102 protein-coding genes, 1 other RNA gene and 4 pseudogenes (2 of these 107 only partly in view) are annotated in these 115,343 nt (G+C 48.5%); 39 read left to right on the forward strand and 68 right to left on the reverse strand.

Annotated elements, in window-relative coordinates:
- The 7 genes in view from mutM to BQ7117_RS05400 are tightly spaced (at most 1 nt apart) and all read right to left on the reverse strand, a layout consistent with a single transcriptional unit that may run on beyond the window.
- Positions 1-373: the start of a bifunctional DNA-formamidopyrimidine glycosylase/DNA-(apurinic or apyrimidinic site) lyase gene (gene mutM / locus BQ7117_RS05370; protein WP_073996542.1), read on the reverse strand. Its footprint begins 500 nt before the window's first position; 373 of the gene's 873 nt are visible here — the first part of the coding sequence; the start codon lies at positions 371-373; its stop codon lies off the left edge, out of view.
- A gap of 1 nt (position 374) precedes the next feature.
- Positions 375-1,178 (reverse strand): ribonuclease III, encoded by an 804-nt coding sequence (gene rnc / locus BQ7117_RS05375; RefSeq protein ID WP_073996543.1) that lies wholly within the window; start codon positions 1,176-1,178, stop codon positions 375-377.
- Entirely contained in the window at positions 1,171-1,761 is a 591-nt protein-coding gene (locus tag BQ7117_RS05380) for a YceD family protein (RefSeq protein ID WP_073996544.1), read from the reverse strand. The genes rnc and BQ7117_RS05380 overlap by 8 nt, the downstream gene beginning before the upstream one ends.
- Complete coding sequence (locus tag BQ7117_RS05385; RefSeq protein ID WP_073996545.1) at positions 1,751-2,323, reverse strand: hypothetical protein; 573 nt, start codon at positions 2,321-2,323, stop codon at positions 1,751-1,753. The genes BQ7117_RS05380 and BQ7117_RS05385 overlap by 11 nt, the downstream gene beginning before the upstream one ends.
- Positions 2,310-2,798 carry a pantetheine-phosphate adenylyltransferase gene (gene coaD / locus BQ7117_RS05390; protein WP_073996546.1) on the reverse strand — a complete coding sequence of 163 codons (489 nt, stop codon included), beginning with the start codon at positions 2,796-2,798 and terminating at the stop codon, positions 2,310-2,312. Before coaD ends, BQ7117_RS05385 begins: the two co-directional genes overlap by 14 nt.
- On the reverse strand, positions 2,795-3,364 hold the full coding sequence (gene rsmD / locus BQ7117_RS05395) for a 16S rRNA (guanine(966)-N(2))-methyltransferase RsmD (protein ID WP_073996547.1): 570 nt from the start codon (positions 3,362-3,364) through the stop codon (positions 2,795-2,797). Before rsmD ends, coaD begins: the two co-directional genes overlap by 4 nt.
- Before the next feature lies 1 nt (position 3,365).
- Positions 3,366-5,744, reverse strand: coding sequence for an ATP-dependent DNA helicase RecG (locus tag BQ7117_RS05400; protein ID WP_084789926.1), 2,379 nt, complete (start codon positions 5,742-5,744; stop codon positions 3,366-3,368).
- 124 nt (positions 5,745-5,868) lie between these two features.
- Here BQ7117_RS05400 and rpmB point away from each other — a divergent pair, with 124 nt between their 5' ends.
- From rpmB to BQ7117_RS05420, 4 genes are all read left to right on the forward strand, one after another.
- Entirely contained in the window at positions 5,869-6,060 is a 192-nt protein-coding gene (gene rpmB, locus BQ7117_RS05405) for a 50S ribosomal protein L28 (protein ID WP_073997009.1), read from the forward strand.
- Positions 6,061-6,334: 274 nt separating this feature from the next.
- A complete protein-coding gene (locus tag BQ7117_RS05410; RefSeq protein ID WP_073996548.1) occupies positions 6,335-7,765 on the forward strand; it encodes an amino acid permease in 1,431 nt (476 codons plus the stop codon).
- A 271-nt stretch (positions 7,766-8,036) separates the two neighbouring features.
- Complete coding sequence (locus tag BQ7117_RS05415; RefSeq protein ID WP_084789928.1) at positions 8,037-10,127, forward strand: neutral/alkaline non-lysosomal ceramidase N-terminal domain-containing protein; 2,091 nt, start codon at positions 8,037-8,039, stop codon at positions 10,125-10,127.
- Between the two features lie 193 nt (positions 10,128-10,320).
- On the forward strand, positions 10,321-11,208 hold the full coding sequence (locus tag BQ7117_RS05420; RefSeq protein ID WP_073996549.1) for a LysR family transcriptional regulator: 888 nt from the start codon (positions 10,321-10,323) through the stop codon (positions 11,206-11,208).
- Here the strand turns inward: BQ7117_RS05420 and BQ7117_RS05425 are convergent.
- Positions 11,205-12,365, reverse strand: a complete 1,161-nt coding sequence (locus tag BQ7117_RS05425; protein ID WP_143273977.1) for an MFS transporter — start codon at positions 12,363-12,365, stop codon at positions 11,205-11,207. The two genes, BQ7117_RS05420 and BQ7117_RS05425, sit on opposite strands and share 4 nt — an antisense overlap.
- A 51-nt stretch (positions 12,366-12,416) precedes the next feature.
- Here BQ7117_RS05425 and BQ7117_RS05430 point away from each other — a divergent pair, with 51 nt between their 5' ends.
- Positions 12,417-13,304 (forward strand): LysR family transcriptional regulator, encoded by an 888-nt coding sequence (locus BQ7117_RS05430; RefSeq protein WP_073996549.1) that lies wholly within the window; start codon positions 12,417-12,419, stop codon positions 13,302-13,304.
- On the opposite strand, the gene BQ7117_RS05435 is transcribed toward BQ7117_RS05430, so the two are convergent.
- The 4 genes from BQ7117_RS05435 to BQ7117_RS05450 form a co-directional block, all read right to left on the reverse strand.
- Positions 13,301-14,461, reverse strand: coding sequence for an MFS transporter (locus tag BQ7117_RS05435; protein WP_143273977.1), 1,161 nt, complete (start codon positions 14,459-14,461; stop codon positions 13,301-13,303). The two genes, BQ7117_RS05430 and BQ7117_RS05435, sit on opposite strands and share 4 nt — an antisense overlap.
- Positions 14,462-14,590: 129 nt before the next feature.
- Entirely contained in the window at positions 14,591-15,559 is a 969-nt protein-coding gene (locus BQ7117_RS05440; protein WP_084789932.1) for a transketolase family protein, read from the reverse strand.
- Between the two features lie 3 nt (positions 15,560-15,562).
- Positions 15,563-16,453 (reverse strand): transketolase, encoded by an 891-nt coding sequence (locus BQ7117_RS05445; RefSeq protein ID WP_073996552.1) that lies wholly within the window; start codon positions 16,451-16,453, stop codon positions 15,563-15,565.
- A 12-nt stretch (positions 16,454-16,465) separates the two neighbouring features.
- Positions 16,466-17,311: an SDR family oxidoreductase gene (locus BQ7117_RS05450; RefSeq protein WP_073996553.1), complete on the reverse strand. Its 846-nt coding sequence runs from the start codon at positions 17,309-17,311 to the stop codon at positions 16,466-16,468.
- 230 nt (positions 17,312-17,541) lie between these two features.
- On the opposite strand from BQ7117_RS05450, the gene BQ7117_RS05455 reads away from it, so the two are divergent.
- Together BQ7117_RS05455 and BQ7117_RS05460 are read left to right on the forward strand one after the other, a co-directional pair.
- Entirely contained in the window at positions 17,542-18,027 is a 486-nt protein-coding gene (locus BQ7117_RS05455) for a MarR family winged helix-turn-helix transcriptional regulator (protein WP_073996554.1), read from the forward strand.
- Positions 18,028-18,074: 47 nt separating this feature from the next.
- Positions 18,075-19,934, forward strand: a complete 1,860-nt coding sequence (locus BQ7117_RS05460; protein WP_084789933.1) for an MFS transporter — start codon at positions 18,075-18,077, stop codon at positions 19,932-19,934.
- On the opposite strand, the gene BQ7117_RS05465 is transcribed toward BQ7117_RS05460, so the two are convergent.
- From BQ7117_RS05465 to BQ7117_RS05525, 12 genes are all read right to left on the reverse strand, one after another.
- Positions 19,931-21,859, reverse strand: a complete 1,929-nt coding sequence (locus BQ7117_RS05465) for a SpaA isopeptide-forming pilin-related protein (RefSeq protein WP_073996555.1) — start codon at positions 21,857-21,859, stop codon at positions 19,931-19,933. The genes BQ7117_RS05460 and BQ7117_RS05465 overlap by 4 nt on opposite strands.
- Before the next feature lie 194 nt (positions 21,860-22,053).
- Positions 22,054-23,016, reverse strand: coding sequence for a ribokinase (locus tag BQ7117_RS05470; RefSeq protein WP_073996556.1), 963 nt, complete (start codon positions 23,014-23,016; stop codon positions 22,054-22,056).
- A gap of 27 nt (positions 23,017-23,043) precedes the next feature.
- Entirely contained in the window at positions 23,044-24,039 is a 996-nt protein-coding gene (locus BQ7117_RS05475; protein ID WP_073996557.1) for a LacI family DNA-binding transcriptional regulator, read from the reverse strand.
- Positions 24,040-24,090: 51 nt separating this feature from the next.
- Positions 24,091-25,497: a uridine transporter UriT gene (gene uriT, locus BQ7117_RS05480; RefSeq protein WP_073996558.1), complete on the reverse strand. Its 1,407-nt coding sequence runs from the start codon at positions 25,495-25,497 to the stop codon at positions 24,091-24,093.
- Positions 25,497-26,441: a uridine-preferring nucleoside hydrolase UriH gene (gene uriH, locus BQ7117_RS05485; RefSeq protein WP_073996559.1), complete on the reverse strand. Its 945-nt coding sequence runs from the start codon at positions 26,439-26,441 to the stop codon at positions 25,497-25,499. Before uriH ends, uriT begins: the two co-directional genes overlap by 1 nt.
- Positions 26,442-26,639: 198 nt before the next feature.
- Positions 26,640-27,197, reverse strand: coding sequence for a LemA family protein (locus BQ7117_RS05490; RefSeq protein WP_073996560.1), 558 nt, complete (start codon positions 27,195-27,197; stop codon positions 26,640-26,642).
- Positions 27,198-27,209: 12 nt separating this feature from the next.
- Complete coding sequence (locus BQ7117_RS05495; protein ID WP_073996561.1) at positions 27,210-28,220, reverse strand: DUF3137 domain-containing protein; 1,011 nt, start codon at positions 28,218-28,220, stop codon at positions 27,210-27,212.
- A gap of 217 nt (positions 28,221-28,437) precedes the next feature.
- Entirely contained in the window at positions 28,438-30,861 is a 2,424-nt protein-coding gene (locus tag BQ7117_RS05500; RefSeq protein ID WP_073996562.1) for a Cna B-type domain-containing protein, read from the reverse strand.
- A gap of 282 nt (positions 30,862-31,143) precedes the next feature.
- Positions 31,144-32,193, reverse strand: coding sequence for an InlB B-repeat-containing protein (locus BQ7117_RS05505; RefSeq protein ID WP_084789935.1), 1,050 nt, complete (start codon positions 32,191-32,193; stop codon positions 31,144-31,146).
- Positions 32,194-32,427: 234 nt separating this feature from the next.
- Positions 32,428-33,336 carry a GIY-YIG nuclease family protein gene (locus BQ7117_RS05510; protein WP_073996564.1) on the reverse strand — a complete coding sequence of 303 codons (909 nt, stop codon included), beginning with the start codon at positions 33,334-33,336 and terminating at the stop codon, positions 32,428-32,430.
- 287 nt (positions 33,337-33,623) lie between these two features.
- Positions 33,624-34,889, reverse strand: coding sequence for an Nramp family divalent metal transporter (locus tag BQ7117_RS05515; protein WP_073996565.1), 1,266 nt, complete (start codon positions 34,887-34,889; stop codon positions 33,624-33,626).
- A gap of 858 nt (positions 34,890-35,747) precedes the next feature.
- Positions 35,748-37,013 (reverse strand): Nramp family divalent metal transporter, encoded by a 1,266-nt coding sequence (locus tag BQ7117_RS05525; RefSeq protein ID WP_073996565.1) that lies wholly within the window; start codon positions 37,011-37,013, stop codon positions 35,748-35,750.
- A gap of 327 nt (positions 37,014-37,340) precedes the next feature.
- Here BQ7117_RS05525 and BQ7117_RS05530 point away from each other — a divergent pair, with 327 nt between their 5' ends.
- The 7 genes from BQ7117_RS05530 (at position 37,341) to BQ7117_RS05560 (ending at position 44,265) form a co-directional block, all read left to right on the forward strand.
- Positions 37,341-38,249, forward strand: a complete 909-nt coding sequence (locus tag BQ7117_RS05530; protein ID WP_073996567.1) for a phosphate ABC transporter substrate-binding protein — start codon at positions 37,341-37,343, stop codon at positions 38,247-38,249.
- A gap of 72 nt (positions 38,250-38,321) precedes the next feature.
- On the forward strand, positions 38,322-39,341 hold the full coding sequence (gene pstC, locus BQ7117_RS05535) for a phosphate ABC transporter permease subunit PstC (protein WP_237563061.1): 1,020 nt from the start codon (positions 38,322-38,324) through the stop codon (positions 39,339-39,341).
- On the forward strand, positions 39,338-40,405 hold the full coding sequence (gene pstA / locus BQ7117_RS05540; protein ID WP_073996569.1) for a phosphate ABC transporter permease PstA: 1,068 nt from the start codon (positions 39,338-39,340) through the stop codon (positions 40,403-40,405). Before pstC ends, pstA begins: the two co-directional genes overlap by 4 nt.
- A gap of 6 nt (positions 40,406-40,411) precedes the next feature.
- Positions 40,412-41,215: a phosphate ABC transporter ATP-binding protein PstB gene (pstB, locus tag BQ7117_RS05545; protein ID WP_073996570.1), complete on the forward strand. Its 804-nt coding sequence runs from the start codon at positions 40,412-40,414 to the stop codon at positions 41,213-41,215.
- Between the two features lie 116 nt (positions 41,216-41,331).
- Positions 41,332-41,955: a phosphate signaling complex protein PhoU gene (gene phoU, locus BQ7117_RS05550; protein WP_237563090.1), complete on the forward strand. Its 624-nt coding sequence runs from the start codon at positions 41,332-41,334 to the stop codon at positions 41,953-41,955.
- 28 nt (positions 41,956-41,983) lie between these two features.
- Positions 41,984-42,667 (forward strand): winged helix-turn-helix domain-containing protein, encoded by a 684-nt coding sequence (locus BQ7117_RS05555; RefSeq protein WP_073996572.1) that lies wholly within the window; start codon positions 41,984-41,986, stop codon positions 42,665-42,667.
- A 41-nt stretch (positions 42,668-42,708) separates the two neighbouring features.
- A complete protein-coding gene (locus tag BQ7117_RS05560) occupies positions 42,709-44,265 on the forward strand; it encodes a sensor histidine kinase (RefSeq protein ID WP_073996573.1) in 1,557 nt (518 codons plus the stop codon).
- Between the two features lie 498 nt (positions 44,266-44,763).
- Here BQ7117_RS05560 and BQ7117_RS08015 read toward each other — a convergent pair whose 3' ends face one another.
- Together BQ7117_RS08015 and BQ7117_RS08020 are read right to left on the reverse strand one after the other, a co-directional pair.
- Positions 44,764-45,354 (reverse strand): phage portal protein, encoded by a 591-nt coding sequence (locus BQ7117_RS08015; RefSeq protein WP_272914093.1) that lies wholly within the window; start codon positions 45,352-45,354, stop codon positions 44,764-44,766.
- A 25-nt stretch (positions 45,355-45,379) separates the two neighbouring features.
- Entirely contained in the window at positions 45,380-45,703 is a 324-nt protein-coding gene (locus BQ7117_RS08020; protein WP_272914094.1) for a phage portal protein, read from the reverse strand.
- Between the two features lie 156 nt (positions 45,704-45,859).
- Between BQ7117_RS08020 and BQ7117_RS05575 the strand changes: the two genes are divergently transcribed.
- A complete protein-coding gene (locus BQ7117_RS05575; RefSeq protein ID WP_073996574.1) occupies positions 45,860-46,495 on the forward strand; it encodes a DUF1643 domain-containing protein in 636 nt (211 codons plus the stop codon).
- A 39-nt stretch (positions 46,496-46,534) separates the two neighbouring features.
- Here BQ7117_RS05575 and BQ7117_RS05580 read toward each other — a convergent pair whose 3' ends face one another.
- A complete protein-coding gene (locus BQ7117_RS05580; protein ID WP_073996575.1) occupies positions 46,535-47,308 on the reverse strand; it encodes an ADP-ribosylglycohydrolase family protein in 774 nt (257 codons plus the stop codon).
- A gap of 25 nt (positions 47,309-47,333) precedes the next feature.
- On the opposite strand from BQ7117_RS05580, the pseudogene BQ7117_RS05585 reads away from it, so the two are divergent.
- Positions 47,334-47,471: pseudogene (locus BQ7117_RS05585) on the forward strand (HNH endonuclease); the annotation flags it as partial.
- Here the strand turns inward: BQ7117_RS05585 and BQ7117_RS05590 are convergent.
- Both BQ7117_RS05590 and BQ7117_RS05595 read right to left on the reverse strand, forming a co-directional pair.
- Positions 47,468-47,725 (reverse strand): hypothetical protein, encoded by a 258-nt coding sequence (locus BQ7117_RS05590; RefSeq protein ID WP_004013078.1) that lies wholly within the window; start codon positions 47,723-47,725, stop codon positions 47,468-47,470. The pseudogene BQ7117_RS05585 and the gene BQ7117_RS05590 sit on opposite strands and share 4 nt — an antisense overlap.
- Before the next feature lie 197 nt (positions 47,726-47,922).
- The gene (locus BQ7117_RS05595; protein WP_084790064.1) at positions 47,923-48,534 is read right to left on the reverse strand and encodes a helix-turn-helix domain-containing protein; all 612 of its coding nucleotides are present in this window, start codon (positions 48,532-48,534) and stop codon (positions 47,923-47,925) included.
- A 361-nt stretch (positions 48,535-48,895) separates the two neighbouring features.
- Between BQ7117_RS05595 and BQ7117_RS07920 the strand changes: the two genes are divergently transcribed.
- The gene (locus tag BQ7117_RS07920) at positions 48,896-49,021 is read left to right on the forward strand and encodes a hypothetical protein (protein WP_272914095.1); all 126 of its coding nucleotides are present in this window, start codon (positions 48,896-48,898) and stop codon (positions 49,019-49,021) included.
- Between the two features lie 2 nt (positions 49,022-49,023).
- Here the strand turns inward: BQ7117_RS07920 and BQ7117_RS05600 are convergent, their stop codons facing one another.
- The gene (locus BQ7117_RS05600) at positions 49,024-49,248 is read right to left on the reverse strand and encodes a hypothetical protein (RefSeq protein WP_084789939.1); all 225 of its coding nucleotides are present in this window, start codon (positions 49,246-49,248) and stop codon (positions 49,024-49,026) included.
- Between the two features lie 120 nt (positions 49,249-49,368).
- On the opposite strand from BQ7117_RS05600, the pseudogene BQ7117_RS08025 reads away from it, so the two are divergent.
- Positions 49,369-50,586 (forward strand): annotated as a pseudogene (locus BQ7117_RS08025) (glycoside hydrolase domain-containing protein); the annotation flags it as partial.
- Between the two features lie 192 nt (positions 50,587-50,778).
- Here the strand turns inward: BQ7117_RS08025 and BQ7117_RS05610 are convergent.
- From BQ7117_RS05610 to BQ7117_RS05620, 3 genes are all read right to left on the reverse strand, one after another.
- Positions 50,779-51,546: a GIY-YIG nuclease family protein gene (locus tag BQ7117_RS05610; protein ID WP_143273980.1), complete on the reverse strand. Its 768-nt coding sequence runs from the start codon at positions 51,544-51,546 to the stop codon at positions 50,779-50,781.
- A 287-nt stretch (positions 51,547-51,833) separates the two neighbouring features.
- Entirely contained in the window at positions 51,834-53,099 is a 1,266-nt protein-coding gene (locus tag BQ7117_RS05615; protein ID WP_073996565.1) for an Nramp family divalent metal transporter, read from the reverse strand.
- A 651-nt stretch (positions 53,100-53,750) separates the two neighbouring features.
- A complete protein-coding gene (locus BQ7117_RS05620) occupies positions 53,751-54,974 on the reverse strand; it encodes an MFS transporter (protein ID WP_073996580.1) in 1,224 nt (407 codons plus the stop codon).
- Between the two features lie 93 nt (positions 54,975-55,067).
- Between BQ7117_RS05620 and BQ7117_RS05625 the strand changes: the two genes are divergently transcribed.
- Positions 55,068-55,769, forward strand: a complete 702-nt coding sequence (locus BQ7117_RS05625) for a TetR/AcrR family transcriptional regulator (RefSeq protein WP_073996581.1) — start codon at positions 55,068-55,070, stop codon at positions 55,767-55,769.
- 330 nt (positions 55,770-56,099) lie between these two features.
- Here BQ7117_RS05625 and BQ7117_RS05630 read toward each other — a convergent pair whose 3' ends face one another.
- Complete coding sequence (locus BQ7117_RS05630) at positions 56,100-56,306, reverse strand: hypothetical protein (RefSeq protein ID WP_143273981.1); 207 nt, start codon at positions 56,304-56,306, stop codon at positions 56,100-56,102.
- Between the two features lie 73 nt (positions 56,307-56,379).
- Here BQ7117_RS05630 and BQ7117_RS05635 point away from each other — a divergent pair, with 73 nt between their 5' ends.
- Together BQ7117_RS05635 and BQ7117_RS05640 are read left to right on the forward strand one after the other, a co-directional pair.
- Entirely contained in the window at positions 56,380-56,988 is a 609-nt protein-coding gene (locus BQ7117_RS05635) for a major tail protein (RefSeq protein WP_073996583.1), read from the forward strand.
- Positions 56,989-57,003: 15 nt separating this feature from the next.
- Entirely contained in the window at positions 57,004-57,336 is a 333-nt protein-coding gene (locus BQ7117_RS05640; RefSeq protein ID WP_474070708.1) for a hypothetical protein, read from the forward strand.
- 293 nt (positions 57,337-57,629) lie between these two features.
- Here BQ7117_RS05640 and BQ7117_RS05645 read toward each other — a convergent pair whose 3' ends face one another.
- Entirely contained in the window at positions 57,630-57,827 is a 198-nt protein-coding gene (locus BQ7117_RS05645; RefSeq protein ID WP_004014542.1) for a helix-turn-helix transcriptional regulator, read from the reverse strand.
- A gap of 3 nt (positions 57,828-57,830) precedes the next feature.
- On the reverse strand, positions 57,831-58,283 hold the full coding sequence (locus tag BQ7117_RS05650; RefSeq protein WP_073996584.1) for a hypothetical protein: 453 nt from the start codon (positions 58,281-58,283) through the stop codon (positions 57,831-57,833).
- 94 nt (positions 58,284-58,377) lie between these two features.
- Between BQ7117_RS05650 and BQ7117_RS05655 the strand changes: the two are divergent.
- Positions 58,378-58,755, forward strand: a pseudogene (locus tag BQ7117_RS05655) (phage tail protein); the annotation flags it as partial.
- Positions 58,756-59,331: 576 nt separating this feature from the next.
- Here the strand turns inward: BQ7117_RS05655 and BQ7117_RS05660 are convergent.
- Positions 59,332-60,309 carry a helix-turn-helix domain-containing protein gene (locus BQ7117_RS05660; protein ID WP_073996585.1) on the reverse strand — a complete coding sequence of 326 codons (978 nt, stop codon included), beginning with the start codon at positions 60,307-60,309 and terminating at the stop codon, positions 59,332-59,334.
- 779 nt (positions 60,310-61,088) lie between these two features.
- Between BQ7117_RS05660 and BQ7117_RS07985 the strand changes: the two are divergent.
- Together BQ7117_RS07985 and BQ7117_RS07865 are read left to right on the forward strand one after the other, a co-directional pair.
- Positions 61,089-61,286 (forward strand): annotated as a pseudogene (locus tag BQ7117_RS07985) (hypothetical protein); the annotation flags it as partial.
- 2 nt (positions 61,287-61,288) lie between these two features.
- On the forward strand, positions 61,289-61,621 hold the full coding sequence (locus tag BQ7117_RS07865; RefSeq protein ID WP_237563064.1) for a hypothetical protein: 333 nt from the start codon (positions 61,289-61,291) through the stop codon (positions 61,619-61,621).
- Between the two features lie 167 nt (positions 61,622-61,788).
- Here BQ7117_RS07865 and BQ7117_RS05675 read toward each other — a convergent pair whose 3' ends face one another.
- The 6 genes from BQ7117_RS05675 to BQ7117_RS07925 all read right to left on the reverse strand — a co-directional run bounded on the left by BQ7117_RS05675 (position 61,789) and on the right by BQ7117_RS07925 (position 64,610).
- Entirely contained in the window at positions 61,789-62,319 is a 531-nt protein-coding gene (locus BQ7117_RS05675) for a DUF6892 domain-containing protein (protein WP_073996586.1), read from the reverse strand.
- A gap of 63 nt (positions 62,320-62,382) precedes the next feature.
- On the reverse strand, positions 62,383-62,661 hold the full coding sequence (locus BQ7117_RS05680) for a hypothetical protein (protein ID WP_073996587.1): 279 nt from the start codon (positions 62,659-62,661) through the stop codon (positions 62,383-62,385).
- Positions 62,662-62,680: 19 nt separating this feature from the next.
- Positions 62,681-63,277, reverse strand: a complete 597-nt coding sequence (locus BQ7117_RS05685) for a hypothetical protein (protein WP_143273983.1) — start codon at positions 63,275-63,277, stop codon at positions 62,681-62,683.
- Positions 63,278-63,368: 91 nt separating this feature from the next.
- Complete coding sequence (locus BQ7117_RS05690) at positions 63,369-63,902, reverse strand: hypothetical protein (protein WP_202613024.1); 534 nt, start codon at positions 63,900-63,902, stop codon at positions 63,369-63,371.
- A gap of 148 nt (positions 63,903-64,050) precedes the next feature.
- Positions 64,051-64,430, reverse strand: a transfer-messenger RNA (tmRNA) gene (ssrA, locus tag BQ7117_RS05695).
- Positions 64,431-64,484: 54 nt separating this feature from the next.
- Positions 64,485-64,610 carry a hypothetical protein gene (locus tag BQ7117_RS07925; protein ID WP_272914096.1) on the reverse strand — a complete coding sequence of 42 codons (126 nt, stop codon included), beginning with the start codon at positions 64,608-64,610 and terminating at the stop codon, positions 64,485-64,487.
- A 235-nt stretch (positions 64,611-64,845) separates the two neighbouring features.
- Between BQ7117_RS07925 and BQ7117_RS05700 the strand changes: the two genes are divergently transcribed.
- Genes BQ7117_RS05700 through BQ7117_RS05710 form a run of 3 tightly spaced genes read left to right on the forward strand, consistent with a single transcriptional unit; the run spans position 64,846 to position 68,006 of the window.
- Complete coding sequence (locus BQ7117_RS05700; RefSeq protein ID WP_237563065.1) at positions 64,846-66,150, forward strand: ABC transporter permease; 1,305 nt, start codon at positions 64,846-64,848, stop codon at positions 66,148-66,150.
- Positions 66,147-67,367: an ABC transporter permease gene (locus BQ7117_RS05705; RefSeq protein WP_084789941.1), complete on the forward strand. Its 1,221-nt coding sequence runs from the start codon at positions 66,147-66,149 to the stop codon at positions 67,365-67,367. The genes BQ7117_RS05700 and BQ7117_RS05705 overlap by 4 nt, the downstream gene beginning before the upstream one ends.
- A gap of 9 nt (positions 67,368-67,376) precedes the next feature.
- Positions 67,377-68,006: an ABC transporter ATP-binding protein gene (locus tag BQ7117_RS05710; RefSeq protein ID WP_073996590.1), complete on the forward strand. Its 630-nt coding sequence runs from the start codon at positions 67,377-67,379 to the stop codon at positions 68,004-68,006.
- A gap of 6 nt (positions 68,007-68,012) precedes the next feature.
- On the opposite strand, the gene BQ7117_RS05715 is transcribed toward BQ7117_RS05710, so the two are convergent.
- From BQ7117_RS05715 to prfB, 6 genes are all read right to left on the reverse strand, one after another.
- Positions 68,013-69,518 carry a hypothetical protein gene (locus BQ7117_RS05715; RefSeq protein WP_073996591.1) on the reverse strand — a complete coding sequence of 502 codons (1,506 nt, stop codon included), beginning with the start codon at positions 69,516-69,518 and terminating at the stop codon, positions 68,013-68,015.
- 37 nt (positions 69,519-69,555) lie between these two features.
- Positions 69,556-70,056: an SsrA-binding protein SmpB gene (smpB, locus tag BQ7117_RS05720; protein WP_073996592.1), complete on the reverse strand. Its 501-nt coding sequence runs from the start codon at positions 70,054-70,056 to the stop codon at positions 69,556-69,558.
- 25 nt (positions 70,057-70,081) lie between these two features.
- A complete protein-coding gene (locus tag BQ7117_RS05725; protein WP_073996593.1) occupies positions 70,082-71,365 on the reverse strand; it encodes a murein hydrolase activator EnvC family protein in 1,284 nt (427 codons plus the stop codon).
- 15 nt (positions 71,366-71,380) lie between these two features.
- On the reverse strand, positions 71,381-72,289 hold the full coding sequence (ftsX, locus tag BQ7117_RS05730) for a permease-like cell division protein FtsX (protein ID WP_073996594.1): 909 nt from the start codon (positions 72,287-72,289) through the stop codon (positions 71,381-71,383).
- Positions 72,286-72,978, reverse strand: a complete 693-nt coding sequence (gene ftsE / locus BQ7117_RS05735) for a cell division ATP-binding protein FtsE (protein ID WP_073996595.1) — start codon at positions 72,976-72,978, stop codon at positions 72,286-72,288. The genes ftsX and ftsE overlap by 4 nt, the downstream gene beginning before the upstream one ends.
- A gap of 133 nt (positions 72,979-73,111) precedes the next feature.
- Complete coding sequence (prfB, locus tag BQ7117_RS05740) at positions 73,112-74,260, reverse strand: peptide chain release factor 2 (protein WP_073996596.1); 1,149 nt, start codon at positions 74,258-74,260, stop codon at positions 73,112-73,114.
- Between the two features lie 97 nt (positions 74,261-74,357).
- Here prfB and BQ7117_RS05745 point away from each other — a divergent pair, with 97 nt between their 5' ends.
- A complete protein-coding gene (locus tag BQ7117_RS05745; protein WP_073997016.1) occupies positions 74,358-75,485 on the forward strand; it encodes a phosphotransferase in 1,128 nt (375 codons plus the stop codon).
- Positions 75,486-75,592: 107 nt separating this feature from the next.
- On the opposite strand, the gene BQ7117_RS05750 is transcribed toward BQ7117_RS05745, so the two are convergent.
- Positions 75,593-79,309 carry an ATP-dependent DNA helicase gene (locus BQ7117_RS05750; RefSeq protein ID WP_073996597.1) on the reverse strand — a complete coding sequence of 1,239 codons (3,717 nt, stop codon included), beginning with the start codon at positions 79,307-79,309 and terminating at the stop codon, positions 75,593-75,595.
- Positions 79,306-82,494 carry an ATP-dependent DNA helicase gene (locus BQ7117_RS05755; protein WP_073996598.1) on the reverse strand — a complete coding sequence of 1,063 codons (3,189 nt, stop codon included), beginning with the start codon at positions 82,492-82,494 and terminating at the stop codon, positions 79,306-79,308. Before BQ7117_RS05755 ends, BQ7117_RS05750 begins: the two co-directional genes overlap by 4 nt.
- Before the next feature lie 245 nt (positions 82,495-82,739).
- On the opposite strand from BQ7117_RS05755, the gene BQ7117_RS05760 reads away from it, so the two are divergent.
- A complete protein-coding gene (locus BQ7117_RS05760; protein WP_073996599.1) occupies positions 82,740-82,964 on the forward strand; it encodes a DUF3107 domain-containing protein in 225 nt (74 codons plus the stop codon).
- A 21-nt stretch (positions 82,965-82,985) separates the two neighbouring features.
- A complete protein-coding gene (locus BQ7117_RS05765; RefSeq protein WP_073996600.1) occupies positions 82,986-84,536 on the forward strand; it encodes a DEAD/DEAH box helicase in 1,551 nt (516 codons plus the stop codon).
- Between the two features lie 4 nt (positions 84,537-84,540).
- On the opposite strand, the gene BQ7117_RS05770 is transcribed toward BQ7117_RS05765, so the two are convergent.
- Positions 84,541-85,392, reverse strand: a complete 852-nt coding sequence (locus BQ7117_RS05770; protein ID WP_073997017.1) for a PHP domain-containing protein — start codon at positions 85,390-85,392, stop codon at positions 84,541-84,543.
- Positions 85,393-85,422: 30 nt separating this feature from the next.
- On the opposite strand from BQ7117_RS05770, the gene BQ7117_RS05775 reads away from it, so the two are divergent.
- The 5 genes from BQ7117_RS05775 (at position 85,423) to BQ7117_RS05795 (ending at position 90,755) form a co-directional block, all read left to right on the forward strand.
- Positions 85,423-87,006: an aminopeptidase P family protein gene (locus BQ7117_RS05775; RefSeq protein ID WP_073996601.1), complete on the forward strand. Its 1,584-nt coding sequence runs from the start codon at positions 85,423-85,425 to the stop codon at positions 87,004-87,006.
- Complete coding sequence (locus BQ7117_RS05780) at positions 86,999-88,315, forward strand: magnesium transporter MgtE N-terminal domain-containing protein (protein WP_073996602.1); 1,317 nt, start codon at positions 86,999-87,001, stop codon at positions 88,313-88,315. Before BQ7117_RS05775 ends, BQ7117_RS05780 begins: the two co-directional genes overlap by 8 nt.
- Positions 88,316-88,318: 3 nt before the next feature.
- A complete protein-coding gene (locus BQ7117_RS05785) occupies positions 88,319-88,888 on the forward strand; it encodes a DUF1003 domain-containing protein (RefSeq protein WP_073996603.1) in 570 nt (189 codons plus the stop codon).
- A 62-nt stretch (positions 88,889-88,950) separates the two neighbouring features.
- Positions 88,951-90,078, forward strand: coding sequence for an Mrp/NBP35 family ATP-binding protein (locus tag BQ7117_RS05790; RefSeq protein ID WP_073996604.1), 1,128 nt, complete (start codon positions 88,951-88,953; stop codon positions 90,076-90,078).
- Between the two features lie 47 nt (positions 90,079-90,125).
- Positions 90,126-90,755: an O-methyltransferase gene (locus BQ7117_RS05795; protein WP_073996605.1), complete on the forward strand. Its 630-nt coding sequence runs from the start codon at positions 90,126-90,128 to the stop codon at positions 90,753-90,755.
- Positions 90,756-90,934: 179 nt separating this feature from the next.
- Here the strand turns inward: BQ7117_RS05795 and BQ7117_RS05800 are convergent, their stop codons facing one another.
- The 7 genes from BQ7117_RS05800 to glyA all read right to left on the reverse strand — a co-directional run bounded on the left by BQ7117_RS05800 (position 90,935) and on the right by glyA (position 97,384).
- Positions 90,935-91,105, reverse strand: coding sequence for a DUF3117 domain-containing protein (locus tag BQ7117_RS05800; protein WP_084789947.1), 171 nt, complete (start codon positions 91,103-91,105; stop codon positions 90,935-90,937).
- 85 nt (positions 91,106-91,190) lie between these two features.
- Positions 91,191-91,970 carry an LOG family protein gene (locus tag BQ7117_RS05805; RefSeq protein WP_073996607.1) on the reverse strand — a complete coding sequence of 260 codons (780 nt, stop codon included), beginning with the start codon at positions 91,968-91,970 and terminating at the stop codon, positions 91,191-91,193.
- A gap of 66 nt (positions 91,971-92,036) precedes the next feature.
- Entirely contained in the window at positions 92,037-93,161 is a 1,125-nt protein-coding gene (locus BQ7117_RS05810; protein ID WP_073996608.1) for a mannose-1-phosphate guanylyltransferase, read from the reverse strand.
- Positions 93,162-93,265: 104 nt separating this feature from the next.
- Positions 93,266-94,351: a YhjD/YihY/BrkB family envelope integrity protein gene (locus BQ7117_RS05815; RefSeq protein ID WP_073996609.1), complete on the reverse strand. Its 1,086-nt coding sequence runs from the start codon at positions 94,349-94,351 to the stop codon at positions 93,266-93,268.
- Between the two features lie 23 nt (positions 94,352-94,374).
- Positions 94,375-95,190 (reverse strand): exodeoxyribonuclease III, encoded by an 816-nt coding sequence (locus BQ7117_RS05820; RefSeq protein ID WP_073996610.1) that lies wholly within the window; start codon positions 95,188-95,190, stop codon positions 94,375-94,377.
- Between the two features lie 15 nt (positions 95,191-95,205).
- Entirely contained in the window at positions 95,206-96,093 is an 888-nt protein-coding gene (locus BQ7117_RS05825; RefSeq protein WP_073996611.1) for a bifunctional methylenetetrahydrofolate dehydrogenase/methenyltetrahydrofolate cyclohydrolase, read from the reverse strand.
- Between the two features lies 1 nt (position 96,094).
- Positions 96,095-97,384, reverse strand: coding sequence for a serine hydroxymethyltransferase (glyA, locus tag BQ7117_RS05830; protein WP_202613025.1), 1,290 nt, complete (start codon positions 97,382-97,384; stop codon positions 96,095-96,097).
- Between the two features lie 175 nt (positions 97,385-97,559).
- Between glyA and purU the strand changes: the two genes are divergently transcribed.
- Positions 97,560-98,408: a formyltetrahydrofolate deformylase gene (gene purU, locus BQ7117_RS05835; RefSeq protein ID WP_073996612.1), complete on the forward strand. Its 849-nt coding sequence runs from the start codon at positions 97,560-97,562 to the stop codon at positions 98,406-98,408.
- Positions 98,409-98,481: 73 nt separating this feature from the next.
- On the opposite strand, the gene BQ7117_RS05840 is transcribed toward purU, so the two are convergent.
- Together BQ7117_RS05840 and BQ7117_RS05845 are read right to left on the reverse strand one after the other, a co-directional pair.
- The gene (locus tag BQ7117_RS05840; RefSeq protein WP_073996613.1) at positions 98,482-99,138 is read right to left on the reverse strand and encodes a response regulator transcription factor; all 657 of its coding nucleotides are present in this window, start codon (positions 99,136-99,138) and stop codon (positions 98,482-98,484) included.
- Between the two features lie 53 nt (positions 99,139-99,191).
- The gene (locus tag BQ7117_RS05845) at positions 99,192-100,478 is read right to left on the reverse strand and encodes an ATP-binding protein (RefSeq protein ID WP_073996614.1); all 1,287 of its coding nucleotides are present in this window, start codon (positions 100,476-100,478) and stop codon (positions 99,192-99,194) included.
- A 134-nt stretch (positions 100,479-100,612) separates the two neighbouring features.
- Here BQ7117_RS05845 and BQ7117_RS05850 point away from each other — a divergent pair, with 134 nt between their 5' ends.
- Positions 100,613-102,124, forward strand: coding sequence for a PspC domain-containing protein (locus BQ7117_RS05850; RefSeq protein ID WP_073996615.1), 1,512 nt, complete (start codon positions 100,613-100,615; stop codon positions 102,122-102,124).
- Entirely contained in the window at positions 102,121-102,339 is a 219-nt protein-coding gene (locus BQ7117_RS05855; RefSeq protein ID WP_073996616.1) for a hypothetical protein, read from the forward strand. The genes BQ7117_RS05850 and BQ7117_RS05855 overlap by 4 nt, the downstream gene beginning before the upstream one ends.
- A gap of 73 nt (positions 102,340-102,412) precedes the next feature.
- On the opposite strand, the gene BQ7117_RS05860 is transcribed toward BQ7117_RS05855, so the two are convergent.
- Together BQ7117_RS05860 and pgi are read right to left on the reverse strand one after the other, a co-directional pair.
- The gene (locus BQ7117_RS05860; RefSeq protein ID WP_073996617.1) at positions 102,413-103,411 is read right to left on the reverse strand and encodes a malate dehydrogenase; all 999 of its coding nucleotides are present in this window, start codon (positions 103,409-103,411) and stop codon (positions 102,413-102,415) included.
- 65 nt (positions 103,412-103,476) lie between these two features.
- Complete coding sequence (gene pgi, locus BQ7117_RS05865) at positions 103,477-105,156, reverse strand: glucose-6-phosphate isomerase (protein ID WP_073996618.1); 1,680 nt, start codon at positions 105,154-105,156, stop codon at positions 103,477-103,479.
- Positions 105,157-105,344: 188 nt separating this feature from the next.
- Here pgi and BQ7117_RS05870 point away from each other — a divergent pair, with 188 nt between their 5' ends.
- Positions 105,345-107,651: a 6-phosphofructokinase gene (locus tag BQ7117_RS05870; RefSeq protein ID WP_073996619.1), complete on the forward strand. Its 2,307-nt coding sequence runs from the start codon at positions 105,345-105,347 to the stop codon at positions 107,649-107,651.
- 138 nt (positions 107,652-107,789) lie between these two features.
- Here BQ7117_RS05870 and BQ7117_RS05875 read toward each other — a convergent pair whose 3' ends face one another.
- From BQ7117_RS05875 to BQ7117_RS05895, 5 genes are all read right to left on the reverse strand, one after another.
- Complete coding sequence (locus BQ7117_RS05875; protein ID WP_073996620.1) at positions 107,790-109,115, reverse strand: hemolysin family protein; 1,326 nt, start codon at positions 109,113-109,115, stop codon at positions 107,790-107,792.
- Positions 109,112-109,369, reverse strand: a complete 258-nt coding sequence (locus BQ7117_RS05880; protein WP_073996621.1) for a DUF3017 domain-containing protein — start codon at positions 109,367-109,369, stop codon at positions 109,112-109,114. The genes BQ7117_RS05875 and BQ7117_RS05880 overlap by 4 nt, the downstream gene beginning before the upstream one ends.
- 66 nt (positions 109,370-109,435) lie before the next feature.
- The gene (locus BQ7117_RS05885) at positions 109,436-110,899 is read right to left on the reverse strand and encodes a cell division protein PerM (protein ID WP_143273984.1); all 1,464 of its coding nucleotides are present in this window, start codon (positions 110,897-110,899) and stop codon (positions 109,436-109,438) included.
- Positions 110,900-110,958: 59 nt separating this feature from the next.
- Positions 110,959-112,905, reverse strand: a complete 1,947-nt coding sequence (locus BQ7117_RS05890) for an acyltransferase family protein (RefSeq protein ID WP_073996623.1) — start codon at positions 112,903-112,905, stop codon at positions 110,959-110,961.
- A protein-coding gene (locus BQ7117_RS05895; RefSeq protein WP_237563066.1) for an ATP-dependent helicase crosses the window boundary here: on the reverse strand, positions 112,892-115,343 show its 3' portion. 344 nt of this gene lie beyond the right edge of the window; the window shows 2,452 of its 2,796 coding nt (coding positions 345-2,796); the start codon falls outside the window, past its right edge; it ends in the stop codon at positions 112,892-112,894. Before BQ7117_RS05895 ends, BQ7117_RS05890 begins: the two co-directional genes overlap by 14 nt.

The raw sequence follows: 115,343 nt of genomic DNA on the forward strand, positions 1-115,343 counted from the left end.
TAGGAATTAAAATATCGGGAAGTAAATAACCGAAAGTGCGCTGATCAATGAAATCAAGCCGCGTGCCATCTTCTAAGTGCAGAGCGGCACGCCGATGTGGGCTAGGAGCACTATTTATCCGAAATTGCCCCGACATCCCGAGATGCGCCACTAAAGCTTCCTTTTCGGGCTGGTTTTCTTCCTCTAATACAAACCAGAGAAATTTTCCGCGCCGCGCCACCTCTTTTATGCGTTTTCCTGCTAATTCTTGCAGACCAGCAGGCGATTTCCGTGCTACGCGCTTATGAAATTCTTCCGCTCGCACAATTTTTTTGTTGAGCACATGTGGAAGCAGCCCGCGCCGAATCGTTTCCACTTCTGGCAACTCTGGCATTTTACTTTGCTGCCTTCCGCTGGCGTGCCTGCCACTGCCGAGCAGCTTCCCGCATTGGAGTAAGCATATCTACTCCGTGCTCCGCAAGTAGGGCATCGTTTCGTGAATTCCCCAAAGGCTCTCCAGCTAGAAAATGCGCATACGCATCCCGGCAAGCAGTCAGTTTAGCTGCCTTTTGCGATGTTTCCTGTCCTTTTCCCCACTCTAATCCGTGCAAGAGCACATAGGCAGTGTAGCGTTTGGCATGATCGGGACCGCTCGCTTCGATTCGATAACTCACTTCTTCGCTAATTCCCAATTCGCGAATTAATTCATCGACCGCAGTGCGCCAATCTAGTGCTGGCCCCATTTCGCGCGCCTGCGCAATCTGCGCCACGAGATGTTTTTCCACTACCGCGCGGGTGACATCCATTCCTTGCGTTTTATAGGTAGCGGCAATTAGCGCCTCCACCGTATCGGAAAGCAGCGAATCTTTTTCCCGACCGCCGCTTTTTTCTTCTCCCTTTCCAAGGCGCATATAAGCACCTAAATCGAGACTGCGCGCAATCTCAGCCAAAGCTTTTTCCGATACACTGGCCGATTTTATCTTCGACATATCCCCTTCTGAGCTCTGCGGATAGTCAGAAAAAATCCGATCTGCAGCAATAAAGCCCAGTATTGAATCTCCGAGAAACTCAAGACGCTCGTTATGCTCAGTTTCATTCTCATACGCCCAAGAACGATGCGTAAGAGCAATCTCCAGTAACTGCGGATCAATATCTGCTCCCCATTTTTCCAGGAGCAGAGTGCGGTCGGAATTATGCATTATCTTCAGAATCCGTTTCTTTCGCCTCTTCTGCTTGCAGCTGCGCACGTAGCTCCTCAAGAACCGCAAAACGCGGATCTAGCACTTCGTGGTGGTGAGAATCGGGCAAGTCGTCCCATTTCTCTCCGCAGCCAGGGCAAAGCCCTGGGCAATCTCTTCGGCACAGCGGGCGGAGTGGCAGAGCAAGCACCACTACATCGTGCAGTAGCGGCTCCAAATCTACTTGCCCATCTTGAATTGCTGGGAAATCTTGTGCTTCACTATCTCCTTCGGCAAGGAGCCGGGCAATTTCTTCCGGAGTGAAAATTACTTCTGAGACTCGTTCGTCGAGGAAAATCTGCAAAGGATCTAGGCAGCGAGCGCATTTGCCGCGCGCCTCCACCTTTATACTTCCCTGTACTAGCACGCCTTCCGATATGAGCTGCAACTGCAAATCAATTTCTAACGGGGTGCCAGCAGGAATTTCCACTAAATCTAGCGAAATCTCCTCCGAAATAGGCAGAACTTTTTGATAAGAGAAAATGCCGCCAGCAGCCGCCGCAATATCGGCTAAATAAACTATAAAAGGTGAATTATTCTGCATCTTCTTCAGCCTGAGCTCCTTGCTCCCGCTCAGCCAACATTTCTTGACCGGCCGCGATTTGCGCTTGTATCTGCGCGAGATATTCTTGTACGCCTTGTAGCTGCTCAGCAAGGGCGCTGAGAGTATCGGCAGAATACTTATCGGCGCCGCGCTTTATTTTTGCCGCGCGCGATTTTGCTTCATCTATTATCTTCGTGCTCTGCGATTTAGCACTCACGGTGATGGAATCCTGAGCCACTAGGCGCGAAGCCTGCTCCCGTGCTTCCGCCACAATCTCTTGTGCCTTTTTCTTAGCATGCGCAGTGACGCGGTTAGCTGCTTCCTGCGCCTCATCCGATACCCGCTCTACATCTTGCAATACTGAATCTGCTTCCACTATTTGCGCCGGCACAATAGCGCGAGCAGTTTCTAAAAGATCGAGCATTTCTTCTTTATTGATTAATACTGAGGCAGAAAGAGGCATCGATTTTGCCTCATCTACCAGAGTGGTAGCTTCTTCTAATACTTCTAATAGCGAAGCTCCGGATTCAGATTTTTCTACTTCTGGATTATTTTCCTGCATTTTTCCTGACTTTCTCTTTCAGTGCACTGGCTACGGCGCCTGGCACCAGATCATCGATTTTCCCGCCATAAAAAGCGATATCTTTTACAAAAGAAGAAGCGATATGAGCTAGATTGGGATCTCCAATAATAAATACCGTTTCTATGCCCGATAGATGCCGATTCAATAGCGACATCGCCTGCTCGCCGTCGTAATCTGCCGCTCCTCGCAACCCTTTCACTATAGCGGCTGCCTGATGTGCTTTTGCGAAATCAGCAATCAGACCTTCCGCTATCTCTACTCGTACCCGCTGCAGCGGAGCCATTACTTCCTGTGCCATCTTTAACCGCTCATCAGCGCTGAAAAGATATTTCTTCTGCGAATTTCGGGCTACTGCCACGATTACTTCGTCAAACATACCAAGCGCGCGCTCTACTACGTCAATATGGCCGTAGGTGATGGGATCGTAAGATCCTGGGCATACCGCAATACTCATGTATTTAGCATACTTGGATTTTCCCCGCGCACGGCACTCCACACCCGGGTATCTCCCCATTTTCTACAATCATCGAGAAAAATTCCAGCCGGCCAGCCCGGTTCAGGAGATTTTTTGCTTCTTTCCACCAGAATCATTCCATCTTCCGCCAAATGCATAGCACATAGCTCTAAATCAGCAGTTAGCTTGGATTCTTCTAAAGCATAAGGAGGATCGAGCATAATTAGATCAAACTTAGGTAAATCTTCCTGCTGTAAATAACTCTGTACTTTCTGGGCAACTACCTCCACAGGAAGATCGCAAGAACGGCGATTTTCTTTTATTATTTGCACAGCAGCCGAAGCTGCTTCTACACATATGACGCGCGCAGCTCCCCGGGAAAGCGCTTCCAGCCCCAGAGCTCCCGAGCCTGAATAGAGATCTAGTATGCAGCATCCTTTGATATAGCCATAATGCTCTAGCCGCGAAAAAATACCTTCCCGAGCTCGCTCCGAAGTGGGGCGAGTACCTGCTTTCGGCACTTTTAATTTTCTTCCTTTAGCTGTACCCGATACGATGCGCGTCATTTCAGCTCTTTTCCAAATAATCCACTTCGGCAGCTTGCTCTGCCTCCGCCACTAAGCGCCATAACTCTGGGCAGCTTTCGGCACTTTCAGTGCTTTCTGCCTCCACTAGCTGCAGAGCAGTTTCTTTTGCTGCCGCTATAATATCGACATCCTGTAGTGCACTCAAAAAACGCAGCGCTGTCTGCTTTCCCGATTGCCGCGCTCCCAACACATTACCTTCTGCGCGCAATTCTAAATCTTTTTCTGCCAGTTGAAACCCATCTCGCGTGGCCGCAAAAGCAGTTAAACGAGCAAATGCAAAAGTGCCCGGCGGAGATTGATGCAGGGCTATACAAAGGGAATCTTTTTTTCCGCGCCCAATTCGCCCGCGCAGCTGATGAAGTTGGGAAAGTCCAAATCTTTCCGCGTCCATAATCACCATCATGGTCGCTTCGGGTACGTCAATCCCCACCTCCACCACTGTGGTACAAACTAAAAGCGGAGTACGCCCGGCGGCAAAATCAGCCATGGCGGCATCTTTTTCTTCACTACTCAGTTGCCCGTGCAGTATTCCCAAATTAGAGGTGGCGAAGCCCGAGCGTGCTTGCAGCATTTGGTAGACGTCTTCCACCGTATGCAATGGTTTTTCTGAGTTTTCTGAGTTTTCTGAGTTTTCCGCAAAGGCCGGTAACAAGGTATCACCTACTGAATCGATAACTGGCACTCCCCCTGATTCCGCCGACCCCCTTGCTTCCCCTGCTTCGGCAAAAAGCTCTCCTTCCGCAGCTGTTTCTGCCGTATATGCGGAAATACGCGGGCAAACTACATACACTCTTCCTCCCGCCGCAATTTCTTCTTGTGCCCGCTCCCATACTCGTTCAGCTAAAGCGTTATCCCAATAAGGCACCAAGAAGGTACTTATTTCGGGGCGGCCGGCTGGTAAATCGGGAAGCGTTGATATTTCTAAATCACCAAAAGTGGTCATAGCGATAGTGCGTGGAATCGGCGTAGCCGTCATTACCAGCATATGCACCCCAGCTGCCAATTTTGCTCGTTGATTTACGCCAAAGCGATGCTGTTCATCTATAACTAATAAAGCTAAATCGGGGATCTGCACCCGCTCTTGTAAAAGCGCATGTGTGCCCACTATTAACTGCGCTTGCCCGCTGGCGATTCTCCCTAAAGCAGCCCTTTTTTCCTTCATACTCAGAGAACTGCTCAATACCTCAATATGTAACTCACGCTCCCAGTCGGCGCGTTTTTCTCCATCCCAAGGGTGATAACGAGCAGAAGCCAAATCGCCAAGCAACCGATACAGGCTAGCGGCGTGCTGGTAGGCCAATACTTCAGTGGGAGCCAATAATACTGCCTGTTTACCATTATCGATTGCCTGCAGCATTGCCCGTAACGCCACTACCGTCTTTCCCGATCCGACATCGCCTTGCAGAAGCCGACGCATGGGAGTAGCAGAGTGCATATCTGCCGCAATTTCTACTCCTGCTTGCACCTGCCCCGGCGTAAGCGCAAAAGGCAGTTCCGAAAGTAGTTGCGCAGCTAATCCCTCCGAGCGCAGCGGGCATTCCGGAGCCGCCTGCCCCTGTGCCTGCACTTTTCGCCGCGCCAGGACGGTTTGCAGTATCAGCGCTTCTTCATGTTTCATACGCCGGCGCGCCGACGCTAAGGAATTTTCCGAATCGGGGCAATGCAGCTGCCGTAAAGCTGTATAACGATCTGGCAATTCATGCTGCCGCCGATAAGTTTCTGGAAGCGGATCTGGAAACTGCTGCGGATTAAAAAGGGGCCAAATCGTTTTTACGGCTTTCTCTATTTTCCACGAAGGCACTTTTGCAGTGGCGTGGTAAATAGGAATTGGCTGGTCAAAATGAGCAGCAGCTGCATCTTCACTAGCTTTCAGTACTTGATATTCCGGGTGATTTAGCTGTAGAGCCCCCCGATAAGTGGAAATAGTGCCAGAAAAGACGGCACGCGCCCCCACTGGTAATTGCATTAAGTGAAAATTCAGAGGTCGCGAATTTTTTGCAAAGAAAGTCAGCCCGAGATCGTGTGCACCATCGCTAATTACCATGCGCAAAATAAAGCCGCGGCGGGCCCGCATAGGGCGTATATTAGCTTCTACCACTTTTGCTACTACGGTGACGTCTTCCCCCTCCCGCACTGCCTCAATTGGCAAAAGTTCGCCGCGTTTCGCGAAGCGGAAAGGCACGTGGAAAAGCAAATCTTCGGCCGTATATAGCTGCAGTTTTTCTAAGGCTTTTGCCGAGCGCCTCCCGATGAGCCTTTCCAAAGGAGTGGAAAGCAAGGTGTAGTCTTCTGCGGGCAGAGCTGAGGCAGGCGCTCCTGCGGGCGCAAGTTTTTTCTGGCTTTCCATACTCTCCAGCATACCCTCTCTCCGCAAAGTGCCCTATCCCACTGCTATCGCCTTGGATTCAGAGCAGTTTTTAAGTTATGATTCTTTAGTTGCAATTCTTATATGGGCCTGTGCCCAAACGATGGAGGAGATAATCGTGGCTGCTGTTTGTGAAGTATGCGGTAAAGGTCCGCGTTTCGGCAAGAGCGTCTCGCATTCCCACGTGCGCACCAATCGTCGTTGGAATCCGAATATTCAGCGGGTTCGCGCATTAGTAGATGGCACTCCCAAGCGGCTGAACGTCTGCACCTCTTGCCTAAAAGCAGGTAAGGTTACGCGCAATATCTAGCAGAAATACTTGATAACCATAAAGAGAAGGTCTCGTAGAGGCCTTCTTTTTATTTCTCTGCCCACTTGAAAGTTCTGTCTATTTGAACGTTTTGCTGGTGTGAAAGTTCTGCCTGTGCTTTGTGAGCACAAGGAGATACATATCCCATTTTTTATTTTCTTGCTCTTTTAAAGCTCTCCTACCAATAAACTGAACAGATATAGGTATTTTGGGTGGAGATTACCCTAATTTCCCCCGCCTATACCGCAATTGTATATATCAATTGGAGAGAAAAATGACGGAAAAATCTAGAAGCACGCATTTAAAGCGGCGCTTAACAAGTCCACAAGTTGCTATGATCGCGCTTTCCGGCGCACTGGGGACCGGACTCTTTTTGGGTTCCGGATCTACTATCTCCTTTGCCGGCCCAGCCACTATCATTTCTTATGTACTGGCTGGATCTCTAGCTCTCACCGTTGTTTTTGCCTTGGCGGAAATGGTATCTGTGCACCCCGTACCAGGTGGGCATGGAGCTATTGCCGCCGAACACCTAGGAAAACTGGGCGGCTATATCGCCCGCTGGAACTTCTCCGTCACCTGGCTTACCGCCGTCGGCGCCGAAGTTACTGCCACCGCCACCTATCTGCAGCATTGGTTTCCAAATCTCTCGCTCGGACTAGGCACGGTACTTTGTTCGCTCTTCATTATCGGGCTGAACATGGCCACAGTACGCCTCTACGGCAGCTCCGAGTACTGGTTTTCCATGATTAAAGTGACGGCAATTGTAGTATTCATTTTGCTTGGTTTATCAGTAATTTTCTTCGGCTGGCCTAGCCCGCACGGCGCAATCGGGTTCTCCAATCTCAGCGCACACGGCGGATTCGCCCCCATGGGAGTGACGGGAATACTCCTGGCTGCCTGCATGGCCGTATTCAGCTTCGGTGGCATCGAAAATGTTTCGGTATCCGCTGCTGAGAGTGAACATCCGGAAAGAGATATTCCGCGCGCCACCTCAACCATGATTTGGAGACTCCTGATTTTCTACGTATTGGCTACCTTCGTGATAGTGACGCTACAGCCCTGGACGGCGACCGTAGCTGCCTCAGGTAATGCCGATTCTTCGCCTTTCGTAGTAGTACTGGAACTGGTAGGTATCCCAATCGCTGGGCATATTATGAATGCGATTTTAATCGTAGCCGCACTCAGCGCCGCAAATGGCTGCCTCTATGCCGCTTCGCGCATGATCCATTCTTTAGCTACCGACGGCATGGCTCCGCATTTCGCCGCTTATACTTCGAAGCAAGGCGCGCCGCGCGGGGCCGTAATCATTGCCACTATCTGCTTCGTAATTGCCTCGGCACTTTCTATCCTCTCCCCCGATAAAGCCTTCATGTATCTCTATGGCTGCGCTACCGTGGGAATTCTAATTAACTGGGTAGTAATTATGCTTACCCATCTGCGCTTCCGGGCTCACTGGAAACAGCAGCATACTGACGACGAGCGCCCCCCAGCCTTCCTGCGGGGTGCGCCGGTAATAAATATTGTGGTAATTGTGGCTTCCGCTGCCATCTTTATTACCCTTTTGAAACTTATGCCAGTAGCTTGGATTGCCGGTATTCCTTATATCTGCATTCTGTTTATTTCTTTCGCGATTTTGCATAAGGTACGCGATCTACCCGATCCACAGCCACTGGTAAAGCTGCAGAATTCTTCGGAAAGAAATTAATCCACAAATTACTTTCGCTGTTTTCACTTTTCTCGGGCATCAGCAACTTTTCTGCTGATGCCCGAGATTTACTGTAAACTTTTACAAATTTCCATTTTTTATTGCGAAACCTCTTATCTATTTTTTCTGTGATGTATAGTACTAAATAGAAATCTGTGTACCCACTCTTTTCTTGGGTATCCCATCTTAGCTTTTAGCTTCGGCGTCATTAGCAATAATGCAAAGCTGCTGGAATACCCCCAAAACAAAATACTCAATGAGGAGTAGTTATATGGCTAAATCATCTATCGCGCGGAAGTTGGGAGCCGGTTTGGCTACCATCGCACTCTCCGTCCTTGCTTTCACAGCCGCTCCCCTTGCCAGTGCGGCTCCAGCTGATGCCGATTATCTGGTAGGAGCTGGCATTTATGATGTAACTGGCGCTGTAGCTGAGACTGGATCTTTCGGTTATGCAGCTGGCCAGGAAATGAATGGTCTAAATGGGCGTCTTTACGCTCACGCCTTTATCGTAGGTGACCTCAATTCCACGAAACGTATTGCCATGGTATCCGTAGATACGGGGGCAATATTTTCCAATATTAGATTGGCCGTACTGGACCGCTTAAAAGATAAGTACGGTGATCTTTACACCAGCCAAAACGTAATGATTACTGCTACCCACACCCACGTGGGAAATTCTGGTATGGCCACTGATCAGCTCTACCGGATTGCTGGTAATGACGGAGCTGGATTCAACTACGATCAGCGCATTGTAGACACCATGGTGAATGGAATTGTGGCCGCTATTGAGCGAGCACATAATAATCTCCAGCCCGGCCATATTGATTTCCAGCAAGGGAAACTTTCCGGAGTGGCGAAGAATCGTTCTGCAGAAGCATACGCAAATAACCCCGATGCTTCCAAGTACGATACCAACGTACGAGAAGATATGGAGCAGCTTTCTCTTAGCGCAAAAGATGGAAAGCCGCTTGGCGTCATCAACTGGTTCGGCGTGCACCCCACTTCTTTCTCTTTAAAGCAGACGCACGTTTCTGCAGATAATAAGGGCTACGCCCAGTATCTCTTCGAACAGAAGATGGGGAGCGACCCCAAAGACCCACAGGCTTTCGTAGCTGCCTTCGCCAATTCCTCATTGGGAGATGTGGTAGCAGTAGCTGGTAATTCTTACTCTTCTCCCGGATTTGAAGGCGATGCCAATGATTTCGTAAATGCCGAGAAAGCCGGCGGGCCACAATTTGAAAAGGCGTGGGAACTCTTCCAATCTGGCGGCACGCGCTTACAAGGCGATTTAGATGCACGAGCTCGCTATATAACGATGCCTGGCCGGACGGTAGCTCCAGAATTTACTGACGGGGACGGCGAGCAGAAGCTCTGCACCTCTGCCCGTGGTTATTCTTTCGCTCCAGGTGCTGAAAATGGTCCATCAGATTTCCCCGGCGTATACGAGGGAATGACGAATGACAATTTCGACGTATTCGACCGCAATATGAAAGTAGATCAAAGCTTCGTAGGATCTTTAATCCGCGGAATCGGAAAAGTTATTTCCCTCGGCAAAGATCCGTGCCAAGCGGAAAAGCCTATTCTTATTGCAGATGGAAAGCTGGGATGGAGCCCCAAGCAGCTCCCCTTCCAGGTACTCCGTATTGGCGAAGTAGCTATCATTGCTATCCCCTTTGAAGTAGCAACTATGCCGGCGCGGCATCTACAAGAAATGACGCTCGACATTATGAAAGCGGACGGCGTAAAGAAAGTAATTCTTTCCAGCCCAGCGAATGCCTATGCCGGATATATGGCCACTCGCGCCGAATACGCTAAGCAAAACTACGAAGGTGCTTCTACCGAATTTGGCCCTTACCAGCTCGCCGGCACGAAGCAAGAAATAAGCTATCTTGCCAATGCCATGCTGGATGGAAAGCAAGTCACCGACGAAGCTCTCCCGAAGATTCCTAATACTAAGCTATTCGCACAGCGCCCCGGCGTAGTACGCGATGACACTAAGAATGGCGAAACCTTCGGGCAAGTACTCCAAGAGCCAAATGAAAGTTATCAAGGCGGCGAAACGGCGATTGCGAAGTTCCGTGGCGCCCACCCGAAGAATAACTACCGCACAATGGATAGCTTTACGAAAGTACAGAAGCTAGAAAACGGTAACTGGAAAGATTACCTAGATGATCACGATTGGGATACTTCCTACCACTGGCAGCGCGATGGAGCGAGCCGCTCTATTACCACTGTTGAATGGAGAATTAACCCCAACACCCATCCGGGCACTTATCGACTAGTGCAAAACGGTGATTGGAAGAATTGGAAGGGAATAATTACTCCTTACACCGGTACTAGCCGTGCTTTTGAAGTGAAGTAAAAATCAATATCTCCGGTTTAAAAAGAACCGGAACCGGCGGGTGCCGAAGCGGAAATTATCCGCTTCGGCACCCGCCTTATTTCCTGCTTGCAAATAAAAAATCGAAATTTACCTTTAGATATTCACCTTACATATTTGCCACCCAATGGAATAAAATATTCTAAATACCGAGTAACTATAGAGGCAGCTCCAGATGCGGTTTGAACAGTTAGAACAGATTATTAAAGTGGCAGAATGCGGATCAATCACGCAGGCTGCCTATGAACTTTTTACTAGCCAACCTAGCCTTACAAAATCTGTAGCTGCACTGGAGCATGAATTCGGCACGAAAATTTTTCTCCGTACTCCACACGGCGTACAGCTCACAGCAGACGGGAAAGAATTCCTGCGGCACGCCCGCGAAATAACTACCTCAGTAGCCCATATGAGATTGGCGCTGGAAAATAAAGATGCCGCCCGCATCCAACGACTCAGCGTAGCCAGCCAGCAATTCGATTTCATTTCAAAACTTTTTTTAGACGCTTATCTGCACAATAAAGATAATTCGCTGCGCTTTAATCTACAACAGACGAATCGCAGCGAAGTAATAGAAAATGTGACGGGCGGAAAAGTAACTTTCGGAATTTTAGTACGCACCGCACTGGACGATAAAACTTTTATGTGGCCAGCCGATATCCGCACTCTCGAAATTACCCCGTTAGATACTGGCCCTATATACGTATGCGCAGGCCCGCAATCTCCTTACTATAATGCAAAAGCCGTGCCGCGCAGCGAAGTGGAAAAAGGTAGCCTGCTCACTTTAGATATGCAGATTGATGATTTTTCCCGCAGCTACTCTCCCACTGATCAAATCGTCGCCTTTAATTCAATTGCGGCTTGCCAAGATTTTCTTCACCACACTGATTCGCTACTTTTCGTATCGAAGTGGACGCGCGGTTGCTTCCCCGCCCCATTGCGTTGCATTCCTGTATCTCCCAGCTCCGACGCCGAAACCGAACTTATTGCGGTACGGCGTCGGAGCGAAGAGCTTTGCGCAGTAGAGCAAGAATTTCTCGAACTCCTGCGCACGCATTTTGCTTAATTATTTGCACCTTGCCGAGCTTTACTAAACTCTGGGATAAAGGCAAGCGCACCGGTAATTAACAGAGAGCAGAGGCTTCCCAACAGGAAAATTAGCGTATAGTTGCCGCCCCCGATTGGGGTAATAATCCAAGTAGGAATGGCGAAAGCACCCGCCATCTGCACAGTAGAGATAAGCCCGCCAGCGGCACCTACCGACTGTAGAGTCACTTCCGGCAGCTGCGAAGGCCCAGACATAATTACCGTCATTGCCATGGCGAGAGAAATTCCACCCAAGCAGAGGAAAAGCATAAATACCGGATTTGGCGCAGTAAACCAAGCGAGGAAAAGGAATACACCTCCGGCTATTCCACTGCTGAGAATTACTGGTTTGGCTAGGCCGCGCGAAATCTTCAAAGCAATAGGCGCACCCAAACTGCCGAGTAAAGAGCCGAGCATAATAACCGAAGCAGCTACTCCCGCCTGCGCCGGCGTCATACCTTTATCAGCCTGTAAGCCCGTCGGCAACAGCGAAGAATACGTCATATTAGCAGCGGTAAAGAAAGCCATTCCCGCTCCGAGCAGCCAGACATGCGGCAGTTTAATTACGCTCGCTAGGCCAGAAATAGCCGAAGCTGCCCGCGGCGGAGCTTCCACTCCCTCTGGGCGATCTTTTAGTAAGAGCACCCACAGGATCAAAACAGCCAACATGATGAAAGCTGATACCCAGAATGCCTGCCCGTAGGTGGGGAACAACCGCGCTACCGCCATACCAATCGTCGATCCGAGACCGCCGCCGGCCATGAAAATTCCGAAAGCTAAGCCTAAAGATTCTGGCTTAAACCAAGCGCTCAAAATCTTCGGAGAATTTGCCATTGCGAGCGTACCGGAAGCACCCGAGAGGAACATGCTAAAGAAGAGCATCCCGTAAGAATCTGCCCAGATGCGCAAAAATGCGCCTAAAGTGGCCACTATTAGCGCCGCCGTCAATACTTTTTTCACACCGAAACGATCAGCAAGAGTACCACCTGGCAAGCTAAAGAGCACACCTACAATCATCGGAGCCAGCACAATACCGGCAATATTAGGAGCAGCAAAGCCTAGTTCTTGCGCAATCTCTGCTCCCCAGGGGGCCACCATGAACTGGGTAAAACCGCCAACGAAAACGGTCAAGCTCACAACGCCTAAAACTACCCACCTATAAGATNGTAACTATAGAGGCAGCTCCAGATGCGGTTTGAACAGTTAGAACAGATTATTAAAGTGGCAGAATGCGGATCAATCACGCAGGCTGCCTATGAACTTTTTACTAGCCAACCTAGCCTTACAAAATCTGTAGCTGCACTGGAGCATGAATTCGGCACGAAAATTTTTCTCCGTACTCCACACGGCGTACAGCTCACAGCAGACGGGAAAGAATTCCTGCGGCACGCCCGCGAAATAACTACCTCAGTAGCCCATATGAGATTGGCGCTGGAAAATAAAGATGCCGCCCGCATCCAACGACTCAGCGTAGCCAGCCAGCAATTCGATTTCATTTCAAAACTTTTTTTAGACGCTTATCTGCACAATAAAGATAATTCGCTGCGCTTTAATCTACAACAGACGAATCGCAGCGAAGTAATAGAAAATGTGACGGGCGGAAAAGTAACTTTCGGAATTTTAGTACGCACCGCACTGGACGATAAAACTTTTATGTGGCCAGCCGATATCCGCACTCTCGAAATTACCCCGTTAGATACTGGCCCTATATACGTATGCGCAGGCCCGCAATCTCCTTACTATAATGCAAAAGCCGTGCCGCGCAGCGAAGTGGAAAAAGGTAGCCTGCTCACTTTAGATATGCAGATTGATGATTTTTCCCGCAGCTACTCTCCCACTGATCAAATCGTCGCCTTTAATTCAATTGCGGCTTGCCAAGATTTTCTTCACCACACTGATTCGCTACTTTTCGTATCGAAGTGGACGCGCGGTTGCTTCCCCGCCCCATTGCGTTGCATTCCTGTATCTCCCAGCTCCGACGCCGAAACCGAACTTATTGCGGTACGGCGTCGGAGCGAAGAGCTTTGCGCAGTAGAGCAAGAATTTCTCGAACTCCTGCGCACGCATTTTGCTTAATTATTTGCACCTTGCCGAGCTTTACTAAACTCTGGGATAAAGGCAAGCGCACCGGTAATTAACAGAGAGCAGAGGCTTCCCAACAGGAAAATTAGCGTATAGTTGCCGCCCCCGATTGGGGTAATAATCCAAGTAGGAATGGCGAAAGCACCCGCCATCTGCACAGTAGAGATAAGCCCGCCAGCGGCACCTACCGACTGTAGAGTCACTTCCGGCAGCTGCGAAGGCCCAGACATAATTACCGTCATTGCCATGGCGAGAGAAATTCCACCCAAGCAGAGGAAAAGCATAAATACCGGATTTGGCGCAGTAAACCAAGCGAGGAAAAGGAATACACCTCCGGCTATTCCACTGCTGAGAATTACTGGTTTGGCTAGGCCGCGCGAAATCTTCAAAGCAATAGGCGCACCCAAACTGCCGAGTAAAGAGCCGAGCATAATAACCGAAGCAGCTACTCCCGCCTGCGCCGGCGTCATACCTTTATCAGCCTGTAAGCCCGTCGGCAACAGCGAAGAATACGTCATATTAGCAGCGGTAAAGAAAGCCATTCCCGCTCCGAGCAGCCAGACATGCGGCAGTTTAATTACGCTCGCTAGGCCAGAAATAGCCGAAGCTGCCCGCGGCGGAGCTTCCACTCCCTCTGGGCGATCTTTTAGTAAGAGCACCCACAGGATCAAAACAGCCAACATGATGAAAGCTGATACCCAGAATGCCTGCCCGTAGGTGGGGAACAACCGCGCTACCGCCATACCAATCGTCGATCCGAGACCGCCGCCGGCCATGAAAATTCCGAAAGCTAAGCCTAAAGATTCTGGCTTAAACCAAGCGCTCAAAATCTTCGGAGAATTTGCCATTGCGAGCGTACCGGAAGCACCCGAGAGGAACATGCTAAAGAAGAGCATCCCGTAAGAATCTGCCCAGATGCGCAAAAATGCGCCTAAAGTGGCCACTATTAGCGCCGCCGTCAATACTTTTTTCACACCGAAACGATCAGCAAGAGTACCACCTGGCAAGCTAAAGAGCACACCTACAATCATCGGAGCCAGCACAATACCGGCAATATTAGGAGCAGCAAAGCCTAGTTCTTGCGCAATCTCTGCTCCCCAGGGGGCCACCATGAACTGGGTAAAACCGCCAACGAAAACGGTCAAGCTCACAACGCCTAAAACTACCCACCTATAAGATGACTCGTTTTTCATATATAACTCATTTCTGAAGAGGCCTCCGCTCTGGGAGGTAAATGGAAAGCGGAGGAGCGGAAAACCGCTCCTCCGCAAATTTGCCAACTAGCCGCGCAGCACTTTCCGTGCTGTAGCAGCAATTCCCTGCCCGTCCATGCCGTAGTAGGGATAAAGTTCTTCCGGATAACCGAAATTCACAAACTCATCCGGAATACCAATCTTGGTAAGCGGAGTATAGATTCCGGCTTCCATCAGCACATCAGCCACGATAGAGCCCAATCCGCCGAGGATATTGTGATCTTCAATGGTCACTATGGCCCCAGTAGAGCTGGCTGCCTTGCAGATAGCCTCTTTATCGACCGGCTTAATCGTATGCATATCGAGTACGCCAATATCGAAGCCCTCTTTCTCCAGCTCTTGTGCAGCTTGGATGGCTCCGCGCACTCCCATGCCGGTAGCAATAAAGGTCAAATCTTTTCCAGCTTTAACTTCTATTGCTTTCCCAATCTCATATTCCAGATTCTGATCGTAGACGATTGGCTCTTCACCACGTGGAATCCGAATATAAATCGGTTTATCATAATCCAGAGATGCCCGCAGCAGCTTCCGGCATTGCACCGCATCTGCCGGCGCAATCATGGTCATATTCGGAATAGAATTCATAATTCCGAATTCCACGATCGTATTGTGTGTAGGGCCATACCCGGAGGAAATACCGGCGTGCGTACCAATTAGACGCACTGGATAGTTGTTGTAGGCCACGTCGTTATGAATCTGATCTAGGGCTCGTACACAGAGGAAAGGCCCGAAGGTCTGCACGAATGGAATATAGCCTTCTTTAGCTAAACCAGCAGCCATCGTCACCATATTCATTTCGGCGATTCCCACATCCAGCACCCGGTTCGGATACTTGCGCATTAGCTCGCCCATCCGTCCGCTCTGGATAGTTGCGTCAGAATTAATATAAGCAACCCGCTTATCTTCCTCGATCATATCGAGAATTTCTGCCGTCATCGTGCCCTTGGATTCCATCATGGCACCCATATCACCAGAACAAAAATTAAATCCTGCCATTATTTATTGCACCTCCGCCAACCGTTGCGCCGTGTATTCATCAATTTGTTGCAATGCCAATTCCAGATGCTCATCATCTAGTCCACCAATATGCCAGGCGACGGGGCGGTCAGACATAAACTTAATACCCTGTCCTTTAATAGTGGAGCAAATAATTACATTCGGCTTGCCCTGTAAGGTAACTTCCGGCAGCTCCGAAAGTGCCGTATCGATTTCGCGCATATCAGCGCCATCTATTACCCGTGCATTCCAGCCAAAAGCCCGGAAACAATCAGCTAAGCCTTCTGGCCCGCCTTTTTCTCCCCAGTGCATATTTTCGCCAGCTTTGAAAGCGGCAGAAGCGTGGTTGTAATCAACTACTGCCACAATATTGTCTAGCCCCTTGGAAGCCGCATACTGAATGGCCTCCCAGTTCGAGCCTTCTTCCATTTCGCCGTCACCCAGCAGGGTAAATACGCGCGATTTAATATCTTTATCCCGATTGGCGGTGGCGATACCACAGCACCAGGAAAGTCCGTGCCCTAGCGAACCGGTAGATACTTCAATTCCCCGTACCGTATTGTGGTTGGGGTGGGCACCGAAGGGATGACCAATCGTATTGTAGGTATCTAAAAGCAAATCCCACTCATACATTCCCATATCGCAGAAAATGGTGAAGAGTAAGATTCCGTTGTGGCCTTTACTCAGAATAAAGCGATTCCGCTCTGGATCGTCTAGATTATCCGGATCGAACTCCAGATATTTATAGTAGAGAGCTACTGCTACATCCGTGGCGGAAAGCGGTCCGCCGATATGCACATTTCCAATACGCCGGGTACCGAGAGCGAGCTTGCGGCGAATCTCGCCGGCTTTCTCTACCAGTTCCGGGACGCTGTCAATTTTAACTACAGACATCTGTACTCCTTTTTAATAAATTGAATATCCGCCATCGATCGGAATATTTATTCCGGTGATATAGGAAGAGGCATCGCTGGCCAAGAAAAGTAAAGTACCTTGTAAATCTCCGGTAAGCCCGAAACGTTTCATCGGCACTACTTCTAGGCACATATCATGCCCCTGCTCGTTCATTACTCCTTCATGAATTCCCGACCACACATACCCGGGAGCAATGGTGTTTACCCGGATATTGTAGGGAGCTAAAGCAGCACCCATGTACCGCGCCAGCTGCGAAATAGCTGCTTTAGTAGCACCATAGGTGTATACAGGGGAAGGTCCACCGCCAATGAAGTTAGCGTTGTAACCCGAAAGTGAAGAAGTAAAAATAATTGATCCACCGTGCCCGTGCTCGCGCATTATCTGCTGCGCCATTTGCCCGGTAAGATGCGCACCCGTCAGATTCACGGCGACGGTTTTATTCCACACCTCTAGCGAGGCATCGACATCGTCACCCATCATGCAGATTCCGGCATTGATATGGGCAATATCTATGGTGCCCATCTTTTCCACTAAATCTACCCGCAGTTTTTCTACCTGTTCTGGCTGGGAAACATCGCAGTAGAAAGGCTCTACCCGCACCGAGAATTTCTCCGCCAGCTCGGCAGCTAATTTATCTATACGCTCTCGGGCAGCAGGAATATCCACCAGGGCCACCTCCGCACCAGCCGCTGCCCAAGCAGCTGCAGTGTTGCGTCCGATGCCGCCACCGCCGCCCGTAACCATACCTACTTTTCCAGCTAAGGAAAATTTCTTATATATATCAAAGTCAGGCTCTCGCCATGCATCTTTAACATAACGATCGTAAAATTCGGCCATTATTCAGCCATCCTCTCGCCATTAAGATACTGCTCAAAAATTTTCTGAGCCGCTGCATCTTCTTTAATGCATCACTTTCACCATAACGAAAGAAAAATGTGAATTCTAATACATATTATTTATGACGAGGGTATTCCAAAAAAGAATACCCGCAGAATATAGCCAAAAAGTCGAAGTCGAACCACATCTTAACTTGATTAAGTAACTTAACTATTAATATACTTAATTACATGGATAAGGATATTGCAGCTAACTCCACCCACTCTGCGGAGCTAAACCAACTCATCTTTGAGCTACACCGCCTCATTTTTACCTCGCACGATTTAATCAACCATTATGCAGCAAATTTGGGGATGCACAGTAAAGACGGCGAAGCGCTACTGCAAATTTGGCAAGCAGAACTTCTTAACCGCCCGCTCTCTCCTTCGGAACTCGCCGAACAGTTACATATAACGAGAGCAGCCGTCACTTATCTAACTGAAAGACTCGCAGAATCCGGCTACATATACCGCGAAACCGATTCGAAAGACCGGCGCAAAACGGTATTACGCATATCCGAAAGTGGCGGAAAAATTGGCCATAATTTTACTGCTCCGATGCAGGAAGGGCTGACAGGATTATTCGCAGAGAGATCCAGTGCAGAATTAGCTACTTTCTCTAGCATGTTGCAGGAGTTTATGGGATCTCTTACCCGCACTTATCATTTCGAAGACTAATTCATTTCAAAAATTAATTTTTATCGCACTATAGAAATTAGAAAATCATGAATACAGAAAATTTTACTGCCCCAAAACGCTGGGGTTTAGTACTAACGCTCTATCTTGCCGGCATCGGAATGGGTGCACTCGATATGGGGATAGTGAACCCGGCACGGACGGTAATTCAGAACGGCCTCGGAGTAGATGACAAAGTGGGAGTGTGGATATTTACTATCTACACTCTGGCCTACGCCGCCGCTATTCCGGTTATTGGAAAAATTGCCGATATTATTGGGCGCAAACCAGTATATGTATTGGCGATTGGCCTATTTGGAATCGGCTCACTCGGCTGCGGGCTCGCCCAAGATTTTTCTTCTCTTCCCTTGCTACTCACTTCCCGCGCCATTCAAGCAATCGGCGGGGGCGGAATGGTTCCGGTAGCCACTGCAGCCGTCGGCACCACCGTACCACCCGCTAAACGTGGCATGGCACTCGGACTAGTAGGAATGGTATATGGAGTAGCTTCGGTCTTTGGCGCCTCTGCCGGTTCGTTAATTTTAGATATTGCCGGGCAAGCAAATTGGCAGTGGATTTTCTACATCAATGTACCTATTGCACTTCTCGTGGTGGTGCTGGGAATCTGGGCACTCCCCCAAGAACTGGAAAACTCGGCTCGCAAATTGGATCTCCCGGGGATATTCTTCCTCGTCATAATGATTACTGCACTGCTTTGGGCTTTCCAGAATCTGGATTTCACGCAAATAGCTACCTCTGTGCAAGATAAAAACGTCTGGCTCGGTTTCTTAATATTTTTGGCACTAATACCGGCATTTTGGATTACCGAAAATCACGCCGAAGACCCCATTATTAACTTTAAGTACTTCGCTACCATAAATATGGCGACCACCTTGCTTTTCGGAGCCCTCTCCGGCATCTTAATGATGACGGTGATGTTTATTCCGCAGTTTGCCGAAAATTCTCTCCGTTTGCCTGCTGGTGCCGGTGGTTACCCGACCATAATTATCGGCGTTGCTTCTGCAATAGGAGCGCCTATCAGCGGGCGTCTCACCGACCGCTTCGGTCCGCGCTTAATTTTGGGATTAGGCACCGCTATCGCCGCCGCCGCTGGCTTCCTGTTAATTTTCTGGGCAAGCCCTTATCCTGGTCTTCTATCTACTTCTATCTCTATTTTTGTAATGGGTCTCGGATTAGGATTCCTCATGGGAGCTCCGCTCACCTACTTAGTACTGCATCTGGTGCCGGAGACTGACGCCAATTCCGGGCAAGCTACCCTCTCACTAATTCGCTCGCTCGGCATCACACTCGCTCCCGCAATTCTAGTGGGGTTACTGGCCACCGCTATGGGCGGACTTTCCGGAAAAGTAATGGCCGCTCTCCCCGAAATGCCGATACCGCCCGCCGCCGCAGTATCTAACTCCGCCATGCCTACCGATTCCACTGGATCTCCAATGGCGGTTGATTCGCCGCCTACAGCAAATTCAGGGAAAATAGCGGGAAATTCCGAAAAGAAAATGGCGGGAGCGATGCCGCCTAGCTTCCAGATGAGTGATTTACCAGAATCTTTACAGCACAAAATCAAGACGGCCGATGTGACCAACGTGGTAGATCGCTCTAAAGAATTGGCTGATTATATATTTTCCGAGCAAGCAGCGCAGATGCAGGAAAAAATGGGATCGATTCCGCCGGCTTTTGCAGCTGCCCATTCTCAATACCTGGCAGATATCGAGAATAATCGCGCGCAGATAGAATCAGCATTCCAGCTTGGCTTAAATGAAGGCTTCGTCCGCCTCTTCTGGTTCTACACTTTACTTTCCCTCGCGGGAATTATTCTGCTAGCGGGACTTCCCAGCAAAAAAGAAATCACCGCAAGAATAGCGGAGGAATCTGGAGGGCAGAACTATTAGCAGCTGTGCCGCTTACGCTGCACTCTCCAGATAATTACTCCCAAGAGCGCCGCCCCCGCCGCAAACTCCCCTATTGCAATTGCGTTGATACCAGTCTTCGCAAGCGGGGGCGGTGGTGGGGTATCTTTTTCATTAGTCACCGCAAAAATCGCCGGAAAGAGCGCTTCACCTTCCTTCGGCTCATTAAAATTCACTTTATATTGTGAAATAGGATTACCTACCACATAGGGAGCAGGCACGGAAATTTCTTGCAAGAAATAAGTGCCACTTTCCATCCAGTTATTTTCTTTCGGAATAAAAGAGCCTTCACTATCGGAAGTAAAGCTTCCGTCTTTTTCACCGCCAGGCACTGCAACTGGTAAAACTTTCTTAGTCTCACAACTATTCGGATCGGTACTCTTGCATACCTGTAAGTCTACGAGTTCCGGCAGATTTTCCTTTTTACATTTATATCCGCCCTCTGCAGCCGGCAGATACTCTTTCATATCCGGTTCTTTATAAAGCTTAAAACGGGCTCCCGCCACCGGTGTTCCAGCAGCTTTATCAGTTTTTTCTAGCTTGAACGTACCCAATACCGGCTTATAGGTATAGTAGAAATGCTGCACAGAAGCACCGGAATCGTGCACGGCATAAAAGATATTTTTCCCCGCTTTATAGTTTGGAGTCTTATCTTCATCGAAAGGATTAGCTAAATCGATAGCGGGATATATTCCATCCAATACAGGAATGGTATCTAAATCATTATCTACGTATTTATAAGTAGGAATATCTCGAATTATTGATTCAATAGTCGGGCGATAAGGCAAATTCGCTTTCCCTGGATTGCTCAACTCATAACTATCGAATCCGTAACGATGCCCTTGCTGCGGATTATGCCCGCTATTGTTGTAATTCATAAGCCGCAATCCCGCCATAGGATCATATTTACCAGGCACCCGATTCGTGAGCGAAAATTCATAAGGCCAAGCCGCAAGGCCCAATTCCTGTACTTCCTCTATAAAAGGAATTTCCGTATCGTAGGGAAGCTCGGGATAAATTTCCTTAGTTTTTATCCGATCGCGCATCCCCGCTAGCTGGCGATCTTCTAGGCAAGAAATAAGATCAAAAGGAGTTTTTTCATCGCCTAAAGTAATTCTTCGGTTAAATTCACGCCCCGGAAGATTCTTATTCTTAGCATCTACTCCGTGGAATAAGCGATAATCGGCATCTTTCACAAAGCGGAAATCTGCTGCTGCAAGTGGATAATCATTCGCATCTACCGTTAAACCGTTAGCAGTAGCCCCAATGGAGCCACCGCCGTCGCCAGTAGAACCGGTACCCCAGGTGAGCCCAGCTTCACTGGCAGTAGCCGGCACCCAAGCATCGTATTGGAAAGTGTGCACTTCGCCGTCGCCAAAAGAATCTTCAAAAATAAAATGCCGCGGCCGGAACCACCCGCCCGACATCCGCCGATCGCCACCCCACTCCTCAGTGACCGCATTGAAATCATTAACCGGATATTTTTCTTCCGGCACAGCTTTGCCATCATAGGTGAGATTTTCTATCGGTTTCCAAATGTAGTTTTCTCCGGGCTTATTCTTATCTAAATACTGCCAGGTAGTACCCCAACGGAACTCTAGAGTAGGATATTCATCTTTTCCAAGTGAACTATAAAATTTCACTGTGGTGCGCACGCCGTTACATGGCTTTACAGTTGCGTGAAATGCCAGAGTAGTTAAATGCGTAACCTTCGGATCAGCTGGCTGTACACAAGAGCCGTCTGCTCCCACTTCTCCGTGTAATTCCTGGAAGCTGAGGTCGTAGCTAGGAAATGGGCGATCCGCCGCCGCAGCGCGCGCCGCAAAAGTCGGCGCCAGTGCCAGCAGCATTAAAATTATTACTGAAAAAATTATGAGTACTTTTTTCGGCGAAGAAGGCTGCGCCATAATTCTCCTATAAAGATTGCATTTTTAACTATTCCGCTCTCAAAATCTACCACAATCGACTGGAGAGAAATTAAATGCCCACTTCAAAGAGAGTATCCACCCGTAGGAAAAAATACTCCTTCGAAACAAACACTCTGAAATAAATTCCTTTGGGATATGCGCTCCCGCAGACGCCGCATTCCTAAAATAAAACCTTAATTATTTAAGAAATCCGCGACTACTGCTGCAGGCTGATAAGAAGCCTGCGCCCCCATACGGGTAGCAGCTAAAGCCGCTACAGCACTAGCGAGGCATGCTCCCCGGGCAAGAGATTCACCTGCCGCGAGGGCGGCTAGCAGAGAACCCATAAAAGCATCTCCCGAGCCGGTAGTATCCACGGCAGTTATGGGGAAGGCAGGAATCGGCACAAAAACTCCGTTTTCCAGCACTAAGGCTCCGTCTGCCCCCAGCGTCAAAACTGCGCGCGCAAAGCCGAGACCTTCCAGCGCAGCTTGCAATTCTTCATGATTGGCAGGATCAATTGGAGCACCCGCTAAAACTGCCAATTCATGCTCATTTACAATCAGTACATCGACCAATTTTAATAAAGACTCCGAAACGGTAGTGATTGGCGAATAATTTAGCACTACCTCTATACCGGCCTCATGAGCAGTACGCGCCGCCGCCTGTACCGCCTCTAGCGGAGATTCTAAGCACAGCCCCAATACCCGCGCGCTCTTAATTACCTCTGCTTGTGCAGATACCTGCCCTTCACTCAAAGCAGCATTTGCTCCGGCCGAGTAAACGATGGTATTTTCCCCTTGCGAATCTACCGTAATAAGTGTCGAGCCCGTAGGATGGTCTACACGTGAAGTACCCGAAAGATCCACTCCAGCATTACGCAAAGATTGATAGAGCAAATCACCGTGTGCATCTCTCCCCAGCACTCCGATAAAACTAGTTTTTGCCCCGAGCAGGGCACAAGTCACCGCTTGATTAGCCGATTTTCCGCCCGGCAAAGTCGCCAGCGGGCCTCCGGGCACGGTTTCTCCTGGGCGTGGCAAACGCGCAGTTTCTACAGTTAAATCTGCATTAATTGACCCAACCACCACTACAGGATTGCCTAAGAGAGCGAGCACTTCCCGCGCAGTAGTTTTAGTTTCTTCGATATTCATAATATTCCCTTCGCTGGCTGCCGAAACGGCTCACCAACTATTTTCGGTAGTACTAGTTTCCGGTAGTACTAGTTGAGAAGTTACAGTTTTTATAAGCGGGGCGCCCGTATACCCCGCTATTCGTTGTTGGAGAATCTGCATCCCCAAATCAGCCATTTCCGTGATTTTTGTATCGATAGTGATCACAGCAGGAATAGCAGCCGAGAGCCAAGCGAGCCGATCGAAGGTAACAATATCTACGTCAACCCCGGCCCGTATCCCCCGGCTACGTAGCCCCTCAATGACGCCTAACGTAATCACTCCGGAAGCGCAGAGCACTAAATCTGGCACGCCTTCCTGTATAAATTCCACTATGGCTTTTTCGCCAGATTCTTCCTGATAGGCGATATTGACCGTGCGAGTTTTCACTCCAATCTCGCTCAATCCCTGCTGTAATAAACGCTGGCGAATACGGCCGGTGCTGGTGGTATACGGGCCAGAAATCACTACAGCAGAGGTATAGTCTCCGTTTTTTAGATACTGCATCAGCTCGGTAACGGCTTGGGCGTCATCTGCAACCACGGTATCTACGTTTTCAGCTTCCAGACTGCGATCTATCGCCACCGTCGGAATTTCCGCTACGTAGCTCCGCAAGACACTCGTAGGTGAACCAGCGGGAGTCAACAGTAACCCATCTACGTGTTGCTCCAGCAAAGCAGCTACCGCTTGCTCCTGTTTAAGAGGATCTTCACCCCCATTACAAATCATGATCCGTAAGTCGAGGGCACGCGCTTTTTTCTCGATTTGATCGGCAAGTTGGGCAAAAAACGGATTGACGATATCTCCTACCACCACCCCGACTATGCCGCTTTTTCCAGTACGCAAAGCCTGGGCGCGCGCATCGCGGCGATAGCCGAGGTGACGAGCAGTAGAAAGTACCTTTATACGCGTTTTTTCTGATACCTGCGGGGAGTTGTTGAGGCAGCGCGAAACAGTAGAAATATTAATGCCCAATTCTTGAGCTATATCTCTAATCGTGACGCCCATTTTTCTGCCTCAACATACCCGTCGCAGATATTTTCACGGTATTTCCTGAGTTTATGCTGCTATTTTTGCTCCGGGTTTTGGAATCAGGAACGAAGAGAGCAGAGCTAGACCCAATAGAATCGCGCCGGTAATAATTGCAGCAAGATGGCCTCCTGCTGCTCCCCCGAAGGAAGTCATCACCGCATAGAGAATTGCGAAAGACATCCCAGCCCCTAGATTAAATGCACCCGCATTTAATCCCGGCAAGTAACCCGGATTATCTTCTGGGGAGAGCACAATTCCTAAGCCGTTTAATACGATATTTACCGTACCAGCATAGGCGATGCCGGCAAATAGCGAGATTCCAAGTAATATCCAGCCGTTGATATTAGTCATCAAAAATGCCAGAACTAAAATCGCCGCTAAAGACCCCACTAAACCAATACGCAGCACGAGGCGATACCCATATTTACCAGCTAAGGTGCCAGCAATCGGCCCCATTGCCAAACCAGCTAAAGCATAAGGAGTCAAAGTCCAGAACGAAACAACGTCTGCTCCGATATTGGCTCCAAACTCCGCGTTTTGCGCAATAGATGGAATAATGCCGTTCATAATGGCGAAAATTCCCGTCATAGTCAAAGTAGTGGTCATTAACAATGCCCAAGTACTACGAGAACGCAGATATTTGGTGCTGACCAGTGGCGCAGCCGCATTATTCTCCCGATTCCAGAAAGCGACGAAGAATACCGCAGAGACCAGCGCCAGCACGATTACTAGTATCCAGTTCGCATCTGCCAACTTGGCAATCTCATTAACTGCAGTCAATAGCGAACCTACCGCAATCACTAAGGTGATAGTACCCGGCCAATCCATGCGCTCCGGATTAGGCACCGTAGATTCATCGCACAAAAAGTGAACTAAAATAACGGCAATAACTGCAACCGCTGCCATGGTCCAGAATACAGCTTCGAAACCGAAGTTTTGAGCCAACCACCCGCCGGCAATTGCATCAATACCCGCAATGCCGCCATTTACAGCTGCAATGATTCCCATCAGAGTGCCATAACGCTTCGGATCGGGCACCGCGACCCGGAGCATAATTAAACACAGCGGAACCGTGGGCCCTGCAACACCTTGGATGATACGCCCGACGAAGAGGAGCGCCACCGAACCGGTAACTCCAGCAAAAGCAGAAATTAAGCACCCAATAGCGGTCAAAGCCAACATAGAAGTCAGCAGTTTCCGCCGCCCGATCATATCCCCTAAGCGAGGCAAGAATAGGCTAAAGAGCGCAGCAGCCGTAAAGAATACGGTTTGCGTCAAACCAATAGTCGCCGCATTAGTGTTCAACTCTTTTTCCATAATCACCAAAGCCGGCGAAAGCATGGAAGCGTTGAGCTGAAAAGCGAAACACGCTGCGAGCAACGCAGCCATTATTCCAACTATGGAACGTTTTTTAGTGCTGGTATTGGTATTCATTATGCTAAATCCTGCTGAATACGATCAATGGAGTCGATTACCAGATCCCAGAACCGATCAAAATCGAGCTTAGTAGCAGCGCGAGTATGGCAGTCCGGACCAGCTGGAGCACGGAAATCTGCCACCGTCATACCCACGGTAAGATCACCCTTCAGCTCCACATCTATAGGTACCCGCACAGTTTCCATTACTTGCGGATCGATTAGGTAAGCGACGGTGCAAGGATCGTGTACCGGCGGGAATTCAAAGCCTTGTGCGTCTTTGTAGGCCTTGCGGAAGAATTTGAAAAGATCGAGAGTGAAATCGGCAATCGGCCCGCCGAGATTGCGAATCTTTGCCGTTATTTCATCAGTAGCCAGTGCTTGATGGGTCAAATCCAAACCAACCATCAGCACTTCCCACGGCTCATTAAATACGATATGAGCTGCTTCCGGATCCACCTTAATATTAAATTCAGCTACTGGCGACCAATTACCTACATGGTAACCGCCTCCCATTAAAACGACTTCTTTTACCCGCTCTACGATTGCCGGCTCTTTCCGCACGGCCATTGCGATATTAGTCAAAGGCCCTGTCGGCACTAAAGTGATTTCCCCGGGCTCATGCGCCATTATGGTGTCGATAATCAGATCTACTGCGTGCTTATTTACGAGCGGAGCTGGCTCGGGCAGCACTACTCCATCTAGCCCGCTATCGCCGTGCACATCCGGAGCTACCTCTACCGGCCATACCAAGGGCCGAGTACAGCCAGCGGCAATCGGCACATCATGCATTCCAATGAGGGTAGCAATACGCCGAGCATTATCGGTAACTTTCGGGAGCGTCTGGTTTCCTCCCACAGTGGTGACGGCCAGCAATTCAATTTCTGGATTTCCTTGTGCGAGCATCATTGCTACTGCGTCATCATGCCCCGGATCGCAATCAAGAATTATTTTCTTCGACATCTTTGTCTCTCCTTTTTCAATAGTATGCAAAACATTTACACAAACGTTTGCACTGACTTGACGCTACCACCGAGAATTGGCAAAAACAAGAAGTTTTAACTAAATAATTTGATACGCATCAATCCGAGAAAATTTATAGAAATGCGGCCAAGAATTTATTTCTGGGCCGCATTTTTTGCTAAATATCTACTCTAAATATCAAACTTCATAATCGAATTTATCGATAGATTTTTTACTTTCTAAATCCTCTTCTACCAAAAAATCCAGCTGACTCATTCCCTTCAATTTCGCCACAATCGATACCGGGAAAGAGACCACCTCTTGATTGAAAGTACTTATATTGCCGTTAACTATTCTTTTTGCCGCCGCTAGCTGCTCATTTTCATCATCTATTTGCTCTTGCAAATTCACAAACTCCGCTGAGGATTTTAACTCCGGATAGGCCTCCGCCAGCGCATAGATTTTCCCTAAAGCCTGCTCTTGATTTTGTAGCGCTTTATTTATCTCTTGCACGCTCCCGCCCCGCAGTTGCACCAGATCTGCAAAGACTGCCTTTTCGTGTGTAGCAAAAGACTTCGCCACTTTTATCAGTTCGCAGATTGTGTCGTAGCGTTTTGCAAGCGCAATATCTACGTTTTTCTTTGATTCTTTTACAACTACTTGATACCTGTTTAGCCGGTTTGACGCCTTAATAAAACGGATTAAAATCACTAAAACTAGTAACGCTACGACCGCTAAATAAATATTGCTATCCATTTAAACTGCTCCTTAAATTTTTTCGGCAACTGCCGCCACTAATTCATAAAAATCTGCTAACTTATCTCGAACTTTTTCGTATTCTCCAGCGAGAGAAAGATTCTCCACTTCTCCTTTAGTGGTAGGTACAGAAAATAAATACCTACTCGATTGAAATGCTAGAGCGATATACTCTGCATTCATATACAAAGCCACGTCCATCTTCTTCATCCAGCTATTAAAGATCTCGATAACCTGCGGGTCTAATAGCAACTTGGAATAAAAATCATCGGTGGCAAATATGGAGTAGCCATCATTAAATGCCAGCGATTCCGTCTGAATCTCTTCTTCGTCTTTCCTTCTGCCGCCATAGACACCGTAGGTTTTCTTACCCATCCAGACTTTTTCTTTTACTGGAACCACCCGGAGGTGGCCATTTACTCCAGTCTTTAGCCGGACCAAAAAGACCTGCCCAATAAAATCTATCGACTCTTCTCTCTCTCCCTTACTGTTTCTGATGTAGTGGAAGGCATACATATTAGAAAACTCCGTCCGGAGTTCATCAGCAAAGACTATATGGCAATTACCCTGATAATGATTCGAATTAGGCAGTAAACTATCGCAGACCTCCAAGCTGAGCCCCTCTGAATAGTTCAAGGTGGTACCGGGAAAAATTTCTTCTAAGACGGGCGTGAGAAAATTATTTATATACGAATTTTTGACGTCAGCTTTATTTGCGGTGAACTTCTCGTAAATAGGGCGCCCAATAAAAAATACCGGAATGAGGATTAAATAGAGGTAGTACGGGGAACTTTGCAAACTGCTGAGATTTTCGTAGATATTCGAAAGAAAAGGATGCGTATACTCCAGCAAAACGATTATCGAAAATACAAAGAATATTCCCACTAAAAATGGATTAGAGGTTTTACTCTTCATATCCGCTTTTATTGCAGCTAATTTTTCCTGCATCTGCGGAGAGTTTTCTATCTGCGAAATTTTTTCTGTGACTTGCGGATTGGTAAAAATATTTTCGTATTTCTTCATCACTCCAGTCTCCCGTTTAATGAAGTATTCAGCACCTGGCGAGAATATTTTTGAAAATATCCTCGGCACGCCTCAGGCACTCTACTCATTTACCCGCAGTAATTTATCCAGTTCCTCTGAAGATAAACTGAATTATTCACATTATATATATTGTTCCTACGGCAATTTATATTCGCAGAAAATTATTCAATACACTTACTAGCCGCTGCGTCCTTATCTAGGCGCGCCGCGCCTTTCGGCACATTGGCACAGCACCGCCCAGCAGTAATAAACTCAAAAGCAGTATCCCCGCTAATGCAGATCCAGTCTTCGGCAAGGGCGGCGGCGTAGTCGGCTCATGAATATTTTTCACCACGAACCCTTTAGCAGCGTCGCCAGAAATCTGCGCTTTATACCCAGCTACCGCTTTTTCTCGCACGCTATAAGATATAACTTTGCCATCTTTATACTTTGGCAATGCCATAAACTTAGCTTTCCAAGAATTCGCGGCACTGAGCGTAAGCTCCTTCCCCATAGGCTCACCATTGGCAAGCAGCTCCACCGTGACGCTATCAGGGCGGATATTATCGGCATTATTTGCATCATCCCAGACTTTTTCCACCGGGACTTCCGTGAGAATTCTGTTGACGAGGTTGAATGTGTATACCTTATCTTTCTCATCGGTGCTCGGGGTTACGCTCAGCGTATAGCCATCTGCACCACTCTCCTGGAAAGTGATGGGGAGAAGTTTACCCGTTTGCGGATCTTTCAGAGTGTCCAGATTGGGGAAATTGAGCACTTCGCTGCTCCAGTTATTTTCTGGAGAAAGCGTCACATGATCTACCTTGAAACCACCAATAAGCACATCTACTTCTAGCTTGGCTGGGCGTGAAGCCGGATCGTCACTTTGCCAAGCTTTATTTATGCGCAATTTCCAGGTATCTGGAGTACCGAAAATAAGTTTTCCATTATTGGTGATTCCACCTCCGCTAATGCCGAGCCCAGCAGTGAAATTCTGGTCATTACCAGTTACGTTACCCCGAACCACAACAGTAGCTAATTTATTTGCTAAACCCTTTGCATCTGCAGAAGGCACCGACTTAAAGGCTTTGTTCTCATTTATAGGCGTATCAAATGGAATTAGAGTATTTTCGCCACCCGCTATATAACGCGGAAGTTGTTGGCCTTTATCCCAATTACCATGAATTCCGTATATGGAACCATCTTGGAACCAAGCACGCTTCCCACCTCCGAGCATGCGCTCGCTCAAGGTAACAGGCTGACCTTCTTTTGGAGTCGTAGCAAAGTGGGTAGTAATGCTGGCGAAATCATCTCCAGCTCCAATGCAGCTCTTATCTTCACATGCATTAGGCGCTTTATTATCAAAGATTGCCACCCCATTCGTAATATGGAAAATTGTGGATCCATACGGGCAATTCCATAAACCTCCACCTTGTTTACTTACAGGATGGCCGCCAGCTCCAATTAAATAGGTTTTCTCTGCTATGGAATTACCAGTAATAGCAGTGTTTAACATGGTGAGAGTGGCTTTATTATCATTATAGATACCGCCACCTCCCCAAAATCCGGTGGCGCGATTATTCTCAATAATGGCGGCAGATATTTTCGCCTCGGAAGCGTCCATAAAAGCAATTCCACCGCCACTCTTTAGCGCCGTATTGGAGCTAAAAGTGCCTCCCTTGATATTTGTGGTACCGCTCCACGCATATATTCCGCCACCAAAACCGTTGGCTTTATTTTCGGAAATTTTTCCTCCAGAAATTGTGGCATCTACCGTGGAAAGGTAAAGAGCTCCACCTTTGCCACTATATTCGCCGTTATTATTTCCGCGGAAAGTGCCTTTATCCATAGTGAAGTGCCCGTTTTCTATATAGGCACCACCACCCATTTCGGCCGAGTTATCTTTAATAACACCGTTTTTCAAAGTGACATCACTATCTTTAGCGTAGATAGCTCCTCCAAAGGCATTGAGATTTGGATGGGAAGCAAGATTCTTAGTGAAGGTACCGCCGGAGATCTCTAATTTCCCTGGATTATCTGCACTGCCCCAGATACCTAATACGCCGCCCCGTTGGAAGCCGCGATTATCTTGAAATATACCACCGGTTATCTGCACATTACCCGTATAGCAAGTAATAGGAGCATATTCATTTTCCCGAATATTTTGCGGTTGCAGCGCGCCCTTCGTGCTGGTGACGTCGTTGTGCGAAAAATCGGCCGCATTCGCAATTGCGAGAGTACCTCCGTCTACAAAAATTACCGGACCGTGTATAGAAGTATCGTGGATAGCTCCGGCCTTAAAATCCATCTCACCGTTAACGATAAATTGCAGCTGCGTAAAAGACGGACCAGCAAGAATTAATTTGCCACCTTTTTCTACGCGAATAGCGCTCTTACCAGCGCCAGTGACTTTTCCAGAACCGGTGAGAGTTACATTTTGCCCCGCTTTTACCACCAGTTCCGAATCTGCATCACTAAGCGTAATATCGCTGTTGAGAGCTATTTGGCCACCAGAAGCTGCTTGGTCAATAATGCTGTTCCACGTAAGTGGTTCTACTGCCGAAGCGCTTAGTGCACCGGCATTTAATAGAAAAATACTAAGTAAAATAGTGCCGCATATGCGTAAGAATTTTTTATACATGTTTCCCCTCAGAACATAATAATCGTACCGCACTAGCTCCCCCAGAGGCACAGTAACGAAAATTATTTTTCCCACAAAACAGAAATTATTTCCCTTAAATTAGCCACTTTTACCGGTAATACCGAGCAAGAACATAAAAATAGAGCTGATTATCACGAAGATTATCAGCTCTATTTTTATGTCTACTAACTAAATATGGAGATTGGAAGTGCGGGAGCAGATTCTCCAAAATTTTTCGCTAAAATTTTTCGCTATAATCTGCCGACCCGTCACTATAACAATCTAGCAAGCAGCTAGTTTATCCCGCTTCCGCGAAATAACTAGCGTGGCACCTGCAGCTAGCAATGCAGAGGAAAGCACTACCACAAGTAGAGACTGACTACCAGTAGCTGGCAACTGAGCTGCCGCTTTAGTGTTCTGCGATGTTGATGCCGCTGGTTTAGACTTTGCCGGCGCTACACCTTTAGCAGCCGGAGATGAAGCAGAAGCAGAAGAATCAGCGGCAGCGGAGCCAGCCGCAGAATCTGCAGTAGAATCTGCGGTGCCAGGTGTAGAAGGCTTAGATCCGGGCGCAGGAGTCTGCTTATTCCCCGAATCACCGGGTGTATTCGGCTGGGCGTTATCCGGCTGCGTATTACCCGGCTTTGTATTGTCCGGCGCAGCAGTTTCATCCTTTTCCCACTTCGCATACACCGTAATATCTTGACCTAAGGCCACTTCGTCCATTTTTTGCGTAAGTTCTGCCTGCCCATACCAACCTACAAATTTAAAACCAGCTTTGGTTGGTACATACTGCGTCAAGTCAATAATGGTATTTTCCGGTTTAGTCACCGGAGCAATAGCGCTTCCTTCATTAGTCTCAAAGGTGAGAGTATGATTTGCGGGAATACGCTTCAGCTCAAAAGTAACTGCCTTATTTGCGGCATCGTATTCCACAGCAGTTTCACCAGTTTCGAGTTTAATCTTCTCTTTTACAAGACCGGCAAAGTCATAGCCAGCCTTGGTGCTGAAGGTAATCTTCACTCGGTACTTAGATTGAGAAGCAAAAGTACCGGTGGCTTCTTTCCAAGTATCTGCATCTGGATCAGCCTGTAAAAACTTTTTGGATTCAGCAAATACGTTTTCAGTTTGGGAACCAACCTGAACGCCGTTGACGCTTTGCCCGGATTCGTAACCAATTAAGTTAAAAGAAATTTCGGTAATGTGTTTAGTCTGCTCAGCATCCTGCGCCCAAGCACGCGCAGTGAAGTTGGCAAAAAGTAGCGACGACATGGCCAAACACAGTGCCAAGGTCAACGTAAGCAAGCGGATAGACCGTTTGTTTTCGTTCATTCATTATCCCTTCGAATTAGTTAAGTAAAAATTTCCATAAAGTAACACTTTATCGAGTTAATAAAATACAAAATTGTAAAAACCGTTGTAAAATTTTTTGCGTCTCTACTAGGGAGTTACACCGGTACACTCCCTTATTTACGGGTAAAAATAAGGATAAAAAGCGCTACAAGATTTTCGTCACAGCTTTTTTATTTGTATTTACTTAGCGCTTTCGTCTACTAACGCTACCTGCTAGGAGTTGTTGCTTTCTTCCCAAGCTCCATAACTTTGCCCCTCCTCATTCACCCAGCGCACTCTACCGTTGGCGGAGGTACCTAAGACTATGGCAGCTGCAGCAGAGGGAGAAGTAAAAGCAATATCTCGAGATACCACGCCGCGATTATTATCTATACGGATTGACCCATCCCTAACTAGCTTTTGATGACGACTAGCTATCGCCGCATACGAATTGACCGTTGCCGGAGTTCCAGCTTTATGCGTTCCCCAGCTAGCAACCACTATTGACCCTTTGAGGAGGAAAAACTCACCATCAATCAGCTGCATAGAGGCATCTATTCCATCTTTTTGTCTACGCAGATAAAAAACCGGTGAGGAAGCTATCTGAGCGGTAGCTGGTTGCACGGTATTTTCTGGGGATCGCAAAACGTTGACTCCCAGGATTGGCAAAATCAGCTTCATATTATCTAAGAAAGACTCAGCGGATGCTTGTTGTGCTTCAGAAAGCTTCCTAATACGAGGGATTTGCTTATTATCAGGCATAGAACAACGCTCAGCATTCTTAGCGATATCAACCAAACGGGCTTCTAAATAACTCCAATGTCCCTCGTTAAAAGACCGTTGCAGACTAGCGATAATGACGACCTTTTCCCACTGCGGCTTATTTTTATCATGATTGCGTAGGCGTTCTACAAAGTTTTCCGTTTTACCTATGTAGCACCAGGTGTTCTCAATTGATTCTGGATCATTACCGAGAAGAATATATACGCCGTTACTCTTCGCTTCTTCTCTACTATAAAGTTGGGAAAGCTGATTACGGCGAGCAGAGATAAGAATACCCGTCCAATCCGCTATCCCCGCAGTAGTCATACCTCCGGGGGTTCCATCGACGAGAAAAAGCTCTATCGCTTTGCCATGCGCCATTACAACCACACCCTTCGCCCATAAGCACCTAATTCTAAGAATAATAGAAAGAATAGCTCAATCCACAGTACGAAATTCCAATAGACGAGAAAACACCGCATCACTATTAGTTTTAGACAAGTGCTCCTTACATTACCGCAGGCTCCACTAGGTGCAAGGAAACTTAATTGACCTAAACTCTCGCCAAAATATTATTTGCAGAACTAACTGCGGAGGCGACTTAATCCAAACTGTATGCCAATAATTAAGAAAACGTGCGGCTATACGTCATTTAAAAAGGCGTCAGGTTATACGTCTACCCCGCTAAAAGTAAGTACTACCAGCAGCAAGTTTAGCGCAATTATCAAAAGCGAAATCATACCCATTACCCAACTCATGGCTCGGGTATCGCTAAACTTCCCCATCAATTCTGATTTTCTGGTGTAAGCAGCGAGCGGAATTACTGCCAGTGGAATACCGAAAGAAAGAGAGACTTGGGAAATAACTAAGGCCCAAGTGGGGTTGGGATAGAGCCAAAGAATAAGCAGAGCCGGAATTAGAGTCACCAGCCGGCGAAGAAATAGCGGAACCCGGATATGGAGCAGACCGGCCATAATTTCTGATCCTGCGTATGCTCCGACCGATGTAGAAGCTAAACCAGAAGCCAATAAACCGATGGCAAAGATTACCCCTATTCCACTTCCAAGGGCGCTTTCAATGGCTGCGTGGGCTCCCTTAATGGTATCTGTACCATCTATTCCAGCTAATGCCGAAGCTGCCAGCAACAACAATGCAATATTGACAGCCCCCGCTACTATTAGCGCATATGCCACATCGTGTTTTGAAGCTCGTAAAAGATTTGGAAGATCACTGGGTTTGCGCTGCGGAAAGCGGTGATTTACTAGAGATGAATGTAAATAAATTGCGTGCGGCATGACGGTGGCACCCAGCATAGAAGCAGCAATCAGCACCGTATCAGTGCCGGCAAATCGCGGAATTAATCCTCCTAGCACCCCCACCGGATCAGGCGGACTTATTACCAACCCAGAAAGGAAACCCACAGTTATTATCGTCAGCAGAGCAATCACTATGCTTTCAAACTGCTTTTGCCGGCGTTCATTCTGGAAAACCAACAACAGTAAAGAAATACAGCCGACGATGCTTCCACCCGCCAAAAGCGGTAAGCCGAAGAGAAGCTGCAGAGCAATCGCTCCCCCGACAATTTCCGCCAGGTCGGTGGCCGCCGCAATTATTTCCGCTTGCAGCCAAAAGGCGATTCGCTTTGCTTTAGGAAGCCTATCCCCCAAAATTTCTGGCAGGGATTTCCCCGTAACCAGACCTAATTTAGCGCTTTGATATTGAATAACTACTGCCATCAGGTTAGCTAGCACCAATACCCACACCAGTAGGTATCCGTAACGAGCCCCCGCAGTGATATTGGCCGCCACATTTCCCGGATCAACATAGGCAACTGCCGCCACAAATGCTGGCCCTAGTAACGGTAGCAGCCCTTTCGTAGCCGCCGTCTTCGCATCGGGAACAGGTTGAGAATCTCTAGTTTCTTTCTTATCCATCCGTCCAGCTTCATCTTTCTAGATTATGGGAAAGAGCTTCATCCAATACGGCTTAGTACTTCCCCTATTTCCTAAAATTCGGGTTACCTTCTAAAAAGTTTCGGATAGCCGAAATTTTACTCTAATTTCGGAAAATATGGAAACTAACCGGCCTATAAACCTGTAAAGTAAAATACTTTAATTTTAAGCCGGCACAGATGAAAAGCCGTCCGACTGTCACGCACAATTTGNCTTCTAAATAACTCCAATGTCCCTCGTTAAAAGACCGTTGCAGACTAGCGATAATGACGACCTTTTCCCACTGCGGCTTATTTTTATCATGATTGCGTAGGCGTTCTACAAAGTTTTCCGTTTTACCTATGTAGCACCAGGTGTTCTCAATTGATTCTGGATCATTACCGAGAAGAATATATACGCCGTTACTCTTCGCTTCTTCTCTACTATAAAGTTGGGAAAGCTGATTACGGCGAGCAGAGATAAGAATACCCGTCCAATCCGCTATCCCCGCAGTAGTCATACCTCCGGGGGTTCCATCGACGAGAAAAAGCTCTATCGCTTTGCCATGCGCCATTACAACCACACCCTTCGCCCATAAGCACCTAATTCTAAGAATAATAGAAAGAATAGCTCAATCCACAGTACGAAATTCCAATAGACGAGAAAACACCGCATCACTATTAGTTTTAGACAAGTGCTCCTTACATTACCGCAGGCTCCACTAGGTGCAAGGAAACTTAATTGACCTAAACTCTCGCCAAAATATTATTTGCAGAACTAACTGCGGAGGCGACTTAATCCAAACTGTATGCCAATAATTAAGAAAACGTGCGGCTATACGTCATTTAAAAAGGCGTCAGGTTATACGTCTACCCCGCTAAAAGTAAGTACTACCAGCAGCAAGTTTAGCGCAATTATCAAAAGCGAAATCATACCCATTACCCAACTCATGGCTCGGGTATCGCTAAACTTCCCCATCAATTCTGATTTTCTGGTGTAAGCAGCGAGCGGAATTACTGCCAGTGGAATACCGAAAGAAAGAGAGACTTGGGAAATAACTAAGGCCCAAGTGGGGTTGGGATAGAGCCAAAGAATAAGCAGAGCCGGAATTAGAGTCACCAGCCGGCGAAGAAATAGCGGAACCCGGATATGGAGCAGACCGGCCATAATTTCTGATCCTGCGTATGCTCCGACCGATGTAGAAGCTAAACCAGAAGCCAATAAACCGATGGCAAAGATTACCCCTATTCCACTTCCAAGGGCGCTTTCAATGGCTGCGTGGGCTCCCTTAATGGTATCTGTACCATCTATTCCAGCTAATGCCGAAGCTGCCAGCAACAACAATGCAATATTGACAGCCCCCGCTACTATTAGCGCATATGCCACATCGTGTTTTGAAGCTCGTAAAAGATTTGGAAGATCACTGGGTTTGCGCTGCGGAAAGCGGTGATTTACTAGAGATGAATGTAAATAAATTGCGTGCGGCATGACGGTGGCACCCAGCATAGAAGCAGCAATCAGCACCGTATCAGTGCCGGCAAATCGCGGAATTAATCCTCCTAGCACCCCCACCGGATCAGGCGGACTTATTACCAACCCAGAAAGGAAACCCACAGTTATTATCGTCAGCAGAGCAATCACTATGCTTTCAAACTGCTTTTGCCGGCGTTCATTCTGGAAAACCAACAACAGTAAAGAAATACAGCCGACGATGCTTCCACCCGCCAAAAGCGGTAAGCCGAAGAGAAGCTGCAGAGCAATCGCTCCCCCGACAATTTCCGCCAGGTCGGTGGCCGCCGCAATTATTTCCGCTTGCAGCCAAAAGGCGATTCGCTTTGCTTTAGGAAGCCTATCCCCCAAAATTTCTGGCAGGGATTTCCCCGTAACCAGACCTAATTTAGCGCTTTGATATTGAATAACTACTGCCATCAGGTTAGCTAGCACCAATACCCACACCAGTAGGTATCCGTAACGAGCCCCCGCAGTGATATTGGCCGCCACATTTCCCGGATCAACATAGGCAACTGCCGCCACAAATGCTGGCCCTAGTAACGGTAGCAGCCCTTTCGTAGCCGCCGTCTTCGCATCGGGAACAGGTTGAGAATCTCTAGTTTCTTTCTTATCCATCCGTCCAGCTTCATCTTTCTAGATTATGGGAAAGAGCTTCATCCAATACGGCTTAGTACTTCCCCTATTTCCTAAAATTCGGGTTACCTTCTAAAAAGTTTCGGATAGCCGAAATTTTACTCTAATTTCGGAAAATATGGAAACTAACCGGCCTATAAACCTGTAAAGTAAAATACTTTAATTTTAAGCCGGCACAGATGAAAAGCCGTCCGACTGTCACGCACAATTTGTTTTACGAAAATTTAACATTTCCCTGCCCTCAGTCTTAACGTTCCTTTTTTACTATCGGAGCCGAAAGTAAAAGTTTGATAATAAGAAAGGAACACTATGAAGTTCTCTCGTATTGGCGCTATTTTTGGCGTTGGTTTACTCTCTGTGTCTATATTGACCGGCTGTGCGGGCGATGGCGATAAGGCCACCTCCGGCGAACAAGCCTCAACCCTGAGCGGTACCATCACCGGTTCCGGATCCTCTGCACTACTGCCTCTAGCAAAAGCTGCTGCCGATGGTTTCATGCAGGAAAACCCCAATGTGACCGTGACGATGAACGGCGGCGGCTCCGGTGAAGGCCTCAAGCAGGTTGCGGCCGGTTCCGTAAACATTGGTAACTCTGACGTTTTCGCTTCTGAGAAGCTCGATGCGACCCAGGCCGCCGGCTTGGTCGACCACAAGGTTTGTACCATCACGATGGCTCCGGTGGTCAACAAGGATTTGGGTGTAAAAGACCTCACCACCGCCCAGTTGACCGATATCTTTACCGGCAAGACCACGAACTGGAAGGAAGTTGGCGGCCCGGACGAAAAGATTGTGTTGGTCACCCGTCCGTCCTCCTCTGGTACGCGCGCCTTGTTTAAGACCTGGGCACTGGGCGGTGCCGAGGAAGCCTCCAACCAGTCGCTCGAAACTGACGACTCCGGCACTCTGTTACAGACCGTGTCCCAGAACAAAGGTGCTATCGGCTACGTGGCACTGTCCTACTTGGTTGGCAAGGACAAAGTTCAGCCCGTCGCTATCGACGGGGTGGAACCGACCTTGGAAAATACCTACAACGGCAAATATAAGGTATGGGGCTATGAGCACATGTACACCAAGGGTGAGCCCGATAAAGTAACCAAAGCATTCCTCGACTACATGATGGGCGACAAGTTCGCTGGCGACCTGGAAAAGATGGGATATGGCGTGTCTTCCAAGATGTCCAAGGAAGCCACTGATACTCACCCTGACCCCGCGGCCTAAAGATAAGGCACAACTGAACTAATGGCTAGCATGGCTTCTTCGGTGCGGGAGCCTGGATCGACGGAAATTGAGATGACTGAACCGGATATGTCCACTCGTCTTGAATCCACAGATTCAGCGCTCCCGCAGGCGCGTAATTCCACGGCAAATTCATCTCCTGCCCGGCCACAGTTCGACTCGAGCAGGGCGGACAAACGTTTCCGTTTGGCAAACAAAATCGGCGGCAGTGTCGTGACGATTGCAGGTATTTTTCTCATCGTGCTCACGGTCACTATTGGCCTGTTCCTGCTGTACAAAGGTTCTTTTACCTTCACTGCATTCCAACATTCCGTCGGGGAATTCCTATTTTCCTCAGACTGGGAACCGCAGGACAGCCCGGATTTGACTCTACGCGGCAGCGTCGGCGCCCTCATCTTCATTCTGGGCTCCCTGATGACCTGCTTCCTGGGCCTAGCCATCGCTACGCCTTTCGCGGTAGGTGCTGCCGTTTTCATCACGGAAATCGCCCCGCGCGCGGGTGAGCGCCTGTTCCGCCCCGCGGTGGAACTGTTCCTCGGCATCCCTTCCGTGGTTTATGGCTGGGTCGGCTTGACTGTCCTGGTGCCTTTTATTCGTAACTATTTCCACGCCCCCTTGGGTGGTTATTCGGTCCTGGCGGCGGGCATCGTTCTGGCGGTCATGATCTTCCCAACCATCACCACCGTTTCTGCCGACGCGATTACCGCGGTTCCTCACGATTATCGGGAGGCGGCCTACGGTCTGGGCTCCACCCGCTGGCAGTCGATTTACCACATCGTCCTGCCCGCGGCCAAGAAGGGCATTTTGACCGGCATTATACTGGGTCTGGCTCGTGCCTTTGGCGAAGCGCTGGCAGTCGCAATGGTCATCGGTAAAACTCGCGCCCTGCCGGCCGATATTCTTTCTCCAACCAGTTCATTAACCACGGCTATTACCGCCGACATGGGTAACACCAGCAACGGTGGCGAACACAACTCGGCGCTGTGGACCATGGCTTTGCTGCTATTCCTCATTTCGATGTTCTTTATCTTTGTAATCCACATCATCGGCGCGGAAAGGAAGCAGAATCAATGAGTACCGCTACGAGTACCGTTTCGGGTCTTTCCACCCAAATGGAACACCGCATTCGCCGTGCCAAGAGCGTCAACAACTTGATGACCGGCGTCTTTGGCACTATCGGGGGTTTCTTCCTGATATTGATTGTGGCCTTGGCGACCTACATCGTGGTGCGTGGCCTGTTGAGTTTTGACCCCGTATTCCTCAGTTTCAGCCGTGACGGCATCATGAACCAGGTGTTCAACACCGTTTACCTGGTGTTTTTATCCCTGATTGTGTCCATCGCGCTCGGTGTTCCCGCCGGAATCTACATGGCTGAATACGCTCCCGAAAATCGCTGGACCGGTTTCATCCGCATCTCCATCGAGTCGCTATCCTCCCTACCCTCCATCGTGGTCGGTCTGTTCGGTTACTTGGTCTTTATCCTGATGATAGGGCAACAGTGGAACTTATTAGCTGGTGCTTTGGCGGTTTCGATTCTGAATTTGCCCCTGGTCACCACGTCTACCGAGTCGGCCATCCGTGCACTGCCCCAAGACCTGAAATATGGTTCGGCGGCCTTGGGCGCCACCCATTGGACCACCATCGTGCGAGTACAGCTCCCGGCAGCCCTCCCCCACCTGATGACAGGGGTGATACTGGCAGCAGAGCGTGGTTTCGGAGAAGCTGCCGCCCTGCTCTATACGGCCGGTATGTCCACCAACATCAACTGGTCCTCCACAGACATCACTTCCCCCACCAACGCATTCAACCCCATGCGTCCCGGAGAAACCCTTTCGCTACACGTATGGGCCATGCGTACCGAGGCGGTAGAACCAAATGCGGTAGACATTGCCAACTTCTCAGCCGCGGTGCTGGTGCTGATTGCCCTCCTGTTCTCGATTTTGGCTCGCACCATTACCAAGCGGGTTCACGCTAACCTCACGGGCCTGTCTAACCAGACCCCCAAGGGTGGCAAAGGCAAATGGCGTAAGGCCAACTCCGACACTCCCGTCCCCGTTACCTACACGGTGAATCTTCCCGAACCAACTATTGACGCTACGAACTTCACCGACCGCTTCCACTCTGAAGGAAAGGAATAACCACTCGTGACTGCGCAAACCAACGTCGTGGAATCTCCCACAGCGCCCAAAATTTCCACCACCGCCAAGTTTTCCGCGCGTGACCTGCACCTACATTACGGCGATTTTGAGGCTCTCAAAGGAATCAACATCGACATTCAGCCTCGCAAAATTACGGCTTTAATTGGCCCTTCCGGCTGCGGCAAGTCGACCTTCCTGAAAACCTTGAACCGAATGAACGACCTGGTCAAGGGCGTCAGCATCACCGGCCAGGTACTGCTGGAAGGCGCGGATATTTTCAAGGATATGGATGCCATAGCCCTGCGTAAACGGGTGGGCATGGTGTTCCAGCAGCCCAACCCGTTCCCCAAGTCGGTATTTGATAATATCGCCTACGGGCCGCGCATCAACGGGATTCGCAATCACCGGGAACTGAGTGACATCGTGGAGCGTTCCCTGCGTCAAGCCGCAATTTGGGACGAGTTAAAAGATCGTTTAAACAAGTCCGCCGTAGGGCTTTCCGGAGGGCAACAGCAGCGCCTGTGCATTGCCCGCGCTTTGGCCACCGAACCGGACGTCATCTTGATGGACGAACCGACCTCCGCCCTCGACCCCATCTCTACCTCTAAAATAGAGGACCTGGTCGTAGACCTGGCTCAGGAGTACACCATCGTGATCGTGACCCACAATATGCAGCAGGCTTCCCGCATCGCCGACAATACGGCATTCTTCCTGCTGGGCGAACTGGTGGAGTACAACGACACGGAAACCCTATTCAGTATACCTTCGGACCAACGCACCGAGGACTACATCACAGGTAGGTTCAGCTAACACCGTCAGGCGCAACCTGCACGCCCTCACTAAATAAAGTCAGTTCTGAGTTAAGAAAAGAAAGCAGATAAGTAATGCGATTCCGATTCGATCAACAACTCATGCAGCTCAACGAAATGCTGGTTGAGACCGGAGAGCTTTGTGAACAGGCCATCAATCAGACCATGGTGGCGCTGTCCAATTCCAGCGATGAAATCGCCCGGGAAGTCATCCGGGCGGATGCTCACATCGACCAGATGGAGCGAGACATTGAGCACCTGTGTCTGAAATTGCTGTTGCAGCAGCAGCCCGTAGCTAGGGATTTACGCCAAGTTTCCGCCGCTCTCAAAATGATTACCGATATGGAACGTATCGGCGACCAGGCAGCCGATATTGCGGAAATCGTGAAATCTACGGATATGTCCCTGGTGCGGGGATTTCCCAAGATTCCGCAGATGGCAGCGAAAACTGCCGAAATGGTCCATGACGCGGTGAAATCTTTCGTCGACCGCGACTTGGCTTTGGCTACCGCCACACAGGCGGCGGACGACGCAGTGGATCACATGTTTGATGAAATTACCACCGAGATGATTGATTTTATTGTGCATGCTGATGCTGCGGATGCGCAAAAAGCTATCGACGTCATCATGATTGCCAAATATCTGGAACGCATCGGGGATCACGCCACGAACATCGCCGAATGGGTAGATTTCGCGATTACGGGGGTACATGATGCCGTCTTTGACACAAAATCCGCCTGAATCTGGCGCTGCCTGGAATAATGGAAGCGTGATTTATTTTGTCGAGGATGACCTCAACATTCGAGATTTGGTTGTTTACACCCTCAATTCCACCGGTTTTACCGCGCGGGGTTTCGCTAATTACCAGGAATTTCGCGAAGCGATGGCGAAGCTGCTTCCGGAGATGATTCTGCTGGATATTATGCTGCCTGGCGTTGATGGTATCCAGATTTTGCGCCGGATTCGGGCTAACCCTGCAACTGAGAACATTCCAGTCATTATGGTTACTGCCAAAGGCGCTGAGTTCGACAAGGTCAAGTCCTTGGACTTGGGTGCGGATGACTACATCACCAAACCATTTGGCATGATGGAGCTGGTGTCGCGGGTCCGGGCGGTACTGCGCCGCGTGGCTCGCTCGACCGACCTCATTGATGAGGACGAAGAAATTCTCACCATCGGCACTATTGAACTAAACCTTCCCCGCCACACTCTCACTGTGGCAGGTAAAAAAGTGCAACTAACCCTAAAGGAATACGAATTGCTAGAGGAACTCATGAGCCAACCGGGGATTTTATTCTCCCGCGACCGGCTGCTGGATTCCATCTGGGGATACAGTTTCCACGGCGAGACACGCACGGTCGATGTACATATTCGTACGCTGCGCAAGAAGCTCGGTCCGGCCGCGAAACACATTGAAACCGTGCGCGGCGTCGGCTACAAAATTTCCGAATGAGGCGCTGTTAGCGTAATCGCCATCGAATCAAGGGAGATGACATGCGACGCAAGATTCTGGGGGCTATCTCAGGTATTTCTGCCATAGCTTTGCTCTTTGCTTATGTCGGTTCCATGCTGTTCTTTTACGAGACAAACCGCGCCAACATTTTGAACGCCCTGACCAAGGAGGGCAACTTGTTGGCGCTAAGCTTGGAACACCATACCGACGATATGCAAGCTCAGATACTTGACGAATTCCATCAGCAAACACCAGATGTCCGTCTGACTTTGGTAGCCAATGACGGCGAGGTGCTCTATGATTCCGAAGTTGCCCCCACGCGAATGTCTAACCACGCGAACCGGCCCGAGATCATCTCGGCCCAGAAACGCCAGGCTTCCGGGTTAGGCTCCGATATCGAGGTGCGTGATTCTGACACTCTCGGTGAGGATATGTGCTATTACGCGCGAGCTATCCCATCGGGCAAAACTATCCGCGTAGCGCGTCCCGTCCGCACGTTTTATGCCACGGCTCTATCCGGGCTGCCGATTTTGGGTGTCATCGCCTTGGGTGTGTTCGGACTGTCTTTCCTGATTGCTCGGCGTCAAGCCCGCCTTATTGTCGCGCCACTGGAACAAATCGACCTTGATCACCCGCTCTCCGGCACCCCTTATGACCGCGACCGGCTACCCGAGATTGAGCGGCACACCGAGATTTTCGGAAACTCCAGCGGCTTCGGCAGTGGAGAGCTCTTCAATTCGGGAGCCTACCTCGACCCGCCAACAAATGAAGAGCCGGGCCAACCTGAACCTGCGGAGCCTCCCCTGCCCCACGATATGCTCAAAGCCTACGGCAAGAATCACGAAACGGTCCCGATTTACCCCGAGTTCTTGCCACTGCTGCAGCGTCTGGAACATCAGAATCGAGATAAGGAAGCGGCCGCACGTTCCCGCCGCGAGTTTTCCGCTAACGTATCTCACGAGTTGAAAACCCCGCTGACCTCCATCTCTGGATATGCCGAAATTATTCGCAACGGTTTAGTGAAAGACGAAGACATTCCAGGCTTTGCCGAGCGCATTCACCAGGAGTCCTCCCGGCTGCTGGACCTGATTGGCGACATTATGGAGTTGTCTCGACTGGACGAGGGTGGTCTGCTTTCAGAAGCCGAAGAGGTCGATTTGTTCGATTTGTGCCGCACGGTGGTGGAGCGGCTGCAGCCCCGCGCCACGTCTTTCGATGTGAAGATGACACTATCCGGCTCACATACGGCACTCACCGGGGTGGAGATACTCCTGAGTGAGATGGTATACAACCTGGTAGACAACGCGATTAAGTACAATCGCGAGGGCGGCGAGGTAAGCGTTTGGGCGGGGATGCATCTAGGCAGACCTCAGCTGATTGTGACCGACACAGGCATCGGGATTCCTTACGAGGATCAGGAGCGCGTATTTGAGCGCTTTTATCGGGTGGATAAGTCGCATTCGCGCCAGACCGGAGGTACGGGTTTAGGGCTGTCTATCGTCAAGCATGCCGCTATCCTGCATGCAGCGGAAATCGCGGTTAACTCGACCCCGGGCAAAGGCACGCGCATCGAAGTCACCTTCCCCGAAACAGACTAAATCAGGCTTCGATTAGCGGTAAAAACAATACACCCGAATTTGCTGTCACAGCCTGGTTTATACATACCGTTTAGACACCTTCGGGACATTAGCGCAGTTGGTAGCGCACTTCCATAGCATGAAAAAGGCCAGGGGTTCGAATCCCTATGCTCATAGCTGGGGCGCCCACTTTGCAGCAAAGTGAGCGCCTTAATAGTTATCTAGCTGCCGAAGATGATACAAAGTGAGGGACTTCGTAACAGTGGGCGGAGTGGCTTTTTCGCTTGATAACAAGCCAAACTAATCTTTGAAGAGCGCCCGCTGTAGCTGTGAGAACGACGGCTTTTCGAATGACACACGGAGGCGCCCAATACGCCTACGGAAATTTTGGCACACTCACCCTCACTGAAACACTCTGCCGCAAAATTGTTGGGTCTGCCCGCAAAGGTTGCGCCACATCAAAAGAAGACGCGCAATAAAGCTACGAAGACATCAGTGAACCAACATCAACTAATAGAGTCAGGAGCGCATTTGTTGATGATTGTAGTCCTCTATAGCTCTTGCGGATTGAGATAGTACATTTCTACTATCACCCAACTGGTCTAGGGCGAATCCAAACAACGCTGCGATTTCACTTCCTGAGTTCGAAGAGTTTACTTCTTCTTCAACTTGAAGAAAAATCTGATCAATTTTTTCGCTAACACTCTCCATCATGACGATAGTTGCTCGCACCCTTTTGACAAAGACTAACAGAACGTCAGAAATGTCTGCTATGAAAATCGCCGGAAAAGAGCTGATTTTATCAAACGCACGAGAGCCGAAATTTGTTGCCTGAATCGACAGCCCATATGTCATTTTCTGCCATGGTGTTTTAAATACAGTGGAGGATATTCGGCGGGGATTTCTCTGCCCTATCTCAATGGCTTGAAGAATGCCAGGCGCAGCACCGTTAGCGAAGAAGCTCGCGCCGTAGTCCTCGCAAGCTTGTACCATCCCGATCGCGTTCTTAGCCATCGCAATAGGGCTATAGCCCACCAACCCATCGAACCCAAGACCTGGAATATGCAACACATCGGCTGGTGTGAGCCGGATGCGTTCCCACTTGCCCACATGGCTCGTCTGAGGACGTCTGGTACTAGTAATAGAGGCGTCCGTTTTTGTCTCTGCCAACGTTCATCCGGTTGGGCATCAAGGGATATAGTCCAATCACCTCGTCACGGCCATTGCGCAGCACTTGGGCGTAGGCGTTTCCCCACAACAACAAATGCGTCATGAGGGTTTCGCGGAACACGAAGCTAGTCATTTCAGAGTTCAGTTCGTCATGCAACAGTCTATACAGATGATGGTCGGTGGCTTTCATCTTCGACCCGTCTTTCTCTGTGCGGTAGACATGCAACGGCAGGCACGCGACAGCCTCAGCCAAAATCCGCACACAGCTATAGACCGCTGTCATCTGCATCGCAGAGCGTTCAGTTACCTCCCACTCAGAGGTAGTGGGGCCGAACAAGAAACTGTAGATACTTGAAAGCTGATAATCCTCAGCTTTACGTTCGGTATCACCGCGAAGCTAATCTAGAAAACTCATAAATGGGCACTCCTATGTAAGAATAAGGGGGTGGAGAATTTGACGGAGCAGGGGTTCATTCAAGCCTGGGAATCAGGCCGCCTTGTTTATCCCGCCACCCCCATGGCACACGGTCAGCGGTGGTTCCTTCGTACTGCTGAGAATTCCGAGAACCATTCCAAGATCCTGTTTGTTGGAATCAATCCTTCTACCGCAACCACATTCGCGGCAGCATCTAAGGTTCAAGGCGGAGACCCGACGACCGCGGCGATCTTGAAACGTTTCCCAGTTGATGACCGCCAGCGCCCCATCGATGCCCGGTGGATGAGCATTATCAACCTCATCCCGCTAGTTGGTCAGGGCCGCCAGTTACCCGACTGGAATCTTTCGTCGGGGAAGAATGAGATCCTCTCCTCCTTGAAAATCACCATCACCGTAATGAAATTGATCGTGCCTGAGGCAGACCATATCATTCTCATGTGGGGCAATCCGAAGGATAGCAACTTCCCTTGGAAACGCGACATCATTCCTATCGTCCAAGAGCTGATTAGGACGTTCAAGAAGCCAAACGCGGCGACTAAAGCCGTTTATTCGAAGAACGCTCCTTATTATCCAACTCACCCCGCATATGGCAGGTGGAACGGTCACGAATTCTGTGACGCGCTACACCTTCTAGAGCACGAGTAGTCTCCAGGAGTGCACACGCTTGAATCTTTGAGTCGGCGATCAAAATAGAGCCGTTTCGATGAGGTCTTTACCGCGCAGTGTTTCCATCCACCTGGTAGGTATCGATTCTGCCCCGTACCTGGCACCTGCTAATGCGCCAGCAACTGCAGCAGTCGTATCCGCGTCAGCTCCAAGATTCACTGCCGCGAGTACGCATTCTTCATAGCTCGTTGTGTTTGCGAAACACCATAAGGACGCTTCTAAGGTATGTACTACGTATCCTGTTGACTCGATCTGTTCGCGGGGCTTACCTAACCACTCGCTGAGATCTGGTTCCTCCCCACACACAACAATCCGTAAGATTTTCACGAAATCGACGCACGCTTGCATCGAAATTTCATGTGCATGCGTAATGGCCGAAACGTTGCGGATCTGTTCGTTGGTAGCTTGTGTATAAGCCAGTGGCGCGATTCGCATCAGCGAACCGTTGCCATTATCTCGCTCGCTAGATTGCCCTGCTCGATTCACCAGGGCACGCAGAGTTGTTTGACCTATACCGAATGCTGCCCTGTCTGGTGTGTAGAAACCTAGATATGCCCATTGTTCAAATCTCTGCCTCAGATCTGTAACATTTATACGGCCTGTTGCCCGGATCGAATCGCATGTGGCTAGCGTCATTGCTGTATCGTCCGAGAAGGTGCCAGCAGGCCGATCATGGGAACCATGCCCAATCATGTCCGTGCAAAGGAAGGAGTCTCGCTTCAAGAACTCGTAGGGAACACCCAGTGCATCGCCTACCGCCAGCCCGAAAATACAATCCCGCAAACTACTCATGGACTTCTCCCACAGCTTACGCCGACCACTCTCACGCGGAGGAAACCACAACTTCGATAATTTAATGGCATTATGCAAGCCCTGCCACTCGCGGATCTCCGCTTTGGACGGTGACCGCTGGCGTAGCGGAAGGTCTACCAAGCGCGATGTTTATGAGTTTTAGGCGATGGAGTCGATGGCTCGTTTCGCGGTGACGAGGTCAGCGCCGGTGCGTTCCCGAAACTTCTTGATCGCTACCACGGGTTGGCCGTTCGCTACTAGCTCGCGTTCCTCAGCCGTCACGCCATAGGCGTCAACCTGTGCTGGCACGCCAGCGGCAGCGAGCTGTGAACGGAGCTGCTCGATAGCGGCTGCTTGACGTTGGACTTCACTGCGAAGTTTATCGATTTCTGCTGCTTGATTGAACCATTTACCCATGAGACACCTTTCACCACGATTAATTATTGATGGTTTCTATTCTCTCAGTTTTGGTAGGGGCGGTCGAATCTCTACGGGATGAGGTACTGGACAGCGGGCGGGGCCAACCGTGCACAAAGTCACCGATTCAAACAGGGTATTGACCCAATTTATCGCTGAACGCTGTGCGAGAAGGGGCTTGTCGCTGGTCATCATGATCAAATTGTGCGGTTGACGACGCGGTATGCGTCTTGACCAATTTGGAACTTCTTGTCCACACGGTGACTAAGTTCTTCAGCGATGACGGCCACTGGGGTCACGGTTGCAAGGAGTTGACGGTTCTTATCCTCAACTAGGTAATAGCGCTCATTGAGCTTCTCAATACCATCCTTAATATTGAAAATACGGAAAATGTCGATGAAGAAGTAGCTCAACGCAGAAATGATCCACTCGATTGCTGACTCAGTTTTTGTGTTCTTGTGCTTGTGCCATAGTGGCCTGATGGTCGCATTCGGGAATACATGCCGAACTGCTGCGTCATACTTTGCCTGTTTGGATCTGGTAGATGCATGCCCGGCAGTCACATTTTCCAGATCAATCGGTACTCGCATCTTCGCACCTGTAGTAGGGCCAGGCTCTTCGTCAAGTAGGTAGTCAACGCTAACATCGAACAACACTGACATGGCTTTGAGGTTATCGATATCTGGATAGCCTTTGCCGGATTCCCATTTCGTGACTGCTTGCCTTGAGACATGAATTCTCTCAGCGAGTTCTGCTTGCGAGAAGCCGAGGTTAGTGCGGCATTCTTTAATTCGTTCAGCAAGTGCCATGATCATACTTTCTCTTCGATCGGTTTAATACTATTAAGCGTCTACCGCGTCGGAGGCAAACGCAAGCAATCACATGGCTACGCGAGATTTCCTACCAGCTACCGGCGGTTGCCACCTGCGTGAACAGGATAAATACCGAAACATTGTGAGGACTCGATGGTTAAAAATGGAACAAACCTAGACGGAAAACACTCGACCACGAGGGCTACTATCGTTTCCCCATGGGTAAATCAAACACTGCCATCAACCACGGCGAGCTGGATAAATATATTGTGGAAGATTCCCACCCGCCGTCTGACTCACTCGACTTATAAATACTGGTGGTGCGAAACCGCCACGAAAGGCAAGGGCAACCCCTGCCATGCTAGAACGAGCAGGTAACTTTAACCCCGCCACCTTCCACACACTCTGCGAACGCATCGAAATAACGCCAACCGGCGAAGTAATCGTCATATTTAAAGACGGCACCACAATCCCCGCGCATTAGCGCTACTTGCTACTATCTTTCCGTTTCTTCTCGTTCTCGCTTAGCTTACCCAACACAACGAAACACAAAATACCCATCGCCCAAATCGGAGCCGTCAGCCCTACGAGCTTCCAGTAATTATTGCTGACGATAAAAGCAACAAGATCAACACCAGCTGCCATCACAACAAGAGCAATACCCAACCAAACCAGCACCATACCAATGGGATCGTTGTTCTTCTTCGCCATAAACCCATTGTCCCATAAAAACCGGGCAAACCAACACTCACAAGCCAGAGGCAAAATGAACCACCTAAGCAAAACAAAACCTGCTGGCGCGTCAACGTATCAACACCAGCAGGCAGTTAGTGTAAAGGATACCCAGCAGAATACGGAAGTATCACAACTAAGTTTACTGATAATGTTGCTTCCTCGATTCGGGATTTGAAGAACGATATCGGGTTATCGTCATCATCTTCCACGATTGATCTGGAACTGATGATGGCACTGCTATCCATGAAGCAGTTCAAACTATTGTCTGCATATGGTGGAAAGATTGCTATTCGAACGGCGCAGCAAGCAGTAAATCGCCAATACAAGGCATACACGGGTATCGTTCCAACTGATGGTTTGTATGGGCGTGAAATGAACACTGCCCTAATCCAAGTGTTGCAAGCTATCGAGGGTTTCAGCCCGGCGGAAGCGACTGGTAACTTTGGTAACGGCACCCGCTCACGCCTACAAACGATTAGTGGTGGCTCGAGCCAGTGGGTGTGGCTAGCATCAATGGCTTTAGTATGTAACGGGTATTCTGTAACCCCCACATCAACATAGAACTCTACGATCGCTTCAACAATCCGTACATTCCAGAATGATTTAGCATTACCTGCCAGCGGTATGGTTGACCCCACCACGTGGATGAGTCTACTCACATCTAAAGGAGACCCGAACCGCGCCTGCGTAGCGTGTGACACAAGGTTCGAGATCACAGACGAACTAGCCAAGCATTTGAAAGCAGACGGCTACCAGATTGTGGGACGCTACCTGAGAGAGCCAGGTCAAGAGAACACTGCTGAGGCTGACTATTTTAAGGCCTTACGCACTGGAGAGTTAGAGCGAATTGTTCGTCACGGATTAAAATATTTCCCAATATTCCAAGAGTACTCGACTAAACTGAGACATTTTAGTGCAGAAAATGGTGCTCGCCATGCTCATGAAGCACAAGCAGCCGCACAACGACTCGGTGTACCAGCAACAGTAATCTATTTTGCGGTTGATTATGACGCCACTGATCCAGAAGTGACAAGCAACATTCTCCCGTACTTCCGCGCAGTTAACGCGAACCTTGGCGGCGGGTATCGTGTAGGTATTTATGCTTCGCGTAATATTTATGCTCGTGTTGCTGAAGCAGGGTATTCGGTTGCGTCTTTCGTCTCCGACATGTCCACCGGTTTTTCAGGAAACCTCGGATTTTCTATTCCCAAGAATTGGGTGTTCGACCAATTCCACGAAATCAGCGGATACAAAGGTAAATGGGACTTGGACAGAGTCGCTTACTCAGGACGCATACCAGCGGTAAGCACCGTGTCAGTGAAAGAATCTAGCGATGACTCTAGCAGCGAGATCACGGAACCTTTTGCTAAATGGATCGCATCTGTTGAAAAACAGTACGCTTCCGATTACGCTTCTCTTGTTTTTAAGACTCCTTCGGCGGGTGAAGCGGGTCACTACGCTTTAGGATGGTTGAGAAAACCAAAATATTGGTCAGATGGATACTGGTCAGGAGCAATGTGGCAACTTTATACCCCCATCACTAACTAGCTTTTGATGACGACTAGCTATCGCCGCATACGAATTGACCGTTGCCTGGCTTCTGGCTTTACTGGTTTCCCAGCTAGCAACCACGATGGATCCCTTGAGGAGGAAAAACTCGCCATCAATCAGCTGCATCAAGGTGTCTACCCCATCTTTTTGTCTATGTAGATGAAAAATAGGTGAAGAAGCTATCTGAGCGGTAGCTGGTTGCACAGTATTTTCTGGGGATCGCAAAACGTTGACTCCCAGGATTGGCAAAATCAGCTTCATATTATCTAAGAAAGACTCAGCGGATGCTTGTTGTGCTTCAGAAAGCTTCCTAATACGAGGGATTTGCTTATTATCAGGCATAGAACAACGCTCAGCATTCTTAGCGATATCAACCAAACGGGCTTCTAAATAACTCCAATGTCCCTCGTTAAAAGACCGTTGCAGACTAGCGATAATGACGACCTTTTCCCACTGCGGCTTATTTTTATCATGATTGCGTAGGCGTTCTACAAAGTTTTCCGTTTTACCTATGTAGCACCAGGTGTTCTCAATTGATTCTGGATCATTACCGAGAAGAATATATACGCCGTTACTCTTCGCTTCTTCTCTACTATAAAGTTGGGAAAGCTGATTACGGCGAGCAGAGATAAGAATACCCGTCCAATCCGCTATCCCCGCAGTAGTCATACCTCCGGGGGTTCCATCGACGAGAAAAAGCTCTATCGCTTTGCCATGCGCCATTACAACCACACCCTTCGCCCATAAGCACCTAATTCTAAGAATAATAGAAAGAATAGCTCAATCCACAGTACGAAATTCCAATAGACGAGAAAACACCGCATCACTATTAGTTTTAGACAAGTGCTCCTTACATTACCGCAGGCTCCACTAGGTGCAAGGAAACTTAATTGACCTAAACTCTCGCCAAAATATTATTTGCAGAACTAACTGCGGAGGCGACTTAATCCAAACTGTATGCCAATAATTAAGAAAACGTGCGGCTATACGTCATTTAAAAAGGCGTCAGGTTATACGTCTACCCCGCTAAAAGTAAGTACTACCAGCAGCAAGTTTAGCGCAATTATCAAAAGCGAAATCATACCCATTACCCAACTCATGGCTCGGGTATCGCTAAACTTCCCCATCAATTCTGATTTTCTGGTGTAAGCAGCGAGCGGAATTACTGCCAGTGGAATACCGAAAGAAAGAGAGACTTGGGAAATAACTAAGGCCCAAGTGGGGTTGGGATAGAGCCAAAGAATAAGCAGAGCCGGAATTAGAGTCACCAGCCGGCGAAGAAATAGCGGAACCCGGATATGGAGCAGACCGGCCATAATTTCTGATCCTGCGTATGCTCCGACCGATGTAGAAGCTAAACCAGAAGCCAATAAACCGATGGCAAAGATTACCCCTATTCCACTTCCAAGGGCGCTTTCAATGGCTGCGTGGGCTCCCTTAATGGTATCTGTACCATCTATTCCAGCTAATGCCGAAGCTGCCAGCAACAACAATGCAATATTGACAGCCCCCGCTACTATTAGCGCATATGCCACATCGTGTTTTGAAGCTCGTAAAAGATTTGGAAGATCACTGGGTTTGCGCTGCGGAAAGCGGTGATTTACTAGAGATGAATGTAAATAAATTGCGTGCGGCATGACGGTGGCACCCAGCATAGAAGCAGCAATCAGCACCGTATCAGTGCCGGCAAATCGCGGAATTAATCCTCCTAGCACCCCCACCGGATCAGGCGGACTTATTACCAACCCAGAAAGGAAACCCACAGTTATTATCGTCAGCAGAGCAATCACTATGCTTTCAAACTGCTTTTGCCGGCGTTCATTCTGGAAAACCAACAACAGTAAAGAAATACAGCCGACGATGCTTCCACCCGCCAAAAGCGGTAAGCCGAAGAGAAGCTGCAGAGCAATCGCTCCCCCGACAATTTCCGCCAGGTCGGTGGCCGCCGCAATTATTTCCGCTTGCAGCCAAAAGGCGATTCGCTTTGCTTTAGGAAGCCTATCCCCCAAAATTTCTGGCAGGGATTTCCCCGTAACCAGACCTAATTTAGCGCTTTGATATTGAATAACTACTGCCATCAGGTTAGCTAGCACCAATACCCACACCAGTAGGTATCCGTAACGAGCCCCCGCAGTGATATTGGCCGCCACATTTCCCGGATCAACATAGGCAACTGCCGCCACAAATGCTGGCCCTAGTAACGGTAGCAGCCCTTTCGTAGCCGCCGTCTTCGCATCGGGAACAGGTTGAGAATCTCTAGTTTCTTTCTTATCCATCCGTCCAGCTTCATCTTTCTAGATTATGGGAAAGAGCTTCATCCAATACGGCTTAGTACTTCCCCTATTTCCTAAAATTCGGGTTACCTTCTAAAAAGTTTCGGATAGCCGAAATTTTACTCTAATTTCGGAAAATATGGAAACTAACCGGCCTATAAACCTGTAAAGTAAAATACTTTAATTTTAAGCCGGCACAGATGAAAAGCCGTCCGACTGTCACGCACAATTTGTTTTACGAAAATTTAACATTTCCCTGCCCTCAGTCTTAACGTTCCTTTTTTACTATCGGAGCCGANATTCTAAATAACTCCAATGTCCCTCGTTAAAAGACCGTTGCAAATTAGCAATAATAACTTTTGGATATTAACCCGACCTTTTCCCACTGTGGTTTTTTGTCATGATCGCGCAGGCGCTCTACAAAGTTTTCCGTTTTACCTATGTAGCACCAGGTGTTCTCAATTGATTCTGGATCATTACCGAGAAGAATATACGCACCATTACAAGCGATTGAGCTGAATGACCCCGTGTTTGCATGAGTTTTGAGAGGTTTGAGTTTGTTTGAATATCGTAGCGACTAGACATCATAGTTCTGCTGAAGTGAACACCGCTTTAGCAGGGATTTTTATGGTTTTGCTTCTAATCATAAAGAGATTATTTGCGGAACTCGGGATGGTAAAAACTCAGCAAAATTGCCGCAGCTATCAGGACTGTGCAACATGTCATTGGTAGCCACGGAGAGAGTCCGTAAAGTGCGGTGGAGGCTATCGGTGCCACTACATAGGCTGCACCATTGTTAGCATTAATCAACCCGGCCAGCCCACCTTGCTCTTCGGGCTTCATTTGCAAAGTAGGCGCCGTGTTGTAGCCAGGCATCGCCAGGCCTAGACCAAAGCCTGTCAAGATGCTGGCCACGATGAACAGTCCAAGATTTAGTGGATAAACCAAGAGTAGTAACCCGAGAAGAACGATTATTAATCCTCTTCTAAAGAGTTTTTTAGCACCCCAGTTTAACCTTGGAGCCACCAAGGCCTGCGCCAGTATCATCACCACACCCATTATTGACATACACAAAGCGGTGAGCCCTGCTGTTGCGCCGGCCGCTAGCTTCAAAACATCCTGCAGTAAAAAGCCGAAAAGTGTAGCCACGGTAGAAAAAGCGGTAAACATTAAGAAACCGCAAGCCAGGAACACGAATACTCTTGAATCAAAATAGGAAACTTTTGCCGGTTGAGCGACTTTTTCTTCACCACCTGTGGGTTTGAATGTTAGCAGCAAAACGGCAACACCTAAAAGCATGACCAGAGGCATCACCAGCAAGGGCATCATGAAACCTCCTATAGCTGCAAGGCTGCCGCCCAATAAGGCTCCAAGAATAGACGAGAATCCTTGTGCAGCGCCCAAGACTCCCAGACCTTTTACCCGTTGCGTCTCACTGTAGGTATGAGTCACAACGTAGGTTTGCGCGGCTGGGGAAACTGATGCGATGGCACCGCCGTACAGCACGCCCCTAGTTATGACTACTCCTATGATCAACACTATGCCGGTGAGCAGACCCTTAAATCCTAGCCACACCACCATAGCGAATCCGCTTAGAGCCAGGATTCCGGCAAGCATGCCAATAAGCAAGATACGCCGAGATCCCCATCGCAATGAGACCCGTCCCCACCTGGTGGAGGTAAGAGAAAACATTACGGCTGCTAACGAAATGGTGGCGCCAATGTGCCATTCCTTCAACCCAATTTCGCGCGATAGCGGAGCCAGAATTGGATTAAGAATCATCTGCCCCATATATGCCAGCAACACCGTCAAAAACAAGGGAAACAGTCCCGTTATTTTTGATTCGACTTTCTCGTTTCGTTCATTAGTGGCGCACATTAAAACATCCTTTCCAAAGTGAGCAGCCAATCAAGCTAAAACAATACTAGAACAATGTTCTAGTATTGTCGAGGTTGAGGGTATACTGTTTTCGTGGGAAATAAAGACAAGCGGGTAAACACGGGTAGACGCGCCTGGCTGACGCAGGAAAAGATCATGTACACCGCAATGGAACTGACCCGAGAGTGCGGTCTAGAAAATTGGTCGATTCGTGACCTTGCGCAGCGTCTGGGAGTTGTTCCCTCTGTCATCTACCACCATTACCAAAACCGTGACGCCATTACCGCTTCTGTAATCGGCGAAATCGCTAGCACCATCGAGCTACCGGACGAGCAGCTGGAATGGAAAGATTGGTTCATCTCCCTAGCAGAAAATGTCAGGCCCGTCTTTCTTGAATTCCCCGGAGTCACCGACAAACTGATGTATGGACATATGGACGCCGCGTTTATACCAATCTTGGAGGTGGCTTACGAAAAACTACGGGACGCTGGTTTTAGCAAGTACATTCACATCGCATACACAATTATCATCAACACGATGCTGTGGAGCATTACTGCTCGCAACTTGCGCAGTCCAACCAAGCAGGAACAGCGCCACGACCTAGGCCAAATGATTACCCAACTTCAGCCCCTAGCTGCCTGCTCCACAACGCTGGCTGACATCATCCAAGGCTACTTAATTCCGCTAGCCAACCCGAAAAACGAAGACCGCATGAGTCAGGAATACTTTGAAATCATCATAGAAGTCGTACTCGCCGGTTTAGAGATAGCAATCTTGCCTCGCGAAAACGCCTAACAAACCCGTGAACAAGAGAAATCATCAATACGCATAAAATATTGCCCAAAATCGCAAGGCATCCAGCTAAGAACAGAGCCTTTCAGCCTCTCCCTCTATTTCCTGTGATTTCCCAATAAATACAAGAAGATCCACCATGTTCGGAGCTTCCCAAACAACAGGTACGACTACGTCAAATACGGCACCACCAATGAACTAGCTATCGCCCTTCACAGTACATAGGCTTCTCCCAGGAATCCGCAGCCTATATTGAATACTGAGCCCACCCTATTGCGTATGGACGAAGAGGAAACCTCCATCTCGACTTCTGGTTTACCTCTTCGACGAACATCAACGTGAAGAAAGAAGCCGACGAAATCTTCCACTATTGTCTTCCTCTCGCTTATAAAGCTGGGAAAGTTGAGCGCGGCGTGCAGAGATGAGAATGCCCGTCCAATCCGCTATCCCCGCAGTAGCCATACCACCTGGGGTTCCATCGACCAGAAAAAGCTCTACCGCTTTACCACGCGCCATCACATCCACGCCCCTCGTTCGCACGCACCTAGCCTCAAGAATAACCGAGATAAACAGATCACCCCTCAATATGAGGATCCAAAAGAAAGGAAACATCATGGCAACTATTGGTTTAGACAAGCTCTACTACGCGAGTATTAGCGAAGATCCCACCAGCGGTGAGGAAACCTATGCCGTTCCTAAACCGCTCGCTAAAGCAATATCTGCAGAATTGTCTATGGAGGTGGCAGAGGCGATTTTGTATGCCGATGACGGGGCATCCGAGATTGTCAAGGAATTCAAATCTGGAACGCTCACTCTTGGCGTGGATAATCTAGGATCCGAGGCTGCAGCTGCCTTAACTGGTGCGAGACTGGACGCGAACGGGGTACTTATCAGCACTTCTGAGGATGGCGGTACACCAGTGGCTATCGGTTTTAGAGCTGCACGCTCTAACGGGAAGTACCAGTATTTTTGGCTTTACCGCGTCAAATTTGCTCTGCCGGGAACCACGCTGGCAACCAAAGCTGATTCAATCACGTTCTCTACCCCGAGTATTGAGGGAACGATCCTGCGCCGTAACAAACCAGACGCTACCGGCAAGCACCCGTGGAAAGCCGAAGTCACCGAAGGAGCAGTCGGCGTCAAGCCAGAAACCATTACTGGCTGGTACTCCCAGGTGTATGAGCCTGCCGCTACAAGCAGCCCTAAACCGACAAACAACTAGAACAGCAGGTAAGCCATGACAGAGAAAACCCAAACCAGCCCGGCCGATAGCCCCAATTTAAAAAGCACGACAATCACTATCGCAGGTCAAGAATACGAACTCGTCCTCACTACCCGCGCTACCCGCCTTATAACTCAACGCTACGGAGGGCTAGAACATTTAGGTCAAGCCCTGGAAACTAGCGAAGATATGGATAAGTCACTCGGTGAGGTAATCTGGCTTATCGCCCTGCTCGCTAACCAGTCCGTACAAATACACAACCTCACCCATCCAGACGATAAGCGCCCAGAGCTGACCGAAGAAGCAGTAGAACTCCTAACTCCTAACTGTGCCTGCAGATTTAGCTGACTATCGAGAGACTATCGCCCAGGCACTCCAACGCGGCACCCGGCGAGCAATCATGACCGAGACCCCCAACCCAAAAGGGCAAACCAAGAAAAAGGACACCTAATAGACAGTGACGAGGCAATCTTTACCCGCCTGACCTATATCGGGCTCGCCCACCTGGGACTGACCCGCAGGCAAATCGACCTGACCATATTCGGCGAACTATTGGACCTGGTGGATTGTTGGCGCATCGAAACCGGCAGAGCCCAGCCGAAACGCATCTGGTTTATTGATGATGTGCTACCTGATGGGGTCTAGGCGTCGTCTGGGGTGAAGATGTCTTCTATCTTGCAGTTGAAGGTTTTCGCGATAGTAAAGGCTAAGGGCAGGGAGGGGTCGAAGCGCCCTTTTTCGATGGAGATCACGGTTTGGCGGCTGACTCCGAGTAGTTCGGCGAGTTTTTCTTGTGACCAGCCGGCCTGTTTGCGGAGCGTGACGAGATTGTTTTTCACGACTTACCTGTGTTTCGCCCACAAATAGGAAATCCCGTAGACAAGGAATTCGAACACGACGATTCCTGCCAACACGAATGAGACGTTACCTGATGTTACTGCTGCGCCGATGCCTGCTGCTGCGATGGTGATTAGGAAAGTGTTCGTGGCTGCGAGCGAGTGCCAGTGATGCTCCACGGCTTGTTCTGGATGGGCGGTCACCCCCGGCAGACTTGAGCGGTCAACGATTAGCATCCACACCAAGGCGATGAGAGGACCGGCCAAACAGGCTGCGAGTATCGCCACCGCCGCCCACCGGTACGGGCCAGTCGGGTTGGCCGCCACCCGAAACACGGCGGCACCAATCGCCAGTAACGCCCCTACGGGCACCGCCGGGAAGATCGCTGGAATCTTCGTTTTGCGCACATACCCCCACGCTGGTCGTTTGGTAGTTACCTCTTCCATGATGGGCTCCATACATTCTCCTGATCTGCTCTAACACCCACCACCCTAATGTCAAAGACACTTTACGTCAAGTGTGTTTGACATTATTTATGAAAGGATCCCTCCCATGGCTGATTCGCCTTTTGGTTTGAAGATTGGCCTGGAGGGTGAGCGGGAGTTTAAGCGCGCGATCACGGATATTAATCGTGAGATGCGGGTTTTGGGATCTGAGATGAAGTTGGTGGCTTCTCAGTTCGATAAGAACGATAAGTCTGCCGCAGCGTTGACTTCTCGTAACCAGGTTTTGGGCAAAGAGATTGAGGCGCAAAAATCCAAGATTCAGACCCTGAAGAGCGCTCTTGATAACTCTGCTACCAGTTTTGGGGAAAATGATTCTCGTACGAAGAATTGGCAGATTCAGCTCAATAACGCTCAGGCGACTTTGAATGGTCTTGAGGGTGAGCTTAAAGAGAATAATTCTGCTCTTTCCAAGTTTGCCGATGAAGTACGAGAAGTCAGCGTTAGGCTGCCCCATGATGCGAAGCACATGAGGGCGGCTCATACCGTACAGGTCGCATACCTCGTCGATGGTCAAAAATGTCTTCTGGGACAGGGCGAGCAGAAGTCCTGCATATTCTGGATAGGTGAGTTCGCCCTTCTTTGTTTTCTTCAATTTCTCTTGCATAATCAAAACCTCCTTGAATTTGAAAACAAAAAAGCGGTGAACCTGAAGGACTTGATGTCCTAAAGATTCACCGCTTGTTGCTATGCACAATTCACAAGGTTTGGAGGTTTTACCTCAGACCGCCAGTGACCCGCTTAGACGCTGTATGCCTTGCATGATGGCTCGTCTTGATCAACATGCGTTACAGTGACACCTTCCAGTTCTGTCGGATACAGGCTCAAATCAGAAGGGCTTTTGTAATAAGTTGGCGAAGCCAGGGAATAGGCGGATTGGTACTTGTTTTGATTATAGAGGCGTATGGCGAAAACAACGCCAGCTAAAAGGACAATGATGATTAAACAAACGATTAGCAGTTTTTTGAATCTTGGAAAAGCGGAGTGTCTCATTTTGCCTCCCTTATTTTTTATCCTTGTTCCCATACACCATCGTCAGCACAATGGCTAACACGCCGCACAGAACACCGGCAACTGGCCAGATGATCCAGCTACGTCCCCAGTCCATCGTAATAAAACTGTATCCGAGGAAAATGGCTGTCGTCACCAGCCAGTAGACGCCCATGATTGGGCCCATCTTACGATCGATGGCTTTTTCCTTTGGACTGAAGTCGCCTTCCTGAAGAAGCCGTTTGTAGGCACCGTAAGGGATGCCGACGCTCACAAAGAGATAGACGGCGATGGCAGCGATTCCGAAGCCAAAGGCCGTAAAATACGATTCCGGCAAGTTGATCAAATTCCCAGACAGATCAGAGGCAATGAAGCAGATGAGCGTCAAAATACAAAGGCAGACCCCAATAACAATATGGGCCATCCATCTGGGTTGCAGGGCGTTCTGTCTTTCACGCACCATGCCAGAGACGCCATAAGCCATCTCAAAGGGTTCTTTTTCTATCCACTTCCAGGCATTCAAGGGTAAGCCGTTTACAAGAAACAAAGCCACCGCACCGAGAACAATGAGGAAGGCAAGGATCACCCCAATCGGCTCTGCAACGGCTGCGTTTACAAAATCGTCAGCCAACAAAATAGGGATGATGGCCATAACGCAGAGCATCACGCCGAAGGCGATGGGGCGGGTGCCTTTTTCTTTGAGCGCAAGATAGGCATTAGCTTCTTCCATGCTTAAGACGCGCAAGGGGTGTTCTGCGTCCTCCGTGTCATAGACAGGGGCTGAAGAGAGTTCAATTTCATCTTTGATGAGTGTATCCGTGCTGACACCAAATAGCGTACTCATCTTCAGGATGCGCTCCAGATCAGGAATGCTCTGCACGCTTTCCCATTTTGATACGGCTTGCCTGCTAACCCCCAGCTTTGCAGCCAGTTCTTCCTGTGACCAGTTATTTTTCTTTCGTAGCTCGATGATCTTATCGGCGAGTATCATGTGCGTTCCTCCTTCGTGGTGGCGACTTTTTCTGTCCGGACAATCAAATTCTGACAGTTATTGCGGTTGCATACCACCAAGCGCACCTTGAACTTAGCGCAACCGCGAGTTGCAAGGCTTATGTTTGGGACTGCTGAAGGTTTGGTTGACGTTTTTCTTGTTCCTTCAGCCGTCCCGACGAATTCTGGGCAGGAATCGGTTGGAAGCATCTACCTCGAAAAGATGGTGACCCTTTGATAGGAACCTGTTTGTTTTGCTCCAAGCAGCCAATTAATAGCTGAACCCCTACCACCTATTTTGAACCTGCTAAGCCGCGAGCGCCAGACACTCGCTATTTTGTATCCAATCCGAGCAGTAAGTTTCGCACAAGCGTCCGTATTGGATACAAGGGCGCTTGGCGCTCGCCTGTGAGCCGAGCGAGCTTTTGGCTTGATAGTAGGCAAAATGGCGCTCGTGGCTGCGCGTTCGACGCTCGCTTCTTACCCTGATTCGGGTTGCTGTTATTTTCAAGGGTAAAGGGCGATTAGCGCCAGTGAACCCGATGGCACTGCCGGAGCCGAGACTCGCGCAAAGGTGCGAGAGTCGCCAAAAGGTACAGATTAGCTGCCGAAACAACTGGATTAGTGGGCGATTTAGAGCGTGTATATGACTAGCGAAATCACTACGTGAAGGGAAGCTAGATGCACGCCACAATAGCCTCACAGCCGACTCAAGCGAGGCAGATGGATTACTGCTTGGCAGACTTCTTTCTGACGAATCTTGCCCTAGAAGGCACGCTCATGTGGGGAAACGTCCGCGATGCGCAAGACCTACTCATCGCCGATCTTGGCCTCACGCGCACAGCGCCGAGAGCGCCGTTACCACTCGGCGGTAAACAATCATTTGGCGTGCAACTATCGGGGCTGATTGAGTGCGAATCTTGCGGCTGTAAATATGGGCACATAACCTGGCATGCCCGCACCCCGAATCGCGTGGACGTTTGGGAATGCGCCACAAACCACCTAAAGCGCGGCACCTGCGCCGCCCCGCACATCACTCCCAAAACCAAGACGACTACCACCAGCGCTTCGCCCAGCTCGAAACCCGCCAGCGCGAAACCATTACCGCCTACGAAGCAACCACGGCGGAGATTGAACGGCGCACAGGCATCAAAGCCACACTCAACCACTACCGGCGCACCCTCACCACACTAGAAAGTGTAGGCGACTTTAACCCCGCCACCTTCCACGCCCTGTGCCAACGCATCGAGATAGCACCAAGTGGCAAAGCGACCGTGATCTGGAAAGACGGAACCAGCACACAAGCGCAATAGCCAGAAAGCTCCCCAAATAGAAAGCCAGCACCGATCATTTCAGGCTAAGTGTCATTTGGGTATTAACTCAGAAAAGCGACTAAGATTTATATTTCTTAATCGCCTTGTATCTTCAGTATTTAATTTTATTCAGCTCGACAAACTGGGAGTTGTATGTAGCAATTTATTTAAAGCAATTCGACATCAATATTTTCAGCATCAAAAATTTCCTTTACTTTATCAAAATCGCTGCTCATTATTGTTGCTTTTCTAAGATTTGGAAATTGACTTAATTCTGAAATAGTCACATTATTTAAATCAAAACAGTCATCTTCTCCATCCCACTGTGGAATTATATTCATATATACTTCATTTCCACCATCCATGTAGATTTGTTCCACATACTGTGCAAATTTCTTTGGAATAGAAATTTCTCTAAAGAAATTAAGGGCTGGTTCTATTACAGTATAACTGTCTGTATCTATCTCTTTCTCTTTGTATTCATCAGCAAAATCATAAATATCAAAACAAGGCTCTAATAAATTCAACTCGTACATCAACACTTCAACTATAGCCAGTTTGAAATTCAAATTATCAAAGTACAATATTTCTTCTGTATTATTATCACTATCTTCTCTTAAGAACTTTTCTTTTTTGACATCTTTTACTTTATCTAATTCAAATTCTTTTTCCCTTCCAAACAGTCCGAATAAACCCATTCTTCTCTTCCTCCAATCATTATATTTAAGAGCAATTTATTATTCAGTTAGACAAACTGGGATTTAAAGTTCTCTGATTATCCACTCAGCCTCTTGATTTTCTCTTGTTGCACAATATCCACAAGGCATTTCTGCCAAAGTTCCTATCGAATTATCTAACTCAAATACAGACTGTAAAGAAACTAGTTTAGCGTCCTCTGCTTCGTGCCTTTTTCCGCATAAGAATTGCCACATACCATCATCTTCATCATGTGATACAAATAAAATTGGTTCATCTCTATTTATTACATGACTACATAAAATAGCTACTGTATTTGGCTCATCATAAAAAGGAAACATCATAAAAAAAGAAATTTCTGCTCTACAATTTTAGCATTTTCAATTCATTTTCTTTTCCGAAAAAACCGTCTATTATTTCATCTGCAAGATAATATTTATTTTTAAAATATGTTACGATAGCTAGCTGAAAATCATTAAATACGTCATCATCTCTACAGAATGTTTCTGTGCTCACGTCTAAAATAAGACTATGCAATTCATTATAATCGTACAAAAATTTTTCTGATAATTCTTTTTTTGAAACCTTTTCTTCATTTGGGAAGTTTCCGCTTGCTTTAATTTCAAATGGATACACTTTGCTACTTTTTTTCGTTTTACGAGATTCAACTAATATACAAGTTGAGCCATATGTTACAACAATCCCCGGTGTTGTGTCTCTAAATTGTGCAAATGAAATATGATCCAGCTCATCTTTTTCCATAGCATTTTTTATAACTAATTCTTTTCTATAAGGATTATGGATATTCCAACTAAATTTGTTTTTATAATCTGTATATTCACTTATAATATGTAATATATCAGCTAAAGAATATTGCATCGGCAAATACATCGATAACCTAGCTTTATTATGCTTATCACATAAGCAAAAAGTTGTATATTTTGTTAATATACTTTTCATCTTATTCTCGCTTTTATTTTCTAATTTCTCTACACCGCTTTAATCTTCTCGTTTATCAATTTAATAAATACTTCAAAAACAGAGAATAATACTATTCAATTACTAGTTCTACGAAGTCTCCATCTTCCTTGTTATATACATGTTTGTTTACAATCCCAAGTAGCTTCTGTATAGACTCGATATACGGACTGGAAAATTCCAAATAGCAGATATCGTCGCTAACATCATTCAAATCTTCATAAAAATCTTGAACTACCACACCAAATTTGTCTAAAATATCTTCCAATGGATATTGAGAAATATTCTTTGGACTATCCCCTTCACCCAATTCAGGTTCTTGAATAAATTTTAATGACGCAACAAAGCAATCCTCTTTCATAAAAGCGTCGTATGTTTTATAAATGTGCTCTGCCACTTTTTCATAATCACTTCCATCATATTTTTCACATACAAACACATCTATGTTTTTCACTTCATCCTCTCTTTCCAATTCTTCAGTTTTTAACTTTGGTAGAAGCTTCAAAACCTTTAATCTAACTGAACTGTTTGCCTCTGCCATTATTATGACACGAGATTCAGTACACCAGAGCAATAGCGGCAAAGGCCAGAAATCAAAAGCCAGCACCGACCGTTTCGGTTGCTGGCTTTCTATTTCCCCAGCTCAACACAACAATTTCGCGTAACCCCTATTTTGGAGCAAACAAGCAATTTTTGGAGCAAAATGACAAAACAAAACCTGCTGGCGCGAAATTGTATCAACACCAGCAGGCAGTTAGTGGAGATGCGGGGAATCGAACCCCGGTCCGATACGGAATGTCTGAGACTTCTCCGGGTGCAGTTTGCTAGACGCTTTTTTCGGCTCCAGCGCTCACGCAAACCAGTCGCTGGCGAACCTAGTTAGCTAAGTTTATGTTTCCTACCGCTAACCTGCAGAAAACACAGTGGCTTCCTTAAAGACGACGCCAGGAATCTCGCGCGAAAGCTACGCGAGGCTGACGGATTTCTTTAAATGCGCTCGTGCTTAGGCAGCGAGGGCGAAATCGTTATGATGCTTATTAGCAACTATTTTTTGCAGAGAATCGTTAAAGAGCTGACTCTGCTTCCTCTACCCGCTTCTCTCCGGCAATCAATACCGTCGAAACCGATCATCCCCATATTTAGTTATAAATCACCAAAGTGCCTTACAGTATAGCAAAATATTTACCGCTTATTCTGCCCAAGCCGTAATATTCCACACCCATATCCCATCTACTCCTACTATCCCGTTCTCGTCTATCCCGTCCCACCTACCCAAATCCCACCTAGTCCGTTCCCACCTATGTAGCTCCCACACTTCTCCTAACTATGTTTTTACATAATTGGCATATATGAATGCCTCCGCTCCCCTATACTCAGCAAATATGCAAATCCGGCATGTATCGATATCCATTCCCATTTACATTTTTCATGAATCGTAATACTCTCGCTTACTAACTGACTCTGCACACCTAGGAAAGGGTACTTACTTGTCATTTTTGGGAAGAGCTGGACGCTACGTCTTTAGAAAAAGAATCAAGACGCTAATTATTTTGGGTATTTTAACAGCTATGATGACGGTACTCCTCGCTACAGGAGCCGTAACCGAATCCGCCAATCGAGTGGGAGCAGAAGTATCTGCCCGCACCGGTGCTGGTTTTGTACTGCAAAATAATCCCCAAGTTAATCCCGGCACTCCCCGCGGCGCTGGCACCGTAAAAGGCGCAGATATTAAGAAAATAGCGCAGCTAGCTGGAGTAAAAAACTATGTCGCGCGGCAAAACGTGACGGCGGATCTAGTAAATGCGCAAGTACAAAAACTTCCCCAGCAAGAATACGATGCGAAAAAAGAAGCCCAGTTTGGTAATGCCGCAAATGTGTGGGGTGTAAATGGCACCGAACTGGATAATAACTTCCGCAGCGGCGCCCTAAAATTAATTGCTGGGCGGCATCTACAAGAAAACGACCAGCATAAATCAATAATTCACGCTGATTTAGCGAAGGCGAATGGGCTCTCTCTCGGCAGCAAGATTACCTTAAAAGCTAATCCATACGACGTAGATAATCAGAAGCACTCTACCGCACAAGTGGAGACGGAAATAGTTGGCCTAGTTTCTGGAAACAATACTCGCCCAGCGGCACAGCGGAGCGAACTTTTTGCAAATACTATCTTCACCGACCTCGATACTACCCGCACGCTCTACGGTATGGATGCGGCGACGGAGATCTATCAAGATGCTAATTTCTTTGTAGATAAAGCAGACCAGCTGGAAGAAGTGGCGAAATCGGCCACTAAGCTCAATATCGATTGGCGCAACTACCAGCTAGCCCGCAGCACCCAATATTTAGCTGGTATCACCGGAGCGGTAGACGGAGTGCGGAGCGTCATGCACGGGGCCCGCATAGCTACTTTCCTACTTGCGACAATTATTCTCACGCTGGTGCTCTTCCTCTGGATGAATGAGCGGAAAAAAGAGACCGGCGTATTACTCTCTATTGGCACCAAGAAAATCAGTATGGTGGCACAATATTTTACTGAGCTAATTATGATTTCTCTGCCTGCATTCCTTATTTCCTATTTCGGAGCAAATGCAATTGCCCAGAAAATTGGCAACTCCGTGCTCAACTCGGTAAATGCCTCGGCGCAGCAAAGTTTCTCTAAAGGGCAGCAGGCGGGTGCCGATATGGAATCTTCGATGGCTACCCGCACTCTAGACAGCCTTTCCGTGCACATCACGCAGCAGGATTTAATTAGCGTCGGACTACTCGCTCTAGTGGTAATTGCTCTTTGTGTATTGATTTCTGCTGCTCCGATGCTAAGAAAATCTCCGCGAGCTCTCTTGGTGGATATTAAATGAAAGGCATATCTTTGCCGCGGCGAGCTGGGTATGCCCTTAGCCGCCGGCCGGCGCGCAGTCTTATTATTTTCCTGATTATGGTGGTAATTTTTACCGCTTTAGTAGCTCAAGCTGGCGTGCGCACCACTATGAGCACCATGCGCGAAGCAATTGATGCTAATTTAGGGGCTGGCTTTACCGCTACCTCCCCTGCCGGCGCACTCACCGCGGAAAATGCAGAAAAATTGACGCAAATTCCCGGAGTGAAAGAGCACGTATATGAAGGAGAGACGCTGGGGCGCCCCCAGAATGCACATCCGGTAGAAAATACCGGAAGTGTACAACTAGATCCAGAATTTGCCGGAGATATTGCTATCACCGGCACCACTAACTCTGAGCTTTATCCAGAGTTTACGGGGCGTATCTATCGCCTTACAGCGGGGAGCGCAGTAACGGAAGAAAAAGCGGGTGCCCTTATTCATCAGGAATTTGCCACTCAAAATAATTTACAAATCGGAAGCGAACTCATCCTGCAACAAGGTGAAAAAATCGTGCGCATTCCGGTGCAAGGAATTTTTAGCGGAAAAGCAGAAAATCCCACTGGCCTGCCGGCGGGAGCTTCTGAAAATAAAGTATTTCTTGATTTTGCCTCTTACCGGCAACTAAGCGGCATAGATACCTATACTTTGGCTCGCTATTTCACCGCAGATGCCTCCACTTTACCCGCTACCTTGGAAAAGGCGCGGCAGGAGCTGCCAGATTTACAGCTAGAAGATAACTCTGCCCAATTCTCAGGCATTTTAGAATCTATTTCGGGCGTGGAAAAAATGCTTAGCTATCTTCTCATAGGTTTTTGCCTAGCCAGTGCAGCTATCCTCGGGCTAGTCCTGATTTTCTGGGCGCGCGGGAGAATTCGCGAAATAGGAATTCTGCTGGCTCTCGGTAAATCAAAGCTGAATATCTTAGCGCAATTCATTATTGAGATTGCACTGCTCGGAGCGCTATCCGCCCTCCTTGCTCTCTTAATCGGCCAGTTCCTCAGTAATTCACTCAGCACGGCTTTATTGGCAAGATCCGGCGATGCTACTCTCGCCGCTCTCTCTGCTGAATCTGGCGGTATTCTCTCTACCCTAGCCGCCTTGGCGGGGGGATATTCAATAATATTTATTTCCCTCAGCGCCGCCCTCTTCCCTATTTTCCGTAAAACCCCAAAATCTATTCTTTCGCAAATGAGCTAGGAGCAATAAATGACTATTTTACAACTCGACCACATCAGCTATTCTTATCCCGGATCCAATACGAAAGTACTGGCCGATCTATGCATGGATTTTGAGCTTGGTAAGTTCTACGCCATAGTCGGAGCTTCGGGAGCCGGTAAATCAACCTTACTGAGCCTACTCGCCGGTTTAGATTCTCCTACCAAAGGAGCGGTAAAGTTCCAAGGAAAAGATATTGCCGAAACTGGATATTCACAGCATCGGCGGGAGCAAATTTCGCTCGTATTCCAAAACTACAATCTAATCGATTACTTAACCCCGCTCGAGAACCTGCGTCTAGTAGATAAAAAAGCTAGCTGGGAAAATCTGGCAGAATTAGGACTGAGCAAAGAGGAAGCTCGCCGTAATGTACTACAGCTCTCTGGCGGTCAGCAACAGCGCGTAGCTATCGGAAGAGCTCTAGTATCTCCGGCCCCGATTATTCTGGCTGATGAACCTACCGGAAATCTAGACGAAACTACGGCCGCAGAAGTGATTGAGATTTTGCGCAATGCGGCGCGCAATGGAAAATGCGTAATCGTGGTAACGCACTCGAAGCAACTGGCGGCAGCTGCTGATATTACCTTGCAGCTAAAAGGACGCCGCTTAATAGAAAAATAAGAGGAACTAACGCCGGCTGCGTAGCGTCACTAGCGCCGCATACGGGAAAGCAGCTAGATAGAACGCCCACCAATGCAAGCGCAGGAAACGCTTTATGCGACTTTCCGGAGTGAAGGGAAAACTTAAAAGTTGCGTATCCAGCCGCCGGAACAGTGCTTGATGAATTTGCTTGGCGACGCGCTTTTTTCTCGGCACTTGCACCCAGAGCATGAGTAACTCTCGGCAATTGTAGAGATTGAGCATATTCACTCCGCAAATTCCGTAAGTGATTTCGCTTTGCCCTGCCCACCGGCAACAATCATTTTCCCAAGCTACTAAATCTGCTAGATACTTTCTTTCCGCTCCCGGTATTTGCGCTAAATACTCTTTGAGAATAGCTAGTGCAGCTCTTCCGGAATTGTAAATACGCGCCCGCAAAAAATGCGGTCTGATAAGTGGGAGCGGAATACTATTACCAGTGACGCTTTTCCCAATCTGATCTATATTATTTCCGTTGAGCAGAGCTCGCGCTCCGAAAGCTTGCTTATAGGTATAAGCCAAATGCAAGGCATATTCACTACAATCGCGGCCAATTAGTGCACGATATTTTTCCTGCTCTGCTGGCGGCATTTGTAAATCTGCTACTACCTGATGTTCTCTTCCGTAAGCAGCACAAAGACGCTGCGCTATTTGCAAATCAGGAGTTTGCTCCGAAAAGCCGGGATGCTTGAAAGTGTAGTAAGGAATATCTCCGCCCATTTTCTGCGCAAAAGCAAAATTCATCCTGCTGTCGTATCCGGCAGTGAGCGGGCAAGTAAGTTGATAATACTTAGCATATTCCCGATATATATTTGCTATTAGACGCTCGGAGATAGCCGCAATATCCTCTATATCAGCAACTGGCTTCACTGCCGGTAAGGATAAACGCCGCGCCCGATAGGTGCTTAAATCTAAAGCATGATTCGGAAGCAGTATCCGCACTTTTTTATAGCTCGAGCGGTCTGCCGGCAAAGGCTGACCAAGTGGAGCGTTTTTCGTAATCTCTATATCGAGCTCTTGCTCCGCAGCAATTTTTCCCTCATTAAGCTTACCGCCGGTAATTTTTCCGTAATACGCCGCTAAATTTTCACTAACTGCTACAGCAGGCACAGCAGAACTATGCGTATAGTAAATTCCGAGAGCGCAAGTAGCATCTCCCCATATAAAACTACCTGCGGGGCATTGCAAATAAATAAGGAATTTTCCTGCACATCTATTTGCTGCCGTCCAAGCTTGGCTCAATCCGCCTTGCTCGCTACTTTTCATTAAAAAATCTGGTATTTGCTCGCGCGTTAATTCTCCATGCGCATCTACACATAACCCCAACACGACCACACGGTGCGTTTTAGAGTCATTTTCTGCCCACTTTACTTCCGTCGCCTCGGTGTAGTTAAGCACCAGATTTTCGGCTAAAGGTAGATGCTGAGCAAATTCTACTTCCGCCTTCTCGGTAACTGCATAGCTAAATACAGCATTTTTTAGAATATTATGCATGAATATCTCTCGCGCCAATCTACTGCACTAAGCAGCGTCAATTTCGGTATCCTTTTCGGAACCGCGCTACAGCTCGCGCAGCTTCCCGCTCATCTTGCTTACGCCGCAAAGTTTCTCGTTTATCCCAATCCTGCTTCCCGTGTGCTAAGGCAATTTCTACCTTCACTATTCCCCGTATAAAGTACAGCTCCAAAGGCACTGCGGTGGTACCTTTCGCTTTTACTTTCTGAGCTAGCTCACGTATTTCACTCTTATGTAGAAGTAATTTCCGCTTTTGGGTCGGATTGTGATTAGTCCAAGACCCCGAAGCATATACTGGAATATTGGCCCCCACCAGCCAAGCTTCTCCACGCCGATCAAAATCTATCCATGCTTCATTAATAGATGCTCTTCCGGCGCGCAAAGATTTTACTTCCGTACCGGAAAGAGCTAAACCCGCTTCGAAAGTTTTATCAATGAAATAATCGTGCAAGGCTTTTTTATTGCGCGCAATCGCTTTTTTAGCTGCCGCGTTCGCCTTTGCTTGTGCAGAATTCACAGCTACCTACTCGTATGAATTATTACTACTGGAAAGAGGGTAAGCTCATCGGATTAATAGGAGTCCCATTCTGCCATACCTCATAATGTACGTGGCATCCGGTGACGCGCCCGGTAGCACCCGTCCGCCCGATCACAGTACCCTGCGCCACGCGTTGCCCAGGAGATACGCTAATTGCCGATAGATGCAGATGTACCGTCACCCAAGAAGAACCGTTCACTGTACCATGATTAATCATTACTTGGGCTCCACCGCTCCCGCCTAGATGCGCCGGAACCGTTTCTACTACGGTACCAGCCGCTCCAGCTGTTTGAAGCTGGCCGCATGGAGAACCTAAATCAACTCCATAGTGGAAAGTGCGATAGCCAGTAACTGGATGAACTCTCCCTCCAAAAGGAGAAGTCATATAGAAAGGTTTAGGAATAGGTGGCATTAACCAATAGGCTCCCCCGCCCGCAGCCGGCTGCCAATTATTACCACCTGCCCGATTGGCGGCATCAATCTGCGCAATTTGCGCAGCTAAATTATTCCGCTCCGTCTTTACTTGCGCTAAAGAGGCCTCATAATCGCCTTTACGTGCCTGCAATTGCGCATTCTGCGCATTAATTTGCTTCTCTAAATCAGCCAGCTTGGTACGCTCGGCCTGCGCAGCCTGCTGTGCAGATTCTTTTTCCGCTAAGACCGCATCCGCTTCCGCTTTCAAATCAGCGATTGTTTTTTCTACCGCTTTCTGGCGAGCTGCGCCATTGCGGGCAGCCGCTCCAGTCTGTTGCCCAGAAGTGAAGGCTGCGGACTGCGTACGCGCAATCGTTTCATTAGCTAAGAAAGCAGCAAGAAAATCTTCTGCCGAAGAAGATCCCACAATTAAATCCAGAGTAGAGGGGCCAGTATCGCCGCGGTAAGCAGCACGCGCTAAAGCTCCTAAAGATTCCCGTGATTCCCCGGCTAAATCATCCGCCTGCTGCTGCTGAGCAGTGATATCAGCGAGCTCTTTCTGTGCCGCCTCCAGCAGAGCTGCTTTTTCTTCCACCTTCCGCTCCGCTGCAGAAACTGCTCTCTCTGCCTGCGCCAACTTTGCTTCAGCTGCCGGTACTTGGCTCCGCGTGTTTTCCAATTCGACTATTATTTTTTGCAGCTCCGTATCCACTCCCTCGAGCTGTGCCTGTAAAGAGGAAATCTGCCGATCTTTACTCTCCTGCTGGCTGACTAAATCATCGCGATCAGCAGCAAAGCCACCCAGCGGGGTCAGCATCACAATTCCGGCTACTGCTGTAAGTAGACCAACTATTGCACAAGATACTTTCCGCATAATCTTCCTCCCTTTCTATACCTGTGTATAGCGGCGCAAAGCCACAAAAGAAGTCACTGAAGCAATAAGCACTGCCGAAATAAGTAAAACCGGAGCTACAAGCAGCACATCATGCATATTCACAATCTTTACCCAGGTGGCGCCGAACCAATCTTGGATAAAGAACTCCACTACCGCCCCGAGACTGAGCGCAGCCAAAAGAGCTCCCGTAAAGGCGGCAATCACGCCTTCCAGCACGAAAGGCAATTGAATCATCGTATTGGAAGCTCCTACATAGCGCATAATCTCAGTTTCGTGCCGGCGGAACATAGCCGAAAGCCGAATTGTAGAAGGAATGAGGAGCAAAGCCGTCAAAATCATAATCAAAGCTAAACCGCCAGATACCAGCGTAAAACGATTCAAAATATTGAAAAGCGGCTCCAGCTGTTTCCGCTGGTCTACTACTACTTCTACTCCGTCTCGCCCTTCGAGCGCATCAGCTACGATTTGGTATTCTGCAGGGTTTACGAGTTTCACCCGGAAAGAAGCCTGCATCTGATCTTCCGTCATAGCTTCTGCCCAGGAAGAATCCGCCATAATTTTCTTAAAAGAAGCTAAAGCGTCTGCTTTCGATTCAAAATATACTTTTTCGATATAGGGTTTCAGCTCACCAGTACCTAGATACTCTTCAATCGCTTTTATTTGCTCATCTGTGGCTTCTCCCGCTGCACACTGCGGTTTAGCCGAATCAGTGGGGCACATAAAAGCCGATACTTCTACCTTGTCGTACCAGTCGTCTTTTAAGTCGTTAATTTGAATTTGAAAGAGAACGGCTGCCCCCACAAAAAGCATCGACACGAAGGTCACGAGAAGAACCGAAAACGCCATCGCGATATTGCCGCGCAGGCCTTTGAAAGTTTGCGAAATAGCGAAACGTAATCTCATCGGTGCCCACCTCCGTACACTCCGCCTTCTTGGTCGCGCACAACTCGCCCATCTACTAGTTCCACTACTCGTTTGCGGAGCTGATCTACGATAGCGCGGTCGTGAGTGGCCATCACCACGGTAGTACCTTGGCGGTTGATCCGATCCAGAAGTCGCATGATATCAGAGGCAGTTTCAAAATCGAGATTACCAGTAGGCTCGTCTGCTAATAGTAACTCGGGGCGATTTACCATCGCTCGCGCAATTGCCACCCGCTGCATTTCTCCACCGGAGAGCTCGTGCATACGCCGTCTTTCTTTTCCAGCTAAGCCCACCATTTCCAGCACCAAGGGCACTTGCTTGCGAATCGCATGCCGCCTTTTCCCTATTACCTGCATGGCAAGAGCTACATTTTCGTAGACGTTTTTATCCGGAAGTAGGCGAAAATCCTGAAATACATACCCAATTTGCCGGCGCAAATAAGGCACGCGCCGCTGGGAAACGGTAGCTAAATCTCGCCCTAATACATATACTTTTCCGGCAGTCGGGCGCAGCTCAGCAGAAATAAGCGAAAGCATTGTAGATTTTCCGGAACCGGAAGCTCCAACTAAAAATACGAAATCGCCGCGCTCTATATTCAGATTTACTCTATCTAGAGCCGGCTGTGCGCCTTTAATATAGAGCTTGGTAGTGTTTTCAAAAGTTATCATCTGCCAGCTTTACCCTCTATAGTTTTGCCTAACCTCTAGCTAGACTAATTTGCTGCGCCACCGAAGTAAGCTAGGCACGCCGATATCTGCTTAAAATCACCCTTATCCGGCAGTTTCAGAGCCGAATTAACTTTTAAGAATTTGCAGCAGAATTAGCTTCCGCGCGCGCCTCTGCTTGCCGCCACCGAATACCGGCGTCGATAAAAGCGTCTATATCGCCGTCGAAAACTGCATCCGTATTCCCTACCTCGCAGTTGGTGCGTAGATCTTTTACCATTTGGTACGGATGTAACACATAGGAGCGCATCTGATCACCCCAGGAGGCTTTCACATCTCCTGCGAGTTCTTTCTTTTTTGCTTGTTCCTCTTCGTGGCGTAGCTGTAACAACCGCGATTGCAGTACCCGCAGAGCGGCCGCTCGATTTTGAATCTGCGATTTTTCATCTTGCATAGATACCACGATTCCGGTGGGTAAATGGGTCATCCGCACTGCCGAATCAGTAGTATTTACGCTCTGCCCACCCGGGCCGGAAGAGCGAAAAACGTCGATTTTCAAATCACTTTCTGGAATCTCGATGTGGTCAGTAGATTCAATAAGCGGAATTACTTCTACCGCCGCAAAAGAAGTCTGCCGGCGTGATTGATTATCGAAAGGAGATATACGCACCAGGCGGTGGGTGCCCGCCTCTACCGAAAGCCGGCCGTAAGCATAAGGAGCTGATACTTCAAAAGTGGTGGATTTAATTCCCGCTTCTTCCGCATAAGAAGTATCTAAAACTTTCGTGGGGTAATTATGCCGCTCTGCCCAGCGCAAATACATGCGTTGCAGCATTTGTGCAAAATCAGCCGCATCTATACCGCCCACGCCGGAGCGAATAGTCACTACCGCATTGCGCTCGTCATATTCTCCCGAAAGTAAAGTCTGAATTTCCAAGCTAGCTAAATCTTCGCTAATTAGCGGTAGTTGTTTATCTGCATCGCGATATAGCTCAGCGGCAGTTTCTGGATCACTCCCCAGCTCTTCTTCTGCCATTTCCACTAGAGTTTCTAGGTCGTCGAGACGCCGTTCCATTTCTTTTAGTTCATCTACACGCCCCTGCATATGGGAAATAGTGGCGGTAGCTTTCTGCGCTTTTTCGGTATCTTCCCAGAAATCAGGAGCTGCCGAAGCCGCAGTGAGCCGCGAAATCTCTGCTTGTAGATGCGGTATATCCGTGACGGCTGCTATTTGCGCAAAAGAATGACGCAGCTGGCGAATTTCATTTTTATAATCGGTGACCACGTTTCCAAAGTCTACGGTATTATCGGTATTTATTTATATTCGGAAAGCAATCGGTGTGTATTTTCCTTTTTTCGAAAAAGATAGCTACCGTAGAAATGTGAATATTACTCCTTTACATCTGGCTGCTTTGGCGGTGGCTGCGCGAGACGAAATTGAAGTAGTGGGCACCCGCCCGCCCATTTCGCGCACTGACGATTTCCTCTACACCGGCGTACTGGATAGTAAAGGAAGAAAATGGACTGTGAAATATCCGCGGCATAGCCAAGCTGGGACTATTCTCGAAGCGGAAGCTGGGATTGCGCCCGCTTTACTGGCCGAACTGCAAAGCGGAAAACTTCCTTTTGACGTACTACGCCCGGCGGGCTTCACGGCTGTAAAGCATGGGCGAGCAATGGTGTACCGCTCCCCGGTAGGAAGAGCAAAAGATTTTTCCGATTTTACGCTCGACGATGCTCAAGAACTAGGCAGAGCCTTGGCAGCGATTCACAATCTAAATCCAGAAGTGATAAATAAAGCCGGCATGCCCTCCTATACTGCCGACGCTTGGCGAAAGCGCCTCCTTGCCGCTTTACACGATGCCTCTACCAGTGCCACTATCCCAGGATTGCTTTTACGCCGCTGGGAACGGGCTTTAGAAGATACTGCGCTGTGGAATTTTTCTCCGTGTGTGAGTCACGGAGATGTAGCAGAAGAAAATATTCTTTGGTCAGAAGGGCAAATTTCTTGTTTCTTAGGGTTCGGAGAAGCAAATTTGAGTGACGGAGCCCGGGACTTTGCCAATTTATCGGCAGCTTTACCTGAGGATGTATTCGATGCAGCCTTTGCTTCGTATCAGAATGCTCGCGAAGAGGAAGTAGATGAAAATTTCCTCACCCGCGGCCTCTTGATGAGTGAATTAGCTATTCCCCGCTGGTTGATGCACGGGGTGCGCTCGCATGATGAAAAAATCATTACCGAGGCGCAGAAGATGCTCGATGATTTATTAGAGGCGGTGGCGGCTGACCCTGAACTAAATTCAGAGCCGAGCTGGGAAGTAGCTCCCCTTAACGCAGAAATAGAAACGGTAATTTCCACCTCTACTGCAGTGACTGCATTAAGTGCCGCCAGCGCTCCGAGCGCTATTAGTGCTCCGAATACTAGCAGCGCCGATACCCCCGATAGCGCGGCAAGTGATGACAGCGCCGAGAGTATCAATACTCCTCATAGCGCCGAGAGTGCCGAATAAATAGAGTGGCCGTACCGAAAAGCAATCTGCCACTGTAATCTGCCCGCTGTGATCTGCTCAGATAAGCGTTAAGACAAGGCAAATTATACTTGTGAGCTCTAGCGAAATTATTGGAAAAGGGTAGCTTGGGCAGCGCGCAAATTCTTATCCATATTTGCAATTATTTCTTCTCTACTCATAACTCTTCCCCGCAGAAGCCGCCGCTGCGGATCGTTTTCCCCTAGATAGTAGAAACAAACTTCTATATCTTCTAAATCTATATCTCGCGCGTGTGCCCATGCTAAACGATAAATAGCCAGCTGGTATTCACGACTGGGTAAATCTGCTGCACCGGGGCGCTTCCCCGTCTTCCAATCCACGATAGTAAAAGGCCGATGTCCCGGTATTTCCGAAGTATCAAATACAGCATCTATTACACACCGTACAGGCGTATCGTTTAAGGTAATTTCTACTGGTTGCTCAATAGCTACCGGCTGGCAGGTGGCAAAAGGAGAATCTAAAAAGCGCTGATACAGCTTTTTCTCATCTGCCGCCGTAATTTCACTAGCCGCATCTAGCGGCATTTCACCCGGCTCAGCTACGGCATCAATATCAAGCACTGCCGGGGTAGAAAAATACTCAGCGATAGCGGCATGCACAGCTGTACCACGCCGCGCTGCCCGAAGTGGACGCGTAGGGCACGGCCGGAGCTGCTGTAAAAGAAATTCTTGCGCATTGCCGCTGATAGCTACTAAAGAAGAAGCTGTGAGATAAGGCCCTAGTTCTAATTCTTCGGTATCCTGCTCCGCTGCTTCTTTTTCTGCCACGAGTAGCTCCGCCTCTGCTCGGAGTTGCGCCAGCAGCTCCTGCGCAGCAGCATCCGTCATTTCAGTCTCTGATTCAGCAGCCGTCTCTAAACTTCGTTGTACATCTGCTGGCCAATAGCGGAGATCATCTCCTGATTTCAATAACTTCTCAACCGGCCATTCGGGAAATACAGATTTAGGCGTACTAGCAGTAGAATCTCCTGCTACAGATGCGTCTACGGCAACCGACTGGGATTCCCACCACTGGGGAAATCTTTTTTTACACCAACTGAGATAACTTTCCATATCGAAGAGATGCTCTTCAGTGCGGAATACACCCTCGTTCTCCGTATCGCATTCTATAAGATTATTTTCTGCTGTTATTTCATCTTCTGCATCAAAAAGCTCTACCAAAAACGGCGAGTAAATTTCTTTCGAATCTGTAAGCAGCGGATTACCATTCCACTCAGTAGCTTCTTTTATATGTTTTAAACAAGATTCAGCTATCTGCAAAGCTTTTTCATTATCTTTGTAAATATAAGTAGCGAGAATTAACAGTTTTTTGGGGCGAGTAAAAGCCACATAGGCAAGCCGCCGCTCTTCATCTGCCGCATACTTAGGCACCAACCGATTTTTATAATGAAAATACATCCAGCACAGCACTCCTGCGCGATAATACTCTGGATCAATTTCATTTTCGAAAGCTATCTGCGGAATTTCTGCTCCAGCTACTTGGAAATTAGGAATATATTTTTTATCTAGACGCAGCGATACGGGAAGAGATTGAGAATCTGTATTCCAGATAGTACCGCTCGCTTTTCCAAATTCTCTTTGCATCATCTCTGGAATAGCTACGATATCCCATTCCAAGCCTTTTGCAGAATGCATAGTAAGTACCTGCACCACTCCCTGGCTCGGAGTTATATCTGTATATAGTTCAGTAGGCGCAGCATCTACACCATAGGTAATATTATCGCCACTTTCTTTTTCTGCAGCTAGTTCTAGCCAATCCAGAAAATCTCGCAAAGCAGTGCGCTCCTGCGCAGCGGCATACTCTTCTCCCATATTTATAAATATCTGCAGGGCCGTGCGCATTTGTGCACTTCCCTGCCCGCGGCTAGCTGCATAGATAGGTAAATCTAAGAGATCTTCTGCCAGCCGGATCAATTCCGGCAGCGGCAATTGTAAATTTTGCCGAATTTTCCGCACTAGCTTTGCTATATGGCAAAAACGCTCCTGCCCAACTGCAGATATATTTTCCCAACCAATTAACAAATGCGGCTTAAGCACATAATCTAAATATTCGACCCGGGTATTAGCATTTTCTTTTCGAGGCCCATCTTCCTTACTGCCGCTATTATCTGCTATTTCAAGATGGGAAAAAGCATAGAGATCTTTTGCACCTAGATGAAAGAAATTTTCTAAATAAAGCAGGTCATCATTGCGAGTGGTATCGATGGCAATACGCAGTAGTGACCGCACTACTTTTATCTCTGGGAAAGTAATTATTGCCTCTCCAGAGAGCACTTCTACTTCTAGGTTTTCCGCCCTAAGGGCTTCCACCACATCTGGTATATATCTATTTTTTCGTAGCAATACTGCGGCAGTGAGAGACTTTCCGGAGAATTTTCCTTCTTCACTTACCCCAGCAGCTTGAAAATATTTTGCAATATTCTGTGCAATAGCTCGATAAGAATCTTGCCGAAGTATTCTGTGTGTATAAAGCACTTTCCCAGTGGCAGCTCCCGGAGCTGCATTGAGTTGCGGCAATTTTTTATGAAGCTTCTCCATCGCAGGAGTAGTTATCCTGGCCGGCTTACTTAACCAAGGGCGCTCTTGTAAATTAAAATTTTTTACTTTTTCATATATTTTCGTAATATCCGGCTCTTTAGAAAAACCTTTGGTAATGCGATTAGCAGCCGCGAGGATATTTTTTCCATTCCGGAAAGCAGTGGATAAAGAAAGAACATTTTCTTCTGCTACCGAAAAAGCTTCAATAAAATCACTAAGTGCATTGGCACTTGCACCTCGCCAGCCATATATTGCCTGGTTTGGGTCCCCCACCGCACAGAGAGAATAGCTTCCGCGAAAAGCTGCCGCTAAAAATTGGGCTTCATTAATAGAAGTATCTTGATACTCATCAAGAATTATTAATTTGTATTTTTTCCGTAGTTCTTCCCCAATCTCCGGTACTTCCCGCAATACTCGCCCAGCTATAGCTACTTGGTCAGCGTATTCAATTAAAGAATGCTCTTTTTTATACTGAAAATACTTCTCCACTATTTGTAAGAAAGCAGCTCGATTACGGAGTTTTTCTATCGCTTTATTTAAGTCTGTACGCGCTGTGCTAGCTTCGGTACCTCGAAAAGGATCTTTTCGAAAACTCTGCCCACTCAATAAATCCTCTGTAGCTGCCGCCTCTTCCAGAAAAGCGCTCCGCACTTCCGAAGTTTGTAATTGATTACCAATAATTTTTTCTGTCAGGGCTAAAGCAGCACCGCTCACAGTACTAGCTGGTATTCTCCGCAGTTCATCAATATCTTCCGCAACAGAAAAATTGCGTACTATATCCTGCATAATCAGCCACCGCTCTGCATCGGTAATAAGCCGGGCGCGCGCATTTTCTCCAATCAACATGGCATAAGAAGTGGCCAAATCAGAAGCAAAAGCGTTATAGGTACTCACGGTCGGGCGCTGCAACTGTGCATGTATCTTCGCCGCTTGCTCATTTGCTTCCAAAGAGTGGAAAGAATTATCTATGCGGAACTTTTTATTCACCGTCTGTAAACTGTGGCTCGCCCGCGCCGCTAATTCTCCTGCAGCTTTGCGGGTAAAAGTCAGCCCTAGTACTTCCTGGGGAGCTACTTCTCCACTCGCCACTTTCCAAGCAATACGCTGCGTCATAGTGGCAGTTTTACCGGAACCTGCACCCGCTACTACTAAAATTGCCGGGGCGCTAGAACAAATTACTGCTTCTTGCTCTGGAGTAGGAGGAAATTTTAAAGTACTGACGAAATCAGTAAAACTTAGTGAGCTCATGAAAATATTCTCTCCCCTTCTTGCGCAGGGCACAGTGCCTTAAACTGGCAACTCCGGCAATTATCAGAACTGGGAACTGCCAAAAAATTTGGCCCTTTCTCTAGCTGTGCTGCTTCATGTAGAAGTTGGTAAGTATCTCTAATTGCTGCTTCCTCGCTTGGCTCCTGCTCTCGGGGCGGTATGGTCCTCGCGTCGGTATTTATATAAAGTAGAGCAGCTCCCACAGAATGTAAATTCTCTTTTTCTTTACCTGGGGGCAGCTTTACTGATCCGTTGTTCACCAACCATTGGTAAATACGCAACTGCGGATGACCCGGTATCTCATCTTTTGCAGGAGCATTCTTCCCCGTCTTTAAATCGACCACCCGCACTTGAGTTGGATCTTGTGAATCATATTCTAGACGGTCTATTTTGGAATTAACTTCTATCTCTTTATCACGATACTGAGCCCGTAATTCCGGATAAACTTCCTGTAAATTATCCGGCAAATTCTGCAAATAATCGCAATACTTTTCCAACATTTCTTCCGCTCTTTCCCGTAGATAGAGCGTAGAAGCCAAAGATTGATCTAAGTTCAATTCTGCCCACCGAGCTGCTAATTCATCTAAAAGTACTTGCAGAGTTTGCGTATAATCTCCTTCTAAACGCGGATGATTCTCGGCAATAGAATGAATTAATATCCCCATATCCCGGCTCAAAGTATCACTAGCGCGCGCTCCATCAATACTCGAGAAGAAAGAACGCAATGGACACTTCATCGTCATTTCCGTACGCGAAGGAGAAATTCGCCATTTATCTTCGCCTAAAGGCTCCTGCGTACTGATAGGCAGCTCTGCTACAGACTCCGGTATTCTAAGTAGCCCTGATTTTTGCAAATCTTCCGCAATAGCTTCCACTCCCGCAGCTAAGCTCGCATTTTTACTCTTTCGGTATCGATATATACTTCCCAGTAAACTTTCTTTATCTAGCGGCAAAGCCGATTCTTCCTGATGATGTAAAACAAAATCCGCACTAGTAAGCCAATCTATAAAGCGCGAAGGACTTTCTTCTTCATTGTCTAAACACCCTATAAACAGGGATTTTTCCGCCCGACTCGCTGCTTGCAGCAACATTCGCAATTCATCGTCAATTACATCTGCATAAGTCTGCTGCGGATCTAAATCTGCCCCCGCTATATGCGCAGCCAGAGTGACGGTACAGAGCTCTGGCACTTTCGTAAGCGGATTTCGAAGACGTGTATCCGGCCAGGTCCCCTCGTCTACTCCATACAACATCACATGCTCCCAAGATCTCCCACTGCTAGCAGAAGGAGTAATCAGAGTAACCTCATCTCCTCCTTGACCCGTGCGAGCAATGCTATCTTCCGGCACATCTTGCGTGATTAAATACTCTAGTAGCGTATACAGATTAGAATTTTCCGGATCCCGCTCATATAGGCGCTGTGCTACCCGGAAAAGCTGAATCATCACATCTAAATCCATATTTGCAACTTCAGCTGCTATCCCCGATGAGAGAGCAATTTTCTGCCAAGTTTCCGCTAACCCTATCGCCTCCCAGATTTGCCACAGAGCATCCTCTGGATTTGCATTGGCTGCCGCTTGGGTAGCAATTACCAATTGCGCTGCCTGTGCAAATTCCGGAACTTTCGCCAATATCGGATCTTGCGGATTCCTAGCCAACAAACCAATTAACTCATCGCTACTACGGCTTCCGCCCTGTGCTATTTCCCAACCCCGCAATTCCTCAATTGCTAAGCGCATACGCCCCGGATTAATAGTTAAAAACTTTCCCGCCAATAATTCTTGTACTAGCTGCGGAGTAATTTTTTCCCGCAACTCTAAATCGTCCAGTTTCGAAAGTGCAATCTGGCACAGAACAAGCAGGGATTCTACCACTGCATAATCTTTCAAAGGCTGGGTAGCTGGCAAAACCGCCACCGGAACCCCTAAGCGCACTAAAGATTGCCGTAAACGCACTAGATTATTTTGCGATCTGGTAATCACTGCCATTTGCCCATAAGGCGCCCCTTCACACAGATGCAACCTACGGAAATGCTGAGCAATATAATTAATTTCTTCAATTTCATTAGGAAAACTGCGAAATTCTACTGCATCATCCAGCTTTGCAACCTCCGCAGCTAATTTATATTTACGCTGTTTACCGCCGCCCGCAGTATGAATTCCAGAAGAAATTTTTGCAAGCAACCGCTGCAACTCTTCTCCACCCCGATAGCCGAACTCTAAATAAAAACGCTGCGCTTCTAAGCCACCGGATTTTTTGGGGCGGGTAAGTAAATCAGAAAATCGAGCTACTCCGCCTCGAAAGCCTTGCACACCTTGATCGGGATTTCCGAATGCTACTATTGCGGAACCATCCGCTTGCAACTGCTTTAGAAGTGTAAGCAATGACAGTGAAGCATTTTGTAAATCATCTATAAGTACCCAATCCCAGCGGGGTTTTTTCATATCTAAAGCTTTTAATTCTGCTGCCGCGAAAGCCGCCGTCCAATGCCTAAGTATTCCTGCGGCACTGCTCACTAGCCGCGCATGATCTATCCGATCTGGATTAGCTGATTTTATTCCAGCCGCCGCCGCTAAAGATTTTTCATAAGCAGCCATTATTTCACTACCAATACCCCAAATTGGGTTGTGGTACTTCTCCCCTAATTGCGCCAAATCTGCCGGAGTTAGATTTAATTCCGCTGCGCGCATTAATAAATCACGAAATTCAGAACGAAAATCCGGTAATCCTTGTGCGTCAGCATTAAATTTTTCTAAACCAGGAAAAGAAAAAATCGCCTCCGCATTCTCTGCTCCGCCCGCCAAGGTAAAAATTTCTTTTAATATTAGATCCTGCTCTGCTCCCGAAAGTAGCTGCGGTTCTTCTCGCCCTACTGCCTGAGCAAAAGTAGAAAGAATAGTGAAAGCAAAAGCGGCAACCGATTGCACCGAAATGTTATCTGGAAGCCCACCGAGAGTGCGCGATAAAGAATTACGCAGATCACCAGCTGCTTTTCTATCTGCATTTAGCACGGCAATTCGCGCCCCCGGATATTTACGCGCAATTTGCTCTACACAAGCTGCCAACAGGGTACTCTTGCCGCTACCAGGCGCGCCTAGTACAGATAAAGCACAAGCGGGGAGGCATGCCTCTAATACCGCTTGTTGCGATGAATCTAATTGCACCAATTTTTCCTCTATCCGCTCGGCGTTGAATTTCTACTTTTAAGAATAGCTGAGCCCTCCGAAAAATTTTTTGCCTCCGGAGAATCTTCACCTACCCAAAGCAGACTCCACCTAGCCAAAGCAGAAAAGAGAGCCCGCTCTCCTCAGATTCCGCTTCCCTGCCCCACGCGCTAGACTTAAATACGAATAATCAAAGAAAGAAATTAAATCTCAGGCGGGCAGAGCCGCGGAAAAGCGAGGTTGCTATGGATATTAGCGTAGGGGTATACCATTCAGATGTGACGCTTACCCTGGATGTAGATATGAATGCAGAAGAACTTACTTCCGCCATCACTGAAGCCTTAGAGGAACAAAAACTACTGAAATTACCTGGGAAAGATGGCAGCCAACTTATAATACCGGCCTCTTCACTTAGCTATGTGAAAATTCTGAAAGAAGAGCAACGGCGGGTAGGGTTTGGCTTTATTTAAAAAGAAAGTTTATTTATAGTAATGACGCAAATATCCGGAATTGTTGATACTTCTCACTCCGCCGTTCCACAAGAACCGCAAACAGCTGCTGATATTAGTGGCACTGGCGAAGAAATGCAGCTAGATAAAAAGAGTTTTGCAGATTTTCATATTTCACAGCCAGTGGTAGAAGCTTTAGCGGAAAAAGGAATCGTCCACCCCTTTCCTATTCAGGCTCTTACTTTGCCTATTGCCCTGAAACGAGCCGATATTATTGGTCAAGCAAAAACGGGGACGGGGAAAACTCTCGGCTTTGGTTTGCCGATGTTAGAAAACGTAGTAGGAGAAGGTGAAACCGGCTGGGAGGATTTAGAAAACCCGGGAGACCCTCAAGGGATTGTAATACTTCCGACCCGAGAGCTGGCCAAGCAAGTAGCCAATGATTTACGTGACGCAGCTGCAAAACGCCACGTACGGATAGTAGAGATTTACGGCGGAAAAGCTTACGAACCGCAAGTAGAAGCCTTAAAAGCGGGAGCGGAAATAGTAGTGGGCACTCCCGGGCGGCTGATTGATTTACTAAAGCAGCACACTCTGCGCTTGCAAAATGTGCAAACTGTGGTGCTAGACGAAGCCGATGAAATGCTCGATTTAGGATTTCTAGAGGACGTGGAGACGCTTCTGGCTGCCACTCCTCCTAATCGGCATACTATGCTCTTTTCGGCCACTATGCCGGGCCCGGTAATCGCCATGGCCAGGCGCTATATGAGCAAACCGACGCATATTCGCGCGCAAGATCCGCGCGATGATTCCACCACGGTAAAGAGTGTGCAGCAAGTAGTCTATCGATGCCACTCCTTGAATAAAATAGAAGTGGTAGCGCGGATTCTCCAAGCTCGCGAGCGCGGATTGACCATTATCTTCACGAAAACTAAACGCACAGCTTCTCAGCTGGCAGCAGATTTAGAAAAGCGCGGTTTCGCCACCGGTGCCCTCCACGGAGATTTGGGGCAAGGAGCGCGCGAACAGGCGATGCGAGCTTTCCGAAAAGGAAAGATAGATGTATTAGTGGCCACCGATGTGGCAGCGCGGGGAATTGATGTAGACGACGTCACCCACGTCATCAACTATCAATGCCCAGAAGATGCCAAGATTTATTTACATCGGATTGGGCGCACTGGCCGAGCCGGCAATAAAGGCACCGCAATTACTTTCGTAGATTGGGAAGATTTAACCCGTTGGGCAGTAATTAACAATACTTTGAAATTAAATTTCCCTACGCCAGTGGAGACTTATCACACTTCGGAACATCTTTACACTGATTTAGATATTCCGACGGAAGTGACTGGAAAACTGCCGCGCGATAAGCAGCTGCGAGCTGGGTTGGCGGCAGAGGAAATTGAGGATTTAGGGGAAACTGGTATTCGGAGCAAACGGAGGCGCTCGAGCCAAGCTAGTGGTTCGCGCCGCCGCTCTAGTGAAAAAACATCCCGACGCCGCACCCACAAAGCTGCCCGAGGAAGTAAAAGAGATAAAAATAGTGCAGCGGCGAAAGCACCTTCGCCGCGGAAGCGGAAGCGAATCCGCAAATAAGTAACTATTTTATTTCTGGCTGCAACACCGGTAAGTAAGTATCGGCGCAGAGAGCAGAAAATACTTCTGGGCTAGTGCAATTTTCTCCTAATCGGTTAGGTTTCCCCCGCCCGTGGTAATCACTAGCACCTAAAGCGGCTAAGCCTAACTCCGATACCAGCTTCGCCAAAGAATCACGCAACTCGGGTAAATTGTCACGATGCGCTACTTCTACTCCGAATAACCCCGCATCTCTGAAAATGGAGAAAGCAGAATCAGAAATCATTTGCCCACGTTTCGGGGCGCGGGGATGCGCCAGCACCGCTTTCCCACCGGCTTTCACTACCCATTCGATAGCTTCTAATGTACTAGGAGCATACTGCGGTAAATAGTACTTACCACTCGGGTGCAAGATTGTGGCAAATGCAGCACTACGATCCGGCACGTAGCCTTTTTTCACTAAGACATCAGCAATATGTGGCCGCCCTAGAGAGCGGCTCCGCTCTCCCTCCTCCACTACCTCTTCCCAGGTAATTGGATAGTCGAGTGCAATTTTTTCCACCATTTTTTGTGCACGCTCTTGGCGAGAAGTACGCAATTTTTCCTGATGTAGCCGCAATTCGGGAAACTCTGGATTAAAAAGGAACCCGAGCAGATGCACGCTTATATTTTCCCAGCGGGTACTGATTTCCATTCCCCGCACTAAACTCACTCCGCTGCTATTTACCTGCGCAGCAGCTTCTTGCCAACCGGCGATAGTGTCATGATCAGTGATTCCCACTACTGTTAAGCTCGCTTTTTGGGCAGAGTATAGGAGCTGCTGGGGCGTATCGGTACCATCTGAGCAGTTCGTATGCGCATGTAAATCAATAAGCATATATAAAGGATACGTGGAATAATTGCCTATATGAGGGATGCAGAAAAAATAACCGCTGAAATTGAAAAAAGAGCCCGGGCTCGCTCCCATAGCCCAGAAAATAGTGCTTTCCAAAAATTTATCGGAGAAGATTGGGGAGAAAGACCCGCTGGGCCAGCTCGAGCAGAGGTAGCAGATTATACTCCCGCTCGCCGAGCAAAACTCGGAGAGCTATTTCCGGAAGAACGGCTCGTATTTCCCGCGGGCATTTATAAAGTACGCTCTAATGACACCGATTACCGTTTCCGCGCCCACTCCGCTTTCGCACATTTAACGGGTCTAAGCGCTGAGCAAGAGCCTAATGCGGTATTAGTGCTGCACCCCCAAAAAGAAAGCAGTACCAGCGGAAACGCTAACAACAGCACCAGCGGTATCACCCATCGTGCCGTCCTCTATTTTCATCCGCGCACCGCACGCACCGATGCCGAATTTTATAACGATCCACAGTACGGAGAATTTTGGGTAGGAGCGCGACTTTCTAAGGCAGAAATGAGCACACTCACCGGCTTGGAAGTCAAAAATATTACCGAACTAGAAGCAGATTTAGAAAAAAATCTCGGCAAAGAGGTAAAAAATCTGCGTATTATTCGCCGGGTAGATAAAAACTGGGAACAAAAAGTGGCAAAACTGCGCTCTCGCTTTTTGCCGGAAATAGCGGAAGCAGAAAGTGCGGAAAAAGATTTCCAATTGGAAGAAGCCGCCTCCGAATTGCGCTTACGGAAAGATGCTTGGGAAATTGCCCAGATGGAGGCAGCTATAGCGGCAACTGCGCGCGGATTTCAAGAAATAATTAAAGAATTGCCGCGCGCGCGCCAGCATGTACGCGGAGAGAGAGTAGTGGAAGGAGCCTTTAGCGCTCGGGCCCGCGAAGAAGGAAATGGGCTGGGATATGAAACTATTGCGGCTAGCGGCAACCACGCCAATACTTTGCATTGGATTCGCAATGACGGCCCGGTACGGGAAGACGATTTAATTCTTATTGATGCAGGAATCGAAATAGATTCTCTCTATACAGCAGATATCACCCGTACTCTCCCCGTCAGCGGTTCTTTTACGCCCATACAAAAGAAAATCTACAATGCGGTACTTGCGGCGGCAGATGCAGCTTTTGTGCGCGCTGGTGAGCCGGGGGTGCGCTTCCGCGATGTACACAGTGCCGCTATGGAAGTAATAATTGCAAACCTGCAAAATTGGGGAATTCTTCCGGACGGCGAAGCGGGAGAGTTTGCTCGCATGCAGCAATATTATCGGCGCTGGATGCCCCACGGAACTTCCCATCATTTAGGAATAGATGTACACGATTGTGCCCAAGCACGCCGGGAAATGTATCAAGAAGCGCTACTCGTGCCAGGCATGATTTTCACTATTGAGCCCGGTTTGTATTTTCGGGCAGATGATTTGAAAGTCCCTCCGGAGTTCCGCGGAATTGGCGTGCGCATAGAAGATGATATTCTGGTGACAGAATCCGGAGTCCGCCGGCTCTCGGAATTTATACCGCGCAGTGCCACCGCAGTGGAGAATTGGATAGCAGAAATACAGGGTAACTGCCTAGAGGAAAGACCGGAAAATGAGTAAAGAAGAGCGCCCGACCCGCATTTATATTGGCAGGCTAGCAGGCACTACCGTATTCGACCCTATCGGCGATCGGGTAGGGAAAGTGATGGATGTAGTGGTGCTTTTCCGTCTACTCTCTGCCCCTTTAGTGGTGGGTTTGGTAGTAGAGGTAGCGGGAAAACGGCGCGTATTCATGCCGCTCACCCGCATTATCGCCATTGAAAATGGGCAAGTAATATCCAATGGGCTGGTCAATTTACGCCGTTTTTCGCAGCGCTCTACCGAAACTTTAGTGGTGGGAGAAATTCTCGATCACCAAGTTGATTTTAAAGATGGCAGTGGGAAAGCTTTTATCGAAGATGTGGCGATGGAGAGCACTCGCGCGCGCGAATGGCGCCTCACCTACCTCTATGTGCGCATGGCAAAAGGCGGGAAAGATGCCGGAAATAAGATCATTACCCCTATTTCCGAAGTGACTGGTTTAGCCTCCAAAATTGAAAACCAAAAAGCGAGTGCGTTAATTTCCCAGTTAGAAGGATTAAAAGCTCCAGATGTGGCCGATGTGTTGCGGGAACTTCCCCATCACCGGATGGTCTCCGTAGCCAGTCAGCTCCGCGATGCTCGCCTTGCCGATGTGCTCGAAGAATTGGGTGAAGAAGATCGAGAAATCATCGTAGCGGGCTTAGATATTGAGCGCGCCGCCGACGTGCTCGAAGAAATGCAACCAGACGACGCCGCCGACTTAGTGGCCAGCCTGCCTAGTGCCCAAGCCGAAATTTTACTAAGTCGAATGCAACCGGATGACGCCGCCGACGTACGCCGATTGATGTCCTATGGAGAAAGGACTGCCGGTGGCTTGATGACTACTGAGCCAATCGTACTACCGCCAGATGCCACGGTAGCTACTGCACTTGCTCACTCGCGACGTGCCGATGTGCCCCCCGCACTGGCAACGATGGTATTCGTCTGCCGTCCACCTCTTGAAACTCCGACGGGTCGATTCCTGGGCGTGGTACATCTGCAGCGTGCACTCCGAGAACCACCCGGCACAATGTTGGGAGAAATTTTAGATACAGATATCGAACCGGTCTCCCATGATGACGGTATCGGTACGGTGACCCGCTTATTAGCAACCTATAATCTGACGGCTATTCCCGTAACTTATGAAGGTATTCTTCTCGGCGCAGTATCAGTAGACGACGTCCTCGACCACCTGCTGCCAGCCGATTGGCGCGAATACGACGAAGGCGTGCTGGATGCGGCAATAGATGAACGCCACGGAATGCTGCACACTAAAGCAGCAAAACACGAAGCTTTGCAGGAGGGGTGAGAAATGGCCGAAAATTTTGATCAACCACTAGATAAGAATGCGCGCAAAATTCGATCTAACCGCTCCCGTTGGGATAGTAACGCCACTGGGGTGGTGGCAGAGCGCATTGCCCGTTTTACTGGCACTCCCCAATTCTTGATTTACTTGACGGTATTCGTCGCCCTGTGGATAGGGTGGAATACTCTTGCCCCGGAAGCCTGGCGTTTTGACAGTGTGGAAATTGGTTTTACTGCTTTGACGCTAATGCTTTCCCTGCAGGCTTCGTACTCCGCGCCCCTAATTCTCTTAGCTCAAAACCGCCAAGATGACCGCGATCGGGTAACTGCCCAAAGAGACCGGCAGGTGGCAGCCCAGAATTTGGAAGATACCGAATACTTAGCGCGCGAAATTGCCGCTTTCCGTATCGCGATTTCGGAAGTAGCTACGCGAGATTTTATTCGCGGAGAGCTACGCGATGTAGTAGAAGATATTAAGAAATCAGAGATTCCACCGCGCACTTTAAGTGATAAGAATAAACGCATTGCCGAGTTGGAAGCCCGTATCGCCAAATTAGAAGCGGAACTGCATGGTTAGTATTTTCTCTCTAAGTGACTTTCTTAATATCGCCCCTGTATTAGCCCAGTTAGGATAAATATATGAGCTTACCGACTGTAGAAGAAATAACCGCGACTCTCGCCACCGTAGTAGATCCGGAAATTCACCGCCCTATTACGGAAATAAATATGGTGGGAGATATAGATATTAACCCCGCAGGGGTGGCAAAAATAGAAATTCGGCTCACCACTGCCGGCTGCCCCTTAAAAGATCAGATAAGCAGCGAAGTAAAAGAAAAAATTTCTGCTCTGCCGGGAATCTCGCAAGTCGAAGTGGTTTTAACGGAGATGAGTGCGGAGCAAAAAGCGGATTTGCGCAAGAAACTGCGCGGAGGCGTGGCACCAAAAGTTATTCCTTTTACCCGGAAAGAAAATTTGACGCGTGTATACGCTATTTCCTCTGGAAAAGGCGGCGTAGGGAAATCTTCCGTCACGGTTAATCTCGCGGCGGCAATGGCGAAAAACGGGAAAAAAGTAGGAATTGTAGACGCTGATATCTACGGATTTTCTATTCCCCAAATGATGGGGGTAACTACTCCTCCGCAGGTACTCGAAGGAATGCTTATTCCTCCCGTAGCGCATGGCGTAAAAGTAATTTCTATCGGCATGTTCATGGAAGAAAATACTCCCGTCATTTGGCGTGGCCCTATTCTCCATCGCGCTTTAGAGCAGTTTTTTGCTGATGTGCACTGGGGTGATTTAGATGTGCTCTTTATTGATTTACCTCCGGGGACGGGCGATGTACCTATATCGATTGCTCAGCTTATCCCGAAATCAGAGATTATAGTCGTCACTACTCCCCAAACTGCTGCCGTAGAAGTAGCAGAGCGAGCTGGATTAATGGCGAAACAGACGCAGCAGCGAGTAGTCGGCGTAGTAGAGAATATGTCCTATCTGGAACTGCCAGATAATACCCGAATGCCTATTTTTGGCAGTGGCGGCGGAAAAGAAGTGGCAGAGCAGCTGAGTAGTATTTTAGAATACAAGGTGCCTTTATTGGCAGAAATTCCCTTGGAGCAGGCGCTACGGGAAGGCGGAGACGCCGGCGTACCGATTGCGATACAAGAAGAATCTAGCCCCGCCCAGCGAGCTCTCCAGGAAGTGGCAGAGCAGCTCGGTAAGCGTGCCCACGGTTTAGCCGGACTTTCCCTCGGAATTTCTCCACTTTAGCCTATTCCGGGCTAAAATAGAGAGCACAGAGCAGAGAGGATTTATTAATGGGGCAAAATAAAGCCGCTTCGTGGGCTTATGCAGAAGAGCAGAGCAATGAGCCGGAATTGATTGCTCAGGCTCGCGCAGAAGCGGAAGAGTTGGGAATTGTTTCTCTCTCTCCGGCTACCGGCAGATTTCTCGCTCTATTAGCTTCTCTACCTCATATTCATAGTATTGCTGAAGTAGGTACCGGCACTGGCGTAAGTGCTCTCTATATGCTGGGAGCTTCTCCGCAGGCAGCTATTACTACTATCGATATTGAAGCAGAAGCACAAAACTATGCCCGCCGGCATTTTTCCCAACTCGGTTTGCGCACTTCCCGGTATCGCCTAATCAACGGGCGTAGTGCTGATTTACTTCCTCGGCTTGCCGATGCCGCTTATGATTTAGTGCTTATTGACGGAGACCCTTTAGAAGCAGCCGGAGATACTCAAGAGGCAGTACGTATGCTGCGACCGGGAGGAATTCTTCTCGTAGCCCACGCTCTAAATGGCGATAGAGTAGCTAATCCGGCTCGCCGCGATGAAGCTACAGTAAGTCTGCGCAATTTAGGCTTAGAAATTTTGGAATCAGAAGCACTGCACTCATCTCTGATTCCTTTAGGAGATGGGCTACTCGTAGCTGTAAAACGCTAAACTAACCCCAAATACTCGCTACCGCTAGCCCTAATCACGACGACTAACCCCAAATACTCGCTACCGCTAGCCCTAATCACGACGACTATCCCCTATTTCACTACCGCCGGCCCTTAAAAATAGCTGAATCGACAGCGGTGCAAGTTGCGTTAAGTAGCAGTGCGAGTTGCGTTAATCTTCTAGAGGTTAACTATTTTCCCCAGCACTTCGTAAAGTTCGGCTATTTCTTCTTCTCCAAACTCTAATACCATGCGTCCACCGCCTTCGAGAGGAATACGCAAAGTGGTACCGCGTATATCACGCTCCGCCTCTAAGGGGCCATCTCCAGTACGCGGTTTCATTGCTGCCATTAGTTCTCTCCTTCCCGCGATTACTCGCATTACTCTCTATTCTACGCGAAATAACGGAAAAGCAAGAAGTAAATTTTTCTGCCGACTACCGAGCTGTTTTTTCTGCTCTTTTTTCGTCAGCTAGGCGATGGATGCCTTTTTGCAAAGCAGCTATCACTTCTTCACAAGTATCTACAACCGTAAATAACTCCATATCGCTCTCATTGATCATTCCCTCAGCTAAAAGGCGCTTCTCAATCCACTGGGCTAAACCAGCCCAGTATTCTCTCCCCACTAAAATTACTGGGAATGAAGATATCTTATGCGTCTGCACGAGAGTGAAAGCTTCAAAAAGTTCATCGAGAGTACCAATACCTCCCGGCATTACGATGAATCCTAAAGCATATTTGACGAACATCAACTTACGTACAAAAAAATAACGGAAATTAATTCCAAGATTTACGTACTCATTCATTGACTGCTCAAAAGGCAATTCAATTCCCAGCCCAACTGATACGCCACCCGCCTGCGCAGCTCCTTTATTAGCTGCTTCCATGATTCCCGGGCCAGCGCCCGTAATTACTGCATAGTCTAACTCCACCAGCCGCGCAGCTATTTTTTCAGCCAGTTTATAAAATTCGCTATCGCGGGCAGTCCGAGCTGAACCGAAAATAGACACCGCCGGGCCGAGATTGGCCAAGGCATCAAAGCCTTCTACAAATTCCGCTTGGATGCGCAGTACTCGCCAATTATCTGAGTGCACAAATTCGGTATCTTGCCGGGGGCGCAGTAAATTCGCATCCGTGGTTTCAGTAGGAATCTGGGAACCCCGAAAAAATATGGGGCCTTTCTGATATTTCTTATTCTGTCTTTCTACTTTCTTCACACTCTCAGAATATCGATTGTGAATAGTAAAACCCAAAAAATACCAAAACTACTCCCACAGCTTTCTTTAGCGTAAATTTTCTAAAGCAGCTGGCAGATTATCCACTACCTCTTTTACTCGCTGCGCCTGCTCCTGCGTGGTCACGAAAAGTACATCGGCACATTCCACCACTACCGCTTTTTCTATTCCCAAGACGACGACGGGCTTTTCCGCGCTGTATATTAGCGCATCCGGAGCCGCTAGCGTCTGCACCAAAGCTTTTGCATCCCGCGGCAGTTGCAGAGGATTACCCGGCGCCGCAGCTGGAGCTTTTTTCGCTAAGACTTCCGCCAAAGATTTATAATCCCCTACGTCTGACCAACCCATTTCTACTGGCACTGTAGCTACCCCGCCCTCTTTAGCTAGCGGCTCGGCGATTGCGTGATCGATAGCTATTTTCGGCAATTTTTCCCAGATATCAGCGATAGCCGCCCCGCGATTGGGAGTATCCCAGGCCGCAGCGAGATCATTCAAGCCGGCCGCTAATTCCGGTTGAAAACGCTGCAGCGCGGCCAACAGCACAGATGTCCGCGCGATAAACATTCCCGCATTCCATTTGTATTCGCCACTTAAAAAATAATTGGTGGCGATTTCTTTTTCCGGTTTTTCTAAAAATTCTGCTACTGCAAAAACGGGAAAATCTGCCCGCGCCGCCGGAATAGACAATTGCTGTTGAGCATGAATATAACCAAATCCGGTGGCAGGAAAATCTGGGGTAATGCCGATAGTGGCCACATAGCCAGCAGCAGCCGCCGCAATCGCAGAATCCAATGCTCTCTGGAAAGCTAGTGTATCTTCGATGTGGTGATCGGCGGCAAAAGAACCAATTATCACTTCTCCGTGCCGCCGCTGCAAAATCGCTGCCGCTAACCCAATAGCAGCCATGGAATCACGCCCACTGGGCTCTGCAAGTAAGTTTTCAGCCGCAATCTGCGGCAATTGCTGGCGCACCATAGGTAAATGCGCTGCCCCCGTCACAATCACAATGCGCTCCGCTGCCTGCGGAGCTAAGCGATGCACCGTTTCCTGCAGCATACTTTGGCCACTGTTGGTTAAATCAGTAAGAAACTTCGGAAAATTACGCCGCGAAATTGGCCATAACCGAGTACCGGCTCCGCCGGCTGGAATAATGGCATAAAAATCTTCCCGCATGCTATTTTCCTTTCTTTCTTCTTTTTCTCAGCTGCAGTTTTAGAGTTATTATTTTCTTCCACCCTACTATGCAGCTTTTACATTAATCCACTAAGCCAAAAATCCTACTTCTCTGCCGGCAGTATTACTCCAGTAAAAGGATCATGCGGCCACTCCAGGGTAGCTGGAACGGTTTTGGTGACGTAGTTAGGGCACTCTTCTATATGCGGAAAAAATTCCTTATCTGGGCGCAGCTGCGCAGGCGGATTAGCGGTAAAAGCAGCCGCGATAAGGGTGATACGCGCCGTTAGATTCGCCCAGAGTAATAAGGTGGCTAGAGCAGCGAAAGAAGCCAGTAATGGATTGCCAGCTCCAGCAGAGATGACGGCAGTGCCTAGAGTGCGCAAAATAGTGATTGCTGCTCCTCCGCCCGCTGCACCGAGCAGCAAATCGCGGCGCGGCGGGCGGCATTGCGCTTGGAAACGGAAAAGAAAAATTAAGACTCCTCCGTCGAGCACAGCACTCAAGAAGAGACTAAAAAGGCGCAGCAGGAATAGCCCGGCTGCGGAAGAAAATCCGAGTAGTTTTAGAAGCGGGACTCCGAAAAAATAAGTAACACCGGTGAGAAAACTTGCTGCTATGAGGGCAAAGCCCAGGACGAAAAATCCTCCTAGATCCCAGAGTTTTCCGGTGAGGAAAGTAGCTGGAAATTTAGCGATTCCGAAAATTGATTGAATGGCCAAACGGAGCGCCGTCATTAAGGAAAGTGCTGACCAGAGCAATAAGAGCAGGGAAAGAATCGTGAGTAAGGGGAAAGATTCTTTAATGATTAAATTTTCCGGATTTATTAAGCCCTCTGGATGGGAAGGAGTTTGTAATAAGCCCGGCAAACGGCTATTGAGTTGGGCGGTTAGGCGAAGAAAAAATTCTCGATTGCTGCCCAAGAAAAAAGAAAAGAAAGTAAAAGCTAAGGTGAGTACACCCGCAATTGTAAAAATTACTGTATAGGCGATGCCACCTGCTAATAGGTTTCCCCGTACCGCTCCGTAGCGCTGCATTGCCCGCACTAGGCGCAGATTCAAAATCTGTGCAGAAACCTCTGCGAGCCGTGTTTTCCCCTGCTCCCGCCGGCACTTTTTCAGCTGCTGCTTTTCCGAGTGAAGCGAAATATCAGAAGCCGGCGGCGAAGCAGAAAAATTTTTATCTACCATATTTTCCGTAAGTAATTTTCTAGCTATTTGTATTCAATTACGAGCGGCGCATGATCGGAAAAACGCTCTGCATAGCTGGGAGCCCGATCTACTCGCTGCATAACAGCACGAGCAGCCAAATCAGCGTCACTCATCTGATAATCTATGCGCCAGCCAGCGTCATTATCAAAAGCTTTCCCCCGCTGCGACCACCACGTATACGGCCCTTGTATATCTCCAGCTAAGTGCCGCTGCACATCCACGTATCCAAATTCGCCAAACCACTTATGCAAATAAGCAATTTCTTTATCCAATACCCCAGAAGTCTTATTATGATTAGACTTCCAATTTTTTATATCTTTTTCGCCATATACGATATTGAAATCTCCAGCCACCAAAATATGTTTTTGCCGCGGAAAAGCCGGTATTTGCTGTAAGCGAGTGCTCACTTTATCTAAATGTGCATATTTAGCTTGCATTTTCTCCGGATTATCAGCCACTCCTGAATGCAGATAGGCACTTACGAAAGTGGTTTCTAATTCCGGTACGTCTACCTCGAGCCAGCGCCCCGTATCTACATCCGGCGCCGCGCTTCCGCCTGCCGCAGCCGGCAAACCTATCTGCACTTCTCCCGCAGCATATTTTTTCTGCAAAGCAATAGCTACCCCAGCCCGGCCTGCCAGCGCAGATGCATGAGCAAATACCTGATAAGAATCCCCTATTAGCTCCGGCAATAAATCCTCCGGCGCGCGTACTTCTTGGAGAAGTAGCACATCGGGAGAAGTCTCTGCCAGCCAAGCGGAGAATCCTTTTCGCACTGCGGCGCGGATTCCATTTACATTACAGGTAGCTACTAACATTTATATTTCCTTATCCTAAGCACAAGAGTGCAGCTGCCGCTCCGCAGCTTCTACGATATTCACCAGCAGCATAGCGCGCGTCATCGGCCCGACTCCGCCGGGGTTCGGGCTCATATAACCAGCTACTTCCGCTACTTCTGGGCTCACATCGCCAATAATATGAGTTTTTCCTTCCTCATCTGCATAGCGCGTAACTCCCACATCAAATACTGCAGCTCCTGGTTTGACCATATCGCCTGTAAGTAAATGTGCCACACCTGCCGCTGCCACTACAATATCGGCTCGGCGCGTATGCGCAGCCAAATCTGTAGTACCAATATGGCAAGAATCGACGGTGGAATTAATATCTGCCCGCGTCAAGAAAAGTGAAAGTGGGCGCCCAGCTGTTTTCCCCTGCCCTATTACACAGACATTTGCGCCATCCCAATTCACTCCCCCACGTTTACCTAACTCCACAATTCCCCGGGGAGTACACGGAGCCGGAGAGCAGAGTGGCTGCGTAGTATTAAGCACTAAACGACCCAAGTTAATTGGATGTAATCCATCTGCGTCTTTCTCCGGAGATATCCGCTCCAGCACCTGCTCCGTATCGATTCCAGCTGGTAATGGCAGCTGCACAATAAATCCAGTGCAAACCGGAGAAGCATTAAAAGAATCTACCGCGGAGAGTACATCTTCGGTGCAGGCATTTTCTGGCAATTCGATGCGCATGGATTTAATTCCCACTTCTGCGCAGTCGCGATGCTTTCCCGCCACGTAAATACGTGATCCGGGGTCTTCACCTACGATAATGGTGCCTAAACCCGGAAAAATTCCCTCTGCGTGTAAATCTTTTATCCGCTGCTGCAGCTCTGCCTTTATCTCTGCCGCAACTTGGCGTCCGTCTAGTTTTTGCGCAACCATATTATTTAGTTTGCTCCAAGCCAGGATAAAGAGGGAAATCCGCAGTCAGTTTAGCTACGCGCGCTTGTAGCTGTTCCACATTGGCATTCTTCCCCTCGCGCAACGTAAGAGCGATAATATCGGCCACTTCCCGGAATTCCTTTTCTCCAAAGCCTCGCGTGGCCAGAGCTGGAGTACCAATCCGCAATCCCGAAGTGACAGCCGGCGGGCGAGGATCGAAAGGTATAGAATTCCGATTTACCGTAATTCCCACTTCATGCAGCAGATCTTCCGCTTCTTGCCCGTTCATTGCGGAGTTACGCAAATCAACTAATACTAAATGCACATCTGTACCGCCCGAAAGTACCGAAACGCCTGCATCTGCCACGTCTTTTTCCAGTAGACGCTCCGCCAGAATGCGCGCACCTTCCAGAGTGCGAAGCTGGCGATTCCGGAATTCCTCAGTCTGTGCAATTTTCAACGCAATAGCCTTGGCGGCGATTACGTGCATAAGTGGCCCGCCTTGCTGCCCAGGGAATACGGCGGAATTGATTTTCTTCCCCAGCGGCTCCGCCGATTTAGCTAAAATCATTCCCGAACGTGGCCCACCAATTGTCTTATGAATAGTAGTGCTCACTACATCGGCATAAGGAACCGGACTGGGGTGGAGATCAGCTGCCACTAGCCCCGCAAAATGTGCCATATCTACCCACAAGTAGGCGCCCACTTCGTCAGCTATTTCGCGGAAAGCAGCAAAATCAATATGCCGCGGATAGGCCGACCAGCCTGCAATAATTATCCGGGGGCGCACTTCTAAAGCTTTTTCCCGCACTGCGTCCATATGTATTAAATAATCTTGCTCATCTACCCCATAAGATGCACAGTTATAGGTGCGGCCCGAAAAATTAATTTTCATCCCATGTGTGAGGTGACCGCCGTGGCTGAGTTCTAATCCCAGCACCGTATCACCCGGTTTAGCTAGAGCATGATAAACCGCCGCATTGGCCTGCGCTCCCGAGTGTGGCTGCACATTCGCGAATCCGGCATGAAATACTTTTTTTGCTCTTTCGATTGCCAAATTTTCGGCGACGTCTACAAATTCACAACCACCGTAATAACGCCGCCCCGGATATCCTTCCGCATATTTATTGGTAAGTACTGATCCCTGTGCTTGCATTACTGCGCGGGGCACAAAATTTTCCGAAGCAATCATCTCCAGCGTATGGCGCTGTCGATCCAATTCATTATCCAGTACAGCAGCGATTTCCGGATCCAGCTCTGCTAAAGGAGCATTTAATAAATCTTCCACCATTATAAAAGTTCCTCCTTTGCTGCCGGCCTATTACCCGGCGGCACTTCCACTTCCTCAGCATATATCACTGCAAGCGGCTCCTCATTTTCTGCCCACGATGTGGTTAAAGCAAAATATAAGTTTATCCTATTGTGGCTAATTTCGATTTTTCTCCGCTTTCCTCTATGCTGGAAAAATGACTTCGGAAACGCTTATTTTCACTATGTATTCCCCCGACCAGCCCGGTATCGTCTACGCCGTAACCGGTTTACTGGCTTCGGTAGGCGGAAATATCTTAGAATCGCAGCAATATAACGATGCCGCTACCGATAGGTTTTTTATTCGTATTAAGGCAAATGTACCGGGTGGGCGCAGCACTATCGAGGCAGCATTTGCACAGTTAGCAGCTAATTTTCAAATGACTTTCACCATTTCCGAAGCTCCTCGCCCCACTCGCACTCTTATTATGGCTTCTAAAGAGGCGCACTGTCTTTCTGATTTACTTACTAAACAGCATGATGGGCGGCTCCCCATTGAAATTGCCGGCGTGGTAAGTAACCATGAAATTCTCCGCCCCTTAGCTGATTTTTATAAAGCAGATTATTTTCATATTCCTATTACCAAAGAGACAAAAGCAGCTGCGGAAGAAAAATTACTTGAAATTATCGAGGAAAGAAAAGTGGAACTGGTGGTGCTCGCGCGCTATATGCAGATTATTTCTCCAGAACTCTGCGAGAAACTGGCGGGAAGCATTATAAATATTCATCACTCTTTCCTGCCCTCTTTTAAGGGGGCCCGTCCCTATGCGCAAGCCCATGCCCGCGGGGTAAAACTTATCGGCGCTACTGCTCACTACGTGACGTCTGATTTAGACGAAGGCCCGATTATCGAGCAAGACGTAGTACGCGTATATCACGACGATACTCCAGCTGATTTAGCTGTAAAAGGCGCGGAAGTAGAGCGGCAAGTACTTTCACGCGCGGTACGCTGGCATGCAGAGCATCGCATACTTCTCAACGGCACTCGTACAGTTATTTTTAATTAGATTCTTAAATAGCTGATCTATGCTGCACGATACTAAAACTGTGCTCTGCGCTGTTTATCTAAATAGCGCGCCCCTAATCCAAACCGCGCAGACCTGCCCAGCGGGAAAGTTCTTTCCTATTGGAGAGTTGTAGTTTCCGCAGCACTGCCGATACGTGACTCTCAACTGTTTTTATAGATATAAAAAGCTCCGCCGCAGTTTCTTTATAAGTATAGCCGCGCGCAATTAGCCGCATTACTTCCTGCTCTCGCGCCGAAAGTTTATCTAATTCTTCATCGTAGGTCGCTACTTCGGCGCGGCCGCCTCCAAAAGCATCTAAAACGAATCCAGCTAATCGCGGAGAAAAAGCGGCGTCACCTCCTACTACCAGCTCCAAAGCAGCAGTCAGCTCTTTACCATTTATTGACTTAGTGACGTAACCGCGCGCGCCTGCTCTCACTACAGCCACTACGTCATCCGCCGCATCCGATACCGAGAGTGCGAGGAATTTAGGAGGAGATGCCAGCTGATGCTGAATTCTCTTTATTACTTCGACTCCGCCGCCGCCGTTTCCACCCGGGAGATGCACATCTAGCAATACGACATCACAGGGAGTAGTAGAAATTACTTCTATAGCTTCTTCTACTGAACCAGCTTCTCCTACCACTTGGAAATCTGGGCGCTGCTGGGTAATCTGCAGTACGATGCCTTCTCGCACTAAATCATGGTCGTCTACACAAATAATTTTCATTAAATGTCTCTTTTCCCGCTTCCAGAATTCCGCTAGTTATTAGCGCAGAAAAATTACTCCGCTTTTATCTGCTTATCAGCAATCGGTGTAGATTTTTCTTCCACCGGCACATCTAAGTCTGGTTTTCCTTGCCGATAACCAATATAGACCTCCGTGCCCCCACTCGGTAAAGGAGAACGCACTAGGGCTTCTCCCCCGATTCGCTGCATTCTTCCGATAAGAGAATCCCGAATTCCCGCTCTGTCACTGGGAATATCAGCAGGGTCAAATCCCGGGCCCCGATCACGCACCCAAATTTGGCAATTTTGCTCCCCAAACTCTGCGTAGACGGATATCGGCATATTGCCACCGTATTTACAGGCATTAGTAATCGCTTCGCGCGCGGCTGCCAAAGCCGTTTGAATGGCAGAAGTGGGCACTATATCGCCGCTAATTACTGTTTCTACTTCCGCCCCATACTGCCGCTCCAAATTTTGGGAAATCTTTTGTAACTTGGTGGCAGCAGAAGTATCGCTGTCTTTTCTATCGGCATATAGATAACTGCGTAATTCTTGCTCTTGCGTGCGTGCTAAACGGCGCACTGCCTCTGCATCATCAGCTCGTGCCCGGAGCAAAGCCAGAGTCTGTAATACAGAATCATGCAGATGCGCAGCTATATCAGCCCTGGCATCGGCACGGCTTTTTTCTACTGCTGCTTGGCGCAAATTGCGCTCCATGCGTATTCCTACTGGATAAAGCACCAATGCCAATACCACTACTACGGCAATTCCGGATTCCAGACCTGCCAATACTGGAGATAATTCGCTGCCCGCGGTGACCATTAATACTCCCCCGATAGCGGCGACGGCTGATCCACCGGCCGCAAATAATATATCTCTCCTACTAGCCGCGCTGGGGAGCGTCCAAGCTATTCCCGCTCCCGTCACTATAAGTAAAATCGGAAACGTGATTCGGCGGGGATATGCCCAGGAATCTACAAAAGAAATACTTAAAATTACTGCTGCCAACAGCAATAAAATAGCTACATAAATTCTTTGATCGCTGGTCTTGGTATTCTCCTGTAACGGAGGAATCAACCGCCGGCGCTGGAGCGGAATTTCCTCATTTTTCGCGATATGTGGAAGAGTAAATAGGAAGAAGATATAGAGAAATGGCGTGATCAGAGTAAAAGAAAAAATTAAAAAGCAAAGGCGCCACCACTTTACCGAGCCGCCCAGATGTACGGCTAGACCTCGGCAAACTCCAGCAATCATATAGGGATGCCGCCGCGCCAATACGGGGCGATTTTTTGCCCACGTAGCTCGTAAATCTGCGTATTCTTCCTGCGGTAAAGAACTCATATTTTGATATTCTCATCTTTTTCTAATTACGAGAAATCTTTTCCAGATAAATCAGGGTTTTTCTCCATAAATCAGGGACAATTCGGGGTGTTTCAGGGTAGATAGCACTTCTGTATCCATTAAGAATAAGAAATATGAAAACATTTTTTGCAACTATGCGGACTTATCCTTATCGCCGCACAAACGATAAGATGCTCGGCGGGCTCTGTGCCGGATTGGCACATCGCTGGGGTTTAGCCCCCACCTTCGTACGCCTCTTAGCACTGCTGCTACTCCCCGTCGGTTTAATTTCACTTTTCTTATACGGAGTATTTTGGCTAATTATTCCCGAATACCGAAGTGAAAAAATTGTTTTAGAAGATGCACTCAACGGGCAACCAACTCCGAGTCTCGCTATTGCAATAATTTTTATCATCCTCGGTTTTTCTTCCACCAGCTATGTATTCCGCGCAATTTTAGGAATAAGCCAGGTTTTCTTGACGCCGCTCGCCATTATTTGCTTAATAGCTTTTGCTTTTATAACTATTCTGGCGTGGGGGCGGGCACGTAAACACCCTGAGTTACGCCAAAACCAGAACACAAATATGCCACCTTCTCCAAACTCGGATCTGAATCTTGCACTAAACCCAGATTTGGCCCCTACCGCAAACTCAGATGGCACAAATGCCGAGAATACTACCAATTACTCCAGCGCAAATGCCTATAATTTTACCGATAACTCCACTTTTACTGACAGTTCCGCCCCCGCCACTGCGGTGAAAGCAACCGATGAGCCTTTCTCCGAAGCTGACCACTTCCCCATTACCCCACAAGTATCTTCGCGCTATATTGCACTTACTGTGGTAGCGATATTCTTGACCTTTGCCGGGATTCTCCTCTTTTACTCTTCCACGCTCGGAGCTTGGCTCGCAGCTAGCGGCGGAGCACTCACCGTATTGGGAATTTCCGTAACTGTAGCCGGTATTCGCGGTAAGCGCGCCACTTGGCTCACCTTTTTCACTTGGTTATCGCTTCTCGCTGTCCTGCCGGCTGTGACGTTTGCGGCGTGTATTCCTTCCCAATTCTTGACCGAAAAAAATACCCAGGTATTTTACGCTTCCCCGATCACCGGAAATACAAAGAATGTGCAAGCACTTTTCCTGATCCCACCTCGACCTTTGAGCGGATTTCAGCCGGATAACACCTACCATTTCCAGGCAGCCATTGGGACGACCGAGATAAACATAAATGAAGATGTGCCCGTAATTTTACATATAAAGGGTGGAAAATACGGCACGATGCAGATTTATCATCTACGCAGTTGGAAAGTAGTGGAAAAAGGGCAGAGCACGCTGCTTCCCGCTGCAAAGATAAATACTGCTCCACCAGCTAGTGCTGCTCCGCGCCGCCCCTATTTCACCGAAAATACTTTCACCATAGCTGATGAATACCCGGTGGATACCGACCAAGTAATAGATTCCGAATCTTATTACCGCTTATATGAAGACGAAGAAACTACTCTCTATTCACCTGCTGCAGTGCAAGATAGCAGCCATGCCGCCCACGTATATATGTATCTCAGTTTTGGGCAAGTACAGGTGTATGGAGAACCTCCAGTTGGAGTAGACGAGAAAGCTTGGGTAGAGACGAAAGGATTAGAGAAATGAGAATATCTACCACGATTTTAGGTACTTTGACGATGATTATGGGGATTGCCGCCATTCTCTTTGGTACCGGTTGCACTATAGATCTACGAGTTCTACTTATCGTCACCCTGATAACACTCGCCGCTGTAATCCTGCTGGGAGTATTCTTACCCACCAATAAAAACGCCACTACTTCTGTTGACTCTCCCAACCTAGAAGTAGAGAGCGAAAAATAGGATAATGAGAAAATAAAAGCCGGAGTCGGGAAGTAATTTCCCGGCTCCGGCTTTTCAAATATGCAATATCAGGTTACTTAATCAAACCTAATTTACGTACGGTAGCGAGCTCTGCTTCTGCCGCATCCGCATTGTGGGCAATCTGTGCTTTCGTAGCTTCAGAAAGCTCCAGGCCTTCCACGATCTCCCAATCTCCACCGCGAGAGGTAACTGGCATACCGTAGATAAGACCTTCCGGAATTCCGTAATGAGAACCATCCGACCAAACACCGGCAGTCACCCAATCGCCTTCTGGAGTGCCATTTACCCAGTTGTAGACGTGGTCAATTGCTGCTGCAGCCGCTGAAGCAGCCGAGGAAGCACCCCGAGCTTCAATAATGGCGGCGCCCCGCTTAGCCACTGTCGGTACAAAGTAATCTTGCAACCAAGCTTCTTCTACCAAGTCCGTAGCAGCTTTTCCATTTACAGTAGCCCAAGAAATATCTGGATACTGATCGGCAGAGTGATTACCCCAGACCACCATCTTGGCAATATCGGCTACCTTAGTACCCGTCTTTTCGGCCAACTGTGCAATTGCCCGATTATGATCGAGGCGCATCATAGCGGTAAAACGAGATTTCGGTACATCCGGAGCCGAATGAGCGGCAATCACCGCATTGGTATTGGCCGGATTTCCTACTACTAATACGCGAATATCATCAGCAGCGTGATCGTTAATCGCTTTACCTTGCGGCCCGAAAATGCCACCATTTGCTTCGAGCAAATCGGCTCTTTCCATGCCTTTTCCACGCGGACGCGCACCTACTAGGATTGCGATATTTGCACCTTCAAATCCCTGATTGGGATTGTCATAAATATTAATTGAATCCAGCAGCGGGAAAGCGGCGTCGTTCAACTCCATAGCGGTGCCTTCTGCAGCTTTTATTCCCTGCGGAATCTCTAAAAGATTCAAACGCACTGGCACATCATTTCCAAGTAACGCTCCGGAAGCAATGCGGAAAAGCAAAGCATAGCCAATATTTCCAGCAGCACCGGTCACAGTTACGCTTACCGGCTTTTTGAGTTCTGCCATCTATGTCACTCCTAAAATTATTATCGTAAGTGGAAACCCACTTGGCATATCCACCAGTATCTATATTAGCTTCTCCGGCGCTCTTCTTGGTAATACTCAATCAAAGAACGGGTAGAAGAATCTTGCCGCGCAATCTCTTCCCGATCACCGGCCACAGCAGCAGTTAGCTCTTTTGCCATTTGCTTACCCAGCTCTACTCCCCATTGATCGAAGGAATCAATTCCCCATACCACTCCTTGCACAAAAGTAATGTGCTCATAGAGTGCAATCAACTGCCCGAGTACGCTGGGGGTAAGAGCCGGAGCCATAATTGAGACAGTCGGTTTATTCCCCGGAAATACTCGCGCAGTCACGATTTCTTCCGTAGTTCCCTCGGCCCGCACTTCACTCTCCGTCTTACCAAAAGCCAAAGCTTTCGTCTGTGCAAAGAAATTACCCAAGAAAAGTTCATGCTGATCCTGGGCGCCGTCCTTTAAGGGGAAAGTCGGATTAGCAAAGGCAATAAAATCCGCCGGAATTAATTGCGTACCTTGGTGAATAAGCTGATAGAAAGCATGCTGACCATTTGTGCCTGGCTCTCCCCAAAATACTTCTCCGGTGGTAGTGGTACAAGGCGTGCCGTCCCAGCGCACCCGTTTCCCGTTCGATTCCATCGTCAGCTGCTGCAGATAGGCCGGGAAACGATGTAAATACTGCGCATAGGGCAAGACGGCGTGCGTGGCCGCTTTCCAGAAATTGCAGTAGAACACGTTGAGTAAGCCCATTAAGAGCGGCACGTTTTCTTCCACTGGACTAGTACAAAAGTGCTTATCTATCGCATGGAAACCCGCGAGAAACTCTGCAAAATTCTCCGGGCCGATAGCGATTGCCAGTGCGGTGCCCACTGCAGAATCTACTGAGTAGCGCCCTCCTACCCAATCCCAAAAACCAAAAGCATTCTGCGGATCGATTCCGAATTCCGCTACCTTTTCTAAGTTGGTAGAAACAGCAACGAAATGCTTTGCTACGGCACCGGTGGTGGAGATACCGGCCTGCTGGAGCTGAGTGAGGAACCAGTTGCGCGCTTGGCGAGCATTAGTCAGAGTTTCTAGAGTCGTAAAAGTCTTAGAAGCAATAATAAAAAGTACCCGTTCCGGATCTACATCTCGCAAAGTTTCACCGACGTCCGTGGGATCGATATTGGAGATAAAACGGCAGTCTAACCCGGGCTGCACATAGGGCCGGAGCGCCTCGTAAGCCATGACCGGGCCTAAATCGGAACCACCTATACCTATATTCACAATCGTGGTGAGTGGTTTACCCGTAATTCCCACCCACTGACCACTGCGGACTTTCCGCGCAAAATCATAAATACGCTCTAATACCGAGTGTACCTGCGCTACTACTTCTACTCCGCCCACTTCTAAAGTATCGCCAGCCGGCCGACGCAATGCAGTATGTAATACTGAACGCTGCTCCGTCACATTTATGACTTCTCCGGCAAACATCGCATCGCGCCGCTGTGCTACTTTCACTTCGGCAGCTAGCTCTAGGAGGGCTTCTTTTACTTCATCTGTCAAATAACTCTTCGAAAGATCGACAAATAAATCGCCGGCGCGGAAAGTAAATTTCTGCGCTCGCTGGGGATCTTGAGAGAACCAGGTGCGAAAATCTACTTCCATATTTTTCTGTAAATCTGCCAGCCGCTTCCACGCCGCAGTTTGCTGTGGGTCGATTGGCGGATTCGCTAAATTCTTTTCTCCCATAACTATCTCCTTATATAGGTAACTCTCATAAGTAGTTTAACGTGCTGCGCAATTTTAATTAATTAAAATTCGCTATCGAGCGAGACTTGCAAATTTTTCGCAGATTAAATCCCCGAAAGCTCTGGTAATGGCGTAAACTCAGGGTGGTTAGGAAAAATTTCCGCAATGCACAGAATGAGGAGATTACCGTGCAGAACACCTCTAATTCCCCGCAGCCAGCGGCGGAGCTTAGCCCCCACAGCGCGGGCAAAGATATAAAAATAGGCGTGCTCACTTCCGGAGGCGACGCACAAGGTATGAATGCGGTAGTACGCGCCGTTGTACGTACTGCTTTGCAGGAAGGTGCTACTCCCTATGCTATTCGCGAAGGTTGGAAAGGGGCAGTCAGCGGCGGAGATTTTATTCAAAAACTGGGCTGGCGCGATGTATCTGGTATTCTCTCTAAAGGTGGCACTGCTATTGGTACCGCCCGAAGCACCGAATTTCGCGAGCGCACCGGTATCAAAAAGGCCGTCTGTAATTTAGTAAAGCAGGGCATAGACCGGCTGGTCATCATTGGTGGCGATGGCACCCAATCGGGGGCCGATGAATTGCGGGAACTCTGGCCAGAGCTGTTAGACGAATTAGTAGCAGAGGGAGCAATACCGGCCGAAGTAGCTGCAGCGCACCGAAAACTTTATATATCAGGGGTAATTGCCTCTATTGATAACGATTTAGTCGGTTCCGATATGACGGTCGGCACCGATTCGGCTCTCCACCGAATTGTAGAGGCGATTGACGCTATTTCTTCTACTGCCGCTTCTCATCAACGCACTTTCATTATTGAAGTAATGGGCAGAAGATGCGGCTATCTAGCGCTTATGAGCGCAATTGCCGGCGGCTGCGATTACGTATTTATTCCCGAGCTTCCCCCGGTTCCCGGCTGGGAAAACGATATGTGTGAGAAGCTGCGGCGCGGACGGGCAAATGGCCGGCGCGATTCACTGGTAATTGTGGCAGAAGGCGCCACTGATCGGGAAGGAAACCCCATTACTTCCCTGATGGTGAAGGAAGTACTGGAGAAGAATCTCGGGGAAGACGCTCGTATTACTGCTCTCGGGCATGTGCAGCGCGGCGGCACTCCCTCCGCCTATGACCGCTGGATGTCTACCCTACTGGGATACACTGCCGCCTATGAGACCATCCACGCCGGCAGCGATTATGAACCTTTCATTATCGCTACCGACAGCAATAAGCTGCGGAAACTTCCCATGATGGAAACAATTAAGAACACCCGGCAGATAAAGACCTATCTACAGGAGCAAAATTGGGAAGAGGCAATTGACTCCCGCGGTAGCGGCTATCGAAAAGCAATCGAAATTTTCAATACGATATCTTCCCCTTTGCCTCGGCAAAATGCTACTTTCTCCAACCCACCTCGCGTCGCAATTCTCCACGCGGGAGGTCTAGCTCCCGGGATGAATCCAGCTGCGCGAGCGGCGGTAAAATTGGGAATCGATAGCGGCTTCCATATGCTGGGAATTCAAGGCGGATTCCCGGGGCTTATGGAAGGGAAAATTCGCGATTTAGAATGGAGCGACGTAGAAGGCTGGGCAGAAGATGGCGGCGCGGAACTGGGCACCCGCCGCACAATTGCAGAGGTAGAAGAATATTATAAACTCTCCCGCGCAATTGAAGAGTTGAAATTAGATGCCCTGCTCGTAATAGGCGGATTCAAAGGATATAAAGCGGTATACGATATGATTCAGGAACGGGATAAATTCCCCGGATTCCGGATTCCGATGGTGTGCGTACCGGCTAGTATCGATAATAATTTACCTGGCTCTGATTTGAGTATCGGTGCTGATACTGCCCTTAATAATGTGGTGCAGACTCTGGATAGAATTAAACAATCCGCTTCAGCATCAAAACGCTGCTTCGTAGCAGAAACTATGGGACGGAAGAATGGCTATTTGGCACTAATGAGTGCGATAGCTACTGGAGCTGAACAGGTCTATCTCTACGAACGCGGCATTACCCTTACCCAATTAGCAGACGATACCAAGCGCATGATTAACGCTTTTGAAAAAGGGAGAAAACTCTACTTAGTGATTCGCAACGAAATGGCTTCTGCCTACTATACGAGTGATTTTATTGCCCGTATTTTTGAGGAAGAAGGAGGCGGACTATTCGATGTGCGCTCTTCTATTTTGGGGCATATGCAGCAAGGCGGTAATCCTTCTCCCTTCGACAGGACCCTGGCGGTACGTATGGTCAACTCGGCTATCGACGTACTGCGCACCGAACTGGAAAACGACGGGAAGCGCTCTTGGTTTATTGGTCAGCAAGATGGGAAGATACAGTCGTTCCCGCTCAAGCATATGACTGACTATATAGATATGGAAGACCGCCTCCCCTATTCTACCTGGTGGCTAGGGTTGGAAGATGTACTCTACGTAGTAGCAGATCCTAATTTTCAGCGCCCGCTACACGCCTTAGAAATTCTCGAAGATTAATTTTTAGCAATTTACGAAAACTTAATTTTCGGATTTTCGCACGCGCGGATTTCCGGGTTTCCGGATTTCCATATTTCCGTATTTCCAAGTTTCCGTATCTCCGGATTTTCGCGCAGTTAATTCTACCGAGATAGAATGCTACTCTGCAGAATCTGCCGCGGGAGCAGCCGGGCTGGCCGGAGTTATATTAGCTCCGAGCTGTTTTTCTTCCACGTACACTCGATCTATCCTGCGTTCATCAAGTAAAGTAACGGTGAATCGATAATTTCCGTACTCTACCTTATCTCCCACTTGCGGCATTCTTCCCAATTCATTTATAAGAAATCCAGCCAAGGTGTCGAAAGGCCCTTCTGGAAGCTCAATGCCGAGATATTTATGTACTTCGGCGCGCCCGAGCAAACCGGAAACCTCTCCACCGGTGGCCATTTCCCGCACTCCTGGTAATTCGCGGTCGTATTCATCTTGAATTTCCCCAATAAATTCTTCGACCACATCTTCTATAGTGCAGATACCGTCTGTACCGCCGTATTCGTCTACAATTACCGCCAAATGTGCATTCTGATTACGCATTTCGGTGAGTGCCGCCAATACAGGTTTACCTTCGGGGAAAAACATAATTGGCCGCACTAATTCTCGGACGGTGCGCAAGCTAGGATCGGGATTAATTAAATCGCGCAGATGAATAAAACCAATAATTTCATCGTCATTAGAATTATCACGCACGGGATAACGCGAATGTTCTAAAGAATTTACTATTTTCTGCACGTCCGCAATTTTTTCAGTCGCGTCTAAGAAATCTACTTCCGTACGCGGCGTCATTATCTCTTCCACCGAGCGATTGCTGACGGAGAGAATTTCTACCAGCATATCCCGCTCTGTCTGCGGTATCGCCTCATAGCCTGATACGTAGGAGCGCAATTCTTCCGCATCCATTCCCTGCCGCTGTGCGGTGGGATCGCGGCGCAATAACCGCAGCACCAAATTGGTGGAAAACCCGAGAAACCAAATCACCGGACGCAGTAAAGAAGTAATCCAGCTTAACGGGTAGGCCACTAGTAGGGAAAACGTTTCTGCACTCTGCAGTGCCAAGCGTTTTGGCACTAATTCCCCGAAAATTATCGATAAATAGGAGATAAAAATAGTGGTGAGAATAAAAGCAGTCGCCAAAGCGGCACCTTTGCTTAAAAATCCCATAAACCACGGCGCCACTAAAGGTGCGATTTGGGCGGCTCCAAACGAAGCGGAAAAGAAACCTGCTAAAGTAACTCCGACTTGCACGGCCGAGAGAAAACGGTTGGAATCTGCCGTGAGACTTTTAATTTTTCGGCCCGCTTTTGATTTCTCCGCCATGGCATCTATCTGCGTCTGCCGCAAAGATACGAGAGCCATCTCTGAGGCAGCGAAGAAAGCTCCAACTAAGGTAAAAAGAAATACAAAGAAAAGATTTAGCAAAATACTATTCACTGGGCAGTGCCCCACATTCCTAAATAGAATAATCCTCCTGCACAGAGCAACAGAAGTGCGACATCAAAAAATTTTCCCCGCACCTGCGGCACCAAGTATTCCCGGTTTGAAAGGCGCAGTGCTCCCTGCCCGAGTAACCCTCCGGCAATTATTAAAGCGGCAATTCGCACATTGGCAAGAAAAGCAGCCCCTATTGCTACCAAAAGCCAAATTAGGAGCACTCCGTAATATCCGATAGGCGGTAGACCTTTCATGCTCTCCACTTTAGCGGATATAGAGTTAGGAAAGAAATAGTGGCCATCTGATCACGCTATTGCGGACTATTGCGGACTGTCAGCGCTCGGAGCACTAGGAGCACTTGCAGTGGTAGGGGCAGTTACTGCGGTGACCGCGCTTATCTCCGCATCTGCGCGCGCTGCACTAGTTTCGCTTTGTACGCTAGCCGGGCTCTCTGCACTAACTGCACTTTGCATACTAACGGGGCTGGACATGCTCGAGGTAGTTAATGAGCTGGCTACACTCGGTGCATTAACTGCACCATCTGCATTTTTCGCACTGGCAACTGCGGAATTGTCAGCAGGCGCAGAACTACTAAGCGGCGCAGAACCAACCGCATTTTTTTGTTTGCGCTCGCCGTAAAGCCCGCGCCAATAGCGCAGCCGCGCGCGGGTAATTTTTCCAATAAGTGGGTGTGCCAATACCGAAGCCAATAGCATCGGCAAAGCCACTACTAATAACGTAAAGGCCGCCACCGCAGCCGGGCGCGCCCCAAAATAAGCCATCTGCCCTGCACCGAGCGAACCAGAAGTAGCTAAAGCTAATAGTGCTAATAGCAATGCCGCCAGCAGAGTAGAAATTAGGGTACTGCGCACTAACTCTCCTAAAGTTTCGGTATTAAATTTACCTACGCGCGTAAGCAGCACTCCGAGTATGGCAAAAATAAGAATTGGCAGTAATACCAGCCAGGGAGTATTTATATTCCCCGCCGGAAGTATGCCCAATACTGGCAAAGCAGGCAAAAGATTTGCCTGGGTACCCAAAATAGAAGATGTATAGCCTAATCCTAAATGCACCCCGGCACCTAGTGCCCAAGCAATTCCCCAAACTAGATAGTTTGGCAAATAGAATATCTGTACCACTACTAAGCCCAGATTTCCCCCGAGGCCTTTCTGATACATGCTGTGAATTTCTGCCACTTTTTCCCAGCCGCTTATGACCCCTGCTGCCAAAGCCAGTATTCCACAGATAAGTACCACCTTTACCACCCAGCGCAGGCGTGGCACTGCCGCAAGTAGGTACTTCTGCCAGGTACCGGCCGGGAGTAAATTTTTTCCGGCTGCCGCCACAATAATGACGAAACTAAGTGCGGCGCCGCCAATAAAGACCGTCCACCAGGGACCGGCCGGCCGAGCAATAAATCCAACCCCCGCAATGAAGGCCAAGACTATTCCCACCACTTGCCCGGCTTCTCCCCAGCTGGCAATATCTATTTTTCGTAAACCTCGATATAGCTCTGCTAGCACCAAGACGGTAATAAGAGTAGGCATTAAGGAAAGCGCTGCACCTTGAATTTTAATAGTGGCTCCAAAAGCCATCAGCCACCATTGTGCCCCGAAACGCGCGGCATCTGCCCAAGTAGTATCGCCAAGAGCAGCTGCAGAAGCAGTCGGCGCATAGCAGAGAGATACCAGCAACACCGTAAAAACACTGGAAAAAAGGAAAGGCGGCAATACCGTCTTACCCAACAAAACAATTCGCCGGGCATTAAAGACTGGCTTTTCCATATCCTGCGGCATCCTTAACTAGTTAAATCAGTATTCTCTACTATTCAAGCCTATGCTACTTAAGGCGTAGATACGGTCTTATTTTGCAGTGCCGCTAATTCTGCCGCTTGATGCGCTAAGCTCTCTTTAATTAAATTCCCCAGCGCATTAGCGCCCGCAATAGAGGGATGCGTAGCATCTACTTGCAATAAATCTGGATTTTCATAGACGACTTTATGCCAATCGACTAAAGAAACATTGGCATACTGCTGCGCTATATCTGCTAAGGCTTTGTTAGAGCTGTCAATAAAATCAGAAGGTGAATATAGATTCACCAAGAGAATCATTCGCTCTGGCCCCAGCTGTTGAATTACTTGATGTACATACTGCGGATCCGTTACCCCCGCATTAGTGCCGAAAGAAATCACTACAGCTCGGCGAATTTCACCTGCTTTTAATCCTTCCGCCACTACCTGCGGAGCATCTTTCCACTGTCGATTAGATTTAGCGAGCAAGTTAATTCCAGGTAAAGCATAATCCAAACCGGTTTTAGCTGCCGAAAACATCGAATCCCCAATAGCAGTGACTTCCTCCGGTGCTGGCGGAGAGGTATTGAGCTGCGGAGATAGCTTATCCATTCCGGTTTTTTCTACCGGACGGGCAGGCGGAATATCCAAAACAGGCTCCGGCGCGTTTTGTTTTGGCGCTGCAGCAGCTTCTTTTTCGGCCTTTTCAATGGCGAGTTGCGTTTGGCTTTTTTCCGGCGCAACCCCCAGAGCTATGCCCGTCATTACCAGTAAAATTATTACTACGAAGGCAATTATCTTCGGATAGAGATAGGTGCGCACTGCCTTATAAGCAGCTCTACAGCTAGCGCGAATCCCATTTGTACGCACCGGATTCTCGATATACCGATAGGAAAATTCGCATATTATTCCCGTAACCACCACTGCCAGTAAGCTACGTATCCAGTAGGCAGAGCTGGAGACGGCGGCTGGAAAAAGCACCCCCGAGATTACGAGAATCGGCCAATGCCAGAGGTATACGGCATAAGAACGGGTTCCCAGCCATTTTACCGGGCGCAGTTCTCCTACTTTTGCCAACCAAGATTGCGGTTGCAGAAGTGAAGCGAGCAATGCCGATACGAGCAGTGCAGTGATCTGCATTCCTCCTCGAAAAGCGAAAGCACTATCTCCGGGCAGAAGCAGTGCCGCCCCGCAGAGCAGAGCCAGTGCGCCGTAACCATAATATTTACCGTTTTGCACCCAATGCGGATGGGAAAGCACAGTGCTACTTTTCCCTGTCCATAGCAACGCGAGAATAATGCCGCAGCTAATACCAAAGACATGGGTATCAGTCCCGTAATATACTCGCGTAGGTTGGGCAGGATTGTACAAAACTGCCATAGCTATCATGGAGGCGATTCCGAGGGACGCCACTACCAGGAGGCGGTGGCGCGGATTGCGAAAAATCGCTAAGAGAAGCAGGAAAAACAGCGGCCACAATACGTAGAACTGCTCTTCGATGGCGAGTGACCAAAAATTCTTAAAAAGTAAAGGAGTGGTGGAGTCAAAATAGGAACTACCATGCGCTATTTCTAACCAATTGGTGGAGAAAGTGAGGGCTCCGAGCACCTGCCGCGCAATTCCTACCAGCAAATCTTTATTAGTGAGCAGCGCCAGCGGCACCACCGTAATTACTAGAAAAACCAGCGCCGGGAGCAGCCGACGAATACGGCGTTTCCAAAAATTTTGCAAATCTATGCGGCTATTTTTCCGCAGCTCTCGCACCAGTAGCGTGGTAATGAGAAATCCGGAAAGCACGAAAAAAATATCGACGCCTAGAAAGCCGCCTGGAAATACAGCTGGCGATATGTGGTAAAGAATTACCAAGCAGACGGCAAAAGCTCGCAACCCATCTAGTCCCGGAATATAACCGCCAGGATCGTGGGCCAAATACTGCCGAGCGGAAGGCTTTCTTACCTGTTGAGCCTGTTTAGGCTGTTTAGTCTGCTTACTCTGCTTCATGGTATTTTTCCAAGGGAGCGTAGCGCAGCAGTAACCGTTTAGTAGCTCCACTCGTGAATTTCACTACCGCTACCGTAGATTTTCCGCTGCCCGTAAATTCCAGAATTTCTCCTTTTCCAAATGTCTTATGGATTACTCTATCGCTAATTTTCAATCCCCCGGTTTGCGGAGTGGGCGTGGCTCGGCGCGAAGCCGAGTTTTGCTTTACTTCCTCCGAGTTACTCGCCGCCGCAGCGCTATTTACTTCCGCTAGCGATTTTTGCACCCTGCCGCCCGTTTTCTCACTTGCCGCCCGCGGAGAAAGCCGCGATGCAGATGAAGCTGCAGATACTACTGCCCTATCCTTAGCTTCACTACCTGTACTTCTAGCTCCATTAGTTCTGCGCACAGAATGTACTTCATTCTCCGTACCACCATCTAAACGCCCCGGCACGAATGCCCGACCAGAACCAATAGGAGGAGCAAAATCTTCTTCCCGATAACCATCAAAAATATCACGGCGCCCGTAGCTGCGATAAGAGGAGGAAAAATCACCACTCGGCACCTCATCTACTTGCTGGCGCCAGGTAATTACTTCTTCCGGTATTTCTGCAATAAATGGGGAAGGCAGCAAATCTTGCGGAGCCCCCCACTGCATCCGGCGTAAAGCAAAAGTAATGTAGAGCCGCCGGCGCGCGCGCGTCAAAGCCACGTAAGCAAGCCGCCGTTCTTCGGCCAGTTCTTCGGGAGAATTCTTAGAGCGATTATGGGGGAAAGTGCCATCTTCAAAGCCAGTAGCAAAGACGACGGGAAATTCCAAACCTTTGGCAGTATGCACCGTCATCAGCACTACTTCGCCTTTATCTTCCTCCGCGGGGAGCTGATCAGTATCTGCTACGAGCGCTAACTGACTCAAGAAATCTTGCAGCGTACCCTCTGGCTCCGCCACCCGGAATTCTTCTGCCACTGCCCGCAGCTCAGCGAGATTCTCTAAACGCGCTGCATCTTGCGGATCTTTCGAATTTTGCAAAATATCTAGGTATCCGCTCTCATCCAGCACATCGTCTAAAATTTCTACGGGAGAATCTCCTGCTTTTGCCCGCTTCCGCGCCTTTACTAGTAAATCCCAGAGTTCTTGAATTTTTTTCTGCGCCCGCGGAGAAATCCCCACTACTTCTCGGGCAGTTTCCCCCAGTGCATCTTCCAGAGCAGACCCAAACGAAATGTCCCATTGGCGTGCATGCGCCGCCAGGAGTTCCTCCGTCTTTGCTCCCAATCCCCGCTTCGGCTCATTCAAAATTCGCCGCATCGACACGGTATCGTCTGGATTTGCGACTGCCTGCAAGTAGGCAAGAGCATCTTTGATCTCTTTCCGGTCATAGAACTTAGTACCCCCTACTACCTGGTAAGGAATATGCTCATGTACCAACTGATCTTCAAAAGCTCGAGACTGCGCATTAGTGCGATAAAATATGGCGATATCTCCATAGGCATATCCAGAATCGACCAAATCCGCAATTTCTTCCGCCACAAATTTCGCTTCTTCTTTCTCCGTTCCGCTCGCGTAGCCAGTTAATTTTTCTCCCGCCCCGAGTTCCGTCCAGAGATTCTTTTTCTGTCGATGTGAATTATTAGAAATTACGGCATTGGCAGCCGTAAGAATATTCTGGGTAGAACGATAATTTTGCTCTAAAAGCACCGTCTGTGCGCCGGGAAAATCTTGCGAAAAATTTTCGATATTACTAATAGTGGCGCCCCGAAAAGCATATATAGACTGATCGGCATCTCCCACCACCGTCAGTGATACGGCTGGGGTATCTCCAAGAAGCGGATCCTGCTGAATAGGCTTTCTGGAATCGCCGGCCAGTAATTTAATCAACTCATATTGAGAGATATTCGTATCCTGATATTCATCCACTAGCACATAGCGGAATCGCTGCCGATAGTTATTTAACACTTCCGGGTGACGGCGAAAGAGCAATACCGTATTCATAATGAGGTCATCGAAATCCATGGCGTTGGCCGCCCGTAAACGCTGCTGATACCCCAAATATGCCTGCGCCGTTACTAATTCATCCCGACTCTGCGCTCGCTCTGCTGCTTCGGTAGCCGAAACCATCTCGTTTTTCAGCTTCGATATCCGATTCAATAGCCGGCTGGGTTTATAAAGATTGCTATCAATATTTTCTTCTGCACAAACGATTTTCAAGAGTTGGCGCGAATCAGCCGTATCGTAGATAGTAAAAGCAGAACGTATCTCCAATTTATCGTGCTCTGCACGCAAAATACGCACACAGGCAGAGTGAAAAGTAGAAATCCACATTCCCTTCCCCACTGCTCCCAGCATAGTAGCTAGGCGCGCGCGCATTTCCTTAGCTGCTTTATTAGTAAAAGTAATAGCGAGAATCTGCTCGGCATTTGCTTTACCACTCGCAATTAAGAAACCAATTCTAGTAGTC

Origin of the sequence: Arcanobacterium urinimassiliense (assembly GCF_900119495.1) — a bacterium.
GTDB lineage: Bacteria > Actinomycetota > Actinomycetes > Actinomycetales > Actinomycetaceae > Arcanobacterium_A > Arcanobacterium_A urinimassiliense.

Coding starts and splice junctions, on each gene's coding strand:
- BQ7117_RS05450 (WP_073996553.1), bottom strand. CDS start 17,311: ATGGCCGAATTTTACGATCGTTATGTTAAAGATGCATGGCGAGAGCCT.
- rnc (WP_073996543.1), bottom strand. CDS start 1,178: ATGCATAATTCCGACCGCACTCTGCTCCTGGAAAAATGGGGAGCAGAT.
- BQ7117_RS05750 (WP_073996597.1), bottom strand. CDS start 79,309: ATGAGCTCACTAAGTTTTACTGATTTCGTCAGTACTTTAAAATTTCCT.
- BQ7117_RS05440 (WP_084789932.1), bottom strand. CDS start 15,559: ATGGCAGGATTTAATTTTTGTTCTGGTGATATGGGTGCCATGATGGAA.
- BQ7117_RS05490 (WP_073996560.1), bottom strand. CDS start 27,197: ATGGATAGCAATATTTATTTAGCGGTCGTAGCGTTACTAGTTTTAGTG.
- BQ7117_RS05710 (WP_073996590.1), top strand. CDS start 67,377: ATGACTATTTTACAACTCGACCACATCAGCTATTCTTATCCCGGATCC.
- BQ7117_RS05815 (WP_073996609.1), bottom strand. CDS start 94,351: ATGGTAGATAAAAATTTTTCTGCTTCGCCGCCGGCTTCTGATATTTCG.
- pstC (WP_237563061.1), top strand. CDS start 38,322: ATGACTGAACCGGATATGTCCACTCGTCTTGAATCCACAGATTCAGCG.
- BQ7117_RS05475 (WP_073996557.1), bottom strand. CDS start 24,039: ATGGGCGTCACGATTAGAGATATAGCTCAAGAATTGGGCATTAATATT.
- BQ7117_RS05500 (WP_073996562.1), bottom strand. CDS start 30,861: ATGTATAAAAAATTCTTACGCATATGCGGCACTATTTTACTTAGTATT.
- BQ7117_RS05635 (WP_073996583.1), top strand. CDS start 56,380: ATGGCAACTATTGGTTTAGACAAGCTCTACTACGCGAGTATTAGCGAA.
- BQ7117_RS07920 (WP_272914095.1), top strand. CDS start 48,896: ATGCTAGAACGAGCAGGTAACTTTAACCCCGCCACCTTCCACACACTC.
- BQ7117_RS05795 (WP_073996605.1), top strand. CDS start 90,126: ATGGGGCAAAATAAAGCCGCTTCGTGGGCTTATGCAGAAGAGCAGAGC.
- BQ7117_RS05765 (WP_073996600.1), top strand. CDS start 82,986: ATGACGCAAATATCCGGAATTGTTGATACTTCTCACTCCGCCGTTCCA.
- BQ7117_RS05770 (WP_073997017.1), bottom strand. CDS start 85,392: ATGCTTATTGATTTACATGCGCATACGAACTGCTCAGATGGTACCGAT.
- BQ7117_RS05660 (WP_073996585.1), bottom strand. CDS start 60,309: ATGATACTCGCCGATAAGATCATCGAGCTACGAAAGAAAAATAACTGG.
- purU (WP_073996612.1), top strand. CDS start 97,560: ATGACTTCGGAAACGCTTATTTTCACTATGTATTCCCCCGACCAGCCC.
- BQ7117_RS05505 (WP_084789935.1), bottom strand. CDS start 32,193: ATGAACGAAAACAAACGGTCTATCCGCTTGCTTACGTTGACCTTGGCA.
- BQ7117_RS05860 (WP_073996617.1), bottom strand. CDS start 103,411: ATGGCAGAACTCAAAAAGCCGGTAAGCGTAACTGTGACCGGTGCTGCT.
- BQ7117_RS05825 (WP_073996611.1), bottom strand. CDS start 96,093: ATGGTTGCGCAAAAACTAGACGGACGCCAAGTTGCGGCAGAGATAAAG.
- BQ7117_RS05385 (WP_073996545.1), bottom strand. CDS start 2,323: ATGCAGGAAAATAATCCAGAAGTAGAAAAATCTGAATCCGGAGCTTCG.
- pgi (WP_073996618.1), bottom strand. CDS start 105,156: ATGGGAGAAAAGAATTTAGCGAATCCGCCAATCGACCCACAGCAAACT.
- BQ7117_RS05530 (WP_073996567.1), top strand. CDS start 37,341: ATGAAGTTCTCTCGTATTGGCGCTATTTTTGGCGTTGGTTTACTCTCT.
- BQ7117_RS05855 (WP_073996616.1), top strand. CDS start 102,121: ATGAGAATATCTACCACGATTTTAGGTACTTTGACGATGATTATGGGG.
- BQ7117_RS05845 (WP_073996614.1), bottom strand. CDS start 100,478: ATGAGTTCTTTACCGCAGGAAGAATACGCAGATTTACGAGCTACGTGG.
- BQ7117_RS05810 (WP_073996608.1), bottom strand. CDS start 93,161: ATGCGGGAAGATTTTTATGCCATTATTCCAGCCGGCGGAGCCGGTACT.
- BQ7117_RS05800 (WP_084789947.1), bottom strand. CDS start 91,105: ATGGCAGCAATGAAACCGCGTACTGGAGATGGCCCCTTAGAGGCGGAG.
- glyA (WP_202613025.1), bottom strand. CDS start 97,384: ATGGTGGAAGATTTATTAAATGCTCCTTTAGCAGAGCTGGATCCGGAA.
- BQ7117_RS05615 (WP_073996565.1), bottom strand. CDS start 53,099: ATGGATAAGAAAGAAACTAGAGATTCTCAACCTGTTCCCGATGCGAAG.
- BQ7117_RS05840 (WP_073996613.1), bottom strand. CDS start 99,138: ATGAAAATTATTTGTGTAGACGACCATGATTTAGTGCGAGAAGGCATC.
- BQ7117_RS05600 (WP_084789939.1), bottom strand. CDS start 49,248: ATGGCGAAGAAGAACAACGATCCCATTGGTATGGTGCTGGTTTGGTTG.
- BQ7117_RS05650 (WP_073996584.1), bottom strand. CDS start 58,283: ATGGAGCCCATCATGGAAGAGGTAACTACCAAACGACCAGCGTGGGGG.
- BQ7117_RS05465 (WP_073996555.1), bottom strand. CDS start 21,859: ATGGCGCAGCCTTCTTCGCCGAAAAAAGTACTCATAATTTTTTCAGTA.
- BQ7117_RS05890 (WP_073996623.1), bottom strand. CDS start 112,905: ATGAAGCAGAGTAAGCAGACTAAACAGCCTAAACAGGCTCAACAGGTA.
- BQ7117_RS05675 (WP_073996586.1), bottom strand. CDS start 62,319: ATGGGTTTATTCGGACTGTTTGGAAGGGAAAAAGAATTTGAATTAGAT.
- BQ7117_RS05525 (WP_073996565.1), bottom strand. CDS start 37,013: ATGGATAAGAAAGAAACTAGAGATTCTCAACCTGTTCCCGATGCGAAG.
- pstA (WP_073996569.1), top strand. CDS start 39,338: ATGAGTACCGCTACGAGTACCGTTTCGGGTCTTTCCACCCAAATGGAA.
- BQ7117_RS05850 (WP_073996615.1), top strand. CDS start 100,613: ATGAAAACATTTTTTGCAACTATGCGGACTTATCCTTATCGCCGCACA.
- BQ7117_RS05780 (WP_073996602.1), top strand. CDS start 86,999: ATGAGTAAAGAAGAGCGCCCGACCCGCATTTATATTGGCAGGCTAGCA.
- BQ7117_RS08020 (WP_272914094.1), bottom strand. CDS start 45,703: ATGCAGATGACAGCGGTCTATAGCTGTGTGCGGATTTTGGCTGAGGCT.
- BQ7117_RS05680 (WP_073996587.1), bottom strand. CDS start 62,661: ATGATGTTTCCTTTTTATGATGAGCCAAATACAGTAGCTATTTTATGT.
- BQ7117_RS05455 (WP_073996554.1), top strand. CDS start 17,542: ATGGATAAGGATATTGCAGCTAACTCCACCCACTCTGCGGAGCTAAAC.
- BQ7117_RS05400 (WP_084789926.1), bottom strand. CDS start 5,744: ATGCTGGAGAGTATGGAAAGCCAGAAAAAACTTGCGCCCGCAGGAGCG.
- BQ7117_RS05580 (WP_073996575.1), bottom strand. CDS start 47,308: ATGAGTAGTTTGCGGGATTGTATTTTCGGGCTGGCGGTAGGCGATGCA.
- BQ7117_RS05590 (WP_004013078.1), bottom strand. CDS start 47,725: ATGGGTAAATGGTTCAATCAAGCAGCAGAAATCGATAAACTTCGCAGT.
- coaD (WP_073996546.1), bottom strand. CDS start 2,798: ATGAGTATTGCGGTATGCCCAGGATCTTACGATCCCATCACCTACGGC.
- BQ7117_RS05420 (WP_073996549.1), top strand. CDS start 10,321: ATGCGGTTTGAACAGTTAGAACAGATTATTAAAGTGGCAGAATGCGGA.
- BQ7117_RS05775 (WP_073996601.1), top strand. CDS start 85,423: ATGAGGGATGCAGAAAAAATAACCGCTGAAATTGAAAAAAGAGCCCGG.
- BQ7117_RS05560 (WP_073996573.1), top strand. CDS start 42,709: ATGCGACGCAAGATTCTGGGGGCTATCTCAGGTATTTCTGCCATAGCT.
- BQ7117_RS05760 (WP_073996599.1), top strand. CDS start 82,740: ATGGATATTAGCGTAGGGGTATACCATTCAGATGTGACGCTTACCCTG.
- BQ7117_RS05415 (WP_084789928.1), top strand. CDS start 8,037: ATGGCTAAATCATCTATCGCGCGGAAGTTGGGAGCCGGTTTGGCTACC.
- BQ7117_RS05445 (WP_073996552.1), bottom strand. CDS start 16,453: ATGTCTGTAGTTAAAATTGACAGCGTCCCGGAACTGGTAGAGAAAGCC.
- ftsX (WP_073996594.1), bottom strand. CDS start 72,289: ATGAGATTACGTTTCGCTATTTCGCAAACTTTCAAAGGCCTGCGCGGC.
- BQ7117_RS05510 (WP_073996564.1), bottom strand. CDS start 33,336: ATGGCGCATGGCAAAGCGATAGAGCTTTTTCTCGTCGATGGAACCCCC.
- BQ7117_RS05715 (WP_073996591.1), bottom strand. CDS start 69,518: ATGCATAATATTCTAAAAAATGCTGTATTTAGCTATGCAGTTACCGAG.
- BQ7117_RS05785 (WP_073996603.1), top strand. CDS start 88,319: ATGGCCGAAAATTTTGATCAACCACTAGATAAGAATGCGCGCAAAATT.
- BQ7117_RS05430 (WP_073996549.1), top strand. CDS start 12,417: ATGCGGTTTGAACAGTTAGAACAGATTATTAAAGTGGCAGAATGCGGA.
- BQ7117_RS05685 (WP_143273983.1), bottom strand. CDS start 63,277: ATGAAAAGTATATTAACAAAATATACAACTTTTTGCTTATGTGATAAG.
- BQ7117_RS05380 (WP_073996544.1), bottom strand. CDS start 1,761: ATGCAGAATAATTCACCTTTTATAGTTTATTTAGCCGATATTGCGGCG.
- BQ7117_RS05610 (WP_143273980.1), bottom strand. CDS start 51,546: ATGGCGCATGGCAAAGCGATAGAGCTTTTTCTCGTCGATGGAACCCCC.
- BQ7117_RS05515 (WP_073996565.1), bottom strand. CDS start 34,889: ATGGATAAGAAAGAAACTAGAGATTCTCAACCTGTTCCCGATGCGAAG.
- BQ7117_RS05725 (WP_073996593.1), bottom strand. CDS start 71,365: ATGCGGAAAGTATCTTGTGCAATAGTTGGTCTACTTACAGCAGTAGCC.
- uriH (WP_073996559.1), bottom strand. CDS start 26,441: ATGTCGAAGAAAATAATTCTTGATTGCGATCCGGGGCATGATGACGCA.
- BQ7117_RS05640 (WP_474070708.1), top strand. CDS start 57,004: ATGACAGAGAAAACCCAAACCAGCCCGGCCGATAGCCCCAATTTAAAA.
- uriT (WP_073996558.1), bottom strand. CDS start 25,497: ATGAATACCAATACCAGCACTAAAAAACGTTCCATAGTTGGAATAATG.
- BQ7117_RS05820 (WP_073996610.1), bottom strand. CDS start 95,190: ATGTTAGTAGCTACCTGTAATGTAAATGGAATCCGCGCCGCAGTGCGA.
- BQ7117_RS05495 (WP_073996561.1), bottom strand. CDS start 28,220: ATGAAGAAATACGAAAATATTTTTACCAATCCGCAAGTCACAGAAAAA.
- phoU (WP_237563090.1), top strand. CDS start 41,332: ATGCTGGTTGAGACCGGAGAGCTTTGTGAACAGGCCATCAATCAGACC.
- ftsE (WP_073996595.1), bottom strand. CDS start 72,978: ATGATAACTTTTGAAAACACTACCAAGCTCTATATTAAAGGCGCACAG.
- BQ7117_RS05885 (WP_143273984.1), bottom strand. CDS start 110,899: ATGGAAAAGCCAGTCTTTAATGCCCGGCGAATTGTTTTGTTGGGTAAG.
- BQ7117_RS05880 (WP_073996621.1), bottom strand. CDS start 109,369: ATGAAAGGTCTACCGCCTATCGGATATTACGGAGTGCTCCTAATTTGG.
- BQ7117_RS05620 (WP_073996580.1), bottom strand. CDS start 54,974: ATGTGCGCCACTAATGAACGAAACGAGAAAGTCGAATCAAAAATAACG.
- rsmD (WP_073996547.1), bottom strand. CDS start 3,364: ATGACGCGCATCGTATCGGGTACAGCTAAAGGAAGAAAATTAAAAGTG.
- BQ7117_RS05790 (WP_073996604.1), top strand. CDS start 88,951: ATGAGCTTACCGACTGTAGAAGAAATAACCGCGACTCTCGCCACCGTA.
- BQ7117_RS05410 (WP_073996548.1), top strand. CDS start 6,335: ATGACGGAAAAATCTAGAAGCACGCATTTAAAGCGGCGCTTAACAAGT.
- BQ7117_RS05705 (WP_084789941.1), top strand. CDS start 66,147: ATGAAAGGCATATCTTTGCCGCGGCGAGCTGGGTATGCCCTTAGCCGC.
- BQ7117_RS05595 (WP_084790064.1), bottom strand. CDS start 48,534: ATGGCACTTGCTGAACGAATTAAAGAATGCCGCACTAACCTCGGCTTC.
- BQ7117_RS05460 (WP_084789933.1), top strand. CDS start 18,075: ATGAATACAGAAAATTTTACTGCCCCAAAACGCTGGGGTTTAGTACTA.